Raw genomic sequence first — 113301 nt, 5'->3', positions numbered from 1 at the left:
CCAGCGGGCGTTACCAGCTGTAGCGGTAGCCGACCTGCCCGACGATGCCGCGCCGGTAGTCGCCGCCGATGTTGCGCGCGATCTTCGCGTTCGCATACAGCTCGCCCGACTTGCCGAAGCCGGCGGTCACGCCGACGCCGAGCTCGTACCACGTGCGGCCGAGATGCGTCGCGAACGGTGTGCCGCCGACGACGGTCTGGCCCGGCGACAGGAAGTCGTGCAGCACGTCGGCCGTGAAGTACGGCGTCGCGGCACCGCCGCCCGAATCCGACTGGAGGTTCGGCCGGAAGATGCGCACGCCGACGCGGCCGCGCAGCGCGTTCGTCGTCGTGCCCGAAACCGCCGAGACGTTGTCGTTGAATCCGTTCAGCTTCAGGTACTGGACCATCAGCTGCGCCTGCGGTTCGACCGCGACCGGCAGCGCGCCGATCGCGAACGGCTTGCCGACTTCCTGCGACAGTGCAACACCGAAGCCGTTCTGCGACGCCTCGTTGCCGTAGCTGTCGCGATAGCGGTTGCCGTAGTGCGTGACCTGCCCGACGCTGTCGAAGTACGTGCCGTCGGACAGGTACTTCGTCCAGTAGCCGCCGACGCTCTGCGCGTGCATCTCGACCGAGCCCGTCGACGTCGACAGGTAGGCCGTGTCGGCGCGCGCCATGTCGCTGAAGCTCGCGTTCGACACGCCGATGCTGGCCGTCACGCCCGCGTGCGTGCTGCCGCCGCCGTTCGGCGCCTGGTCGAGCGTCCAGTCCTTGCCGAACTGCGCGAAGAACGTGCGCGCGTCGGCCGCGAAGCGGCCTGCGTTCGCGTCGAGGCTCTGGCCGCCGATGCGCCCCCACACGCCGTCGCGATTGCCAGGCTGTTGCTTGCCGAGGTTGTAGATGTCGCCGACGCGCTCGTGCAGCTTGCCGAGTGTCGAGAAGCCGTAGTCGGCGTTCAACAGCGGCGTGAGCGCGTAGCCGGCGACGCCGGGGCGATACGCGAGCGTGCCGCCGTTGCCATTCCCGTTGCTGTTACCGTCGCCGCCACCGGACGGGTGGATCGGGTCGCCGGGGTCCGACGGATCGAGCTGCGACCGCAGGTACCAGCCGTTCGCGTCGCCTTGCCCGCCGCGATACAGCCGGTATTCGTACGCGCCCGCCTGCACGGGCCCCGCAAGCTGGAACGCCGATGCGGTGGTCGTGCCGCCGTTGGCCGTGACGACCACCGGAATCCCGTCGCCCATCGTCTGCGCGCCGGTGCCGGCCGTGTTGGCGATCTTCAGGCCCGTCGTGCCGCTCGCGGCGCCGCCGTTCACGATCACCCGGTCGGTCGGCGATGCGTCGGCACCGAGGAACGTGTTGAGCGCGATCGTGCCGCCGTTGCCGACGTAGCTGCCGGTCGTCAGCGTCTTGTAGCTGCCCGCGAGCGTCGGCGAACCGGTCGGTGCGGCGAACGCGACCAGGCCCGCGTTGTTCAGGCTGCTCAGCACGGAGCTGCCCGTCATGCGCCAGGTGCTGCTGCTGTCGACGGTCAATGCGACCGGATCGATCGTGCCGGTCAGCGTCGTGCCGTTCGCGAGGAACACGTTGCCGATGCTCGATGCGTCGGAGACGACGTTGCCGGTCAGGTTCACGGCCGACGCGGTGAAGCTGGCGTGGCTGCCGTTCGACAGGTCGAGCAGCGTGCCGTTGCCGGCCGTCACGACCGTGCCGTTGCGCACGGCGATGTCGGCCGTGCCGCCGCGCACGGCGAAGGCCGGCCCGGTGGCGGACGTGACGCTGCCGCCGTCGACGAGCACCGAGCTCGTCGCGCCGTTGGCGAGCGTATCCGACGCCAGCACACCGGCCGTCGCGCCCTTGAGTGTCGTGCCGGTCAGCGCGAGCACGCCGCCGCTGTCGGCGGTTGCGCCGTTGCCGGCGGCGCTGGCGATCGACGAGCCCGTATCGCCGATACGGCCGCCGTTCTGCGCGACGAGGCCGTCGGCCGCCGTGCCGGCTGCGGTGATCTTCGCGCCCGACAGCAGCGCGGTCGCGCCGCCATTCGTCACGATCGCGGCCGAACCCGCGCCGGTCGTCGCGACGGTCGTGCCGTTGGCCGTCAGCGTCGAATCGGCGCCCGACACGAAGAAGCCGCGCGCGTTGTCGCCGGTGGTCCGGACGACGGTCGCCGCATCGGTCGCGATGCGTGCGCCGGCGCCGGTCGACGACAGGCCGTCGGCGCCGCCGCCGGTCGTGCCGATCTGCGTGCCGGACAACGCGACCGTCGCGTTCGTCCCCTGGTTGTCGATCCCCTTGCCCGAGCCGCCGACCGCGATCGACGTCGCGCCGGCCGCGAGCCCGCCGCCCGTCACGCTCGAGTCGATCAGCACGCCGTCGGCGCTGCCGTTCGCGATCACGGTGCCGGCGCCCGACAGCGCGACCGATGCGCCGGCGCCCGTCAGGTGCACGCCCGCGATGCCGTCGTCGGCTTCGATCGAACCCGCGTTGGCGAGCGTCGCCGACGCACCCTGGACGAGCGCGCCGGTGCCGTCGGAGACGCGGATCGTCGACGCGTTGTTTACCGTGCCGAGCGTGCCGATCACGACGCCCGTCGAGCCGGCGCCAGTCAGCAGTACCGTGTTGCGGTTCTCGAGCGTGCCGAGGCGTTGCGCGACGAAGCCCGTCACGCCGGCAGTCGATGACGTGACGGCGGCGCTGTTGGTGAGCGTCGTCGCGACCGGTGCGCCGGCATTGGCGCCGGCGAGGTCGTGCGCCTGGCCGTCGACGACGCCGGCGATCGCGCCGGCCGCGTTCAGGTTGATCGTCGCGCCCGCGTCGATCGTGCCTTGCGCGCCGCCTTCGACTGCAATCGCGATGCCGTTCGCGCCGTTGACGTTGTAGATCGCGTTGCCGGTCGACAGCACGGTGCCGGCGTCGGTTGCGAGCACGCCGCGTGCGCGCTGGCCGTTGACGTCGGTCGTCAGCGCGCCGGCCGTCGACGCGCCCGTGTAGGCCGCTCCGCCCGCGACCCGGAACAGCGTCGAATCGTCGGTGTCGACGCGGAGGTGCTGCGCGGCGACGTTGATCTGCGAGCCCGCGCCATAGGCGTAGAAGCCGATCTGGTTCGTGCCCGACCTGAAGGCGGGCACCGCATTGGCGCCGACGTCGATCGTCGCGCCCGAACGCGCATGCACGCCGATCGCGCCGGTGCCCGTCAGGTTGAGCGCGCCGTCGAGCGTGGCCGTCGCGCGCGGCCCTTCGGCCCACACGCCGTAGTTGCGTGTGCCCGAGGCAGGATCGAGGCCGCCGGCCACGTTGATCGTGCCGGTCGAGGTCGCAGCCGTCGCGGTCGTGCCGGTCCCGACGACCATGATGCCGATGCCGTTGACGCCGTTCAGCGTGATGGTGCCGGTATTGGTCACGGTCGCGGCCGTGTTGGCCGCGAGCATGCCGACGTTGGCGAGCGGCGTGCCGGACGCCGCGCCGTTGACGACGATCGCGCCCGCGTTGTTCAGCGTGCCGGACGACGAGCCGATGCTCGCCAGTGCGGCGCCGTTCTGTGTCTGCGAGCCGATCACGATCGTGCCGAGGTTGCTCGCGGTACCCGATGCGCCGAGCAGGATGCCGTACGCGTGCGCGGACAGCGCGACGTCGTTCGCGGCTTCCGGCGCGCCGGCATCGTACTGGGCCGCCCGGCCGAGGTAGATCGTGCCGCCGGCTTCGTTCGTGAAGCTGCCGCCGGCAACGAGGCCGCCGATCACCTGGCTGTCGAGCGTCGTCGCGTTGACGCCGACGTTGATCGTGCCCGCATTCGATGCGGTCGCACCGTCGGTCGCGGCCACCGCATAGTTCTGCAGGTTCGGTCGCGTGGTGTTGTAGGTCCACGCGCCGACGTTCATCACGCCGTGGTTGACGAAGGTCGTGCCGGCGCCGTTCGCGTAGACGCCGTTGCCCTCGGTGTACGCATTGAAGCCGAAGTTGGCGGGCGGTGCGGCGCTGCCTGTGTTGAAGTTGTCGCCGGCGGCGTAGCCGGACGAGATCACGCCGTTGTTGACGCCGCTCGCACCGGTCAGCAGGCGCACGAGCGTGAAGTCGCCGGACAGGCCGCCGTCGTTGACGAAGTGCGCGCCGTTTTCCGCGAGGACCGCCGAGCTCGAGTCGATCGTGTTGGTGCCGCGGAAGTCGATCTGCCCATCCTTGCCGATATGCAGCGTCGCGTTCGCGCCGGTGCCGTGCAGCGCCGTCAGGTAGTTCATCGGCAGCGCATTCTCGTCGCCCGGCGACACGTTGTTCGCGTACCCGAACGATTGCGTGGTGAACGTGACGGCCTGGTTGAATGCGCTGTCGTAGGCGGCCTGCGAGCCGAGTGCGCCGCTACTCACCGAGTGCACGAGGAAGTTGTTGTACGCGGCGAGCGACGCCGCGTCGGTGACGGTCCATGCGCTGCCGTCGAACGCGGTGAAGCTGCCCGCATACGTCGGCACCTCGAGCAGGACATGGCCGACGGGGCCGCCGTTCGCGAGATAGTCGCCGGTACCCAGCCAGATCTGGTTGCGCGAATTCCAGTTGATGACGCTTTGCGCCGAGCCGGTGCCGTCCGCGACGAACAGGTCCGTCTGCTTCGGTGCCATCGTGATCGCGTTACCGGCTGCCGTGGGCGAGCCTGCCGGATTGCCGATCGACACGTCGAGCGTTCCGCCGGAGCGTTCGACGGTGCCGATTCGCGTGTTCACGTACTGGTTGCCGTTCACGTCGTGATAGACCGACACGTCGGTCGAGCCCGCACTCGATGCGGAAAACGTGCCCGAATCGTAGGTCGCGATCGAGGTCTGGCCACCGGTGATCGAGTCGGGCGTGCTGACGCTTTGTGTCTTGCCGCCGATCGACAGCAGCGGTTGATTCGGGTTGCCCGACACGACGGACGTGCTGCCGAGCGGCATCTGCGTGTAGCCCATGTCGCCGGTTGCACCGGTCCACGCGCCCGTCAGGCTGACCCGGTCGCCGCCCGACACGGTCGTGGCGCCGACGAGGTTGTCGTTGACGGTCGGGCTGAAGCTGTCGAGCGCGCAGGTGCCGTTGCTCGCGACGGCCGCGCCGCTGCCGCACGTCGACGCGTACGCGGAGCCGGCCGACAGTGCGGCCAGCGCGGCGCCGACTGCCGCGACGCGAAGCGATGTCCGGTGCGGTGCCGCGTGCGCGGCGCGGCGGCTCGTGCCCGACGGGCGGCCCGAACGCTTGCCGCGCGCCCGTGCCGTTTCCGCAGCCGCGACCCAGCAGCCGGTGGTCTCGCTCCATATCGATCGAAATGAATGATTCACGACAAGCCCCTCTCTCTTGTTTTGATGTGGTTTTCACCGCGGTGCAGTGAAATCGCAATCCGCGGTGGGGAATGGCGTGAATGGGTGTGCGGCGGCTGTGGCCGTGTCCGTGCCAATCGCGATTCGTTACACCGAGGATGAGCGGAGTCTATTGACCGGGAGGAGGGTCGATTGTCGGGAAGCTTACAAATGCGGCATTAATGCTGTTTCTGCTGGGTATTTTTTGTTTGTGTGATGAATCGAACTGAGGGCCCTTGTGGATAAGGATTTGGTCGATTTTTAGTGTGTGACGTCGCGATCGCCGTGTCGGTGGGGCGGCGCACGGTTTGCATCAGGTTAGTCCGTTAAAATGCGGTTTGCAGATTATGTGCTCTCTGGTGATGTGATTTATTCTTTTCTCTTGTTGATGATTTTCTATTGGAGATGAATTAAATCAGGAGAATATTGCGTGACGTTGCTTCGATATACCGGAATGTTGGCCGGATGAACGGAGTTGGCACGGGCGAGCGATAGGGCCCGAAGCGTTACGGCACCGTGTGTGCAAAACAGCCCGCCGCAATCGCGCATGGCGGGCGACCGTCTTGCGGAGCAGCGGCTGGCAGGAGAGAGGAGCGGGCGCGGGTGCGCCGGGCTCAGAAGTCGATTGCGTCGTCGGAATCGACGTCCGCGGCGGTGGCGAGCGCCTCGCGTGTGTCGCGCGACGCCGACGCCGATGCGTCGAGCGCCGGATTGCGCAGCTTCTCGAGCACGCGCTCGGGCACCGGGATCCGCATCCGCGCGGCGACGTCGCCGCACTGGAACATGATCAGCTCGCCCGGCTCGAACGCGGTCCAGACTTCGTTGTCGGTGAGCGGCTGCGTCGCGATCACGGCGACGCGATCCTCGGGCGTCGTGTATTTCGCGAAGTCGATCGACAGGTCTTCGTCGACGAGGTGCGCGGTCGAGAACGGCCAGCGCCGCACGAGGTAATGCAGCCGCGTCGAGCAGTGTGCGAACAACGCCTGGCCGTTCGACATCAGGAAGTTGAACACGCCGTGATCGGTGATGCCGCGCGTCAGCTCGCCGACGCGCTCGAACAGCTCGGGCAACGGCGGCTGCGCACCGGGGAACGCTTCGCGCAGCCCTTGCATCAGCACGCAGAACGCCTGCTCGCTGTCGGTCGTGCCGACCGGGTGGTAGACGCTGCCTTCCATGTCCGGTGCGTAGTCCTGCAGGTCGCCGTTATGCGCGAAGATCCAGTGCCGGCCCCACAGCTCGCGCATGAACGGATGGCTGTTCTCGAGCAGGATGTGGCCTTGCGTAGCCTTGCGGATGTGCGCGATCGTGTTCTTGGACTTGATCGGGTAGCGCTTCACCATTTCGGCGATCGGCGACGTGGCCGATGCCTGGTGATCGATGAACAGGCGGCAGGCTTTATCTTCGAAGAACGCGATGCCCCAGCCGTCGGCATGGTGATCGGTGAGCCCGCCCCGGGCCGCGAAACCTGTGAAGGAGAATGTGACGTCCGTCGGCGCGGCGCAGTTCATTCCTAAGAGTTGGCACATTTTACTTGGGGCAGCAGGCTGAGGCGGGGGGTAACGAACCGGGCGAACCCCGGTACAATGCGGCTTCTAGCATATCACCGAGCCCTGAGCGGTAAAAAGCGGATTCCGCTGGCCAAAGGTCCCGTGTTGCGGTTTGCCGTCAGTCGGCCCGCGGCATGCGTGTTCCGGCCCCGCCGACGGCAAGCACGTTCCTCACGACGCCTCCTATGACTGCCTCGAACGCTTCCTCCCCGGCGACGCTCTCGCTCGCCCGTCCCGACGACTGGCACCTGCACCTGCGAGACGGCGACATGCTGGCCGCCGTGCTGCCGCACACCGCGCGCCAGTTCGGCCGCGCAATCGTCATGCCGAACCTGAAGCCGCCGGTGACGACCACCGCGCAGGCGCAGGCGTATCGCGAGCGCATTCTCGCCGCGCTGCCGGCCGGGATGACGTTCGAACCGCTGATGACGCTGTACCTGACCGACAACACGCCGCCCGACGAGATCCGTCGCGCGCGCGAAAGCGGCTTCGTGCACGGCGTGAAGCTGTATCCGGCCGGCGCGACGACGAATTCCGACCACGGCGTCACCGATCTCGCGAAGTGCGCGAAGACGCTCGAGGCGATGCAGGAAACCGGCATGCCGCTGCTCGTGCACGGCGAGGTGACCGATGCGTCGATCGACCTGTTCGATCGCGAGAAGGTCTTCATCGACCGCGTGATGACGCCGCTGCGCCGCGATTTCCCGGGCCTGAAGGTCGTGTTCGAACACATCACGACCAAGGACGCAGCCGACTACGTGCGCGACGCCGACGCGGCGCCCGGCCTGCTCGGCGCGACGATCACCGCGCATCACCTGCTGTACAACCGCAACGCGCTGTTCGTCGGCGGGATTCGCCCGCATTACTACTGCCTGCCGGTGCTGAAGCGCGAGACGCATCGCGTCGCGCTGGTCGAGGCCGCGACGTCGGGCAACCCGCGCTTCTTCCTCGGTACCGACAGCGCGCCGCATGCGCGCGACGCGAAGGAAACCGCGTGCGGCTGCGCGGGCTGCTACACGGCGCTGCACGCGCTCGAACTGTATGCGGAAGCGTTCGACCACGCTGGCGCGCTCGACAAGCTGGAAGGCTTCGCGAGCTTCTTCGGCGCCGATTTCTACGGGCTGCCGCGCAGCGCCGAGACGGTCACGCTGCGTCGCGAAGCATGGGAACTGCCGCGCGAGATCTTCGCGGGCGATACGCCCGTCGTGCCGCTGCGCGGCGGCGAGACGATCAGCTGGAAACTGGCGTGACGGTCGCGCCGCCGCGCGAACCCGGCCACACGGCCGGCAGCGGGGCGGCGGATTTTGCGCGGATCGACTGGTCCGTGCCATGGCTCGCGCCCTATGCCGGGCGCGGCCGGGTTGCACAGGCAGCGGTACGGGCGGGCGAGGCCGCGCTGCTCGACGCGCTGAACGGCGCGTTGGGCGACACCGGGCCCGACGGCCCGCGCGTCACCGGCCGCGGCCGGCTGCTGCGGTTCGTGCCGCAGGCCGCGTTGCCGCCCGGCGTGGCGTACGAGACCCATATCGCGGAGACGGGCGGCGTCCCGACTCGCGTCAATCTGCACGACTTCTTCAACGCGCTCGTCTGGTTCGCGTATCCGCGCATCAAGGCCGCGCTGAATGCACGCCAGGCCGCGGCGATCGACGCCGCGGGCGGTGTCGGCCCCGTGCGCGGCACGCTGCGCGATGCGCTCACGTTGTTCGACGAGAATGCCGCGCTGTTCGTGACGGCCGACCGCGCGCTCGCCGACGCGTTGCGCGGGTTCGACTGGCCGCGGCTGCTGGTCGCCTCGCGCGATGCGTGGGGCACGCGCTGCGAGGCCCGGCTCATCGGCCATGCGCTGCTCGAGCAGCTCGTCGCGCCGTACAAGTCCTGCACCGCGCACACGTGGATCGTCGAAGTGAGCGCCGACTATTTCTCTTGGCCCGACGCGCAACGCATCGCGCATGTCGATGCGCGTGTCGCCGCCGAACTCGCGGCGCGCGCGCTGACGAGCCGCGATTTCGCGCCGTTCCCGGTGCTCGGCGTGCCGGACTGGTGCGATGCGAATGCCGAGGCCGCGTTCTACGACGATCCGGCCGTGTTTCGCAGCGGTCGCCGTTCGCGCAATGCCGAAGGCGGCGCGCAGTGCTAGAATGCGCGTCGCAAAGCAGGCCAGGCAGTCGCGGCCTCGCCGCCTTCGGGCGCGCGGGGGCGAGGAAAGTCCGGACTCCACAGGGCAGGGTGATGGCTAACGGCCATCCGTGGCAACACGCGGAACAGGGCAACAGAAAGCAAACCGCCGATGGCCCGGCGCAAGCCGGGATCAGGTAAGGGTGAAACGGTGCGGTAAGAGCGCACCGCGGCGACGGCGACGTTCGCCGGCACGGTAACCTCCACCCGGAGCAATTCCAAGTAGGCAGGCGCGCATTTTCGGATGCAGGACGGGGCCCCCGTCTCGTCTGCGGGTAGGAAGCTTGAGCGCGTCAGCAATGGCGCGCCTAGAGGAATGGCTGCCACGCGTTGCGTGCTTCGGCACGCAGCGTGCACAGAATCCGGCTTATCGGCCTGCTTTGCCGTTCGAATGCGAAAGGGCCGGTGCTCCCCACGGAGCGCCGGCCCTTTTTTCATGCGCGCTCGCCGTGCGTTCAGGCGGCGACGATGTCGAACGAGTGCGTGAGTTCGGCCGTCTTCGCGATCATGATCGACGCGGAGCAATACTTGTCGTGCGACAGGTTGATCGCGCGTTCGACCGTGGCCGGGTTCAGGTTGCGGCCGGTGACGGTGAAGTGGAAGTGCACCTTCGTGAACACTTTCGGGTCTTCGCTCGCGCGCTCGGCCTTCAGCGTGACCGAGCAGCCGCTGACTTCCTGGCGGCTCTTCTTCAGGATCAGCACGACGTCATAGGCCGTGCAGCCGCCGGTGCCGAGCAGCACCATTTCCATCGGGCGCGGGGCGAGATTGTGGCCGCCGCCTTCGGGCGCGCCATCCATCGCGACGAGATGGCCGCTGCCGGTCTCGGCGGAGAACGCCATGCCGTCCTGACCCATCCAGCTTACTTTGCATTCCATGCTTGCACTCCAGCGTTGCCTGATTCGGATTCGATCCGGCATTGTAGCCCGCTGCGCAACGGTCGGCTGATGCGCTGCACGACGCGCAACGCCGGCGCCGTGCGCGCGGCGCGCCGGGCGGCCAACGCCCCTCCGTTTTTAGGGGTTTTGCTCTAGATGAGGGGAGATCCTGATCCTGCCGGCCAGGATCAGGTGATTGATTTCAAAGAGAAAACCAATTTTTCAAACACGCCGCCTTAAATTTCGCATTATGGTGTTTGATTTCGTAATGCAAATTTTCTTGTGAAGTCGGCAACGCGTTCGTATAATGAGCCTCATTGGTTGTCGCGCTGCGGCAACCTCCGAATGTCTCCTCCACCCTCCTCCTATGGTGGATTAAGCCCGAACCAGCCGTTCGGGCTTTTTTTCGTCCCATGCAAACATCGGCGCGCGGCTTGCGCGCGCTGGCATCGTCACACCGGCTGCTTTGCGGCCGACTGCGACGTCGCGCCACCGGACGGCACGCCGCGCGAGCGAGCGTCAGGGGCAGGCGCGTGGACGGCCGACGCATGGCCGTGGCCGCGTGCGCAGAAGTGGCGGACGCGTTCGCGCACCGCGCGCAGGCGGACGACGCGATCCTCGGCATGGGCCGCGCGGGCTTCGGTAATGCGCGTATCGAGCGCGTCGAGCTTGGCTTCGCAGCCGGCGCGGGCGGCGACGGCAGGCGCCGAGGCGGCCAGCAGCGCGGCCGCAAGGAAGGGCGTAAGTCGTTGATTCATCATGCTTGTTTGTTGTTTTCCAGATTCGGCCGGTCTGGCGCGGCAAGGTCATGTGCCGCGCGTCGATGGGTGCCTCCCCGGGCGCTCGGTTCGCCTGGCTTGTCGGGGCACGACCGGATTTTGGCCCATTTCGGCCGCCGTGGACACGGGACGTGGATTCCCTTTGACCGCGTTGCCGTATTTCCTTTATAATTCAGGGCTTTTCCGCATTCATGCCCACGGAAAAAGAACAGGGAGAGCCTGCACCGCGCCTTGAAGCGCACACAGACAAGCAGGAAGAACACATCGGGCAAAGCATTTTTTTTGGATCGATCATGAAGACGTTTTCCGCAAAAGCCCATGAGGTGACGCGCGAATGGTACGTGATTGACGCGACGGATAAGGTTCTCGGCCGTGTTGCCAGCGAAGTGGCACGCCGTCTGCGCGGCAAGCACAAGCCTGAGTTCACCCCGCACGTCGACACTGGTGATTTCATCATCATCATCAACGCAAGCAAGTTGAAAGTAACGGGCAACAAGACTCTGGACAAGAAGTACTACCGTCACTCGGGTTACCCGGGCGGCATCTATGAAACGACGTTCGGCAAGATGCAAGAACGCTTCCCGGGCCGCGCGCTCGAGAAAGCGGTCAAGGGCATGCTGCCGAAGGGCCCGCTCGGCTACGCGATGATCAAGAAGCTGAAGGTCTACGCTGAAGCTACGCATCCGCATTCGGCTCAACAGCCGAAGGCGCTCGAGATCTAAGGGGAGCCCACATGATCGGTAACTGGAACTACGGTACGGGCCGCCGCAAGAGCGCAGTCGCACGTGTCTTCATCAAGGCTGGCAAGGGCGACATCATCGTCAATGGCAAGCCCATCGCTGACTACTTCTCGCGCGAAACGTCGCTGATGATCGTGCGTCAACCGCTGGAACTCACGAACCACGGCCAAACGTTCGACATCAAGGTCAACGTCAACGGCGGCGGCGAAACGGGTCAGGCAGGTGCAGTGCGCCACGGCATCACCCGTGCACTGATCGACTACGATGCGACGCTGAAGCCGTCGCTGTCGAGCGCAGGCTTCGTAACGCGCGATGCACGTGAAGTCGAGCGTAAGAAGGTCGGTCTGCGCAAGGCACGCCGCGCCAAGCAGTTCTCGAAGCGTTAATTCCGCTTCATGGCTTCGCCGCTCTCGGGCGGCGTCTGCCCGAAAAACCGCCAGCTTTCGCGCTGGCGGTTTTTTTATGTCCGCTTCCAGGCGCGTGCTGCCGCGGCCCGCGCGGGCGTGTTTGATGAAATCGACAAGAACCTATTGATTTCATGGACTTCAGCACGATCTTCTGATCGGCCCTACAATAGCGGCTAAAGCTTTTTGGAGAGTTCGCAATGAACGCTGTTACCGAATCCGCAGCAACGACGGCCGAAATGCCGGTTCCGTTCGTCTTCACCGACGCCGCAGCCGACAAGGTCAAGCAACTGATCGACGAAGAGGGCAATCCCGACCTGAAGCTGCGCGTGTTCGTGCAGGGCGGCGGCTGCTCCGGCTTCCAGTATGGCTTCACGTTCGACGAGGAAGTCAACGAGGACGACACCGTGATGAACAAGAACGGCGTCCAGCTCCTGATCGACTCGATGAGCTACCAGTACCTGGTCGGCGCCGAAATCGACTACAAGGACGACCTCAACGGCGCCCAGTTCGTGATCAAGAACCCGAACGCGAGCACCACCTGCGGGTGCGGCTCGTCGTTCTCGGTCTGAGCGCACGATCGATCGTGTCCGGTTCGCCGGAATGAAAAACGGGGCTTCATGCCCCGTTTTTTTACGTCCGTGCGCAATGGCGATGCAACGCCCGCGTTGTGGCGGGTGTCGCGTCAACGCGGATAGAGCGCGCCCAGCACGCGGTTGCCGGCCGCACCCGTGACCGTCGCGAGATTGCCGGGCTGGCGCGCGGTGAAGCGGTACGCGAGCCAGGCGAACGCGAGCGCCTCGACCTGTTGAGGCGGCACGCCGAGCGCGGCCGTCGTATCGACCGTGGCCGCCACGCCGGCCACGTGCAGCGCGTGCCGGAGCGCGTCGAGCAGCACCGGATTGCGTGCGCCGCCGCCGCAGACGAACACGGCCTTGCAGCCCGCTGCGTGCTGCGCGATCTCGCGTGCGACCGACACGGCCGTCAGCGCGGTGAGGGTCGCCTGGACGTCCTGCGGCGCGAGTTGTGCGAACGCGGCGAGCTTCGCGTCGAGCCACGCCGGATTGAACAGGTCGCGTCCGGTGCTTTTCGGCGGCGGCGCAGTGAAATACGGCTCGTCGAGCAGCGCGTCGAGCAGCGGCGCGTGGACGGTGCCGCGCGCGGCGAACTTGCCGCCGTCGTCGTACGGCTTGCCGAGATGGCGGGTCGCCCATTCGTCGAGCAAAGCATTCGCGGGGCCGCAGTCGAAGCCGCGCACGTCGCCGCCTTCGCCGGGCAGGATCGTGATGTTGCTGATCCCGCCGAGATTGCAGACGACGCGCGTCTCGCCCGGCGCGCCGAATACCGTCGCATGGAAGGCCGGCGCGAGCGGCGCGCCGTGGCCGCCTGCTGCGACGTCGCGGCTGCGGAAATCGGCGATCACGTCGACCTGGGTCAGCTCGGCGAGCAGGGCGGGGTTGTTGATCTGCCGCGTATAGCCACGCTCGGGGCGATGGCGCACGGTCTGGCCGTGCACGCCGATCGCACGGATCTCGTCGCGCGACAGCCCGGCGGTGCGCTGCAATTCGTGGCAGCACACCGCGTAGCGCGTGACCAGCGCGTTCGCCGCGAGCGCTTCGCGGTCGATTTCATCGTCGCCCGGCTGCTGCAGCGCGAACAGCGCGTCGCGCAGCGATTGTGCGAAGCCGACGAACGCTTCCGCGAGCACGACCGGCGGCTTGCCGGCCTCGAAACGCGCGGCGACGCCATCGACGCCGTCCATGCTGGTTCCCGACATCAGCCCGAAGTAGATGCCGTCGGCCGGATGGGCGTTTGGCGGCTGTCGTTGCGGCACGTTGGGTTCTCCTGGATCGTGCGGCGCGGGCCGGTGCCGCGCGCCTTGCGCCCGATTATCCGCGCAACATGACGCGCCGTTAAGCGATGCGCGCGCAAGTTATGGGAAAATCCCTGCTTTTGCGACATTCTTCCTGGCACCGATGAGCACCGAACCCAGTTCCAAGCCTGTTTTCCCGATCACCGACGAAGTCCGGCATGCGCTCGCCGTCACGAAGCGCGGCGTCGACGAGCTGCTGGTCGAGGAAGAGTTCGCGCAGAAGCTCGCGCGCAGCGCGGCCACGGGCACGCCGCTTCGCATCAAGCTCGGCCTCGACCCGACTGCGCCTGACATCCACATCGGCCATACGGTCGTGCTGAACAAGATGCGTCAGCTGCAGGACCTCGGCCACACGGTGATCTTCCTGATCGGCGATTTCACGTCGCTGATCGGCGACCCGTCGGGCCGCAACGCGACGCGCCCGCCGCTCACGCGCGAGCAGATCGAATCGAACGCGAAGACCTACTTCGAGCAGGCCGCGCTCGTGCTCGATCGCGACAAGACCGAGATCCGCTACAACAGCGAATGGTCGATGCCGCTCGGCGCGGACGGGATGATCAAGCTCGCGTCGCGCTACACGGTTGCGCGGATCCTCGAGCGCGAGGATTTCACGAAGCGCTTCCAGGGCGGCGTGCCGATCTCGATCCACGAATTCCTGTACCCGCTGATGCAGGGCTACGACTCGGTCGCGCTGAACGCCGACCTCGAGCTCGGCGGTACCGACCAGAAGTTCAACCTGCTGGTCGGCCGCGAGTTGCAGAAGCAATACGGCCAGGAACAGCAGTGCATTCTCACGATGCCGCTGCTCGAAGGCCTCGACGGCGTCGAGAAAATGTCGAAGTCGAAGGGCAACTACGTCGGCATCAGCGAGCATCCGAACGACATGTTCGGCAAGCTGATGAGCATCTCGGACACGCTGATGTGGCGTTACTTCGAACTGCTGTCGTTCCGCCCGATGGACGAAATCGGCGGCTTCAAGCGCGAGATCGAAGGTGGCCGCAACCCGCGCGACTTCAAGGTGCTGCTCGCGCAGGAAATCGTCGCGCGCTTCCACTCGCAGGCCGACGCCGAGCGTGCGCTCGAGGATTTCAACCACCGTGCGAAGGGCGGCGTGCCGGACGATATCCCGTCGGTCACGCTCGCGGGCGCGCCGCTCGCGATCGGTCAACTGCTGAAGCAGGCCGGCCTCGTGCCGTCGACGAGCGAGGCGCTGCGCAACATCGAGCAGGGCGGCGTGAAGATCGACGGCGCGACCGTGTCGGACAAGGGCCTGAAGGTCGAAGCCGGCGAGTTCGTCGTGCAGGTCGGCAAGCGCCGCTTCGCACGTGTCACGCTGACCGCATGATCGCGCTGATCCAGCGCGTGAAGCGCGCCGACGTGCGCGTCGGCGATCGCACGACGGGCGAGATCGGCGCGGGCCTGCTCGCGCTGGTCTGCGCGGAGCGCGGCGACACCGACGCGGCAGCCGACAAGCTGCTGGCGAAGATGCTCGGCTATCGCGTGTTCAGCGACGCGGCCGGCAAGATGAACCTGCCGGTGTCGAATATCGACGGCGAGGGCCGCGCAGGCGGCCTGCTGCTCGTGTCGCAGTTCACGCTGGCGGCCGATACCAACAGCGGGCTGCGGCCGAGCTTCACGCCGGCCGCGCCGCCCGACGAGGGCGCGCGGCTGTTCGACTATTTCGTCGCGTCCGCGCGTGCGCGCCATCCGGTCGTCGAGACGGGCGAGTTCGGCGCCGACATGCAGGTGTCGCTCGTCAACGACGGCCCCGTGACGTTCTGGCTGCAAGTGCGGCCCTGATTCTTCCCCGGAGACGCGCCGCGATGGCCACCACGCAGATTCTTTTCATCCGCCATGGCGAGACGGCCTGGAATCGCATCAAGCGCATCCAGGGTCATATCGACATTCCGCTGGCCGAAACGGGCCTCGAGCAGGCGCAGCGGCTCGCCGTGCGGATCGCGCGCGAGGCGCGCGACGGCGCACGGCTCGATGCGATCTATTCGAGCGACCTGATGCGCGCGCAGCAGACCGCGCAGCCGTTCGCCGATGCGCTCGGGCTGTCGCCGCGGCTGCGGGAAGGGCTGCGCGAACGCTCGTACGGCCAGTTTCAGGGGCATGACAGCGCCGAGATCGAGACGCTGTTCCCCGACGCCTACGCGGCTTGGCAGACGCGCGACCCCGGTTTCGCGCCGGAGGGCGGCGAGTCGCAGCGCGAGTTCTATCACCGCGTGCTGCATGCGCTCGAACCGATCGTCGCCGAGCATCCGGGCGGCCGGATCGCGTGCGTTGCGCACGGCGGCGTGCTCGATTGCGTGTACCGGTTTGCGAACGGCATCGAACTGTCGGCGCCGCGCAATTATCAGCTGCTCAACACGAGCATCAACGTCGTCGATTACGTGGATGGCCGTGCGCAAGTCGTGCAGTGGGCCGACGTGTCGCACCTGGACGCGGCAAGCGACGACGACGGGTACCGCAAGGTGCTCTGAGCCAGCAGGCCCCGTCCGGCATCGCCGGCCGGGGCTCCCTTCCGGTGTGGTGCTGCCGCTTACGGTTTACTGCGGCAGCGCGTGGCGCGTCTTGTAGTCGAGCGCGTACGCGATCTTGCCGGGCTTGTCCGCCGCGATCGGCTGGCGCAGCTTGTCGAATTCCCCCTTGTTGTACTTCTTCCCGCCGTTGATCGCGTCCGCGCGCCCGAGGTCGGCGCCCGTCTTGCCGTCGATCACCGGATCGGTGGCCGCGACCATCCGCGTCGACGCATTCCAGACCGCGTTCAGGTAGCCCGTGTCGGCCTTCGCCGGATCGGGATCGGTTGCGCCGGCGCGCGTCAGATCATAGCCGGCGAGTGAGAACGTGCCCGGTTGTGCGCGCAGCCAGTCGGCCCAGTAGAACTCGAGGTAGTCGGTGGCCTGCGCGGGCTTGCTGTAGCCGATGTCGCGCGTGAAATAGACGAGCGAGCGGTAGCGGTCGTTCGTCATCCCGAGTTTCAGGCCGAGCCCGGTCGGCAGTTGCGCGGCCGTGATCGGCTTGCCTTCGCCGTTCTTGAGGCGCAGATAGCCGCGACTCTGCATCTGCTGCCAGAACGCGTCGCCCGAGTAGTCGCTGAGGTTGTCCTTGACGACGACGTGCACGTGCAGCGCCGGGCCGCCGTCGGGCGTCTCGTAGTAGGTCGACAGGCCGTGGTGGCCGTCGGTCAGGTACAGCGCATCGCCGTTCGGGCCGATCACGACCGGGTTCAGTACCGAGCGGTCGCGGGCGTTCCCGTCGGTCGTCGTGCACGTGTAGCTCGCGGGTTCGCGCAGCGCCGACCTGGCCGTGTAGCCGCTCGAAGCGACGCCGCCGAGGCCTTCGTCTGCGCAGAAGTCGTCGAACTTCTTGTCGGGCTGTAATTCGTAGCGGCCAAGCTTGTAGTAGATCTGGTCGTAGCCGATCGCGCCCTGCGTCGGATGGAGGTCGCCAAGCGTCACGTCGATCAGGTCGCCCGCGCGAGCGGCCTTCCACTTGCCCGGTTGCGGCGTGACGGTGGCGGGCGGCGTGGGAGCGGGCGCGGTCGGGGTACCGCCGGACGGCGTTTGCGCGTCCGAGCGCGCGACGGCAGTGACATCGTCGCCTCCGCAGGCGGTGAGGGCGAAGACGGTGGACAGGCTGGCGGCAAGGGCGAAACGGATCGGCAGGCGTGGCATCGCGGGCATCGGGTGTCGGTCGGGTTGGCGGGACACCGCGCGGGTCACGGACAGGCGGGACGTACGGCACGTGCGACCGTGCGCGGGTGCAAGCCCGTCAGCTTGTCACAGGTATTTGACAGTAAATTGAAATGATAAGAGGAAGCGAATCGTCAGGCAGGCGGCTTGCCGTCGGGCGGTGTCGCTGTGGCGCGCCGGCGCGCGCGCTTTGACGCGCCGTTCACGAGCGCCCAGCGCAGCACGGGTGCGACGACCCGTATGCCGGGCCGGACCACTGCGCGGCGCAGCGGCGCGAACGCGGCCACGCCGAGCATGCGCTGCGCCCACGGCGGCAGCAGGTCGATCCCGGCATGCATCACCAGCGACGCCGCCGGCCGCAGCGCGGGCCTCGCAACCGGCACGTTCAGCAGGATGGACATCACGTCGAAGGTGCGCGGCCCGGCCTCGAGCTCGGGCTGCATGCGCGCGAGATAGGCGGCCACATCGGCGCGCGAACGGGGCACCTCGTGCGCGCCGAGCAGCTCGGCGATCAATGCCGTTTCGGCGTAGTAGCGATCCTGCAACTCGCCCGGCAGCGCCGGATTGACGTAGCGCAGATGCGCAGCGAGGAAACTCGACACTTCCGCGACATGCACCCAGGTCAGCAACGCCGGATCGTCGGCGCGGTACGGCCGGCCATCCGGCGCGGTGCCCGAGATGTGCGCGTGGATCGATTTCACGCGCTCGATCAGCGCGAGTGCGTCCGCGCGGCTGCCGAACGTCGTACCGGTGATGAATGTGGCGGTGCGCCGCAAGCGGCCCAGGATGTCGGTGCGAAACGACGAGTGATCCCAGACACCCGCGAGCGCGAGCGGATGGAGCGCCTGCAGCAGTAGCGCGGCGATGCCGCCTGTCATCATCGACGTGAAGTCGGCATGCACGCGCCAGCAGACGGCGTCGGGGCCGAACAGCCCCGGGTCTCCCGGCGGCGAAGAGAGGTCGAGCGACGGGCCGCCGCCGCCCGCCGTCAGGTGCGTGACGCCGGCCACGAGCCGCTTGCGGATCGGCTCGGCCCAGCGCGGGCCCGGTGCGGGTGTGGCGGGGTGGCGGGTGGGCGGCGTCGTCATGGTGGGTGCGGCTCGGGCGACGGGTTACTTCCCGTCGGGGGTATCCCACTCGCCGCGTTCGGTGCGGCCGGTGTCCGGCACGGAAAGCCCGAAGTGGCGATAGGTGAGCAGCGTCGCGACGCGCCCGCGCGGCGTGCGCTGCAGGAAGCCCTGCTGGATCAGGTACGGCTCGAGTACGTCCTCGATCGTGTCGCGCTCTTCGCCGATCGCTGCGGCGAGGTTGTCGATGCCGACCGGGCCGCCGTCGAACTTGTACAGGATCGCCTCGAGCAGCTTGCGGTCCATCAGGTCGAAGCCGACCGGATCGACGTCGAGCATCGCGAGCGCGGCATCGGCGACGGCCGCGGTGATCTGGCCGTCGGCCTTCACTTCCGCGAAGTCGCGCACGCGGCGCAGCAGCCGGTTTGCAATCCGCGGCGTGCCGCGCGAGCGCTTCGCGATTTCGAGCGCGCCGTTCGGATCGATCTGCGCGTTCAGCAGCGACGCCGAGCGCCGCACGATGCGCGACAGTTGCTCGGCGTCGTAGAACTCGAGGCGCGCGACGATCCCGAAGCGATCGCGCAGCGGGTTGGTCAGCATCCCGGCGCGGGTGGTCGCGCCGACCAGCGTGAACGGCTGCAGGTCGAGCTTCACGCTGCGCGCGGCCGGGCCTTCGCCGATCATGATGTCGATCTGGTAATCCTCGAGTGCCGGATACAGGATTTCCTCGACGACCGGCGACAGCCGGTGGATCTCGTCGATGAACAGCACGTCGTTCGCCTCGAGGTTGGTCAGCAGCGCGGCGAGATCGCCCGCGCGCTCGAGCACGGGGCCCGACGTCTGGCGCAGGTTCACGCCCATCTCCCGCGCGATGATGTGCGCGAGCGTCGTCTTGCCGAGGCCCGGCGGCCCGAACAGCAGCACGTGGTCGAGCGGCTCGGAGCGGCGCTTGGCGGCTTCAATGAAGATCTCGAGCTGGCCGCGCACCTTTTCCTGGCCGACGTAGTCGTCGAGCTGGCGCGGCCGCAGCGCACGTTCGAACACCTCCTCGTGCGACGAGGCGGGCGTGGCGGCGATGATCCGCTGCTCGGTGGCGAGTTTGTCGGTTTCAATCATGCGGCCATTGTACCGCGCGCCGCTGTCCCGCCCACCTGGCCGAACGGCCGACTGGCGAGCGTCGCGCAGCCGCGCGACACTGGCTTCGACGCACCGATTGGCGGCGCGTCATGCGGGCGTTACACCTTCGACAGCGCCTTCAGTGCGAGCTTGATGCCTTCCGATACACCGGTGCCGGCCGGCACGTTCTTGATCGCGGCGAGGCCTTCCTTTTCGGAATAGCCGAGCGCGAGCAGCGCGTTGAGGATGTCGGTCGCATGGTCGGACGGCGACGCGGCGCCGGCGAGCGCACCGAGATCGGCGCCGAGCTTGCCCTTCAGTTCGAGCAGCAGGCGCTCGGCCGTCTTCTTGCCGATGCCGGGCAGGCGCGTGAGGCGTGCGGCGTCCTGCATCGTCACGGCCTGCGCGAGTTCCTGCACGCTCATGCCGGACAGCACGGCGAGCGCCATGCGCGCGCCGATGCCGGTGATCTTCAGCAGCTCGCGGAAGGTCGTGCGCTCCTGCGGCGTCAGGAAGCCGTACAGCAGGTGCGCGTCCTCGCGGATGATCTGCTGCGTGAGCAGCACGATGCGCTCGCCCGTTTGCGGCAGGTTGTAGAAGGTGCTCATCGGCACGTCGATTTCATAGCCGACGCCGTTGCAGTCGACGAGCAGGTGAGGCGGGTTCTTTTCGAGCAGGATGCCGGCGATGCGACCGATCATGGATGGCTTGGTGCGAGGAAGAAAGCGCGAGTGTAGCGCACGTGCGGCGCTATGCCGACGGGATCGGCCGTCTGGCCGAAGCGATACGTGCCGCGCATACGTTGTGCGAGGCTGGAATGGCCGGCGCGGTCGAAAGCGGTCGCCCGGTGCGCCAGGCGATGGCGTGCGCCAGCGTTAGCCGACCAGCCGCCCGCGTCGCACGCGCAGCCCTTTCTTCGCGAGCGCCGGCGCGAGGCCGCCGAGCGTGCTGAGCGTGTTGCCGCCGTGGGCGTGGCAGATCGCCATGCCGAGCGCGTCGGCCGCGTCGGAGCCCGGTTGTCCGGAGAGGTTGAGCAGCCGCGTGACCATTTCCTGCATCTGCGTCTTGGTCGCGCGGCCGTAGCCGACCACGGCCTGCTTCAACTGCAGCGCGGTGTATTCGGCCACCGGCAGGCCTCCCGCGACGAGGCCGCAGATCGCGGCGCCGCGCGCCTGGCCGAGCAGCAGCGTCGACTGCGGGTTCACGTTGACGAACACTTTTTCGATCGCGGACTGGTCGGGGGCGTGCTCGCGCACGATGGTCGAGACGCCCTGGAAGATCGTGCCGAGCCGGGTGGCCAGGTCGGCGGTCGGCGTGCGGATCACGCCGCTCGCGACATAGGCGAGCCGGTGGCCGCTGACGTCGATGACGCCGAAGCCGGTGACGCGCAGGCCGGGGTCGATGCCGAGAATTCGCATGGGTAAGGAGAGAAGCCTGATGCAGCGATACTACAACGAATGGTGCGGTGCGCTGGCCGCACGGTTGCGTACGAGGGCGCCGCGCAATAAAAAACCCGGCGGGTGCGATGCCGCCGGGTTGTCGAGCAGCGGCCGCGCGGGCCGCAGGCGATCAGTGACGGAAGTGGCGCACGCCCGTCAGGATCATCGCGATGTTGTGCTCGTCGGCTGCGGCGATCACTTCGTCATCACGCATCGAGCCGCCCGGCTGGATCACGCAGGTCGCGCCGGCTGCCACGACGACGTCGAGGCCGTCGCGGAACGGGAAGAACGCATCCGATGCCACGGCCGAGCCGGCCAGCGTCAGGCCCGCGTTCTGCGCCTTGATGCTCGCGATGCGCGCGGAATCGACGCGGCTCATCTGGCCTGCACCGACGCCAAGCGTCATGCCGTTGCCGCAGAACACGATCGCGTTCGACTTCACGTACTTCGCGACACGCCATGCGAACAGCAGGTCGTCCATTTCCTTCGGCGTCGGGTGGCGCTTCGTGACGACACGCAGTTCGTGCGGCTGCACGTTCTTCGAGTCGAGCGACTGCACGAGCAGGCCGCCGCCCACGCGCTTCAGGTCGAATGCGTTGTGGCCGTCACCCAGTGCGATTTCGAGCAGGCGCACGTTCTGCTTCGCGGCGAACACTTGCTTCGCGGCGTCGGAGAACGACGGGGCGATCAGCACTTCGACGAACTGCTTCGCGACAGCCTGGGCCGCCGTTTCGTCGACTTCGCGGTTGAACGCGATGATGCCGCCGAACGCCGAGGTCGGGTCGGTCTGGAACGCCTTTGCGTACGCGTCGGCCGAATCGTTGCCGACCGCGACGCCGCACGGGTTCGCATGCTTGATGATCACGCAGGCCGGTGCGTCGAACGTCTTCACGCATTCCCACGCCGCGTCCGAATCCGCGATGTTGTTGTACGACAGTTCCTTGCCCTGCAGCTGGCGGTAGTTCGCGAGCGCGCCGGCCGGCGTCGTGAGGTCGCGGTAGAACGCCGCGCTCTGGTGCGGGTTCTCGCCGTAGCGCAGGTCCTGCACCTTGTCGAACGCCATGTTCAGCGTCGCCGGGTACGCGCTGCGCGATGCGTGCTTCAGCTCGTCGGTCAGGCTCGTCAGGTAGTTCGTGATCGCGCCGTCGTATTGCGCGGTGTGCGCGAACACCTTCGTCGCGAGGCGGAAGTTGGTCGGGTAGCCGACCGTGTTGCCGTTCGCCTTCATTTCATCGAGCACGACCGAGTAATCGGCCGGATCGACGACGACCGTCACGTCGCGGTGGTTCTTCGCGGCCGAGCGCAGCATCGTCGGGCCGCCGATGTCGATGTTCTCGATCGCGTCGGCGAGCGTGCAGTCGTCCTTCGCGATCGTCGCGACGAACGGATACAGGTTCACGACCAGCAGGTCGATCGTCGGGATGCCGTGCTGCTCCAGCGCCTGCATGTGCTCGGGCAGGTCGCGGCGGGCCAGGATGCCGCCGTGCACCTTCGGGTGGAGCGTCTTCACGCGCCCATCGAGCATTTCCGGGAAGCCCGTGTAATCGGCCACTTCGGTAACGGGCAGGCCCGCGTCGGCGAGCAGTTTCGCGGTGCCGCCGGTCGACAGCAGCTTGACGCCGAGGTCGGACAGCGACTTCGCGAAGTCGACGATGCCGGTCTTGTCGGAAACGGAAATGAGCGCTTGCTTGATCATGATGGAACCACCAATAGCCAGGGAAACGGGGACGGGACGGCCGCCTACAGCAGGCCGTGCTGCTGCAGCTTCTTGCGCAGCGTATTGCGATTGATGCCGAGGTACTCCGCGGCGAGCGACTGGTTGCCGCCGGCCTGTACGAGCACGACCTCGAGCATCGGCTTTTCGACGCAGGACATCACCATTTCATAGACGTCGTGCGGATTGGAGCCGTCTAGATCCCGGAAATACACGTCCAGGCTCTCGCGGACACATTGTTCGATGTTGTGCTTGCTCATGCTGCTAACTGGTTATGGTCGTCCGACTCGCCCTGGCCGTTTTCCTCTTCGTCATCGACGTAGACGAGGTGGTCCGACAGCGCCTTTTGCGCCTCGAAGAATGCATTGACGGCGGCGAGCTGCTCGCGGGTGGAATCGAGCGTGTTCATCCTGTGCCGGAACCCGTTGGCACCGGAAAGGCCGCGAGTGTACCAGCCGATGTGCTTGCGCGCAGTACGGACGCCCGTGAATTCACCATAGAAAGCGTAGTGGTCTTCCAGGTGTTCGTTCATCACGTGCTGGATCTCGTCGATCCGCGGCGGGGGCAGCAGCTCGCCGGTTTGCAGGAAATGATCGATTTCGCGGAACAGCCACGGCCGACCTTGCGCGGCACGACCGATCATCAGGGCATCGGCACCGGTTGCGTCGAGTACGGCCTTCGCCTTCGCGGGCGACGTGATGTCGCCGTTCGCGACCACCGGAATCCGCACCGCCGCCTTCACGGCCGCGATGGTTTCGTATTCGGCGTCGCCGCGGTACAGGTCGGCGCGTGTGCGGCCGTGCACGGTCAGCATCGAAATGCCGGCGGCTTCGGCCAGGCGCGCGACCGTGATCGCGTTCTTGTGATCGCGATCCCAGCCCGTGCGGATCTTCAGCGTGACGGGCACCGCATCGGGCCCCGTGCCGACCGCCGCGACGACCGCCTCGACGATGCGCTGCACGAGCGGCTCGTTCTGCAGCAGCGCGGAGCCGGCCGCGACGTTGCAGACCTTCTTCGCCGGGCAGCCCATGTTGATGTCGATGATCTGCGCGCCGTTGTCGACGTTGTAGCGGGCCGCTTCGGCCATCATCGCCGGATCGGCGCCGGCGATCTGGACCGCGATCGGCTCGACTTCGCCTTCGTGGTTCGCGCGCCGCATCGTCTTCGCGCTTTTCCACAGCTGCGCGTTGGACGCGACCATCTCGGACACGGCGTAACCGGCCCCCAGCCGCTTGCAGAGCTGGCGGAACGGACGATCCGTCACGCCGGCCATCGGGGCGACGAACAGGTTGTTACGCAATACGTGAGGGCCGATAACAGGCATCGCAATGGCACCGCCCGCGGCGGGCGCGGGCAGGGAAAGGGCAGACGGAAACGCGCATTTTACCGTATTCCCATGTCCCGCCGATTTGACCCGGTTTGAGTGGCGCGACTGTGCGCGCCGCGCGTCAGTTGCGCTGGCCGAACATCATCTGGCGCGCGATCAGCTTCTTGAGCGGCGGCACGAACTCGAGCGCGGTGAGCGCGGCACCGCGCAGCAGCGGGAGCGGGCCCGCGTCGATCGTGAACAGGCGCGCCAGCGTGTCGGTCGCGCCGATCGTGAAACGCCGGTCGAGTGCGCGGCGCGCATTGAAGGTGGCGAGCGCGGTCGCTTCGAAGCCTTGCGCGGACAGCGTGTCGACGAGCGTATGCGCATCGCGCAGCCCGAGGTTGAGCCCCTGGCCCGCGACGGGGTGCAGGGTTTGCGCGGCATTGCCGACGATCGCGACGCGGCCGCTGACGAGCGTTTGCGCAGCGTTCAGGCCGAGCGGGAACGATGCGCGGCCCGCGATCGCGACGAACTCGCCCATGCGTTCGCCGAACGCGCCGCCGAGTTCGCGCAGGAACGCGTCGTCGGGCAGCGCGGCGCGGCGCGCCGCTTCGTCGGGCGTGCAGCACCAGACGAGCGCGTACTCGGCCTGGCGCGGCCCGCCGAGTGGCAGCAGCGCGAGCGGGCCTTCGTGCGTGAAGCGTTCCCATGCGACGTTCGGGCGCGGCGCCGAGACCGTGACCGTGCCGACGAGCGCGGTCTGCCCGTAGTCGCGGCGATGCTTGGTCGTATCGGCCTGCTGTTCGTGGAACAGCCCGCCTTCGGCATTGATGACGACGCGCGCGCGCAGCGTGCGCTCGCCTTGCGGGCCGTCGAGCGTCAGCGTGACGCCGTCGGCATCCTGCTGCGGTGCGCGCGCGGTGGTCGACATGCGCCAGTCGACGCGCGTGCCGCGTACGGCGCCCGCGAGTGCCTGCATGAGCGAGCCGTAGCGCACGACATAGCCGAGCGCGGCGACGTCGTGCTCGTCGCGGTCGATCAGCGTGCGGCCGAAATGACCGCGCTGCGACACGTGGATATGTTCGATCGGCGTCGCGTCGGCGGGCCATGCGAGCGTGTCGAGCAGCACGCGGCTGCCGTGCGACACGGCGATCGCGCGCGGATCGCTCGCGCTCGCGGCCGGTTCGCGCGCATCGATCAGCACGATCGAAGCGTGCTGCGTGGCGCTGCGGCGCGCGAGCCAGCCGGCGAGCGCGAGCCCGACGGGGCCCGCGCCGACGATGGCGAGGTCGTAGTCCGGCGTGGCCGGGGAGGAAGCGGTCGTCATCTTGATTCGTGAAACGGAAGTAACGGTCGGCGGCAGCCGGTCATGCGCCCGCGCGCATCAGCGCTTCGATTTCGTCCGCCGCGACGGGCACGCCGCGCGTGATCAGCTCGCAGCCGTGCTCGCGCACGATGGCGTCGTCCTCGATGCGGATGCCAATGTTCCAGTACTCGGGCGGCACGTCGTCGGCGGCGCGCACGTACAGGCCGGGTTCGACCGTCAGCGTCATGCCGGCCTTCAGCGTGCGCCACGGCAGCGCGCCGTTGCCGTCGCGCTCGGCGAGCCGCTCGCGGTAGTCGCCGCAATCGTGCACGTCCATGCCGATCCAGTGGCCGGTGCGGTGCATGTAGAAGCGCGTGTACGCGCGCTCGGCAATCACGTCGTCGACGTTCGAGAAGCGCGCTTTCGGGATGATGCCGGTGTCGAGCAGCCCCTGCGCGAGCACGCGCACGGCCGCGTCGTGCGGCGCCTCGAAGGGCACGCCGGCGCGCGTCGCATCGATCGCCGCCTGCTGCGCGGCGAGCACGATGTCGTACAGCGTGCGCTGCGCGGGCGAGAAGCGCCCGTTGGCCGGGAACGTGCGCGTGATGTCCGACGCGTAGCCGTCGAGTTCGCACGCGGCGTCGATCAGGATCAGGTCGCCATCCTTCGCGGCTGCGTTGCCGGCCGGGTAGTGCAGCACGCACGCGTTCGCGCCGGCCGCGACGATCGAGCCGTACGCGGGCGACTGCGCACCGTGCTTGCGGAACACGTACAGCAGCTCGGCTTCGAGTTCGTATTCGCGGATGCCGGGCCGGCACGCCTGCATCGCGCGGCGATGTGCGAGCGCGGAGATGTGCGCGGCGCGCATCATGATCGCGAGCTCGTGCTCGTCCTTCACGAGCCGCATGTCGTCGAGCAGCGGCGTGAGGTCGAGCATCGCGTCCGGCGCGGCGACGCCCGTGCGCGCCCGCGCGCGCACCGCGTCGACCCAGCCTGTGAGCTGGCGGTCGAAGTCGGCGGATGCGCCGAACCGGTAGTGCACGGTGCCCGAGTCGGCGAGCAGGCGCGGCATCTCGGTGTCGATCACGTCGACCGCGAATGCCGCGTCGAAGCCGAACGCGTCGCGCGCGGCTTCGGGCCCGTAATGGAAGCCTTCCCAGATCTCGCGATCGGCATTCTTGCCACGGCAGAACAGGATCGACTCCGGCGTGCCGTGCGGCGCGGCCGCGTTCAGCACGAGCACGGCATCCGGCTCGCTGAAGCCCGTCAGGTAATGGAAGTAGCTGTCGAACCGGTACGGATAGTCCGTATCGCGGTTGCGCGGCACTTCGGGCGCGGTGGGGACGATGGCGACGCCGCCGCCGGCGGCACGCAGTGCGGCAAGCACGCGTTCACGGCGCTGGCGGTAGACGTCGACGGCGATGGCGGTATCGAGGGGCGCGTTCATTCGTGCGATTGTAGCGCCGCGGGACGCCGCGCGTGAAAGAGGGGCGGGAAGCCCGCTGGAAAGCCCGCGTGGCGGTTGTTGCAAACCATCCACAGGCCGGCCGGGCGATTTTCTATCGCGCAACGCTGGCCGGTTATGATCGACGACAACGTATACTCCCGGCGGTTCCCAAAAAAAGGCAGATGATGAAATTAATCGGTTCGCTCAGCAGCCCGTACGTCCGCAAGGCGCGGATCGTGCTGGCTGAAAAGAAGATCGACTACAAGCTGGAGCTCGAGAACGTGTGGGCGCCGGAGACGGATATTCATGCATCGAATCCGCTCGGCAAGGTCCCGTGCCTCGTGATGGAGGATGGTGCCGCGGTGTTCGATTCCCGCGTGATCTGCGAATACGTCGATACGCTGTCGCCGGTCGGCAAGCTGATTCCGCCGTCGGGCCGCGAGCGCGTCGAGGTGCGCTGCTGGGAAGCGCTGGGCGACGGCGTGATCGACGCGTCGGTCGCGATTCGTATCGAACATACGATGCGCGACGAGGCGCAGCGCAGCGCGAGCTGGATCGCGCGCCAGCAACGCAAGATCGACGACGGTCTCGTCGCGATGTCGCAGGGGCTCGGCGGCAAGACGTGGTGCGTCGGTAATCATTACACGCTCGCCGATATCGCACTCGGCTGCGCGCTCGGCTATCTCGACTTCCGGATGCCGGAGCTCAACTGGCGCGATCGCCACCCGAACCTCGACAAGCACTTCGTGAAGCTGCTGCAACGGCCGTCGTTCGCCGACACGCTGCCGCAGAACTAAGCCGCATACACGGATTCGGCAGACGAAAGAAAAGCGCCCCGCGGGGCGCTTTTCTTTTTGCCGGGCCGCCCCGCGGCGGGGGCGGTCGCCCGCGTCACTCGATCGACGCGTACACGGCCTCGCCGAGCGTGAACGAATCGCTGCGCGAGATCGGCCACCACTTGTCGTACAGCGTAAAGCCGCAGGTGTTGCCGTCGAGCAGCGCGCCGGGCTTCAGGTACTTCAGCAACTGCGACATCAGCCGGACCTCGTGCGGCGCGATGCGCTGCACGATGTGATGCGCGCGCATCTCCGACGGATGCGCGAGGCCGGCCGCCTGCACGAGTTCCTGCAGCGCGTGCAGCGTATTGCGGTGGAAGTTGTATACGCGGTCGGCCTTGTCCGGCACGACGAGCGCGCGCTGGCGCACCGGGTCCTGCGTCGCGACGCCGGTCGGGCAGCGGCCCGTGTGGCAGGTCTGCGCCTGGATGCAGCCGACCGCGAACATGAAGCCGCGTGCCGAGTTCACCCAGTCCGCACCGATCGCGAGCGTGCGCGCGACGTCGAACGCGGTGATGATCTTGCCGCTCGCGCCGAGCTTCACGCGGTCGCGCACGCCGATCCCGACGAGCGTGTTGTGGACCAGCAGCAGCCCTTCCTGCAGCGGCACGCCGACGTGGTCGGTGAATTCGAGCGGTGCCGCGCCGGTGCCGCCTTCCGCACCGTCGACGACGATGAAGTCCGGCACGATGCCGGTTTCGAGCATCGCCTTCGCGATCCCGAAGAATTCCCACGGGTGGCCGACGCACAGCTTGAAGCCGGTCGGCTTGCCGCCCGACAGCGTGCGCAGCCGTTCGACGAATTCGAGCAGCCCGCGCGGCGTCGAGAACTCCGAGTGCGTCGCCGGCGAGATGCAGTCCTTGCCCATCGGCACGCCGCGCGTCTCGGCGATCTCGGGCGTGATCTTCGCGGCCGGCAGCACGCCGCCGTGGCCCGGCTTCGCGCCCTGCGACAACTTCACTTCGATCATCTTGACCTGCGGATCGGCGGCCTGCTTCGCGAACTTGTCGGGGTTGAAGGTGCCGTCGTCGTTGCGGCAGCCGAAGTAGCCGGACGCGATTTCCCAGATGATGTCGCCGCCGTTTTCGCGGTGATACTTCGACAGCGAGCCTTCGCCCGTATCGTGCGCGAAACCGCCTTTCTTCGCGCCGAGGTTCAGCGAGCGGATCGCGTTCGCGGACAGCGAGCCGAAGCTCATCGCCGAGATGTTGAAGATCGAAATGTCGTACGGTTGCGCGCGATTCGCGCCGACGCGGACGCGGAAATCATGGTTCGGCAGCTTGGTCGGCGCGAGCGAATGGCTGATCCATTCGTGCGCGACGGCCTTGACGTTCAGTTCGGTGCCGTACGGGCGATTGTCGGCGACGTTCTTCGCGCGCTGGTAGACGAGGCTGCGCTGTGCACGCGAGAACGGCTTCTCGTCGGTGTCGTCCTCGACGAAGTACTGGCGGATTTCAGGTCGGATGAATTCGAACAGGAAGCGGAAGTGGCCCCAGAGCGGGTAGTTGCGCAGGATGGCGTGGCGGTCCTGCTTCAGGTCGTACAGGCCGAGCGCGACGAGGGCGGCCGGGATCACGAGCCACAGCCACGCGATCGTGTGCCGGGCGGCGAGCGCCGCGACGGCCACGAACAGCAGGACCGCGCACCACATCGCGATATAGCGTCGGGAAAACATGGGGACTCCATCGTAATTGTCTGGATCGCCGTCACGTCGCCAGGATCGCGCGACGGCCGGCAGGTCGGCGCCCGAGGCATCGCGCGGGCCCGGCGGGCATGCTGCCCGTGCCGTACCCGCCGCCGCCGGCGCCCACGATGGTCGAGAGTCTACTACGGGTGTCGTGAAGCCCGCGTTGCCAAGACGGGGCCTAGCTGCCCGCGCCGGTCGGGCGGATGAACGGGCTGTACGCCGGGCTGCCGGGCTTCAGCCTGGCGTCGTCGTCGAAGTCTTCGTCGCAATTGAACGGCACCCGCGGCCACGCATGCCAGTCGCGCAGCCGCGCACGGTAGCCGGCGAAACTGTGCGCGAGGTGCGCGTCCTGCCGCTGAGCGGCGTCGCCCGCGAGGCCGCCGCGGACGTCGTGGATCAGGTGCGGTTCGAGCACGTCGAAGCCGACGTAGCGCAGCGCGTACATGATCGGCCACAGTAGCAGACGGGTGTCGCCTTCGCGGCCGTCGGGCGCGCAGGCGGCGGCCGATGAGCCGGTCGTGACGCTCAGCAGTGCGCGCCGCCCATGCAGCACGCCGCGATCGTGGCGCTGCCGGCTGCTGTAGAGGCCGCCGTAGACGAACACGCGATCCATCCAGCCCTTCAGGATCGCGGGCGCGCCGAACCACCACAGCGGGAACTGCAGGATCAGCGCGTCGGCCTGCCTCAGCAGGTCGACCTGATGCGCGATCTCGGGCGCGAGCGTGCCGCGTTCCCAGTGATGGCGCTGCTCGCGCTGCGTGTCGAAGCGGGCGGTTTCGAGCCGGTCCGCATAATGGCGCGGCGCTTCGCACGGGTCGAACGCGTCGGCGTACAGGTCCACGATCGTCGCGGTATGGCCGCCCGCGCGCCACGCGTCGGCCGCCGCGCCGGCGAGGGTGGCGTTGAACGACTGCGGTTCGGGATGGGCGACGACGATCAGCACATGCATGGCGGGCTCCGGGAGTATGCGACGATGATGGCCGGCGGCGACGGGGCCGCGCAATCACGCACCCGGAGGTAACCATGGCATTTCCCGGCGACGTCTATGCGGCGGACTGCTCGGCACGCGACGCGCTGGCGCTGATCGCCGGCAAGTGGTCGCTGCTGATCCTGCCCGCGCTGGCCGAGCGGCCGCTGCGCAACGGCGAGCTGCTGCGGCGTATCGGCGGGATTTCCCAGAAGGTGCTGACGCAGACGCTGCGCGAGCTGGAGCGCAACGGGCTGATCGAACGCATCGCGGTGGCTGCGCGGCGCGCGCACGTCGAATACCGGTTGACGGCGGTGGCGGGGTCGCTCGTGGAGACGCTCGTGGCGCTCGACCGCTGGGCCGAGCGCCATTTTCCCGAGCTGGACGCGGCGCGTGAGCGCTACGACGCGTCGGTGCGGAACATGCGGTGAGCGGCGCGGCCGCTTCCGGCCGGCGGCCGCTTGCGCAGCGCCGGCGGCGGCGCGTCAGCGGGCGAGCGCGAGGGCGGGCGCGTCGTTTGCCTGCGTGTTGCCGGACAGCGCGGATTCGATGATCCCGCCGCCGAGGCAGATTTCACCGTCGTACAGCACGGCCGACTGGCCGGGCGTGACGGCCCACTGCGCGTCGTCGAACGCGAGTGAGAAGCGCGCTTCGCCTGCCGGGCCGGGCGTGGCGGCGCCGAATGCGCACGCCGCGTCGGCCTGCCGGTAGCGCGTCTTCGCGCCGCACGCGAAGCCGTCGGCCGGCGGCTCGCCGGCGACCCAGCTCACGTTGCCGGCGACGAGCTGGTGCGCCAGCAGCCACGGATGATCGTGCCCCTGCACGACGTACAGCGTGTTCGACGCGATGTCCTTCGCGGCAACGAACCACGGGTCGCCGTTGCCGGTCTTGCTGCCGCCGAGGCCGATGCCCTTGCGCTGGCCGAACGTGTAGAACGCGAGGCCGATGTGCTCGCCGACGACCTTGCCGTCCGGCGTCTTCATCGGGCCGGGTTTCGTCGGCAGATAGCGGTTCAGGAAATCGCGGAACGGCCGTTCGCCGATGAAGCAGATGCCGGTCGAATCCTTCTTCTTCGCGTTCGGCAGCCCGATCTGCGCGGCGATCTCGCGCACCTTCGTCTTCGGGATCTCGCCGAGCGGGAACATCGTCTTCGACAGTTGCGCCTGGTTCAGCCGGTGCAGGAAGTACGACTGGTCTTTCGTATGATCGAAAGCCTTCAGCAGTTCGAACCGCCCGTCGCGCTCGCGCACGCGCGCATAGTGGCCGGTCGCGATCATTTCCGCGTCGAGCGACATCGCGTGATCGAGGAACGCCTTGAACTTGATCTCGGCGTTGCACAGCACGTCGGGGTTCGGCGTGCGGCCGGCCGAGTATTCGCGCAGGAACTCGGCGAACACGCGGTCCTTGTATTCGGCCGCGAAGTTGACCGCTTCCACGTCGATGCCGATCAGGTCGGCCACCGACACGACGTCGATCCAGTCCTGGCGCGTCGAGCAGTATTCGCCGTCGTCGTCGTCTTCCCAGTTCTTCATGAACAGGCCGACTACGTCGTAACCCTGTTCCTTCAGCAGCCACGCGGTCACCGACGAATCGACGCCGCCCGACATGCCCACTACTACACGGCGCTTGCTCATTTGTTGACCGCCTGACGTTCGAATGCTTCGGGGCGCGGCGCGACCGAATGCGTGTGCACGAAATCGAGCGGAATGCGCCGCCCGGCGAGGTAATCGTCGACGCAGCGCATCACCGCGGGCGAGCGATGGCGCTCGCTGCACGCGCGCAGTTCGTCGGCGGTCATCCACAGCGTGCGGACGATGCCGTCGTCGAGCGCGTGGCCCGCGATCGGCTCGCCGGCCGCGCCGCAGAACGTGAAGCGCAGATAGGTTGCGCCGGCGGTGCCGGGACGGTCGTAGTGCGCGAGATAGACGCCGACGAGCGCGTCGGGCGTGAACGGGTGCGCGGTTTCCTCGAGCGTCTCTCGGATCACGGCGTCGGCCAGCGTTTCGCCGGCTTCGAGATGGCCTGCCGGCTGGTTGATGCGCAGGCCCGACGAGGTTTCTTCCTCGATCATGAGAAAACGGCCGGCGTGCTCGACGAGCGCCGCGACCGTCACATGCGGGGTCCAGATTTCGGGTTTCATGGTTCGGCATTTTACCGGTTGCGCCCGAACGCTGCCGGGCGCTGCGCTAAACGAATCCGACCCTGACAATTCGTCTGTCCAGCCGATACGCGGCGACGCCGGCCCGGGCTGGCGCGGCCTCTCGCACGATCGTGGAGCCTGCTGGTACGGCCATCGCTTTCGCCTAAAGTGAAGAGTGAGTGTCGTCGCTCGTGAGCCGGTCGTCAGCCTGCCCGGCTCGTTGTGCAGAAAAATCGCAACAAACGAAATACTGACAATGACTGGAGGGACCGGCGATGCATATTGGCGTGCCTGCCGAAACGCGGGCGAACGAGGCGCGTGTGGCTGCGACGCCGGAAACCGTGAAGAAATACGCGGCGGCCGGGCATCGGGTCAGTCTCGCGAAAGGGGCCGGCATTGCCGCGAGTTATCCCGACGCAGCCTATGCGGCCGCCGGTGCCGAACTGACCGGCCAGTCGGCTGCTTTCGATGTCGACATCGTGCTGAAGGTCCAGGCGCCCACCGACGCCGAACTGCCGCTGCTCAAGCGCGGCGCCGTGCTGGTCGGCATGCTCGAGCCGTTCAACGGCGAGCAGGCGGCGAAGCTCGCCGCGGCCGGCGTGACGGGCTTCGCGCTCGAAGCCGCGCCGCGCACGACGCGTGCGCAGAGTCTCGACGTGCTGTCGTCGCAGGCGAACATCGCGGGCTACAAGGCCGTGCTGGTGGCCGCGGCGTTGTATCCGCGCTTCTTTCCGATGCTGATGACGGCTGCGGGCACCGTGAAGGCCGCGCGCGTGCTGATCCTCGGCGCGGGCGTCGCGGGCCTGCAGGCGATTGCGACCGCGAAGCGCCTCGGCGCGGTGATCGAGGCGTCCGACGTGCGGCCGGCCGTGAAGGAGCAGATCGAGTCGCTCGGCGCGAAATTCCTCGACGTCCCGTACGAAACCGACGAAGAGCGCGACGCGGCGCAGGGCGTGGGCGGCTACGCGCGTCCGATGCCGCCGTCGTGGCTCGGCCGCCAGGCCGCGCTCGTGCACGAGCGCGCGAAGCAGGCCGACATCGTGATCACTACCGCGTTGATTCCCGGGCGCCCGGCACCGACGTTGATCTCGGTCGAAACCGTGCAGTCGATGAAGCCGGGCTCGGTGCTCGTCGATCTCGCGGCCGGCCGTGGCCCGGAATTCGATGGGCGCAAGAGCGGCAATTGCCCGCTGACGGTCGCCGACCAGGTGATCGTGCACGACGGCGTGACGATCGCCGGCTACACGAATCTCGCGTCGATGCTCGCAGCGGACGCGTCGGCGCTGTATGCGCGCAACCTGCTCGACTTCATGAAGCTGATCGTCACGAAGGAAGGCACGCTCAACATCGACCTGACCGACGACATCGTCGCCGCGACGCTGTTGTGCCGCGATGGCGAAGTCGCGCGCAAGTAACCGGGGAGGAGGCGACCATGGACGTCATCAATCACACGGTGATCAACGTGATCATCTTCGTGCTGGCGGTGTACGTCGGCTACCACGTGGTGTGGAACGTCACGCCGGCGCTGCATACGCCGCTGATGGCCGTGACCAATGCGATCTCGGCGATCGTGATCGTCGGCGCGATGCTGGCGGCGGCGCTCACCGTCGGCACGACCGGCAAGGTGTTCGGCACGCTCGCGGTCGCGCTCGCGGCCGTCAACGTGTTCGGCGGCTTCCTCGTGACGCGGCGCATGCTCGAGATGTTCCGCAAGAAGGCGCCGAAGCAGGCCGAGGGCGGCAAGGAGGGCGCGCGATGAGCATGAACGTCGTCACGCTGCTGTACCTCGTCGCGTCGGTGTGCTTCATCCAGGCGCTGAAGGGCCTGTCGAACCCGAAGAGCGCGCGGCGCGGCAACCTGTTCGGGATGGCCGGGATGGCCATCGCGATCCTCACGACGATCGCGCTGATCGTCAAGCAGGCCGCGTGGCTCGGCGCGAACCTGCCGCTCGGCATCGCGCTGGTGCTCGGCGCGCTGATCGTCGGCGGCGGCGTGGGGGCGTTCGTCGCCGCGCGCGTCGAGATGACGAAGATGCCGGAACTCGTCGCGGCGATGCACTCGCTGATCGGGCTTGCAGCCGTGTGCATTGCGTACGCGGTGGTGTCGGAGCCGGAAGCGTTCGGGCTCGTGCCGCAGGATGCGGTGTCGTCGAACTTCATCCCGTACGGCAATCGCGTCGAGCTGTTCATCGGCACGTTCGTCGGCGCGATCACGTTCTCCGGTTCGGTGATCGCGTTCGGCAAGCTGTCGGGCAAGTACACGTTCCGGCTGTTCCAGGGGGCGCCGGTCGTGTATGCGGGCCAGCACCTGCTCAACCTGATGCTCGCGCTGGCGATGCTCGGCTTCGGCATCCTGTTCTTCATCACGCAGTCGTGGCTGCCGTTCATCATCATGACGGCGATCGCGTTCGCGCTTGGCGTGCTGATCATCATCCCGATCGGCGGCGCGGACATGCCGGTGGTCGTGTCGATGCTGAACTCCTACTCCGGATGGGCGGCGGCCGGCATCGGCTTCTCGCTGAACAACGCGATGCTGATCATCGCCGGGTCGCTCGTGGGCTCGTCGGGCGCGATCCTGTCGTACATCATGTGCCATGCGATGAACCGCTCGTTCTTCAACGTGATCCTGGGCGGTTTCGGCGGCGAGGCAGCGGCCGGTGGCGTGGCAGGTGCGAAGGAACAGCGGCCGGTGAAGTCGGGCTCGGCCGAAGACGCATCGTTCATGCTCGGCAACGCGGAAACGGTCGTGATCGTGCCGGGCTACGGGCTGGCCGTGGCCCGTGCGCAGCACGCGCTGAAGGAACTGACCGACAAGCTGGTCGAGAAGGGCATCGACGTGAAGTACGCGATCCATCCGGTCGCGGGGCGGATGCCGGGGCACATGAACGTGCTGCTCGCGGAAGCGGAGGTGCCGTACGAGATCGTGCACGAGATGGACGACATCAACGGCGAATTCGGCCAGGTCGACGTCGTGCTCGTGCTCGGCGCGAACGACGTGGTGAACCCGGCCGCGAAGAACGATCCGCAATCGCCGATCGCGGGGATGCCGATCATCGAGGCGTACAAGGCGCGCACGGTGATCGTCAACAAGCGCTCGATGGCGGCCGGCTACGCGGGCCTCGACAACGACCTGTTCTACATGGACAAGACGATGATGGTGTTCGGCGATGCGAAGAAGGTCATCGAGGACATGGTGAAGGCGGTCGACTAGCGCACGCGCCGGCAACGCGGCTGCCTGCTTCGATTCACGGGCAGCGTGACCGGACATTGGACAGGCCCGACCGGTGCAAGCCGGCCGTGCCTTGTTCATGGCGCGACGAGGTTCGCGACGCACGCGGCGATCGTGTCGCGCACGCGCACGATCGCCGGGTCGCGCTGCGTGCTCGTGCGCCAGCCGATTTCCACCGGGTAGTGCGGCAAGTCGACCGGGCATGCGAGCGCGCGCAGCGGTGTCGATTGCGCGATCGCGCGCGCCGCGTGCGCGGGAATCGTCGCGACTGCGTCGGAGCCGGCGAGCAGGTACGGCAGCGCGGCGAAATGCGTGGTCGACGCCGCGACGCGCCGCTTGTGGCCGAGCGTGGCCAGCGCCTCGTCGACGATCCCGATCACGCCGCCCGACGACACGAGCAGGTGATCGCGCCGCAGGAAATCGGCGAGCGTCAGCGTGCGCGGCGGCCGCTCGCGGGCGGCCGGGTCGATCAGGCACGCATAGCCGCCCGTCGCGACCGCGCGTCGGCTGAGCCCGTTCGCAGAGAAGCCGCCCGACGCGATCGCGAGGTCGACGCCGTGACGCAGCAGCGCGTCGCCGGCGATGCCGCTGTGCGTCTGCCGGAAGATCAGCCGGATGCCGGCAGCTTCCCGCGCGACGGCGTCGATCAGTGCGCGGCCGAGCGCGATCTCGAAGTCGTCCGACAGCCCGATCGAGATCGTGCGGCCGACGCGGTCGCCGCCGTCGGCCGCGATCGCGAGGCTTTCGCGGCAGCGGTCGAGCGCGTCGGACAGGATCGGCTTCAGTTCGTCCGCGCGCGGCGTCGGCGCGAGGCCGCGGCCGGTGCGCACGAACAGCGGATCGGCATAGATCACGCGCAGCCGCGCCAGCGCCGCGCTCACCGCCGACTGCGTGAGGCCGAGCCGCAGCGCCGCGCGGCTCGCGCCGCCTTCCTCGTACAGCGCCTCGAACACTTTCAGCAGGTTCAGGTCGAGGCTGGCGATATCATCCGTATTCATGACACTTATCGTTCTATCGATTTGATCGATGACATCATATCGATAAAGATGGCGTTACCCCATTCATCGGAGACGCCTTCATGTCCACGTCAGTCATCGCCGCGCTGCAGATCGGCGCATCGCCCGCCGGCACGCGCGCCACGCTCGATACGATCCTCGGCTACGAAACTGCGATCCGCGACAGCGGCGCGTCGCTCGTCGTACTGCCCGAGGCCGTGCTCGGCGGCTATCCGAAAGGCGAGATCTTCGGCACGCGGCTCGGCTACCGGCTGCCCGAAGGCCGCGATGCCTATGCGCGCTACGCCGCGCAGGCGATCGATGTGCCGGGGCCGGAAATCGACGAGCTGGCCGCGCTGTCGCAGCGCACGGGCGCGAGCCTCGTGGTCGGCGCGATCGAGCGCGGCGGCAGCACGCTGTACTGCACGGCGCTGTTCTTCGACCCGCGCGACGGGCTCGTCGCGAAGCACCGCAAGCTGATGCCGACCGGCACCGAGCGGTTGATCTGGGGGCAGGGCGACGGCTCGACGCTGCCCGTCGTCGAGACGGCGGCCGGCCGCGCGGGCGCCGCGATCTGCTGGGAGAACCACATGCCGCTGCTGCGCTGCGCGATGTACGCGAAAGGCGTGCAGATCTGGTGTGCGCCGACCGTCGACGAGCGCGACCTGTGGCAGAGCTCGATGCGGCACATCGCGCACGAGGGGCGCTGCTTCGTCGTGAGCGCGTGCCAGGTGCAGCCGTCGCCGCTCGCGCTCGGCATCGACGTGCCGGGCTGGGATCCCGAGCGGCCGCTGATTCGCGGCGGCAGCGTGATCGTCGGGCCGCTCGGCGACTTGCTGACGGAGCCGCTGATCGGCGAGGCCGGGCTCGTGACCGCGCGCATCGATACCGACGAGCTCGTGCGTGCGCGCTACGACTTCGACGTCGTCGGCCACTACGCGCGTGCGGACGTGTTTTCGCTGCACGTCGACGAGCGGCCGAAGCGGCCGGTGGTGTTCGGCGGGTAGCGAAAGCGGGGCCGGGCGCCGTGCGGCGCCCGGGCAATGAAGGGCGGCGGCGCGCAGCCTCGCGCTCGCCGTCGTGCCGCGTCAGCGCATCGGCGCTTCCGCGATCCGCATGTAGTCGGCGATCCGCCGCCCTTCCATGTCCGGAAACTGCTCGTGCACGGTGATGTCGCCCATCCGCGCGATGTCGAAGGTGCGGAAATCGTCGCGCAGCTCGCACCACGCGCCGATCGTCCAGCGCCCGCCCCAGTAGACGAGCCCGAGCGGCCACACGCGGCGTTGCGAATGCGCGCCGAGCCGGTCGCGGTAGCCGAAGCTGACGACATGGCGCGTGTCGATGGCCTGGTGGATCGCGTCGACCTTCGCGCAAAACGTTTCGTCGATGTGGAACGACGGCGCGAACACGGGCAGGCGGTCGAGCGTCGTGCGCTTGTCGGCCGGCATCGCCGACGCGATCTTCGCGAGCGCCGAGCGCGCGCCGCTCGCGAAGCGCGCACCGCCCCAGGTTTCGAGCATGCGTGCGGCGGTGGCGAGCGCCGCGAGTTCCTCGGCCGTGAACGTGAGCGGCGGCAGGCTCGCGTTGCGGTTCAGCCGATAGCCGATGCCGGCTTCGCCTTCGATCGGCACCCCTGACAGTTGCAGGTCGCGCACGTCGCGATAGACCGTGCGCGGCGACACCGACAGCCAGTCGGCCAGCTGCTGCGCGGTCGTGAGACGACGCCCGCGCAGCAGCTCGGCGATCTGGAACAGGCGGTCGGCACGGCGCGTCATGACGGCACCTCGACTCCAACGGCGGTGGGGACTTCGCGATGATAGCGCCGCGCGAGCCCGACGGCCGGTGCGCTCAGTGGCATTTCGGCGCGTGCAGGCCGACGCGGTTGCCTTCCGTGTCGATAAGGTAGCCGACGTAGCCGTAGTTGTTCGGCAACTCGACGACCGAGCCCTGCACGACGCCGCCCGCGCGCTTCGCGCGTTCGAGCGCCGCGACGACCGATTCGCCGGCGTTCAGGTAGACGAGTACGCCGTTCGCGCTCGGCTTCATCTGCTGCGGATCGAACACGATGCTGCCGCCCGTGCTCGATGCCTCGTGATCGAACGTGGCCATCGGCACGCCGCCGATGACTTCGCGCTGCAGCGTCGTTTGCAGCACGGTTTCGTAAAAGCGGATCGCCCGGTCGAAATCGAGGGACGGAATATCGAACCACGCGATCGCGCGCTCCAGGGTGGCGGTGGCAGTTGCGGACGTCATGACGTGCTCCTTGTTGCGTGGTTGTTCGGGTTCGGTGTGGAAACCGGCGATGCATTGCGCCGGGATTGCAGTGTGATCGCGCCCTGCTGACACCGTCTTGTCAGTAGAGTTGTCGCCCTTGACATGCAACTGTTTGGTTGCATAATAAGCGCATTGACCCGGGAGCGGCATGGATCTCGTTTTCAAGGCGCTGGCCGATGCCACGCGCCGCCAGTTGCTCGACCTGCTGCATGCGAAAAACGGACAGACCCTGTCCGAGCTGTGCGACGGGCTCGCGATGAGCCGGCAGGCCGTGAGCAAGCATCTCGCGCTGCTCGAGGCCGCGAATCTCGTCGCGACCACGTGGCGCGGCAGGGAGAAGCTGCATTACCTGAATCCGGTGCCGATCCACGACATCGCGGAACGCTGGATCGGCAAGTTCGAGCGTCAGCGCCTGCAGGCGCTGGCGGATCTCAAGCGCGGGCTGGAAGCGGCCGGCGATTCTGGAGGCAACGATGAGTAATCCCGCCTTTGTGTACGTGACGTTCATTGCGTCGACGCCCGAGCGCGTGTTCGATGCGCTGACCAACGCCGAGCTGACGAAGGACTACTGGGTGCGGCACCGCAACGCATCGCCCGACTGGCGGCCGGGTTCGCGCTGGGAACATCAGGACTACGACGATCCGTCGCGGGTCGACATCGTCGGCGAAGTGGTCGAGAACGATCCGCCACGCCGGCTGGTCGTCACGTGGCGCGCGCCGTCGGGGGAGAGCGGGGAATCGCGCGTGACCTACGTCGTCGAGCCGCACGAGGGCGTCGTGAAGCTGACCGTCACGCACGACGGGCTGGTGCCAGGCTCGGAGATGGATCGCGGGATTCGTGGCGGGTGGCCGGTCGTGCTGTCGAGCCTCAAGACGCTGCTCGAGACGGGGCAGGCGCTGCCGTTCACGACGGGGCGCTGGGAGCATTCGAAGCACTGAAACGAAACGCCGCCGTTGCCGCGGGTGCGGTAACGGCGGCGTTCCGGGTGCCGCAGCGGGGCCGCACCGGCGGCCCCGCTGCGATCATGATGCAGACAGGTTACGCGTCGCCTTCCGGCGTGGCCGGGCGCGCCTTCACGCTGCCGGCGATCAGGTCGAAGCGGAACAGCCGGCATTCGAGCGCGCCGTTGAACAGCGGCGTCTTCGCCGATTCGCGCAGCCGCAGCTGGCCCGGCAGCGAACGGTCGGACGTCAGCAGGAACGCCTGCCAGCCCGTGAAGCGCTGCTTCAGCGCATCACCGAGCGCGTTGAAGAACTCGCTGTCCGGCGCATCGGTGTGGGTGCGGCGGAATGCGTCGTCGTTGCCGCGATTGCGGCCCGTCTCGCGTACCTCGCCGCGCGCGCTGCGGCCACGCACCTCGATCCGCTCGCCGTACGGCGGGTTCGCGAGGATGATGCCCGGGCCGTCGCACGGCGGCGTCATCCCGCGCGCGTCGACCTGCTTGAGCCATACCGACGGCACGCCCGCGCGCTCGAGGTTCGCGCGCGCCTTCTCGAGCATGTCGCCGGAGATGTCGCTGCCGTACACGCCAAGCGCTTCGCTGCGTTTGCCGCGCGCCGCGCGCTTCGCGTCCAGTGCCGGGACCTTCAGCCCCTGCCACGCGGTGATGTCGTACTGCTTGAGTTTCTCGAAGCCGAACCGGCGCTCGACGCCGGGCGCCACGCCGAGTGCGATCTGCGCGGCTTCCGCGAGGAACGTGCCGCTGCCGCACATCGGGTCGTACAACGCCGTGCCGGGCGTCCAGCCCGTCAGGCGCAGGATGCCGGCCGCGAGGTTCTCGCGCAGCGGCGCCGCACCCTTGTCGAGACGCCAGCCGCGCTTGAACAGCGGTTCGCCCGACGTGTCGAGGTACAGCGTGCACTCGCCCGCCGTCAGGAAGGCAAACACGCGCACGTCCGGCGCACCCGTGTCGATGCTCGGGCGCGCGCCGGTCTTGTCGCGCATCCGGTCGCAGATCGCGTCCTTCACGCGCAACGTCGCGAATTCGAGGCTCTTCAGCGGCGACTTGATCGCCGTGATGTCGACGCGCAGCGTCTGCGTCGCCGCGAACCAGCGCTCCCACGGCTGCTCGAGCGCGAGCGCGTAGACGTCCTGCTCGTTGCGGTATGCGCGGTGCGCAATCTTCAGCAGAACCCGGCTCGCGATCCGCGAATGGAGGTTCGCGGCCATGCCGGCGGCCCAGCCGCCGCTGAAGTGGACGCCGCCCGGCACCTGCGCGCCCGCGGTGAACGGCGCGCCGTTCAGGTGGCGGCCGGCGATTTCGGCCAGCTCGGCGGCGAGCGCCGCTTCGAGGCCGCGCGGGCAGGGGGCGAAGAATTCGTACAGGGTGGGCGAGGACATAAGGCGGGTGAGGACGTGCAAAAGTCCACTATTGTACGCGGCGCGGGCGGCCGGGGCCGGCGTTGTGTCGCGTTTCGGTGCTGCGGCGCGGGCCCGGCGCCGCGCGAGCGCGCCCGGAGGCCGGCGCGGCGGTGCCCGGCCGGGCACCGCCATCGCGTCGCGGGCTCAGTGCGAGTCCGGCTGGCCGGCGCGCGCGGCCGGGCTGTTGCCCGGCCAGAACAGCGCGAGCGGGTTCGACAGTACCGTGCGGACGATCGCAGCGACGAGCGCGCGCACCTTGGTTCGGCGCAGGCTGCGCGAGCGCACGGCCATCGTGAACGCGAGCGCGAAGCTCACGAGCACGTTGAGGATCGCCATGCTGAGCACGCCGGCGCCGGCCCACCACAGCTCGGGCGTGCCGAGCGCGTCCTTGCCCAGCACGCCGAGCGCGATCCCGATCGAACCGGCCGACAGCGTCACGTGCCGTACCTCGAACGGGAACATGAATACGGTGACGATCGCCGGAATCAGGCCGAGCATCAGGCCGAGGCCGACGTTCGCGACCACGCCGGCCACGTTCGACCGGCAGAAGTGCGCGAGCTTCGCCGCGCCGGCCGCGCCGAGCGTGATGCGCAGCCGGCGGTTGTACGTGAGCGCGTCGCCGACCCGGTGCAGCACGAACCAGTTGTCGGCCCAGCCCGCGAGCAGGCTCGACGCCCACAGCAGCACGCCCGTCAGCGCCGCGTAGAGCGGCGTCGGGCCGAGCAGCGAAAACGAGCGCAGCGTCGCATGGGCTTTTTCCGGCGAGATCAGGTTCGCGTGCAGCAGGTTGCCCGCGAACAGCTGCACCAGCAGGCACACGGGCAGCACGACGAGCACGTTGCCGGAAATCGCGGCGGCCTGCGTGCGGATCAGCGCGATCACCGATGCCACGAACGCCTTCACGCCTTCCTCGTGGCCGGTGTCGTCGAGCTCGCGCGCGAGCGTCGGCGCGGTCATCGCGGGCTGCTTGGTCGCGAGCGTGAAGTGCAGGAAGTGCATCAGCATGAAGCTGGCCGCGTAGTTGACGCCCGCGAGCAGCCCTTCGAGCATCGACTGCAGGTGTGCGCCCGTGATCGCGAACTTCACGCACACGGTCACGACGGTGACGAGACCGCCGCCCGCGGCCATCCGCAGCATCTTCAGGTACTCGGCGCGGCCGCGCGAGATGTAGTGCTCGCCGGTGTCCGCGTTGGTCTCGACGAGCTTGCGCGCGAACAGCGAGAAGTTGCTGCGCACGAGGTGCGACACGCTCTGGCTGTTGTGGTTCGCGTCGATGAGCTCGGCCGTCAGGTGCGCCATCCCGTGCAGGTCGTCGCGCGCCATCCACGCGTTGAGCAGCATCTCGGCGCGCAGGATGCGCATGCGCATCCGCTCGACCTGGAACACGATGTCGACCGACACGCCGTTGCGGTACAGGTGCGAGAACACCTCGTCGACGGCGATCCGGCATTCGTCGAGCAGCACGCGCAGGTAGTTCACCTCGTGCAGCAGCTTGCTCGGGTCGCCGCCGTCCTCGACGGCCGCGTGCGCGGTCTCGACCGCGAGCATCGCGCGCGTGAGGCGGTAGAACGGCTGCGTTTCGAGCGGCTTGCGCGCATCGTCGTCGGAGAGCCGGCTGCGCACCGTCTGCGACAGGCCGGTCGAACTGATCTGACAGGTGAGGTTGTGCAGCGCGGCCAGCAGGTCGCGCGAGAACGAACCCGGCTCGTGGCGCTCCTCGTCGGTGATGTCGAACGAGATAAGCTCGGCGAGGCGGGCGAGCAGATCGTCGGGCAGCGCGTCGATCCATTGCGCGTCTTCCGGCGTCGGGAACATCAGCGTGAACAGCGCCGACAGCTCGCGGCGGTTCGGCGCGGGCGGGATCAGCGACGAGTCGATCCGCTCGAACAGCGCGCCGAAGAAGCCCGAGTGCACGGGCATGCCGGCGTCGCACAGGAGCGAGATGCCGTCGCACTCGCGCAGGATGCCGCGCAGGATGCGCGCGGCGTGCGTTTTCCACGCGGGATTGCGATCGAGCACGTGGAACAGGTAGCGCAGCCGCGCATGGGCCGGATACGCGCGCGCATCGGCGGCGCGATCGGCCGGCGCGTCCTGCATCGTGCCGATGCGGCGCAGCCAGTGCGCGAGCTCGATCAGCCATTCGCTGCGCTCGGCGTACGACGCATCGGCGTCGGCGTGCGCGAGCAGCGCATCGAGCTGGTGACCGGCATTGCGCGACGCGCGCCACTTCTTGATCAGGGTCGTCAGGGAACGAAACATAAACGGAATAGCGAAAGCCCTCGACGGGCGGGTTCGGGATGCCGGCCGGGGAAACGGCGCGGCGCCGGGGAGAACGGGTGAGACGGGGCCGGTTGCCGGGCGATGCGCGGCGACCCGCGATGCGGCTGCCCCGCTGCGGTGCACGCCGAACGCGTGCGGGCGCCGGGAGGCACGGCGGTCGGGCCGAACGCGGCCCGGCGCCGCTGGCTGGCGCGCACGACGAGCGGCGCGAGCCGGAAAGTGCGTAGGATCGTCAATCGGGCCGGAAAACGCAAGCCGACCGTATGGTATGACGCCGGTTCCGGCCGACTTTGACAAACAATGCAAAGTCGCCGTTCGGCGCGATCCGCGTGATGTGACGCAGGCGGCGGTCGGCGCGCGCTACCGGACGTACCGGGCCGGACGAAGCCGACCAACGCTGCTTCCGACGCTCGCCTGCGTGCCGAACGCTTACGTGCCGGACTTGCCTGTCGCGCCGGCGTCGCCGCCCGGTGTCGGGTTGGCCGGACACGGCACGACCGGCGCGGCGGCCGTCTTGCCGCCGGCCGTGGGCGCCGTCGCAGCCGGCACGCCGCGGCGCGCGGCCATCGTGCGCACGCCGGCCGCGGCTTGCGCGGCAATCACGTCGAGCGCGCGCCGGTGGCCGGCGACGAGCGCGTCGTAGCCGTCGGCGACCGGTTCCGCGACGCTCGTGCGGCAGGTCATCACGGCCTGCGTGGCGAGCGAGCGCACGCTCCACACGGCGTCGACCGCCGCGCGCTTGCCGGGCCACGATTCGAAGCGCTGCACGTTCACGCTGACGCGATACACGGGCACGCCGGGCGGGTGGGCGGAATTCGCGACGTCGATCGTGCCGAGCTGCGCGGCGAGATCGTCCGACAGCGCGCGGCGGATCTCGTCGGCGGGCGGCGACGCCCAGCGTTCCTGCTCGAGCACGTCGACCTGCGCGGCGTTCTTCTGCACGACCAGCTGGTTCTTCGCGATCTGCTCGGGCACGCCGACGGACGGTACTTCGATCAGGAACGCCGGGTTGGCCGGCGCGGTGCGCAGCGGCGCTGCGGCGTCGGCCGGGCTGAGCGTGTAGAACCGCGCGGGCGGCGAGCTGCACGCGGCGAGCGCGAGGGCGGCGACAGCCGCCGCCGCGCCGCTCGCGAAACCGTTCACGCGTGTCGTCATTGTTGATCTCCTGGCTTGCCCTTGAGCAGCGATTCGGGGTGGCGCTCCAGATAGTCGGAGAGCGCGTTCAGCGACTGCAGCGTGCGCGTGAGTTCTTTCAGCGCGCCGCGCACGTCGGATTGCAGCGGCGAATCCTGCTGCAGCGTCGCTTCGGCGGTCGAGAAGGTCTGCTTCGCGGCCGACAGCGTGTCGCGCGCTTCCGGCGCGACCTGCGTGTCGAGCTGCTTGAACAGCTTGTCGGCGTTCGACAGCGCGCTGTTCAGGTTCGCGCCGATCTGGTCGAACGGCACCTTGTCGAGCTTCTTCGCGATGTCGGCGACCTGCAGCTGCAGCTCGTCGAGCGTGTTCGGCACGGTCGGCAGCTCGAGCGGCTGGCGTGCCGTGTCGATCTGCACGGCCGGTGCCTTCGGGAAGAAATCGAGCGCGACGTACAGCTGGCTCGTCAGCAGGTTGCCGGTGCGCAGCTGGCCGCGCAGCCCGTGCCGGACGAGCCGCTCGACGATCTCGCGACGGGCCGGTTCGCCCTTGCTCTCGATCGTCTCGCGGAAGCGGCGGCCGAGGCGCTCCGGATAGATGTTCATCGTCACCGGCATCAGGAAGTTCTTCGTCTTCGGATCGAAGTCGATGCCGATATTGGTGACTTCGCCCAGCACGATGCCGCGGAAGTCGACCGGCGCGCCGACGCCGAGCCCGCGCAGCGACTGGTTGAAGTTCATCACGACCTGCAGCGGCTGGCCGTCCGGATCGCGCATCGCGTCGGCTTCGTCGGAGCCGAGCCGGAAGGTCGAGTTGTTCGCCGCGGTCGTGCCGGAGCCCTGGTTCGGCGGCGTCTGGAACGCGATGCCGCCGAGGATCACGGTGGCGAGCGACTGCGTGTTCAGCTTCAGGCCGCTCGAATCGAGCCGCAGGTCGACGCCGCTTGCCTGCCACCAGCGTGAGTTCACGCCAACGTACTGGTTGTACGGCGCGTTGACGAACACGTGGAACGTGACGCCGGTGCCGTCCTTGTCGAGCGAGAAGCCGACCACCTGGCCGACCTGCACGCGCCGGTAGTAGACCGGCGAACCGATGTCGACCGAGCCCAGCGAATCGCCACGCAGCACGTATTGCGTGCCCTTCTGGTCGCCGGTGACGGCCGGTGGCGTTTCGAGACCCGTGAAGTCGCTCTGGGTATCCTGCGAGCGCCCGGCGTCGACGCCGATGTACGCGCCGGACAGCAGCGTGCCGAGCCCCGACACGCCGGTCGCGCCGATGCGCGGCCGCACGATCCAGAAGCGCGAGTCCTTGACCGCGAAATCCTCGGCTTCCTTCTTCAGCTGCACCTGGACGAGCACGCGCGACAGGTCTTTCGACAGCTTGATCGTCTTGACCATGCCGATCTCGACGTCCTTGTACTTGACCTGGGTCTTGCCGGGCTCGAGCCCTTCGGCGCTGTGGAAGCTGATCGTGATTTCCGGGCCGCGCTCGCGCACGGACTTGATCACGAGGCCGATGCCGATCAGCGCGGCGATCAGCGGCACGAGCCAGACCAGCGACGGCAGCCAGCCGCTTTTCGTCGAGATCGTCGGATCGGGCGGCCGGGGCGCGTCGTGCTGCGGGCCTTGTGGACTATTCATGGTGATTCCCTGAGGTTTCGACTGGATCCCAGATCAGGCGGGGATCGAACTGCATCGACGCGAGCATCGTCAGGATCACGACGGAACCGAACGCGAGCGCGCCGGGGCCGGCCGTGATGATGGCGAGCGAACGAAAATGGACGAGCGCGACGGTCAGCGTCACGACGAAGATGTCGAGCATCGACCAGCGGCCGATGCGCTCGACGATCCGGAACAGGCGCGTGCGCTGCAGCGGCCGCCAGGCGGTGCGGCGCTGCGCGCTGATCACGAGGATCAGCAGCACGCCGAGCTTGAGCATCGGCACGAGGATGCTCGCGACGAACACGACGACGGCGAGCGGCCAGTCGCCCGAGATCCAGAAATAGATGACGCCGCTCATGATCGTGTCTTCCTGCGAGCCGACGATCGACGCCGTGCGCATGATCGGCAGCAGGTTCGCGGGAATGTACAGGATCGCGGCCGCGAGCAGCAGCGCCCACGTGCGCATCAGGCTGTTCGGCGTGCGGAAATGGAGCGCGCTGCCGCAGCGTGCGCAGTGTGCGTGCGGATGGTCGAGCGTCTGCACGAGGCCGCACACGTGGCAGCTGGCGTAGCCCTCGCGGGCGGCGGTCGGGATCGTCATCGGCGGGCGGCTTCCGGCAGCGGGGCGGCATCGTCGGGCTGCCCGGGCGAGCGCCCGGCGCGCAGGTCGTCGGCGATGTCCCACAGCGTGCGCGGATCGAACATCAGCACGACGGCGATCATCAGCGTGAGCGCGGCGAACGCGAACAGCGCGGCTTCGGGAACGACTCTTGCGAGACTCACCATCTTCACGATCGTGACGAGGATCCCGAGCATGAACACCTCGATCATCCCCCACGGCCGCACGAGCTCGATCGCGCGCAGCACCAGGTTGAAACCGGGCGGCACGACGCCGCGGCGGATCGGCAGCAGCAGGTACAGCAGCGCGGCCATCTCGACGAGCGGGAACAGCACGGTCGAGCAGAACACCATCACGCCGACGATCGCCATGTCCTGGCGCCACAGCGAATCGATCGCGCCGATCAGCGTGGTCTGCACACGGTTGCCGTTCACGTCCATTTCGAGGATCGGGAACGCCTGCGCGATCGTGAACGTGATCAGCGCCGCGAGCGCGAGCGCGCAGATCCGCTCGATCTGCGCGGCGCTGTTGCGATAGAGCAGTGCATCGCAGCGCGGACAGCGCGCGGATTCACGTCCGCTCAGGCGCGGTTTGTGCAACAGTGCGTCGCACTCGTGACAGGCAATCAGGTCGTTTCGTTGCATGGAAAAGGCAGTTGTGCGACGGCTGGGGAGACGCGTCGACGGGGCCGGAACCCGCGCCAATCTTACCAAAAGGCCTTTTTCGGTGTGTCAACGATCGTGTGTTCGGTGACTGATCGGTAACATGACAGGAAACCGTCAGCCGGCTGGCGCGCCTGTCTTCAGAGTCCGCGCGCGTCAAAAGGTTGCGGTAGCATGGCGCCCTTGACAAGCGTCGGACAAATTGCCGGCGCGGCTGTTCGCTGAACTGAGGAATCCAAGATGGCATCGAAATCGCTGCCGGCCACGCCGGTACGCTATACGCAGACTGCGATCGCACTGCACTGGCTGATCGCGCTGCTGATCGTCTGCGCGTTCGCGCTGGGCTGGGTGATGACCGACATCCCCGGCTTCACGCCGACCAAGCTGAAGTACTTCTCGTGGCACAAGTGGATCGGCGTGACGGTATTCGCGCTGGCCGTCGCGCGCGTGCTGTGGCGTGCGACTCATGTGCCGCCGGCGCTGCCGGGCGATACGCCGGCGTGGCAGCGTGCGGCGTCGCACGGCGTGCACATCCTGCTGTACGTGCTGATGATCGTGATTCCGGTGACGGGCTACCTGTACAGCTCGGCGTCGAACATCCCGGTCGTCTACCTCGGCATCGTGCCGCTGCCGCGGCTGATCGACCCCGATCCGGTGCTCAAGGAAACCTTCAAGACGCTGCACGTGTCCTTGAATTACATTCTGCTTGCGCTCGTCTCGCTGCACGTGCTCGCGGCGTTCAAGCACCAGTTGTTGGACCGCGACGGCCTGCTGTCGCGGATGCTCCCCTTTGCCAAATGAAGGATCCCATGAAAGTGTCTTTCTCCCGCTCCATGCTGACCGCCTTCGCCGCGGTGTCACTTCTCGCGTCGGGCGCGGCGCTCGCCGATGTCGACCTCGCGAAGAGCAAGGTGTCTGCCGTGTCGAAGCAGATGAACGTGCCGACCGAAGGCGCGTTCAAGAAATTTTCCGCGCAGGTGAAGTTCGATCCGGCGAAAGCCGCGCAGGGCAGCGCCCAGATGACGATCGACGTCGCGAGCTATGACCTCGGCGACAAGATGTACAACGACCAGGTCGCCGGCAAGGACTGGTTCGACGCGAAGGGGTATCCGCAGGCGACGTTCGTGTCGTCGGCGATCGCGCCGGCGGGCGGCAACAAGTACAACGTGACCGGCAAGCTGACGATCAAGGGCAAGTCCGAGAACGTCACGGTGCCCGTCACGGTCACGCAAAGCGGCGCGACGCAGACGTTCGACGGCGTGCTGCCGATCAAGCGTTCGGCGTTCAACGTCGGTACCGGCGAGTGGAAGGACACGTCGGTCGTCGCGGACGAAGTGCAGATCAAGTTCCATCTCGTCGCCACCAAGTAAGCGGCGGGCTGTCGCCTCACCTGAATGCCGCGCGAGGGCGCGGCGCCGTTCCAAGGAGAAAGAGTTTGAAAAAGCAACTGATCATCGCCGCGGGCGCGCTGGCCGCGTCGCTGTCGTTCTCGGCGTTTGCCGATAGCGCAACGTACCAGTTCGATCCGAGCCACACGTACCCGAGCTTCGAGGCCGACCACTTCGGCGGCCTGTCGGTCTGGCGCGGCAAGTTCGACAAGTCGAGCGGCACCGTGACGCTCGACCGCGCGGCGAAGACGGGTACGGTCGACGTGACGACCGACATCGCGTCGATCCACACCGGCAGCGCGAAGCTCGACGAGCACCTGCAGACGGCCGAGTTCTTCGACGTCACCAAGTTCCCGCAGGCGAACTACAAGGGCACGATCAAGTTCGACGGCGACAAGCCGGTGTCGGTGGTCGGCAACCTGACGATGCATGGCGTTACGAAGCCGGTGACGCTGAAGATCGATTCGTTCAAGTGCATGCCGCACCCGATGCTCAAGCGTGAAGTGTGCGGTGTCGACGCCGTCGGCGAATTCAGCCGCGACGATTTCGGCCTCGACTACGGCAAGCAGTACGGCTTCAAGATGAAGACGAAGCTGCTGATCACGGCCGAAGCCGTCAAGCAGCAGTAACGCTTCCGGCCGGGCCGGCCGCCGCGCTGGCCCGCCGCGAGTACACCGCCGCGTTCCCGTCAGGGGGCGCGGCGGTATTTTTTTGCGCGCCTATAATCGCCCGAGCGCCGTGCGCGGCGCCGGGCAGGCCGACGGCGCGCGCGAGTGCATCGAACAGAACGTACAACGACAAGGAGATCGCCGATGCATGCCGTCACGCAGTCCCGTTCCATTGCCTCGTCGCCGCGCGTGTGGCGCGCGGTGGTCGCCGCGTCGATCGGCAACGCGCTCGAGTGGTTCGATCTCGTCGTCTACGGCTTCTTCGCGGTGACGATCTCGAAGCTGTTCTTCCCGGCCGGCAACGACACCGTGTCGCTGCTGCTCACGCTCGGCACGTTCGGCGTGTCGTTCTTCATGCGCCCGCTCGGCGCGATCGTGCTCGGCGCGTATGCCGATCGCGAGGGCCGCAAGGCCGCGCTCACGCTGTCGATCCTGCTGATGATGGGCGGCACGCTGATCATCGCGGTGCTGCCTACCTATGAGACGATCGGCGTCGCGGCGCCGGTGATCCTCGTCGCCGCGCGGCTGATGCAGGGTTTCTCGGCCGGCGGCGAGTTCGGCAGCGCGACCGCATTCCTCGCCGAGCACGTGCCGGGCCGGCGCGGCTTCTTCGCGAGCTGGCAGGTCGCGAGCCAGGGGCTCACGACGCTGCTTGCCGCCGGCTTCGGCACCGTGCTGAACGCGCAGCTGTCGGCTGCGCAGATGGCGTCGTGGGGCTGGCGCGTGCCGTTCTTCTTCGGCCTGCTGCTCGGGCCGGTCGCGTACTACATCCGCACGAAGGTCGACGAGACGCCCGAGTTCCTCGCGGCGGAAGGCACCGCGAACCCGCTGCGCGACACGTTCGCGTCGCACAAGGCGCGCCTCGTCGCCGCGATGGGCGTGGTCGTGCTCGGCACCGTCGCAACCTATCTCGTGCTGTTCATGCCGACCTACGGCGTGAAGCAGCTCGGCCTCGCGCCGTCGGCCGCGTTCGCGGCGATCCTCGTCGTCGGCGTGATCCAGATGGCGTTCGCGCCGCTCGTCGGCCACTGGTCGGACACTTACGGCCGCGTGCGCGTGATGATCGCGCCGGCCATCGGCATCCTCGTGCTGATCTATCCGGCGTTCGCGTACCTGGTCGCGCATCCGGGCTTCGGCACGCTGATCGCGCTGCAGGTGCTGCTGGCCTTCCTGATGACGGGTTACTTCGCGGCGCTGCCGGGTTTGTTGTCCGAAGTGTTTCCGGTGCAGACGCGCACGACCGGGATGTCGCTTGCGTATAACGTCGCGGTGACGATCTTCGGCGGCTTCGGGCCGTTCATCATCGCGTGGCTGATCAAGGCGACCGGGATGAAGACCGCGCCGAGCTTCTACCTGATGTTCGCGGCCGTGTTGAGCCTCGTGGCGCTCGTCGTGCTGCGCCGGCGGTTCGGATTCCGGTAACCGGTCGGGCGGCGCGCGTCAGTTGCCGACGCGCTCGCACACGGGCTGCGCCGGCATCAGTTGCGGCTTGGTTTCGACGGTCTGCACAGGGCGCCCGGCGAGTGCGGCGAGCGCCTGCCTGAGTTGCCAGTCGGTTGCCGTGCCGAACACGCGCTGCGGCAGCGCCGCGCTCTTCGCCGTGTCGATCTTCGCGAGCGCACGCTGCTCGCGCAGCTTCTGCCGTTCCTTGCGCCCCTTCGCGAACGGATCGGGCGCCAGCCGGTCCGCATACGGCGCACGGGGGAGGTCGGCTTCCCGGTACCACAGCAGCACGCCGTCGACGTCCGAGTCGCGGCGCGGCGGCACGAGCCAGTCCGGCACGACGCCGTAGCCGTCCATCGGGCAGCCGTTCGGCCGCAGGTTGCGCGCATACGTGAAATTCAGGCGCGTGCCGTCGATCAGGTCGACGCCCGTCTGCGCGAGGCCCTTGCCGTAGGTCGGCATGCCGAGCAGCTTCGCGCGGCCGAGATCCTTCAGCGCCGCTGCGGTCGCTTCGGCGGCCGATGCGCTCTGTCCGTCGACGAGCACGACGAGCGGCACGGTGCGCCACCAGTCGTCGGCCTGCAGCGGCGCGAGCGGATCCTGCCCGCGCATGACCGGTAGTTCGTAGTCGGGCCAGTTGGTCGTGTAGCGGCGGCGGTTGGCGTCGCCGCGCTCGACCGTCACCATCGCGGTGCGGTCGCGGCCCGCGAACAGAGCGATGATGCCGATCGCCGCATTGATTGCGCCGCCGCCGTTGATGCGCAGGTCGAGAATCAGGCCTTTCACCGGCGGGCCCGCGCGGCGCGCGGCCTGCACCGTGTCGATGTAGTCACCGACCGCCGGTTCCGGGAAGCTCGACAGCCGCGTGTACAGGATGTCGCCGTCGAGCCGCTTCGCGGTCGCCGGATGGGGTTTGAGGATCTTTCGCACGGGCGTGAAGCTCAGCGTCGCGTGCGACGGGCCGCGCTGAACCGTGAGCTTCAGCGGCACGCCCGCGTCGCCCTTTGAGAGCTTGGCCAGGTCGGTGGGGTCGATGCCGACGACGCTCGTATCGTTCATCGCGACGACGAGATCGTCGGGGCGCACGCCGGCCTGTTCTGCGGGCGCGTCGGGAATCACGTCGACGATGTGCAGCCCGTCGGGCCGCGTCTCGAACACGATGCCGATGCCGGGCGTGCCGTCGCGCGCGCGTCGTTCGTCGTCGCGGCGTTCCTGCTCCTCCTTCGCGTCGAAGAACCGTGCGTACGGCAGCGTCTTGATTCCTGCGTGGGTCGTTGCGTCCAGCAGCGCGCCGATGTCGACGTCGGTCAGGTGCTGCCGCTTCAGCACTTCCACGGCCGCCTTGAGCTCGCAGATCTGCGGCTCCCAGTCGGGCGGGCAGGGCGAAGGCGGCTGGGCGGCGGCGGGCGAGACGGCGCCGGGTGCGGGTGCGGAAGCGGGCGGCGCGGCCGCCGCCTGTTGCGCACCGACGGACGACACGCAGGGCAGGAGCGCGGCCGAGACGGCTGCGCAAACGGCAAGGCGAACAACGACACGCGTGGGAGGCATCATCGGGACCGCACGTTTGAACGGAGGGCGAAGGTGCTGTCCCGCCGACGCGCGGCCGGCGAGCGGCGCGGCGGGACGGTCACGATTGTAGCCGACGCGCGCGACGGGGCAGGGCGAGCGTGCGGCGCGATGCACGGCAGTGGCGCAGCCATGAAAAAAGCCGGCCCAATCGGGCCGGCTTGTCGTCTGTGCCTAAGCAGCGTGGCGCTTAAACCTGCGCGCCTGCGTTCGGATCGTCCGGATCGTGCGCGGTCTTCTTTTCCTTGACCAGGTCCTCGCGCTTGATGCCGAGCCACATCGCGAGCGAACCCGCGACGAACACCGACGAGTAGATACCGAACATGATGCCGACCGTCAGCGCGAGTGCGAAGTAGTGCAGCGTCGGGCCGCCGAAGAAGAACATCGACAGCACCATCATTTCGGTCGACGTGTGCGTGATGATCGTGCGCGACATCGTGGTCGTGATCGCGTGGTTGATCACTTCCTGCACGCTCATCTTGCGTTCGCGGCGGAACGTTTCGCGGATCCGGTCGAAGATGACGACCGACTCGTTGACCGAGTAGCCGAGCACCGCGAGGATCGCCGCGAGCACCGCCAGCGAGAACTCCCACTGGAAGAACGCGAAGAAGCCGAGAATGATCACGACGTCGTGCAGGTTGGCGATGATGCCGGCCACTGCGTACTTCCACTCGAAGCGGAACGACAGGTAGATCACGATGCCGATCACGACGCACGCGAGCGCGAGCAGGCCGTCGGTCGCGAGCTCCCGGCCGACCTGCGGGCCGACGAACTCGACGCGTTGCAGCGTGACGTCCGGGCTCTGCGCCTTCAGCGCGCCCATCACCTGGTCGCTCTGCTGCGCGGACGTGAGGCCTTCCTTCAGCTGCAGGCGGATCAGCACGTTGCGCGACGTGCCGAAATTCTGCACCTGCGCGTCGGCGTAGCCGAGCTTGCCGAGCGTCGCGCGCACGGGTTCGAGTTCCGCGGCCTGCTGGTACTGCACCTCGATCACCGTCCCGCCGGTGAATTCGACGGACAGGTGCAGCCCGCGGTGGAACAGGAAGAACACGGCGGCGAGGAACGTGACCAGCGAGATCACGTTGAACACCAGCGCGTGCCGCATGAACGGAATGTCTTTACGGATGCGGAAAAATTCCATGGTCTTCTCCGGGGCCTTATTGGGTCGAGCCCGGTTTCTTCGGCGACACGCCTTGCTGCGCGCGATTGCGCAGCTGCGGCTTGCCGGCGCGCGGCGCGTTGCTCTTCGCGGGGGCGGCGAGCTTCGCGGCGCGTGGGGTGTCGGTCGATTCGTCGGCGTCGGTGAACGACGCGCCGGCAGCGGCGCCTTCCGGCTTCCACACCTGGCCGATCGCGAGCGACTTCAGCTTCTTGCGGCCGCCGTACCAGAGGTTGACGATCCCGCGCGAGAAGAACACCGCGGAGAACATCGACGTCAGGATACCGAGGCAGTGCACGATCGCGAACGCGCGAACCGGGCCCGAGCCGAATGCGAGCAGCGCGAGGCCGGCGATCAGCGTCGTGACGTTCGAGTCGAGAATCGTCGCCCATGCGTGCGCGTAGCCGGCCTGGATCGCGAGCTGCGGCGGCTGGCCGGCGCGCAGTTCTTCACGCACGCGCTCGTTGATCAGCACGTTCGAGTCGATCGCCATACCGAGCGCGAGCGCGATAGCGGCGATACCGGGCAGCGTCAGCGTCGCCTGCATCAGCGACAGCACGGCGACGAGCAGCAGCAGGTTCACCGACAGGCCGATCACCGACACCACGCCGAACAGCATGTAGTACGCGATCATGAACACGGCGATCGCGCAGAAGCCCCAGATCACCGAGTGGACGCCCATCTTGATGTTGTCGGCGCCGAGGCTCGGGCCGATCGTGCGTTCCTCGATGATGTCCATCGGCGCTGCGAGCGAACCGGCGCGCAGCAGCAGCGCGAGGTCGGCCGCGGCCTGCGGCGTCGGCTGGCCCGTGATCTGGAAGCGGTCGCCGAGTTCGGACTGGATCGTCGCGACCGTCAGCACTTCGCCCTTGCCCTTCTCGAACAGCACCATTGCCATCGGCTTGCCGATGTTGTCGCGCGACACCGTGCGCACCGCGCGGCCACCGGCCGAGTCGAGGCGGATGTTGACGGACGGACGCTGGTGTTCGTCGAAGCCGGCCGATGCATCGATGATGCGGTCGCCGGTGAAGATCACGTCCTTCTTCAGCAGCACGGGCGCCTGGATGCCCTGCGTGAACAGTTCTTCGCCCGGCGGCACCGGATCGTTCGGGTTCGGGTGCGTGTTGATCGGGTCGGCGAGGCGTGCTTCGAGCGTCGCGGTACGGCCGATGATGTCCTTCGCCTTCGCGGTGTCCTGCACGCCCGGCAGTTCGACGACGATGCGGTCGCTGCCTTGCTGCTGCAGGATCGGCTCGGACACGCCGAGTTCGTTCACGCGGTTGTGGAGCGTCGTCAGGTTCTGCTTGAGCGCGGCGTCCTCGACGGACTTCTGCACGGCCGGCGTAAACGTGCCGACGACTTGCGTGCCGCCACCGCCGGGCTGGGTCGCCCATTGCAGTTCGGTGATCGACAGCGCGAGCACCTTGCGGGCGTCTTCCGCCGTCTGCGCATCGCTGAAATTGACGACCACGGACTGGTCGACGCGGCTGACGCCGCCGTCGCGGATGTTCTTGTCGCGCAGCAGCGTGCGCGCGTCGGATGCGTCGGAATCGAGCTTCTTCGTCAGCGCGCCCGTCATGTCGACCTGGAGCAGGAAGTGGACGCCGCCGCGCAGGTCGAGGCCGAGATACATCGGCAGCGCGTGCAGGGCGGTCAGCCAGCGCGGCGACGCGCTCTGCAGGTTCAGGGCGACGACGTACTGCGGATCGTTCGGGTCGGCGTTCAGCGACTTCTGCAGCAGGTCCTTGACGCGCAGCTGCGTATCGGTGTCCTTCAGGCGCACGCGGATGTTCGCGTTGGTCGCCGTGTTCTCGAAGGTGACGTCGTCCGGCGTGATCTGCGCGGAGGCGAGCGCCGATTCGACCTGGGTCAGCGTGGTCGAGTCGAGCTTGACCGTGGCCTTGCCGCTCGACACCTGCACCGCCGGCGCTTCGCCGAAGAAGTTGGGCAATGTGTACAGAAGGCCGATGGCGAGCGCCACGACCATCACGACATATTTCCAGAGTGGATAACGATTCATGAGGGAGCCGAACGGGTGGTTGGCGTGAAAGCGTCGCGTCCGGCGCCGCGGCGGCCCGCTCTCTCAGGCGGGCACGGCGCGGGGAGCCGGACGCTCGGTGAAAGCCTTACAGCGACTTGATCGTGCCCTTCGGCAGAATGGTCGTGACGGCAGCCTTCTGCACGGTGATTTCGGTGCCTTCGGCGATTTCGACGCCGATGTAGCCTTCGGTGACCTTCGTCACCTTGCCCACGAGGCCGCCGCTCGTGACGACTTCGTCGCCCTTGGCCATGGCCGCGAGCATGTTGCGATGCTCCTTCTGACGCTTCATCTGCGGACGGATCATGATGAAGTAGAGCACGGCAAACATCAGGATGAGCGGCAGGAAGCTCATCAGGCTCGATTCGGCGCCACCGGCACCTTGTGCGAACGCGTTGGAAATGAACGGCACGTTGGTCTCTCCGTAAGGGAAGATCGAAAAATAAGCCGGTTATTCTACCACCGGCCCCATGCGCAAACGGATCGGCAAATGCGCTTTCGGATCAAGCTGTTAAAGCGCGAACCGATACCGTTGCGACTTGTTTGGAAAGGTAATTGTAATATTTGGCGGTCGGGTTCGACAGTCGGGACGCGTTATTTAGTACGCGTCCCATGTGACGAGCCGCGGTGCGGGCCGCCGGCCCGTCAGTCGACCCCTCTCGCGCGATCCTCCGCGAAGCGCTGGCGGAACGCGTCGAACGTGTGGGTTTCGATCGCGTCGCGGATCTCGCTCATCAGTTGCAGGTAGTAGTGCAGGTTGTGGATCGTGTTGAGCTGCGCGCCGAGGATCTCGCCCACACGATGCAGGTGATGCAGGTAGCCGCGCGAGAAGTTCTGGCACGTGTAGCACGTGCAGCTCGCGTCGAGCGGCTTCAGCGAGTTCTTGTGCGTCGCGTTGCGGATCTTCACGTCGCCGAAGCGCGTGAAGAGCCAGCCGTTGCGCGCGTTGCGGGTCGGCATCACGCAGTCGAACATGTCGATGCCGTTCGAGACGCCTTCGACCAGGTCCTCCGGCGTGCCGACGCCCATCAGGTAGTGCGGCTTGTTGGCCGGCAGCTTCGGGCCCACGTGCCGCAGCACGCGCATCATGTCTTCCTTCGGCTCGCCGACCGACAGCCCGCCGATCGCGAGGCCGTGGAAGCCGAGCTCGGCGAGCCCCGCGAGCGATTCGTCGCGCAGGTCCTCGAACATCCCGCCCTGGACGATCCCGAACAGTGCATTCGGATTGCCGAGCCGGTCGAACTCGTCGAGCGAGCGCTTCGCCCAGCGCAGCGACATCCGCATCGAGTCGGCCGCTTCCTTGTGCGTGGTCGGCACGCCGTTGGTCGCGTACGGCGTGCATTCGTCGAACTGCATCACGATGTCCGAGTTCAGCACCTTCTGGATCTGCATCGACACTTCCGGCGACAGGAACAGCTTGTCGCCGTTGATCGGCGACGCGAACGTGACGCCGTCCTCGGTGATCTTGCGCAGGTCGCCGAGCGAGAACACCTGGAAGCCGCCCGAGTCGGTCAGGATCGGCTTGTTCCAGCCCATGAAGCCGTGCAGGCCGCCGTGCGCGTCAATCGTGTCGAGGCCCGGGCGCAGCCACAGGTGGAACGTGTTGCCGAGGATGATCTGGGCCTTGATCTCGTGCAACTCGCGCGGCTGGATCGCCTTCACGGTGCCGTAGGTGCCGACCGGCATGAAGATCGGCGTCTCGACCACGCCGTGGTTGAGCTTCACGCGGCCGCGGCGCGCGTGGCCGTCGGTCGTCAGCAGTTCGAATTCAAGCCCGTTCGCCGGGCGGTCCTGCACGGCAGCGTGCGTATCGTGGGATGAACCTTCGGTCATCGCGTCATTCTCCTTGCTACCGGAAAACAGTCCGGCGCATGTTGGAAGCGCCGCCGGAATACCGGCGGCGGTGAAAAAACGGGTGCGCGCCATCGTAGCGCGCGCAGCGGGAAAACGGGGCACGGCGGCCGCGCGGTGCGTGGGCCGCCGCGCATGCCGCGCTTACGCGCGCGGCGCCTCCGGCGTGTCGCGGCGCGTGAGCAGCATCGCGTCGCCGTAGCTGAAGAAGCGGTAGCGCTCGTCGATCGCGTGCCGGTACGCGGCGCGGATCGTCTCGACGCCCGCGAACGCGGACACCAGCATCAGCAGCGTCGATTTCGGCAGGTGGAAGTTCGTGACCAGCCGGTCGACCACGCGGAAACGATAGCCGGGCGTGATGAAGATGTCGGTCTCGGCCTGCGTGGCCGCGAGCGGGCGGCCCGCTTCGTCGGCCGCGCGCGCCGCGGCTTCGAGCGCGCGCATCGACGTCGTGCCGACCGCGATCACATTGCCGCCGCGTGCGCGGGTCGCGGCGATCCGGTCGACGAGCGACTGCGGCAGGTCGTACCACTCGCTGTGCATCTTGTGCTCGGCGATGTTGTCGACGCGCACCGGCTGAAACGTGCCGGCGCCGACGTGCAGCGTCAGCGTCGCGCGTTCCACGCCCATCGCGTCGAGCCGGTCGAGCATCGGCCGGTCGAAGTGCAGCCCGGCCGTCGGCGCGGCGACCGCGCCCGGATTGCTCGCGTAGACGGTCTGGTAGCGCGTCTCGTCGGTCGCGTCCGGATCGTGCTCGATATAGGGCGGCAGCGGCAGGCGGCCGTGCTGCTCGATCAGGTCGAGGCACGGCGCGGGGAAGTGCAGCGTGAAGAACGGCTCGACGCGCTCGCCGACCGTCACGTCGAACGCATCGGCGAGCCGCAGCGTCGTGCCGGCGCCCGGCGACTTGCTCGCGCGGATCTGCGCCAGCGCCGTATGCGTGCCCGTCACGCGCTCGATCAGCACTTCGATCTTGCCGCCGCTGGCCTTCTGGCCGAAGAAACGCGCCTTCAACACCTTGGTATCGTTGAAGACGAGCAGGTCGCCGGCAGCGATGCACGACGGCAGCTCGGTGAAATGGCGGTCGACGAGGCGCGCGGGCGCGACGGTGCCGTCCACCTCGAGCAGGCGGCTCGCGGTGCGATCGGGCAGCGCGGTTTGTGCAATCAGCTCGGGCGGCAGATTGAAATCGAAATCGGAAAGCGTGAACATGCGGGCTGGTTCGAAGCGGCCGGCGGGCGTCGCCGGCAGGGCGGAAACGCGTAAATGGGGCGCGCGAGCCGCTATGATGACGGGATGCGCGGCCTGGCCGGCGTCGTTCGTTCGGACGACGTGAAAGCCGCTATTGTACTTGCCTTGCGAAGCACCCAGACGATCCGATGCCTGTGTCACCACGCCGTTCCCCTGCTGCAGTTGCCGATTCCGCCGATCCGTTCGACGCGGAGGATGCCGCGCCGCCCGCTCAAGACGCGGCGGAGCGTGCCGCCCCGCGCCGGGCCGGCCCGAAGCGCGGCGCCGACGGCAGGCTCGCGCAGCCGGCCGCCGCCGCGCCCGATGCCGATGACGCCGCCGCGACCGACGCAGCGGGTACGGCCGGCGCGAAACGCAAGAAGAGGCCGGCCGCCGACAAGCCCGTGAAGACCGTCGACAAGCTCGCGAAGCTCGGCCTCACGCGTTCGATCGATCTCGTGCTGCATCTGCCGATGCGCTACGAGGACGAAACCACGCTCACGCCGATCGGCGAGCTGCTGCCGGGCGGCATCGCGCAGGCCGAAGGTGTCGTGTTCGACAACGAGGTCGCGTACCGGCCCCGCCGCCAGCTGGTCGTGAAGATCCAGGACGACGACGGCGAGCACCTCGTGCTGCGCTTCCTGAATTTCTACGGCTCGCAGGTCAAGCAGATGGCCGTCGGCCAGCGGCTGCGCGTGCGCGGCGACGTGCGCGGCGGCTTCTTCGGGATGGAGATGGTGCATCCGGCGGTGCGCGTCGTCGAAGCCGATGCGCCGCTGCCGCAGGTGCTCACGCCCGTCTATCCGAGCACGGCCGGCGTGTCGCAGGCCTATCTGCGCAAGGCGATCGAGAATGCGGTCGAGCGCACGCCGCTGCCCGAACTGCTGCCGCCCGAGATCCAGCGCGATTACCTGTTGCCGCTCGACGTGCCGTCGCTCGAGCAGGCGGTGCGGATCCTGCACCACCCGCGCGTCGATTCCGACGAAGCCGCGCTGATGGACGGCTCGCATCCGGCGTGGACGCGCATCAAGTTCGAAGAACTGCTGGCGCAGCAGCTGTCGCTCAAGCGCGCGCACGAGGAGCGCCGCACGCGTGCGGCGCCCGCGATGCCGCGCCGCGCCGCGAGCGATGCCGATGCGCTGACGACCCGGCTCTACGCGGCGCTGCCGTTTACGCTGACGGGAGCGCAGGGGCGCGTCGTCGACGAGATCGCGAACGACCTCACGCTCGCGCACCCGATGCAGCGCCTGCTGCAGGGCGACGTCGGCAGCGGCAAGACGGTCGTCGCGGCGCTGGCCGCCACGCAGGCGATCGACGCCGGCTACCAGGCCGCGCTGATGGCGCCCACTGAAATTCTCGCGGAACAGCACGCGCGCAAGCTGCGCGCGTGGCTCGAGCCGCTCGGCGTCACGGTGGCGTGGCTCGCGGGCAGCCTGAAGGCGAAGGAGAAGCGCGCGGCGATCGAGGCGGCCGCGCTCGGCACCGCGCAGCTCGTGATCGGCACGCACGCGATCATCCAGGACACCGTCGAATTCGCGCGGCTCGGCCTCGTGATCGTCGACGAGCAGCACCGCTTCGGCGTCGAGCAGCGGCTCGCGCTGCGCGCGAAGGCCGCGAATGCGGCCAACGGCGCGCGCGACTTCCAGCCGCACCAGCTGATGATGTCGGCCACGCCGATTCCGCGCACGCTCGCGATGACGTATTACGCGGATCTCGAGGTCTCGACGATCGACGAGTTGCCGCCGGGCCGCACGCCCGTGCTGACGCGCCTCGTCGGCGATGCGCGGCGCGAGGAGGTGATCGCCCGCGTACGCGAGGCCGCGCTGACCGGGCGCCAGGTCTACTGGGTGTGCCCGCTGATCGAGGAGAGCGAGACGCTGCAGCTGCAGACGGCCGTCGAGACTTACGAGACGCTGGCCACCGCGCTCCCGGAGCTGAAGGTCGGGCTCGTGCACGGCCGGCTGTCGCCGGCCGACAAGGCGGCCGTGATGGAAGCGTTCACGCGCAACGACGTGCAGCTGCTCGTCGCGACGACCGTGATCGAGGTCGGCGTCGACGTGCCGAATGCGTCGCTGATGGTGATCGAGCACGCGGAGCGCTTCGGCCTCGCGCAGCTGCACCAGCTGCGCGGCCGGGTCGGGCGCGGCACCGCGGCGTCGGTGTGCGTGCTGCTGTACACGGGGCCGCTGTCGCTCACGGGCCGCGAGCGCTTGAAGACGATGCGCGAGACGACCGACGGCTTCGAGATCGCACGGCGCGACCTCGAGATCCGCGGCCCCGGCGAATTCCTCGGCGCACGCCAGTCGGGCGCGGCGATGCTGCGCTTTGCGAACCTCGAGACCGACGGCTGGCTGATCGATCCGGCCCGAGAAGCCGCGACGCGGCTGATTGCCGCGTATCCCGAGATCGTCACGCAGCATCTCGCACGCTGGCTCGGCGCGCGCGAGCAGTATCTGAAGGCCTGATTCGCGGGTCGGAGCCGGATTTCAAACCGCCGTTTGAAGCATTCCGATGCAGAGAAACTTGGCGAACCGGTGTCACAGGGTGTATAAATTAAACCTATCGCTTGTATATCTCTGATTGACCCACAATGACGCTGACTGAATTGAAATACATCGTCGCGGTCGCGCGCGAACGGCATTTCGGCCGCGCGGCCGAAGCATGCTTCGTGAGCCAGCCGACGCTGTCGGTGGCGATCAAGAAGCTCGAAGACGAGCTCAACGTGCAGATTTTCGAACGCGGTGCGAGCGAAGTGAGCGTGACACCGATCGGCGACCAGATCGTCACGCAGGCGCAGCGCGTGCTCGAGCAGACCTTCGCGATCAAGGAGATCGCGAAGCAGGGCAAGGATCCGCTGGTCGGCCCGTTCCGCCTGGGCGTGATCTACACGATCGGGCCGTACCTGCTGCCGACGCTCGTCAAGCAGATGATCCAGCGGGTCCCGCAGATGCCGCTGATGCTGCAGGAAAACTACACGCTGAAGCTGCTCGAATTGCTGAAGCAGGGCGAGATCGACGCCGCGATCATGGCGCTGCCGTTTCCGGAAACCGGCCTGATGGTGCGCCCGCTGTACGACGAACCGTTCGTCGTTGCGCTGCCCGCCGGCCATCCGTGGGAAAAGCGCGAGGAAATCGACGCCGAGGACCTGAAGCAGGAAACCATGCTGCTGCTCGGCAACGGCCACTGCTTCCGCGATCACGTGCTCGGCGTGTGCCCGGAGCTGATGCGCTTCTCGCAGACGGCCGACGGCATCCAGAAAACCTTCGAGGGCTCTTCGCTGGAGACGATCCGCCACATGGTCGCAAGCGGTGTCGGCATCACCGTGCTGCCGCGGATGTCGGTTGCCGAGGTCGGCCCGCGCGCGAACGGCCCCGATGCCGAACTGCTGTCGTACGTGCCGTTCAACGAGCCGGTACCCGACCGCCGCGTGGTGCTCGTGTGGCGCAAGAGCTTCACGCGGATGCCCGCGATCGACGCGATCAGCGACGCGATTTCCGCGTGCGAGCTGCCGGGCGTCGCGAAGCTCGACATGCCGGCGACGATGAACTGAGCACGCTGCAGCATGCACATGTGGCAGCACGATGAACGGGGTCTTGCGACCCCGTTTATTTTTCTCTATCGCATAGATGAAATTTATCAAATTCAATAATTCAATAGATTTAGATAGAATCCTCACCATGGATCGGCGTGAAGTCGACGACTGATCCACACGTCGAATGCAAGCGTCAAAGGAGGGTGTCATGATGCAGTCGGTATTGCAGCGTGCGCAGCGGAACATCCCGTCGCGCGACGCGGTCGTACATCGCGCCTGGGCGGCGGTTCGCAGCCTGCGTCCGATTGCGTTCGCGTACCTGGCGGACCGTGTGTATGGTGGCTGAACGCCGCCTCGCGCGGGTTCAGCGTTCCCCCGCATCACCCGCCGTCAAGCCATGAGGGAGCATCGCATGTCCGAAAGCTGGAATACCGTCCGCAGCGCCGGCACGACGCCTGCCGGTAGCCAGTTCCCCGAGCGTCCCGCCTGCGGTGCATCGCAGCGGGAGCGCGCGTCACAGGCCACGCACGACATCCCGTAGTACGACAGGAGGACCAACCTGTTCCGTTTCCCATCCCCGCAATGACACTCCGCCAACCGCGCCCGGCATGCCGCCGGAGCGAACGGGTGGAGTCATATGAGCAAGCCAAGGAGAAATCGCATGTCGAACGAAACGAAGTGCCCGTTCAACCACACCGCTGGTGGCGGCACGACGAACAAGGACTGGTGGCCGAATCAGCTTAACCTGAGCATCCTGCACCGGCATTCGGCATTGTCCGATCCGATGGACAAGGATTTCGACTACGCCGAAGCGTTCAAGAAGCTGGACCTTGCGGCGGTGAAGAAGGACCTGCACGCGCTGATGACGACGTCGCAGGACTGGTGGCCGGCCGACTTCGGCCACTATGGCGGCCTGTTCATTCGCATGGCCTGGCACAGCGCCGGCACGTACCGCACGGCCGACGGCCGCGGCGGCGCGGGCGGCGGGCAGCAGCGCTTCGCGCCGCTGAACAGCTGGCCGGACAACGTCAGCCTCGACAAGGCGCGCCGGCTGCTGTGGCCGATCAAGCAGAAGTACGGCCGCAACATCTCGTGGGCCGACCTGCTGATCCTGACCGGCAACGTCGCGCTCGAATCGATGGGCTTCAAGACCTTCGGCTATGCCGGTGGCCGCGTCGATACGTGGGAGCCGGACGACGTGTACTGGGGTTCGGAAAAGATCTGGCTGGAACTGAGCGGCGGCCCGAACAGCCGCTACTCGGGCAAGCGCGACCTCGAAAGCCCGCTCGCCGCGGTGCAGATGGGCCTCATCTACGTGAACCCGGAAGGCCCGGACGGCAACCCCGACCCGGTCGCCGCCGCGCATGACATCCGCGAGACGTTCGCGCGCATGGCGATGAACGACGAAGAGACGGTCGCGCTGATCGCGGGCGGCCACACGTTCGGCAAGACGCACGGCGCCGGTCCGGCCTCGAACGTCGGCGCCGAGCCGGAAGCCGCGGGCCTCGAAGAGCAGGGCCTCGGCTGGAAGAGCACGTTCGGCACGGGCAAGGGCAAGGATGCCATCACGAGCGGCCTCGAAGTCACGTGGACGTCGACGCCGACGCAGTGGAGCAACGACTTCTTCAAGCACCTGTTCAGCTACGAATGGGAGCTCACGAAGAGCCCGGCCGGCGCGCACCAGTGGGTCGCGAAGGACGCCGGCGATGTGATTCCGGATGCGTTCGATGCGTCGAAGAAGCATCGTCCGACGATGCTGACGACCGACCTGTCGCTGCGTTTCGATCCGGCCTACGAGAAGATTTCGCGCCGCTTCTACGAGAACCCGGCCGAGTTCGCCGACGCGTTCGCGCGCGCATGGTTCAAGCTCACGCACCGCGACATGGGCCCGCGTGCCCGCTATCTCGGCCCGGACGTGCCGGCCGAGCATCTGTTGTGGCAGGACCCGATCCCGGCCGTCGATCACAAGCTGATCGACGACGCCGACGTCGCGGCGCTGAAGGCGAAGGTGCTCGCATCGGGCTTGTCGGTGTCGCAGCTCGTGTCGACCGCATGGGCGTCGGCTGCGACGTTCCGCGGTTCGGACAAGCGCGGTGGTGCAAACGGTGCGCGTATCCGCCTCGCGCCGCAGAAGGACTGGGAAGTGAACCGTCCGGCCGAACTCGCGAAGGTGCTCGCGACGCTCGAAGGCGTGCAGAAGGCGTTCAACGACGCGCAGACGGGCGGCAAGAAGGTATCGCTCGCCGACCTGATCGTGCTGGCCGGTGCGGCCGGCGTCGAGCAGGCTGCGAAGAACGCGGGCGTCGCGGTGACGGTGCCGTTCGCACCGGGCCGCGCGGATGCGTCGCAGGAAGAGACCGACATCGAAGCGATGGCCGTGCTCGAGCCGGTTGCAGACGGCTTCCGCAACTTCCTGAAGCACGCCTACCAGACGCCGGCCGAGGCACTGCTGGTCGACAAGGCGCAACTGCTGACGCTGAGCGCACCCGAGATGACGGCACTCGTCGGTGGCCTGCGCGTGCTCGGTGCGAACGCCGGCGATGCGAAGCACGGCGTGTTCACCGACCGTCCGGAAGCGCTGACGAACGACTTCTTCGTGAACCTGCTCGATATGGGCACGGAATGGAAGCCGGTGTCGGCCGCGAACGACGTGTTCGAAGGGCGCGATCGTGCAACGGGCAAGGTCAAGTGGACCGGCTCGCGCGTCGACCTGATCTTCGGCTCGCATGCGCAACTGCGTGCGCTGGCCGAGGTGTACGGCAGCGCGGATGCGAAGGAGAAGTTCGCACGTGACTTCGTCGCGGCCTGGAACAAGGTGATGAACCTCGACCGCTTCGACCTCGCGTGAGCATCGCCGTGCAGTAGTGCAGTAGTGCGGTAATGCAGTAACGGGAAACGGCCGGTCATCCAGCCGGCCGTTTCTTCCTGACCCTGGGTTTCGTTGAAGGAGTGACGATCATGACGCAAATGAAGTTGAACATGCGCGCCGCACTGGCGGCGCCGGCCGAGATCGCGCGGTACGTAGTCGGATTCGCGATCGTCATCGGCGGTGCGGCCGAACTGGCGTCGCAGGCGCTGCACGCGATCGCCTGAGCGCGGCGTTTCACGCGCCACGCGTAGTGGCGAGCACTGTGTGCGAGTGGTGTGGTGTAGACAGGCAGGTAACCCGATTCGCTTTCATGGCTCCGGTTGATTGAATAAGGAGTCCAGAACATGATCGGGAAGACTCCCGCTGGCCGGATCAACATCGGCATCAGCGACAAGGACCGCAAGAAGATCGCGGAAGGCCTGGCATGAGGCGGTCGTACGCACCGCGCGCGCAATCTTCCCGCTCGCTGATGCGGCGAGCGACGAGCCGACCGCCGACCTGTTGACGCAGCGCTTACAGACGCATGAAAAACCCGCGTGGATGCTGCGGTCGCTGCTCGCGTAGGCGTGCAACGCGCGCCAGGCTGGCAGAAGCCCTCGCGCGCCGCTCCGGCCCTGATTGATCCGCCTGCATCGGGCCGAGCGCAGGCCGGTGCGCCCGACGGGTCCGCGCGTGCGCCGGCTCTGTCCCTTGATTGATGCGCTTTGCGGCTCGGCCGTGTGCAGCGGGCACACGCAGCGCGCTGGTGTCCCGCAGCTACCGCCCGCCAGCTGCGCCGACATGACGCGAAGCACCGCTCGGCTCTAAAATGCCGGGGTTATCTTCCCGGTGCTTCGCCATGCTTGCCCGCTTTCCCCTGTATCTGCGGCTCGTCCGGATGGACAAGCCGATCGGCAGCCTGCTGCTGCTGTGGCCGACGCTCAACGCGCTGTGGATCGCGTCCGACGGCCATCCGCGCTGGCCGCTGCTCGTGATCTTCTCGCTCGGCACGCTGTTGATGCGCTCGGCCGGCTGCGCGATGAACGATTATGCCGACCGCGATTTCGACCGCCATGTGAAGCGCACGGCCGACCGGCCGCTGACGTCGGGCAAGATCCGCGCGTGGGAAGCCATCGCGATCGCGGTTGGGCTCGCCTTCATCTCGTTCCTGCTGATCCTGCCGCTCAACACGCTGACGAAGCAGCTGTCCGTCGTCGCGTTGTTCGTCGCGGGCTCGTATCCGTTCATGAAGCGCTTCTTCGCGATTCCGCAGGCGTATCTCGGCATCGCGTTCGGCTTCGGCATTCCGATGGCGTTCGCGGCCGTGCAGGACACGGTGCCGACGATCGCGTGGGTGATGCTGATCGCGAACATTTTCTGGTCGGTCGCGTACGACACCGAATACGCGATGGTCGATCGCGACGACGACATCAAGATCGGGATCCGCACGTCCGCGCTGACGTTCGGCCGCTTCGACGTCGCGGCCGTCATGCTGTGCTACGCGGTGACGCTCGGCATCTACGTGTGGATCGGCGTGACGCTGGGCTTCGGCCTCGCATACTGGGCCGGCTGGGCGGCGGCGGTCGGCTGTGCGCTGTATCACTACACGCTGATCAAGGACCGCGAGCGGATGCCGTGTTTCGCGGCGTTCCGGCACAACAACTGGCTCGGTGGCGTGCTGTTCGCGGGCATTGCCGTGCATTACCTGCTGGCAGGGAGCTGAGCTTCCCGATCTGTCCGCCGGCGTCATGTCGTGCGGATCGCGGCAACAAAAAAGCGGCCTGGGCCGCTTTTTTTGTTGGTCGAGCAAGGCAGAGGGACGGCCCATGCGGCGCAGAAAGCACCGGGCCGGTACCGCCGGTGCGCTTACGCGCGACCGAGCTCGTCGCCCATTTCCTTCGCGCGCGCTTCGGCCGCGAGCGCACCGCGCACGATCGCGTCCTTCACGCCTTGCGCGTCGAACGACGCGAGCGCGGCGGCCGTCGTGCCGCCCTTCGACGTCACGCGTTCGCGCAGCACGCTCGCAGGCTCGCCCGATTGCGCAGCGAGTTGCGCGGCACCCGTGAACGTCGCGACCGCGAGAGCACGACCCTGTTCGTCGTTCATGCCGAGCTGGCGCGCGGCTTCCTGTAGCGCTTCGATGAAATAGAACACGTAGGCCGGGCCGCTGCCCGAAATGGCCGTGACGGCGTCGAGCTTCGACTCGTCGTCGAACCACACGATCTCGCCGACCGCGCCAAGCACGTTCGACGCGAGTTCGCGGCCCGCCGCATCGACGCCCGGCAGCGCGGCGAGGCCCGTCACGCCCATGCCGACGAGCGCGGGTGTGTTCGGCATCGTGCGCACGACGCGCGGGTAGTCGCCGAGCCAGCGCGCCAGATCGCTGCCGCGGATGCCGGCTGCGATGCTGATCACGAGCTGCGACTTCAGGTGCGGCGCGAGCGCCTGCGCGACGTCCTTCAGCACCTGCGGCTTCACTGCGAGCACGACCGCGTCGTAGTCGGCGAGCGTCGCGTCGATGGCCGCGCCGGTGCGCACGCCGAACTGCTGCGCGGCGCGCGCGCGCACCTCTTCGTTGACGTCGATGGCATACAGGCCGTCAGCGGCAACGCCGCGCTTGATCAGGCCGCCGATCAGGGCCGCGGCCATGTTGCCGCCGCCGATGAATGCGATTTTCATGATGTCCGATTGAGCGAGTGAGTGAACAGTAGGGCGTAAAGGGTGCGGTGTTCAGTGCGAGTAATCGCGCGCGCCGAAGATCGCGGTGCCGACGCGCACGATCGTCGCGCCTTCCAGCACGGCCGCATCGAGATCGGCGGACATGCCCATCGACAGCGTGTCGAGCGGCAGGCCGTCGGCGCGTAACGCGTCGAACAGTATGCGCAGCGCGCGATGCGGCGCGCGTTGCGCTTCGGTGTCGCCGGCCGGTTCGGGAATCGCCATCAGGCCGCGCAGCCGCAGCGACGGCAGCGCCGCGACCGCGCGCGCGACCTCGGCCACGTCGGCCGGCGCGACGCCGCTCTTCGACGTCTCGCCGCTGATGTTCACCTGCACGCACACGTTGAGCGGCGGCAGGTGCGCGGGGCGTTGTTCCGACAGGCGCTGCGCGATCTTCAGCCGGTCGACCGAATGGACCCAGTCGAAGCGTTCGGCCACCGGGCGCGTCTTGTTCGATTGCAGCGGCCCGATGAAATGCCATTCGAGGCTGGCGCGCAGGTCGGCGAGCGCGTCGATCTTGTCGATCGATTCCTGCACGTAGTTTTCGCCGAAGGCGCGCTGTCCGGCCGCATGCGCGGCGCGCACGTCGTCGGCGGGAAACGTTTTGGACACGGCGAGCAGCGACACGGAGGCGGGATCGCGGCCGGCCGCGCGGGCGGCGTCGGCGATGCGGTGATGAACGGATTCGAGACGGGCGGCGAGATCGGACATGACGGACACGAAAGCAGGCACGGAAGCGGGCATGGAGCGGATGCGCCGCGGCACGCGACGCATCGATCCGCCCATTATACGGACGCCGCGCGCGAGGCCCAGCGCCCATCCGTCATTCGCATGAACCGGCCCTACCCGTACAGCAGATGCTCGACGAGCTGGATCCAGTGGGCGACCGGAATCTGCGTGCCGCTCTGCAGGTGCGCGATGCAGCCGACGTTGCCGGAGACGATCATCTGCGGTTCGAGCGCCTGCAGCTTCAGCAGCTTCTGCTTGCGCAAGCGGTACGACAGCGACGGCTGCGTCAGCGAATAGGTGCCGGCCGAGCCGCAGCAGAGATGGCTGTCGGCCGGCAGCCGCACGTCGATGCCGAGCGTCTCGAGCAGGCGTTCGACCTTGCCGCGCGACTGCTGGCCGTGCTGCAGCGTGCACGGCGGGTGGTACGCGACCGTATGGATCGCGCGGCGTCGCGCGAGCGTCGCGAGCTCGGCCTCGAACGCGAGCAGCACATCCGAGATGTCGCGCGTGAGCGACACGATGCGCTGCGCCTTCTCCGCGTAGGCCGGGTCGTCGCGCAGCAGGTGCGCGTATTCGAGCACCGTCGCGCCGCAGCCCGACGCGTTCATCACGATCGCCTCGACGCCCTGTTCGACATGGGGCCACCATGCGTCGATGTTGCGGCGTGCGTCGTCGAGCGCTTCGTCGTGATAGTTCAGGTGCAGGCGGATCGCGCCGCAGCAGCCCGCATCGGGCGCGACGACCGTTTCGATGCCGAGCGCGTCGAGCACACGCGCGGTCGCGATGTTGATGTTCGGCAGCATCGACGGCTGCACGCAGCCGCCGAGCATCAGCATCTTGCGCGTATGCGTGAGGTGCGGCCATTCGAGCAGCCGCGTGCGCGGCGGCACCTTGTCGCGCAGCCGCTTCGGCAGCAGCGGCCGCACGTGCTGGCCGAGTCGCATCACTGGCGAGAACAACGCCTCGTTCGGCACGAGGCTCGCGAGCAGGCGGCGCACGAGCCGCTGCTGCACCGGGCGCTTCACCTGCGCCTCGACGTGCTTGCGGCCGATCTCCACGAGCCGGCCGTACTGGACGCCGGACGGGCAGGTCGTCTCGCAGCTGCGGCACGTGAGGCAGCGGTCGAGGTGCTGCTGTGTGCTGCGCGTGACGGGCGCGCCTTCGACCATCTGCTTGATCAGGTAGATCCGGCCGCGCGGGCCGTCGAGTTCGTCGCCGAGCAACTGGTAGGTCGGGCAGGTCGCGGTACAGAACCCGCAATGCACGCACTTGCGCAATATCGCGTCGGCCTCGTCGCCGTCGGGCGTATTGCGGATGAAATCGGCGAGGTTCGTTTGCATCGCTCAGAGATCCGGGTAGAGCCGGCCGCGGTTGAAGATGCGCGCGGGATCGAACGCGGCCTTCAGCCCGCGGTGAATTTTCATCATCGGGGCGGGGAGCGGCGTGAACACGCCCGCGCTGCGGTCGTACGCGTCGCCCGCGCGGAACAGCGTCGCGTGGCCGCCGGCCTGCTTTGCGCTCATCCGCACGGTCTGTGCATCGGCGTCGGTGATCCACCAGCGCTGCGCGCCACCCCATTCCATCAACTGGGTGCCCGGCAGGTGCATCGGTTCGGTGATCGACGGCAGTGCGAGGCGCCACAGCGCATAGCCGGGCGGGATGCCGTTGAAGAACGGGTCGGTATGCTCGCGCAGGCCGGCCCAGAAACGCTCGGCCTCGACCGCGTCGACGACTTCGCCGCCGAGCTGCGTCTTTGCGGATTTCACGGCTGCCTCGGCGCCCGACAGGCGCAGCACGAGCGTGCCGTTGCGCCACCCGCTCGCGCTGACGGGCAGCGGATGGCCGCCCCATTCGTTGAGCTTGCGTACCGCGTCGGTCGCGGTCATCTCGAACTTCAGCGTGACTTCGGCGACGGGCATCGGCAGCACCTTGATCGACAGGTCGAGCATCAGCCCGAGCGTGCCGAGCGCGCCGGCCATCAGCCGCGACACGTCGTAGCCGGCGACGTTCTTCACGACCTGCCCGCCGAAGCGCAGCATTTCGCCGCGGCCGTTCATCAGCGTGACGCCGAGCACGAAATCGCGCGGCGCGCCGCAGGTAGCGCGCCGCGGGCCCGCGAGACCGGCCGCGACGCAGCCGCCGACGGTGGCCGCGCGGCCGAAGTGCGGCGGCTCGAACGGCAGCATCTGGCCGCACTCGGCGAGGACGGTTTCAAGCTGCGCGAGCGGCGTGCCCGCGCGGACCGTGACGACGAGTTCGGCCGGGTCGTACGACACGACGCCCTGAAACGCGCGCGTGTCGAGTATTTCGCCCTCGAGCGCCTGGCCGTACCAGTCCTTGGTGCCGCCGCCGCGAATCCGCAGCGGCCGGCCGTCGGCACTGGCGGCGCGGACGCGCTCGGCCCATCCGGCGACGATGTCGTCCTCTTCCATGTTCTGTTGCTGCCTCGACTTGTTGTTCGGTCGATTGTACCGGGGTGGCGCGAATCCACATCGCGACTATCCCTAAGCCCCGTATCGCAGACGGCATGCTTGCGCCGCCGCGCGAACGTGGCCGTCCGCCGCGACCCGGCCGCCGGCCCGGGCCGGCGTACCGCGCGCAATGCTCAGAAACGCGGCAGGTCGGGGTGCGGCAGCAGCCCGCCGCGCACGTGCTGGCGACCGTACTCGGCGCAGCGCGCACGGGTCGGGATGCCCTTGTCCGGGTTCAGCAGCCCGGCCGGATCGAACGCGCGCTTGACCGCGAAGAACGCATCGCGCTCCTGCGGCGAGAACTGTACGCACATCGAATTGAGCTTCTCGATGCCGACGCCGTGCTCGCCCGTCACGCTGCCGCCGAATTCCACGCAGCATTCGAGGATTTCCGCGCCGAACTGCTCGGCGCGGTGCAACTCGTCCGGATCGTTCGCGTTGTAGAGGATCAGCGGATGCATATTGCCGTCGCCCGCGTGGAACACGTTGATGCAGCGCAGCCCGTAGCGCGTTTCGAGCTGCTCGATGCGCGCGAGCAGCGGGCCGATCGCACGGCGCGGCACGGTGCCGTCCATGCAGTAATAGTCGGCGGAAATCCGGCCGGCGGCCGGGAACGCGTTCTTGCGGCCCGACCAGAAGCGCAGCCGCTCGTGTTCGTTGCGCGATACCTGGATGCGCGTCGCGCCATGCTCGCGCAGCACGGCCGTCATCCGCACGATCTCTTCCGCGACTTCTTCCGGCGTGCCGTCCGATTCGCACAGCAGGATCGCTTTCGCGTCGAGGTCGTAGCCCGCGTGCGTGAACGCCTCGACGGCCTGCGTGGCCGGCTTGTCCATCATTTCGAGCCCGGCCGGGATGATCCCCGACGCGATGATCGCCGCGACGGCCTCGCCGCCCTTGACCACGTCGTCGAAGCTCGCCATCACGAGCTGGGCCGTTTGCGGCTTCGGGATCAGCCTCACCGTGACCTCGGTGACGATCGCGAACATCCCTTCGCTGCCGATCATCACGGCGAGCAGGTCGAGGCCCGGCATGTCGAGCGCGAGCGAGCCGAACTCGACGATCTCGCCGTCGATCGTCACCGCGCGCACGCGCATCACGTTGTGTACGGTCAGCCCGTATTTCAGGCAGTGCACGCCGCCGGAATTTTCCGCGACGTTGCCGCCGATCGTGCACGCGATCTGCGACGACGGATCGGGCGCGTAATACAGGCCGTACGGCGCGGCGGCTTCCGAGATCGCGAGGTTGCGCACGCCGGGTTGCACGGTCGCCGTGCGCGCGTAAGGATCGACTTCGACGATGCGCGTGAAGCGCGCAAGCGACAGCACGACGCCGAGCGCGATCGGCAGTGCGCCGCCCGACAGGCTCGTGCCCGCGCCGCGCGGCACGATCGGCACTTCCATGCGGCGGCAGATCTGCACGATCCGCTGCACCTGCGACTCCGTTTCGGGCAGCGCGACCGCGAGCGGCAGGCGGCGGTACGCGGACAGGCCGTCGCATTCGTACGGTGCCGTGTCTTCGTCGCGGTACAGCAGGCAGTGCGTCGGCAGCACGGCCATCAGCGCCTGCACGACTTCGCGCTGGCGCTGCGCGCGTGCCGCGCTCGACAGTTCGACGGGAGCGTTCATGGGATCTCCTGCAGCAGGCGGCGCGGTGTCGCGACGCCGTCTCAGCACGTGAAAATCTTGCCCGGATTCATCAGGTTGCGCGGATCGAGCGCGAGCTTGATCGCACGCATCGTGTCGATCGCGTTGTCGCCGTGCTCCTTCGGCAGGAAGCGCATCTTGTGCAGTCCGACGCCGTGCTCGCCCGTACAGGTGCCGCCGAGGCGCAGCGCGCGCTCGACGATCCGGTCGTTGATGTGCTCGGCTTCGGCGATTTCCTCCGGCTTGTCGGGGTCGATCAGGATCGCGACGTGGAAATTGCCGTCGCCGACGTGGCCGACGATCGGGCAGGGCAGCGACGACGCGCGCAGGTCGACCTCGGTTTCCTCGACGCACGCGGCGAGCTGCGAGATCGGCACGCAGACGTCGGTCGTCACCGCGCGGCAACCGGGTTTCAACTGCAGCATCGCGAAATACGCGTTGTGGCGGGCGGCCCAGAGGCGGCTGCGGTCTTCGGGGCGGGTTGCCCATTCGAAGCCCTGGCCGTTGTTTTGGCCCGCGAGCGCCTGCACGAGCTCGGCCTGTTCCTTCACGCCGGCCTCGGTGCCGTGGAATTCGAAGAACAGCGTCGGCGCTTCGGTGAGCGTCAGGTTCGAATGGCGGTTGATCGAGCGCACGGCAAGCGCGTCGACGAACTCGACGCGCGCGATCGGCACGCCGATCTGGATCGTCTCGATCACGGTGCGCACCGCGTCGCTCATCGACGGGAACGTGCAGATCGCGGCCGATACGGCCTCGGGCAGCGGATGCAGGCGCAGCGTGATCTCGGTGATCACGCCGAGCGTGCCTTCGGAGCCGACGAACAGGCGCGTGAGGTCGTAGCCGGCCGACGACTTGCGGGCGCGCGAGCCGGTTTTCACCACGCGGCCGTCGGCGAGCACGGCGGTCAGGCCGAGCACGTTCTCGCGCATCGTGCCGTAGCGCACGGCGTTGGTGCCCGACGCGCGGGTCGCAGTCATCCCGCCGATGCTGGCGTCGGCGCCCGGGTCGATCGGGAAGAACAGGCCGGTGTCGCGCAGCGCTTCGTTGAGCGCCTTGCGCGTGATGCCCGGCTCGACCGTCACGGTCAGGTCTTCGGCGTTGATCGACAGCACGCGGTTCATGTCCGAGAGGTCGAGCGATACGCCGCCGCGCACCGCGAGCAGGTGACCTTCGAGCGACGAGCCGGCGCCGTACGGGATCAGCGGTACGCTGTACAGCGCGCACAGCGACACGACTTCGCGCACGTCGTCCGTGCTGTGCGCGAACACGACGGCGTCGGGCAGTTGCGGGTCGAACGGCGATTCGTCGCGGCCGTGATGGGCGCGGACGGCGTCGGCGGTCGACACGCGCTCGCCGAAGGCGGCGCGCAGCGCATCGAGCATGGCAGGGGGAAGGGGACGGCGCGTGGCGGCCGGCGGGGCGGGGTGATTCACGAATGTCTCCTGACGACTGCTTGTCAAACTTTCGGCCCATTCTACGCTGGAACGCCTGCTGCGGCCCCCGCCGCGGGCTGCGATAATCGCGTTCCACGGCAACCCGTGGCCGCACGGCGGCCGCGCACCAGAGGACATTCGCATGGGCAACCGCTTGAGCAAGATCGCCACGCGCACCGGCGACGATGGCACCACCGGCCTCGGCGACGGACGGCGCATCGGCAAGGACGATGTGCGGATCGCCGCGATCGGCGACGTCGACGAACTGAATTCGAACCTCGGCGTGCTGCTCGCCGAGCCGCTGCCCGACGACGTGCGCACGGCGCTCGTCACGATCCAGCACGACCTGTTCGACCTCGGCGGCGAGCTGTGCATCCCCGGCCACACGGTGATTGACGACACGCACCTCGCGCGCCTCGACCGCTGGCTCGCCGATTACAACGGGACGCTGCCGCCGCTGAAGGAGTTCATCCTGCCAGCCGGCTCCCGCGCGGCGTCGCTCGCGCACGTGTGCCGGGTGGTGTGCCGCCGTGCGGAGCGCTCGATCGTCGCGCTCGGGCGCAACGACGCGCTCAATGATGCACCGCGGCGTTACGTGAACCGGCTGTCGGATCTGCTGTTCGTGCTGGCGCGCGTGCTGAACCGCACCGACGGCGGGGCGGACGTGCTGTGGGAGCGCGGCCGCGTCCGCTGACGCCGCGCAAGGATTGCCGCACTGCGACAATTTGCCCGAGGGACGGGCAATTTTAAAGATGTATCGTATCTACATGTTTAACGGAGAACGAACATGACCCCCATTACCGCTGACCAGATGGCTCGCGTGAAGGCCACTGCCCCTGTCCTCGCCGTGCACGGTGCGACGATCACGAAGCACTTCTACCAGCGCATGTTCGCGCGCCATCCGGAACTGAAGAACCTGTTCAACCAGACGCACCAGAAGACCGGCAGCCAGCCGGAGACGCTCGCGAAGGCCGTCTATGCGTATGCGGCGAACATCGACAACCTCGGCGCGCTGGGCGGCGCCGTGTCGCACATTGCGCACAAGCACGCGAGCCTGAACATCCGCCCCGAGCATTACCCGATCGTCGGCGAGAACCTGCTCGCGTCGATCGTCGAGGTGCTCGGCGATGCAGTCGACGCCGACACGCTCGAAGCATGGCGCGTCGCGTACGGCCAGCTCGCTCAGATCCTGATCGGCGCCGAGGCCGACCTGTATGCAGGCGCCGCATGGAGCGGGTTCCGCCCGTTCAAGGTCGAGCGCAAGGTGCGCGAGAGCGACGAGATCACGTCGTTCTACCTGACGCCGGCGGACGGCGGCGCGGCACCGACGTTCGAACCGGGCCAGTACATCACGGTGAAGCGCTTCGTCGGCGACCTCGGCGTTGACCAGCCGCGCCAGTACAGCCTGTCCGACGCGCCGAACGGCAAGTGGCTGCGCATCTCGGTGAAGCGCGAAGCCGGCAAGCCGGAAGTCATTCCGGCCGGCAAGGTGTCGACGCTGATGCACGACGGCGTCGAGGAGGGTGCGATCGTCGAGGTGACCGCGCCGATGGGCGAATTCTCGCTGAAGCGTGGCGTCGAGACGCCGGTCGTGCTGATCTCGGGCGGCGTCGGCATCACGCCGATGATGTCGATGGCGTCGACGCTGGTCGCGGAAGGCAGCAAGCGCGACGTGCGGTTCGTCCATGCGTGCCGTTCGGGCGCGGTGCACGCGTTCCGCGACTGGCTGAACGACACGGTGCGGGCGAATGCGAACGTGAAGCGCACGGTGCTGTACGAGCAGGTCGGCCCGAACGATCGCGTCGGCGTCGACTACGACCTCGAAGGCCGTCTCACGCTGGAGCGCGTGAAGGAATTCGCGCTGGTGCCGGATGCCGACTACTACATCTGCGGCCCGATCGCGTTCATGAAGGCGCAGCGTGACGCGCTGATCGCACTCGGTGTGGCGTCGGAGCGCGTGAACACCGAAATCTTCGGTTCGGGCGCGCTCGAGTGACGCGTACCCGCAAGGTCTGCGACCAATGAAAAAGCCCGGCGCGAGCCGGGCTTTGATTTTGTGGCAGGCAGCGCGTCAGGCACGCAGCATCAGCGTGGCGTGATAGCGCCACACCTTGGGATCGGCACTGACGAGCGGCATGCCTTCATGGAGGGCCTGCGCGACCATCACGCGGTCGAACGGATCGGCATGATCCGGAAAATCAGGCAATGCGGCGACCCCTTCGATGTGATCGCTGCTGATCGGCAATTCCGCAAAACCAGCGAGCCGGAACGCCGAACGCGCATCGCGCGGATGGACGGGCAGATTGCCTTTGCGATACTTGATCGCGATTTCCCAGATGGACGCGGCGCTGACGTACAGCGTGTTTTCGGGATGTTCGATCAATGCGGTCGCGGTCGCCGAAAGGTGAGGCGCGCCTTCGGCTGCCCAGAGCGCGATGTGCGTATCGAGCAGCAGCTTCACGGTGCGAGCCTGTGTTCCGAGCTGGCATCGAAGTCTGCAGCGATCGATTCATCGCCGGCATTGAATGCCTCGACGGTTGTCGGGATGTTCAGCCCGGCAAGCAACTGACGGGCTGCGCCGATCCGCTTTGGCGCAGTATAAGGAACGATCCGGGCAACCGGATGACCATTTCGGGCGATCACGACTTCGGATTCGCGCCCCACAGTTCAAGCGCTTCAACGAGGCTTGAGAGCCGCGATTTGGCATCGTGCATGTTGACGGTCGGCATGGTCACCCTCCCTGGTTAGCTAGATGATGTTAGCTAGTCTGGCAGAGCGAAACGACGACCGCAGGCTGACCGCATGGCCAACCCGCCGTCAGGCGGGGCCATGCGGTCAGCCTGTCTCAGTGTGCGATCAGTTCCCGCTGCCGCGCGTGACGCGGCGTGCCTTGACCGATTCCGCGAGACCTTCGAGCACCTTCACGCTGTCGTCCCACGCGATGCACGCATCGGTGATGCTCTGGCCGTAGGTCAGTTCGCAGCCTTCCTTCAGATCCTGGCGGCCCTCGACGAGGTGCGACTCGATCATCACGCCGATGATGCGGGCGTCGCCGGCCGCGACCTGGCGGCCGATGTCCGCGCACACGGGGATCTGGTTCTCGTGTTTCTTCGAGCTGTTCGCGTGGCTCGCGTCGATCATCAGGCGTGCGGCGAGGCCGGCCTTGCCGATGTCCGCGCAGGCGGCGTTCACGCTGTCCGCGTCGTAGTTCGGCGTCTTGCCGCCGCGCAGGATCACGTGGCAGTCCTCGTTGCCGGCGGTCGACACGATCGCCGAATGGCCGCCCTTCGTCACCGACAGGAAATGGTGCGGCTGCGACGCGGCCTTGATCGCGTCGACCGCGATCTTCACGTTGCCGTCGGTGCCGTTCTTGAAGCCGACCGGGCACGACAGCCCCGACGCGAGTTCGCGGTGCACCTGCGACTCGGTGGTGCGTGCGCCGATCGCGCCCCACGAGATCAGGTCGGCGATGTACTGCGGGCTGATCATGTCGAGGTATTCGGTCGCGGCCGGCAGCCCCATTTCGTTGATCTGCAGCAGCAGCTCGCGCGCGGTGCGTAACCCTTCGTTGATCTTGAAGCTGTTGTCGAGGTGCGGATCGTTGATGAGGCCCTTCCAGCCGACCGTCGTGCGCGGCTTTTCGAAGTACACGCGCATCACGATTTCCAGTTCGCCCTTGAAGCGCTCGCGCTCCTTCGCCAGCCGCCCCGCGTACTCGATCGCCGCCTTCGTGTCGTGGATCGAGCACGGCCCGATCACGACGATCAGCCGGTCGTCCATCCCGTGCAGGATGCGGTGCATCGACTGGCGCGAGTTGTAGATCAGCTCGGACGCGGCTTCGGAACACGCGAATTCGCGAATCAGGTGGGCGGGCGGCGTGAGTTCCTTGAGTTCACGAATGCGGACGTCGTCGGTGTTGTGCGGGGGCATGCTGTTTCTCCTTGGTTCCGGGCGCCGTTCGGTCAGTGCGCGTGCGGCAGATTCATCAATTCAAGCGATTCAGTGGTTTCGGTCGGGGCCGCGGGACCGCTGCGGCGGCGACCGGGTGGCGAAGGGCGAAAAAAAACCGCCGGGTTCGCCGGCGGTTTTTTCGGGAATTTCGGTTGCGCTTTACGCGCCATCAACCCTCTCGATCCGCCAGCGGTCTGAGATACCAAAAAAAGTAAAAGTAAAACTTGGCGGACATGACGGAGATTCGGTTCGTCAAAAAAGTTGATTCGGAATTTATACCCCGTCGCCGGGCGGCTGGCAACCGGGGAACGTCGAAAATGCGGACATTCCGCGCGTTTTCTTCAAAATGCGCGGAATGTCTGCGCCGCGATGCGGTTATGCCGTACCGCCGACCGTCATCCTGTCGATCCGCAGGGTCGGCTGGCCGACGCCGACCGGTACGCTCTGGCCTTCCTTGCCGCACACGCCGACACCCGAGTCGAGCGACATGTCGTTGCCGATCATGCTCACGTCCTTCAGCGATTCGGGGCCGCTGCCGATCAGCGTCGCGCCCTTCACCGGGTAGGTGATCTTGCCGTTCTCGATCATGTACGCCTCGGACGCCGAGAACACGAACTTGCCGTTCGTGATGTCGACCTGGCCGCCGCCGAAGTTCACCGCGTACAGGCCGTTCTTCACCGACGCGATGATTTCCTGCGGATCCTTGTCGCCGTTCAGCATGTACGTGTTGGTCATGCGCGGCATCGGCAGCGCCGCGTACGACTCGCGCCGCGCGTTGCCCGTGACCGGCATCTTCATCAGGCGCGCGTTCAGCGTGTCCTGGATGTAGCCCTTCAGGATGCCGTCCTCGATCAGCGTCGTGCACTGCGTCGGGTTGCCTTCGTCGTCGATGTTCAGCGAGCCGCGGCGGTTCGGCAGCGTGCCGTCGTCGACGACGGTCACGCCCTTCGCGGCGACCCGCTCGCCGATCCGGCCCGCGAATGCCGACGAACCCTTGCGGTTGAAGTCGCCCTCGAGACCGTGGCCGATCGCCTCGTGCAGCAGCACGCCCGGCCAGCCCGGCCCGAGCACGACCGTCATCGCACCGGCCGGCGCGGGACGGGCGTCGAGGTTGACGAGCGCCGCATGCACGGCGTCGTCGACGTAGCGCGACAGCACTTCGTCGGTGAAGTAGCCGTAGTCGAAGCGGCCGCCGCCGCCGCCGGAGCCGATCTCGCGGCGGCCGTTCTGCTCGGCGATCACCGTGACCGACACGCGCACGAGCGGGCGGATGTCGGCCGCGAGCGCGCCGTCGCTGCGCGCGACCAGCACGACGTCGTATTCGCCGGCGAGGCCTGCCATCACCTGCGTGATGCGCGGGTCGCGGCCGCGCGCCATCTGTTCGATGCGCTCGAGCAGCTTGACCTTGGCCGTCGCGTCGAGCGACGCGAGCGGATCGGACGGCAGGTACAGGTCGCGGCCCGAGATGCCCTTCAGCGACGTGGCCGCCTTGATTTTCTGGCGGCCGCCGCCGGCCGCCGCGATCGCCTTGGTGGCCGCCGCGGCTTGTGCGATCGCTTCCGGCGACAGGTCGTCCGAGTACGCGAATGCGGTGCGGTCGCCCGCGACCGCGCGCACGCCGACGCCCTGGTCGATGCTGAAGCTGCCCGATTTGACGATGCCTTCCTCGAGGCTCCACGCTTCGCTGCGGGTCGCCTGGAAGTACAGGTCCGCGTAGTCGACGCGATGCGTGAAGATGTCGGCGATCGTGCGCGTGAGCAGGCTTTCGTCGAGGCCATACGGCGTGAGCAGGATGTCCTTCGCCAGCGCGAGGTTGCGGATGCCGGGTTCGATGATGTTCATGCGGATATCGGGGTTTCTCAAAAAGTTGTCGGGTGCTTCTGGGCAGATGGGTTGGCCGTGCGGCGTTTCAAGCGGCGCGGGGGATTCAGGTCAGCACGCGGTGCCGCCACGCGGGCAGGCTCTGGCGCACGTCGGTGATGCGCTGCGGATCGATCGCGCCGAGCACGACGCTGGCGCCCACGTCGCGAACCGCGACGATCTCGCCCCACGGGTCGATCAGCATGCTGTGGCCCCAGGTGCGCCGGCCGTTCTCGTGCTTGCCGCCTTGCGCGGCCGCGAGCACGTAGCACTGGTTTTCGACGGCCCGCGCGCGCAGCAGCATTTCCCAGTGCGCGCGGCCCGTCGTATACGTAAACGCCGACGGTACGACGATCAGCGCGCAGTCGCCCATCCTGCGATACAGCTCCGGAAAGCGGAGATCGTAACAGACCGACAGGCCGACCCGCCCGAACGGCGCATCGAACGCGACGACCGTATCGCCCGCGCGGATCGTGCGGGCCTCGTCGAACGACTCGTCGCCTTTTTCGAAGTTGAATAGGTGGATCTTGTCGTAGCGCGCGGCTTCGTTGCCGGACGGATCGAACACGAGCGTCGTGTTCAGCACGCGATCGGGCTCCGGCGCCTTCAGCGGCAGCGTGCCGCCGATCACCCAGATGCCGTGGCGACGCGCGGCGTCCGCGAGGAAGTGCTGGATCGGGCCGTCCCGGTAGGGTTCGGCGAGCGCGAGCTTGTCGGTGTCGCGGTGCCCCATGAAGCAGAAATACTCGGGCAGCAGCACGAGCTGCGCGCCTTCGCCAGCAGCTTCCGCGATCAGGCGGCGGGCTTCGGCGAGATTGCGCGTGACGTCCGGCGTGCTCACCATCTGCAGCGCGGCGACCTGGAAGGACGTGGCGGAACGGGTAGGGTCGGTCATCGCTGGATCGGTTGCGTCATAAAAATGGGGTGCGGCCCGGTACCGTGCGCGGTTCGGCGCGCGGCTCAATGGTTCGCCGCATCGGCCGGACCGTGATTCATCTTACCCTGATCGCCTTGCACCCGCTCGATGTGCGGGTGCGCCCACGAGCCGGTGATTGCGTAGTCGAGCGCGAACGCGCGCGACAGCGTCTCCGACAGCGCATAGTTCGCGGCCAGCACGCCGACGCCGAGCAGCGGGTTGATGATGGCCGCCCCGATCGCGGCTGCGCCCGCGCTGATTTTCGGCGCGACGTGCGCATGCAGGTCCTGCGTCTCGGTGCCGAGATCGACCGCGCCGCGCACGGTGACGTTCGCGGGCCCCGTCATCATCGAAAAGTCGTCGGTGCGGGCAATCCCGTTCGAGATCTGGCCGGTACCGGTGATCTTGTCGAACGGCAGCCCCTTGCCGATCACGTCGCGGAAATTCAGCGTCAGGAAGCGCGCGAGGCTCTGCAGGCTCAGCACGCCGAGGAGTTTCGCCGCACCCGGATCGACCTTCAGGATCTGGCCGTGTTCGAGATCGAGCGCAATCTGGCCGCCGAGCGACGGGAAGTCGAGTGCGGTCGGGCCGCCGCGCCAGCCGACCTTGCCCGTGACCGTGCCATGGCCGTCGGCAAGCGTGCGGGGCAGGCCGACGCGGTCGAGCAGTGCGCCCGCGTTGTCGATGTCGAGCTTGAAGTCGAACACCGTGCGGCGCGGCGCGTCGTTTTCGTCGGCGCCGCGGGCAAGCGCACGGCGTGACGTGCGCCAGTTGCCGGTCGCCGTCAGCTTCGCGGCCGGGTTCGACAGCTCCAGCTTGTCGAGCTGCCAGACCGGCGTGCCGGCTTCGTCGATATTGCGCGCGTTGACGACGAGGCGGCCGATGTCGTGGTTGCGCGCGACGACCTGGTCGACGATCAGGTCGATCGACGGCATCGGACGGTCGGTCGGCGTCGGCAGGTTCATCGCGCGGCCGACGAGATCGTGCTGCGCGCTGTCCGGGACCACGAGCTTCGCGAGCCGCGCGTTCAGCACGCCCGCGCCGTTGTGGCCGCCGCCCGGCGCCCACGACAGGTAGCCCGACACCTGGTTCGACGCGATGTTCGCCTGCCAGAGCTCGTCGATGTGCGACGCGCCGACGATCACGTTTTCCCAGTTGCGCTTGAGCAGCTTCAGCGTGCCGAAATGGAACGCGAAGCGCTTCGGCACGAAGCTCGCGAAATCGACGCGCGGCGCAGCCTGCGGCTCCGGCGCGCGCGGCGTGTCGGGTTTCAGCGTATGGGCCAGCGCGAGCCACGCATCGGCGTCCAGTTCGTTGACGTCGACGGCCGCGCTCACGCCGTCCTGCGGCATGTCGGGCATCCGGTGGATGCCCATCGCGCCGCGCACCGCGCGCAGCGGCTGGCCGCGCGTCGCGTCGAGCAGGTAGGTCGCGGACACGGGGCCGAGCGTCAGGTCGGCGTGTTCGAGGCGCTTGCCGTCCGCCTGCGGCGCCGGCTGTAGCGTGAAGCTGAACGGCATCGGCGTGCCGGCTGCCTTCGCGAACGGCGCCGGGAACTGCAGAGCGACGCCGGTCAGGTCGGAATGCGCGCTGATGTCGGGCAGGCGGCCCGGCGCACCGCGCACCGCGACCTTGTAGGGCGCGTCGCCGACCACGTGCTCGAGCAGCGCGGCGGCCGGGCCGTGCAGGTTCAGGCCGCGCGCGGCGTCGAGCGCGAGCCGGCCGTCCACGTCCACCGTGTACGGGCCGTGCGACTGGAAGTTACCGTTCGCGCGCACCGGGCCGCCGAGGAAGCGTCCCGACAGGTCGTGCAGCGACGCGCCGGCCTCGGTGAACCGGACGCTGCCTCGCAGCGCCGACAGCGGCGGCACGCCACTGGCCGTCAGCGTATTGCCGCCGAACGCGAGCGCGCCTTCGACGTGCGTGTGCGGATGCGCGACGTGCTGCGGAATCGTGATCTTGAGCGCGAGCGACGCGGGCCCCTGCGCATCGATCCGCTGGCCGATATGGTTGCTCATCGTGCCGAGCGAGCTGTTGTCCGCGTAGTCGATCAGGTCGGCGAGCGGGCCCTGCGCATGGCCGTCGATGATCAGCGGCGAGTGGGTCGGATTGCCGAGATCGTCGATGCGGCCCGCGACCTTCGTCAGCGCGACGCGCTTGTAGTGCGCGCGGTGGATGTCGAAGCGCAGCTTGTTCTGCGCCAGCTCGAACACGCCGTCGATCCCGTCGAGCGCCGGCCAGACGCTCGGCGTGCCGTTCGCGAGCTTGCGCGGCGGGTACGGCGTCGGCTCGAAACGGCCGCCGGTGAACGGCGCGACGATGTGGAACACGCCGGCGTCCGGCTCGTGTTCGAACGGGAATTTTTCGAGCGGGCCGCGCGCGACGATCGACGCGCCCTTGGTCACCTGGCCGTCCTGCAGCGCGTGGCCGAGATAGTCGCGCAGGTGTTCGGACATCCCGGTCGGCAGGTAGCGCGGAATGCGCGCCACCGATGCGCGGGCGAAATCGGCGCGCAGGTCGAGCGAGCCGCGGCCGTGGCCGGGGTTCGTGTACGAGCCGGACACCGCGATTTCGGCGTCGGGGTTCGAGACGAGCAGGTCGGGCAGCGTCACGTCGACGCGCGCGTGCTTGTCGCCCGCCGCCGGTGTGATCACCCATCGGGCGTTGCCGCGCAACCGGTCGAACGTCAGGCGCGGCTCGTCGAATTCGCCGGGTACCGTGACGGCCGCGTTGACCGTATCGAAATGCGCGCTGCCGCCTGTCTCGGTCGCATCGACGCGGCCCCACAGATTCTCGATGCCTGGCCAGCCGGCGCGCGGGTGGCCGCGCGGCGACAGGCCGGGCGGCGGTTCCTGCGCGGCGAAGCTGATGCCCTGGAGATCGCCGAGGAAACGGTAGCGGACGATCGGTGCGGCGCCCGTGCGCCGCTCCTCGTCGGCGAGGTCGGCCCGCGCGGGCTTCGCGCGTTCGACCTCGATGTGATAGTTCGACACCATCCCGCGCGGGTCGATCTTGATCAGCTCGTTGCGCAGGCGTGCCGGCAGTGGCAGACCGCGGATGAACTCGCTGAGGATGCCGAGATCGACGCGATCGCCGACGACGCTCAGCAACTGCCCCTGGCTGGCGGTCGGCACGCGGTAGCGGGCCGTCAGCGTCGACAGCGCGAGCGAGCGGGCGAGCGGCGTGCCGTCCGGCAGCGGCGGCTGGCCGAGCTCCGCGTTGAAGCGCGTCAGGTGCAGCGTGTAGTCGTGCCCGGCATCGAGCTGCATGTCCCAGCCGAAGCCGACCGTCGGCACGTCGAGCCGCGGCTGCGTCGGACGCACGCGCAGCGCGACGTCCGCGCCTTGCAGGTCGCCGCCTGCCGAATGCAGGTGGCCGTCGCTGAAGGTGGCCCAGATCGCGTTGTCGATCCGGCCCGCGTGGATCGTGAGCGGCATGTCGAGGTAGCGCGCCAGCGTCTGCAGGTCGACGGGGCCCGTCGACAGGTACGCGTCGCCCGTCCAGTTCGACGGCTTGCCGACCGGCGCGAGCGGCTTGTGCCTGAAGCGCGCGCGGAAATCGAGCGGGCCGAGCAGCAGCGTGCCGTTCGCGGGCGCCTGCAGCGCGGCTTTGTGCACGCGGCCATTGTTGAGCACCGCGAGCCGGATGCCCGACAGCACGAGCTCCGGCGCGTCATGTTGCGCGTCGCGCCAGCGCAGCGTGCCGCCGCGCAGCACGATCGCCTCCTGCTTCAGCAGCCACGTGCCGAACGTGTCGTTGCCGCCGTGGGTGGTCGCCACGCCGACGCCCGCGATGCTCAGCGAGCCGTCGGCCGCACGCGCGACCACGAGGTCGGGCTGGTCGACGATCAGGCTCGACAGCGCGGGCGACAGCCGCAGCAGCGACATCCACGACAGCGCGGCCGTCGCATGCGGCACCGACAGCGCGACCTTGCCGTCGCGGCCGCGGATCGTCAGGTTCGTGAGTTCGACGCCCGGCTGCATGCCGGACCAGTTCGGGGAAAGCTTGCCGATCGAAAGCTGCGCGTGGAGCTTGTCGGACACCGCGCGCTCGATGCGCGGGCGGAATTCGTCGATGCGGGGCAGCAGGACGTAGCGCAGCCCGAGGAACGCGCCGGACGCGACGAAGTAGGTGCCGATCCCGACTGCCAGCGTCACCCTGAACACGCGACGCAAGACCGGATGATCGTGCTTCGGAGGTCCCGCTTCGGGCGCAGCTACGGCGGATTCCTGACGGTCGGACATGCGGCGGACGGGCGGCGATATGGTAGTTTTGCAGACTGACGTTGAAATGTATCACACGGGTTCGTGCCGGCGGCCGTTGCGGCAGCGCGGCACGGGCTTTCCGGCGCGCGGTTTCGCGACGGGCGCACGCGCGCCCCGCGATGCCGCGCCGAGTTCATGGGCCGGTCGGGGGCGGGGCGCGCATGCGCTTCCCGTGCCGGCCGGTCGTTCCGCCAGGCCCGCTTCTCGATGACCGACGCTTCCGCCCTGATCTGCACGTCCTATTCCCGTTACCTGGCCCGCGCGGCGGCCGCGCGCCCCGCGCTGGCCGACCAGGTCGCCGCGTGGGCCGCCGCGCCGCTCGGCCGCGCGCAGCTCGACGCGCGCCTCACCGAACTGATCGCGACGCCGGCCGGCACCACCGCGCCGACCGAGGAGCAACTGAAGCGCGCGCTGCGGCAGTTGCGTGCGGAGGCATTCGGCGCGGTCGCGGAGCGCGACCTGCGCGGGCTGGCGGACGTCGCCGAGGTGACGGGCGCGATGACCGATCTCGCCGAAGTGGCCGTGCAGCGCTCGCTCGCGCTGCTGTCGGCCGAGCTCGAGGCGCTGTACGGCGAGCCGCGCGGCGCCGACGGCCAGCGCGTCGTGCTCGGTGTGGTCGGGATGGGCAAGCTCGGCGGCCGCGAACTGAACGTGTCGTCGGACATCGACCTGATCTTCGTCTATGAGGACGACGGCGAGACGACCGGCGGCGCGCGCGCGCCGCTGTCCACGCAGGAATACTTCACGCGGCTCGGCCGGCGCCTGATCGGCGTGCTGTCCGAGGTCACGGCCGACGGCTACGTGTTTCGCGTCGACATGCGGCTGCGCCCGAACGGCGATTCGGGTCCGCTCGTCTGCAGCCTCGGCATGCTCGAGGAATATTTCTACGTGCAGGGGCGCGAGTGGGAGCGCTATGCATGGATCAAGGGGCGGCTCGTGTCGGAAGGCGACAGCGACGCGGCGCGGCGGCTGGAGTCGCAGCTCGAGTCGATCGTCAAGCCGTTCGTGTACCGCCGCTATCTCGATTTCGGCGTGATCGGTGCGATCCGCTCGCTGCACCAGCAGATCCGGCAGGAAGCCGCGCGCCGCGCGTCGATGCGGCCCGACAAGGCCGACGACATCAAGCTCGGGCGCGGCGGGATCCGCGAGATCGAATTCAGCGCGCAGGTGTTCCAGCTGATCCGTGGCGGCCAGGATGCGGAATTCCGCGTGCGGCCGACGCTCGCGGTGCTGCGCCATGCGCAGGCGCGCGGGCTGATCGGCGAGGACGTGCGCGCAGGCCTGACCGACGCCTACAACTTCCTGCGCACGCTCGAGCACCGGCTGCAGTACCGCAACGACGCGCAGACGCACGCGATGCCGGTCGAGCTGGACGAACGCGCGGCGCTGGCCGCGTCGCTGGGCTTTGCCGACTATGCGGCGCTGATGACGGTGCTGGACGGCCACCGCACGTTCGTCGAAGCGCAGTTCGACCAGATTTTTGCGGACAAGGCGAGCGGCGCGCCCAGCGCGAGCGGCGACGACTCGGCGGCCGCGTGGATCTGGAGCGGCGCGCTGGCCGACGACGGCGAGGACGACGCGCTGGTCGCCCGTCTCGACGGCCTCGGCTTTACCGATCCGGCCGCCGTGCTTACCCGGCTGCGCGCGATCTGGCAGTCGTCGCGCTACACGGGCCTGGCGGAGAAGAGCCGGCAGCGCTTCGACAGCGTCGCGCAGCGGGCGCTCGAGGCCGCGCCGACCATCGACGCCGCGCGCCGCGACGACACGATCGTGCGCCTGTTCGACCTGCTCGAGACGGTCAGCCGGCGCGGCGTCTACCTCGCGCTGCTGACCGAATATCCGGCCGCGCTCGACCGCGTGCTGTCGGTGCTCGGTGCGACGCGCTGGGGCGGCGGCTACCTGATCCGCCACCCGCAACTGCTCGACGAGCTGCTCGACGACGAGGCGATCGCGAGCCCGTTCGACTGGCCCGCGTTCAAGGACGCACTGCGTGCGCGCCTCGCCGCGGCCGATGGCCCCGAGCAGCAGATGGACCTGCTGCGGCACGCACAGCACGCGGAAGTGTTCCGGATCCTGCTGATCGATCTGGCCGGGCAACTGTCGGTCGAGCACGTGAGCGACCGCCTGTCCGAACTGGCCGACGCGGTGCTCGACGTGACGATCGAAGTCGTCTGGTCGCAGCTCGCGAAGCGCCATCGCGACGTGCCGAAGTTCGCGGTGATCGCGTACGGCAAGCTGGGCGGCAAGGAACTCGGCTACGCATCGGATCTCGACCTGATCTTCCTGTATGACGATGCGGACGATCGTTCGGCCGATGTCTATACGACCTTCACGCGGCGGCTCATCACGTGGCTCACCACGGCGACCGGCGCGGGCGCGCTGTTCGACATCGACTTGCGGTTGCGGCCGAACGGCGAGGCCGGGCTGCTCGTCACCGATCTCGACGCGTTCCGCCGCTACCAGTTGCGCGAGGGCGATGCCGCGAATACCGCGTGGGTCTGGGAGCATCAGGCGCTGACGCGCGCCCGCTACAGCGCGGGCGACGCGCAGATCGGCGCGGACTTCGAGGCGATCCGCCAGCAGGTGCTGACGACGCCGCGCGACGGCGGCGTACTCGCGAAGGAAATCGTCGACATGCGCGGCAAGGTGTTTGCCGGCCACCCGAACCAGACCGAGCTGTTCGACCTGAAGCACGATCGCGGCGGGATGGTCGACATCGAGTTCATCGTCCAGTACTGGGTGCTGCTGCACGCGTCGAGCGACGCCGAGCTGATCCGCAATACCGGCAACATCGCGCTGCTGCGCGAGGTCGCGCGCTTCGGGCTGATGGGCGAGGACGAGGCCGAGCGCGTCGGGGCGGCGTACCGCAAGTACCGGAAGCTGCAGCACAAGCTGCGGCTCGACGGGATGGAGAAGGCGCGGGTCGATCCGGCCGTGGTGGCCGACGAGCGGGCGGCCGTGACGGCGCTGTGGAACCGTGTGTTCGGGGCGGTTGAAACGGATAGTTGAAACGACCGTTCGATGCGGTGCGGCAGGGCGGACGCGATTGTGCCGCCATGCCTAAAAAAAGACCGGCGCATGCGCCGGTCTTTTTGCATTCGATGAACGGATAACGGATGGCCGGCGTCAGGCCGCCAGCATTTCCTTCGCGTGCTTGCGCGTCGTGGCCGTGATCTCGATCCCGCCGAGCATGCGCGCGACTTCCTCGATCCGGTTGGTGCGGTCGAGTGCAATGACCGTCGATACCGTGCCGCCGCGCTCGTCGGCGCCCTTCGCGACCTGGAAATGGTGATCGCCGCGCGCGGCGACCTGCGGCAGGTGCGTCACACACAGCACCTGGCGGTCGCGCCCGAGCTGGTGCAGCAGGCGGCCGACCACTTCGGCGACGCCGCCGCCGATTCCCGTATCGACTTCGTCGAAGATCAGTGTCGGCGTCGGGCTGGCCGCGCTGGCGATCACCGCGAGCGCGAGGCTGATCCGCGCGAGCTCGCCGCCCGACGCAACCTTCGCAAGCGGCCGCAGCGGCACGCCGGGGTGCCCGGCGACCCGGAATTCGACCTGCTCGAGCCCGTGCGGGCCGCCATCGGCGAGCGGGATGAGCGCGACTTCGAAGCTTCCGCCCGCCATCGACAGTTCCTGCATGCCGGCCGTGACGGCCGTGCCGAGCGCCTTGGCGGCCTGTGCGCGCGCCTTGGACAGATGTTTGGCATCGGCGAGATAGCCTTCCCGCGCCTTGGCCTGCACCGCTTCGAGTGCGCCGAGATCGGCCGCCGCATCCAGTGCGGCGAGCTGCGCGCGGCGTGCCGCGTGTTCTTCGTGCAGCGTGTCGGGCGGCAAGCGGAACTTGCGGGCGGTCGAGTGCAGCGCATCGAGGCGGGTTTCGACCTGCGCGAGTCGTTCGGGGTCGAGATCGACGCGCTGCGCATAGTGCGACAGCGAATAGACGGCTTCCTGCAACTGGATCTCGGCCGGTTCGAGCGACGCGAGCGCATCGCCGAGCGTGGTGTCGTAGTCGGCGAGGCTGCGCAGCTTCGACACGATCGCGCCGAGTTGCGCGAGCATCGCGTCGTCGGACTCGGACAGCGCGTTGAGCGCGCCGCGCACGCCTTCGATCAGGTTCGCCGAATGCGACAGGCGCTTGTGCTCGTTGCTGACTTCGTCCCATTCGCCGGGCTGCGGCGCGAGCTTGTCGAGCTCGGCGAGCTGCCAGGCGAGCTTTTCGCGTTCGAGCTGCAGCTCGCGCTCGTGCGCTTTTGCTGCGTCGATCGCCTGCGTCGCGTCGCGCCACACGCGCCATGCGCGCGCGACGTTCGCCGCATCCGCGACGAGTCCCGCGTGGGTATCGAACAGCTCGCGCTGCGCGTCGGGCCGCATCAGCAGCTGATGCGCATGCTGGCCGTGGATGTCGACGAGCATTTCGCCGAGTTCGCGCAGTTGCGCGAGCGTCGCGCTGGTGCCGTTGATGAACGCGCGCGACCGGCCGTTCGCATCGATCACGCGGCGCAGCATCACGGTGTCCTCGGTGTCGAACGCGTGTTCGTCGAGCCAGCGCGCGACGCGGTCGTGCGGCGTGAATTCGGCGGTGATGTCGGCGCGGCCGCAGCCGGTGCGTACGACGCTTGCATCGGAACGTTCGCCGAGCGCGAGGGCGAGGGCGTCGATCAGGATCGATTTACCGGCGCCGGTCTCGCCGGAAAAGACGGAAAAGCCGCTGTCGAATTCGAGATCGAGCGCGGCGACGATGACGAAGTCGCGGATCGAGAGGTGGCGGAGCATGGTGTCGGGCGGGGTGGCGTCAGGACGCCTTGTCGTCTTCGTTCGAGGCGTGTTCGTTCCAGTGCAGCTTCTTGCGCAGCGTCGCGTAGTAGCTGTAGCCGATCGGGTGCAGGAACGGCACCGTGTGCTTCGAGCGGCGCACCTCGATCGTGTCGTTCAGTTCGAGCGCGGTGAACGACTGCATGTCGAAGTTCACGTTGACGTCGCGCCCGCCGACGATCTGGATCGCGATTTTCGAATCGTCGGGCAGCACGATCGGCCGGTTCGACAGCGCGTGCGGCGCGATCGGCACGAGCACGATGCCTTGCAGCTGCGGGTGGAGGATCGGGCCGGCCGACGACAGCGCGTAAGCGGTCGAGCCGGTCGGGGTGGCGACGATCAGGCCGTCCGAACGCTGGTTGTACATGTACCGGCCGTCGACCGATGCGCGCAGCTCGACCATCCCGGAGAAGCCGCTGCGGTTCACGACGACGTCGTTGAAGGCGATCGCATGGTAGATCGGTTCGCCGTCGCGCATGATCCGGGCCTCGAGCAGCGCGCGCTCCTCGCGCTCGAACTTGCCCGACAGGATCACCGGGACGAGCGCCTGCATGTCGGCCGCCGCGATATCGGTGATGAAGCCGAGCCGCCCGTGGTTGATCCCGATCAGCGGTGTCTTGTACGGCGCGAGCTGACGGCCGATGCCGAGCATCGTCCCGTCGCCGCCGAGCACGACCGCGACGTCGGCGCGTGCCCCGATTTCGGCCGGGGTCAGCGCCGGGTAGCCGGTGATGCCGATCTCGCGCGCGGTCTCGGCTTCGAAGACGACCTCGAAGCCCCGCTTGGCGATGCAGGCGGCCAGCGTGGCGAGCGGCTCGGCGATGTTCGGCGTGTTGCTCCGGCCGACGAGCGCGACAGTGTTGAACTGATTACCGGTTTTCATGCCGGCATTACACCATAGCTCGTTGACGAAAAGAACCGGCTGTGCGCAGGCGGGGCCGGATCGGGCCGGCCCGCGCATCGGTGGCTGCGCCACTCGCCGCGGTCGCGCGGTTGCGCTAAAATTTTCCACCATGCTAGATCCTCGCGCACGAACCCTCCTGAAAACCCTGATCGAACGGTATATCGCCGACGGTCAGCCAGTCGGATCGCGCACGTTGTCCCGTTACTCCGGGCTCGAGCTGAGCCCGGCGACGATCCGCAACGTGATGTCCGACCTGGAGGAGCTCGGCCTCGTGTCGAGCCCGCACACGTCGGCCGGCCGCGTGCCGACGCCGCGCGGCTACCGGCTGTTCGTCGACACGATGCTGACGGTCGAGGCGCCGATCGACGCCGAAGCCGTCGCGCGGCAGGTGCAGAACACGCTGCAGGCCGGCGAGCCGCAGCAGCGGGTCGTGGCGGCCGCCGCGAGCGTGCTGTCGAACCTGTCGCAGTTCGCGGGCGTCGTGCTGACGCCGCGCCGCAGCCACGTGTTCAAGCAGATCGAGTTCATGCGCCTGTCGGACAAGCGCATCCTGCTGATCATCGTCACGCCCGAGGGCGACGTGCAGAACCGGATGCTCGCGACGCCGCGCGATTACTCGCCGTCGCAACTGACCGAGGCATCCAACTACATCAATGCGCATTTCGCCGGACTGTCGTTCGACGAGGTGCGCCGCCGCCTGCGCGACGAGATCGACCAGTTGCGCGGCGACATGACCACGCTGATGCATGCGGCCGTGACGGCCAGCACCGAGGTGCCCGATACCGAGGACACCGTGCTGATTTCCGGTGAGCGCAACCTGCTCGAAGTGGCGGATCTTTCCTCCGACATGGCGCGGCTGCGCAAGCTGTTCGACGTATTCGACCAAAAGACGGGCCTCCTGCAACTGCTCGACGTGTCGAGCCACGCCCAAGGCGTGCAGATCTTCATCGGCGGCGAATCGACGCTCGTGCCGATCGAGGAAATGAGCGTCGTTACCGCGCCTTACGAGGTGAACGGGCAGATCGTCGGCACGCTCGGCGTGATCGGCCCGACCCGCATGGCGTACAACCGCGTGATACCGATCGTCGATATCACGGCGCGCCTGCTGTCGCTCACGCTGAGCCAGCAGTAGCCTGCCTTCGCCAGCGCGATCCTGCCCCGTCATCGTGCCCCGGCGCCGCGTAAGTAGACAGTCGGCCGAACGGCCAGCCGACCGGCCCGGGGCGGCCCGCTATAATTGAGAGCCGTCCGGTCCCGTGCCCCGAGCACGTAATTGCCCATGCGTTTCGATCTTGAGCCGCCTTCGAGCATCGCGGCTGCCCATCGCATCGGCGTGCTGCTGATCAATCTCGGCACGCCTGACGCGCCCACGCCGCGCGCGGTGCGGCGCTACCTGGCCGAATTCCTGTCGGATCCGCGGGTCGTCGAGATTCCGCAGGCCGTCTGGCAGGTGCTGCTGCGCACGCTGATCCTGCCGCTGCGCGGCCGCGCGTCCGCGAAGAAATACGCGGCCGTCTGGATGCCCGAGGGCTCGCCGCTGCGCGTGCACACCGAGCGCCAGACCGACGGCGTGCGGCACTTGCTTGCGTCGAACGGTTATCAGGTGCAGGTCGACTACGCGATGCGCTACGGCAGCCCGAACATTTCGCACGCGCTCGCGCAGTTCAAGCGCGCGGGTGTCGAGCGCGTGTTGCTGATGCCGATGTATCCGCAATACTCGGCGTCGACCACCGCCACCGCATTCGACGCCGCATTCAACGCGCTCGCGCGCATGCGCAACCAGCCGGAGGTGCGCACGGTGCGGCACTATGCCGACCACCCGGCCTATATCCATGCGCTGGCCGAGCAGGTGCACCAGTACTGGGCGCAGCACGGCCGGCCCGACTTCGCGGCTGGCGACAAGCTCGTGCTGAGCTTTCACGGCGTGCCGAAGCGCACGCTCGATCTCGGCGACCCCTATCACGACCAGTGCCAGCAGACGGGCGCGCTGCTGATGGCCGCGCTCGGGCTGTCGACGACCGAATGCCGCATCACGTTCCAGTCGCGCTTCGGCAAGGCCGAATGGCTGCAGCCTTACACCGCGCCGACGCTGCGCGAGTTCGGCGAGGCCGGCGTGCGGCGGGCGGACGTGTTCTGTCCCGGTTTCACAGCCGACTGCCTGGAGACGATCGAGGAGATCGGCATGGAAGTGCGCGACGAGTTCCTCGCCGGCGGCGGCAAGGCGTTCCACCGCATTCCGTGCCTGAACGGCGCGCCCGCGTGGATCGGCGCGCTCGGCGAGATCGTCGCCGAGAATCTGCAGGGCTGGCCGGTCAGGGCCGCGCAGCCTGAAACGGTGAGTTGAACGCGATGAATTACAAGATTTCGACCGAACCGGGCGCGAAGCTGCGCATCGACAAATGGCTGTGGGCCGCCCGGTTCTTCAAGACGCGCTCGCTCGCGACCGATGCGGTCGACAAGGGGCACGTTAAGATCGGCGGCGCGGCCGTCAAGCCGGCCAAGGACGTGCGCGTGGGCGACGAGGTCGAGATTGCGATCGACGGCATCGTCTGGCACATTGCCGTGCTTGGTGTGTGCGACGTGCGCGGGCCGGCGAGCGTTGCGCAGACGCTTTACGCGGAAACGGAAGCGGGGCGGGCCGCGCGGCTCGCCGAACTGGAGCGGCGCCGCACGTATCGCGAGCCGGCGGCCGAATTGCACGGCCGGCCGACGAAGCGCGACCGGCGCATCATCGACAGATTTTCTGGTGGGAGCTGAACATCTGGTCGAACGTCGCCCGCGCGCTCCCGTATTCGGTCGTGCGGTCGGTGACGGCTCCCGACAGGCAGATGGTGGTGGTGCCGGCAATGAGTACCAGCGCGACCACCGATATCGCAAAGGTCAGTTTCACGGTACTCCCCTCGAGAAGACGGGTGAAAACGGCGCCAGGTGGATGTCAGGCGGCGGTCAGCTAGGGGTAAACACGCTTTTCCGACGCTTGAGTGGAGTGTAGTGCAGCGGGCCTGTGCCAAGCTAGTACTTGCCAGGTAAGCGTTGTTACAGCCCGTTTCGCCCGATCTGACGGACTATGCGGGCGATGCACCGGTGCGACGCGCGGTTGTTTCGCGGCATTGGAGAATGCCGGCGAATAACCCTCTTGAAATCGTAGTTTTCACCCTTATTTGCACCAGCAATGTGCGGTACCGCCGGGTATACGGTCCGGCGGTTGCCGATTTGGCTTCAACCTCTAATCGACTTTCAGCGACATGGAAAACACGCAAGAGAACCCGGCTACCCAATCGGCCGAAGATATCGGCAGCGAGAAGCAGGCGGCGCAAGGCGCTGCTCCCGTCGCCGAAGCAGCCGACGCGGCGCTCGCGGAGGCTCAAGCCAAGGTCGCCGAGCTGCAGGAGAGCTTCCTGCGGGCGAAGGCCGAGACCGAGAACGTCCGCCGCCGCGCGCAGGACGACGTCTCGAAGGCGCACAAGTTTGCGATCGAGAGCTTCGCGGAGCACCTGCTGCCCGTGCTGGACAGCCTGGAAGCAGCCGTCAACGATACGTCGGGCGACGTCGCGAAGGTCCGCGAAGGCGTCGAACTGACGCTGCGCCAGCTGACGAGCGCGCTCGAGAAGGGCCGTGTCGTCGCGCTGAACCCGGTCGGCGAGAAGTTCGATCCGCACCAGCACCAGGCGATTTCGATGGTGCCGGCCGAGCAGGAGCCGAACACGGTCGTCGCGGTGCTGCAAAAGGGCTACACGATCGCCGACCGCGTGCTGCGTCCGGCGCTCGTCACCGTCGCCCAGCCGAAGTAAGGCCGTCGCGATGGTGCCCGCCGGCGTCGATCCGGCCGCATTCGACGCGTTCGACATGCAGGCGCTGGACGCTGGCACGTTCGACGCGGCGATCGACGGCGCGGGCGACGCGCTCGCGGTGGTGTTCTTCTGGGGTGTCGACTGCTTCAACTGCGAGATCGCGAAGAAGGCGATGCTCGCCCAGCCCGACGCGATCCGCGCGCTGGGCCTGAAGTGGTTCCATTGCAACGTGTACGAACACCACCAGCTTGGGCGCCGCTTCGGGCTGCACGGCGTGCCGACGTGGTTCTTCTTCCACCGCGGCAAGCGGCTCGGCCGCGCGACGGGCTGGCATGGCCTCGCGCAGTTCCAGGCCGCCGTGTCGGCGGCGTGCGCGAAGATTGCCGCGGCGACGGGCCATCCGCCGGGCGGCGATCCGCTAGCCGGCGGCGATTGAAAAAATTTAATATCCGCATCGCTTGTCGGGTCTTGAAAACGGATCGGACGGACGCATTTCGGGAACAGAGTTGAATTCTGGCGCGCGAAACCGCCCCAAAACGCGGGGTTTTGCGCAGCAAACAAGCATTTCTGGAGATTAGGAAAAAATGGGAAAGATCATCGGTATTGACCTCGGCACCACGAACTCGTGCGTCGCCATCATGGAAGGCAACCAGGTCAAGGTCATCGAGAACTCGGAAGGCACGCGCACCACGCCGTCGATCATCGCCTACATGGACGACAACGAAGTGCTGGTTGGCGCGCCGGCCAAGCGTCAGTCGGTGACCAACCCGAAGAACACGCTGTTCGCAGTGAAGCGCCTGATCGGCCGCCGCTTCGAAGAGAAGGAAGTCCAGAAGGACATCGGCCTGATGCCGTACAGCATCGTCAAGGCCGACAACGGCGATGCATGGGTCGAAGCGCACGGCGAAAAGCTCGCGCCGCCGCAGGTTTCGGCGGAAGTGCTGCGCAAGATGAAGAAGACGGCCGAAGACTACCTCGGCGAGCCGGTCACGGAAGCCGTGATCACGGTGCCGGCGTACTTCAATGACAGCCAGCGCCAGGCAACCAAGGACGCCGGCCGCATCGCGGGCCTCGAAGTCAAGCGGATCATCAACGAGCCGACCGCAGCTGCGCTCGCGTTCGGCCTCGACAAGGTCGAGAAGGGTGACCGCAAGATCGCCGTGTATGACCTCGGCGGCGGTACGTTCGACGTGTCGATCATCGAGATCGCGGACGTCGACGGCGAAATGCAGTTCGAAGTGCTGTCGACCAACGGCGACACGTTCCTCGGCGGTGAAGACTTCGACCAGCGCATCATCGATTACATCATCGGCGAGTTCAAGAAGGAGCAGGGCGTCGACCTGTCGAAGGACGTGCTCGCGCTGCAGCGCCTGAAGGAAGCCGCTGAAAAGGCGAAGATCGAGCTGTCGTCGAGCCAGCAGACCGAAATCAACCTGCCGTACATCACGGCGGACGCGTCGGGCCCGAAGCACTTGAACCTGAAGATCACTCGCGCAAAGCTGGAAGCGCTGGTGGAAGACCTCGTCGAGCGCACGATCGAACCGTGCCGCGTTGCGATCAAGGACGCAGGCGTCAAGGTGTCGGACATCGACGACGTGATCCTGGTCGGCGGCCAGACGCGCATGCCGAAGGTGCTGGAAAAGGTGAAGGAGTTCTTCGGCAAGGATCCGCGCCGTGACGTGAACCCGGACGAAGCCGTCGCAGTCGGCGCGGCGATCCAGGGCCAGGTCCTGTCGGGCGACCGCAAGGACGTGCTGCTGCTCGACGTGACCCCGCTGTCGCTCGGCATCGAGACGCTCGGCGGCGTGATGACGAAGATGATCAGCAAGAACACGACGATCCCGACGAAGCACGCCCAGGTGTACTCGACGGCGGACGACAACCAGGGCGCCGTGACGATCAAGGTGTTCCAGGGCGAACGCGAAATGGCAGCCGGCAACAAGCTGCTCGGCGAGTTCAACCTCGAAGGCATTCCGCCCGCACCGCGCGGCGTGCCGCAGATCGAAGTGAGCTTCGACATCGACGCGAACGGCATCCTGCACGTCGGCGCGAAGGACAAGGCGACCGGCAAGGAAAACAAGATCACGATCAAGGCGAACTCGGGCCTGTCCGACGCTGAAATCGACCAGATGATCAAGGACGCGGAAGCGAACGCAGCGGAAGATCACAAGCTGCGCGAGCTGGCCGATTCGCGCAACCAGGGCGATGCACTCGTCCACAGCACAAAGAAGGCGCTGACCGAGTACGGCGACAAGCTGGACGCGGGCGAGAAGGAAGCGATCGAAGCGTCGCTGAAGTCGCTCGAGGAAGTGCTGAAGGACGCATCGGCCGACAAGGCTGCGATCGACGCGAAGGTCGAGGAACTCGGCAAGGTTTCGCAGAAGCTCGGCGAAAAGATGTACGCCGACATGCAGGCTCAGCAAGCAGGTGCGGCCGGTGCAGCGGGTGCAGCGGAAGGCGCGGCCCACGCGGGTGGCGCGCAACAGGCTGCCGACGATGTCGTCGACGCCGAGTTCAAGGAAGTGAAGAAGGACTAAGCCGGGTTGCCCCGGTGCCGCACGCCGCGCGCGCAACCCGCGCGCGGCGCGGCTGACGGGTTGGCTGACAAGCGGTCTGTCTTTCCTTCCGGATGGCCGGATCGACTCCACGCCTGGCGGGCTTCGCGGCCCTCCGGGCACATTTGTTTTTTGGCGGGCGCTGCGTAACCGTCCCGAACGGGCCGGAGCCAGACGCGTCGAGAGACTTTACTGCGAGCGAAAGGAGCCGCCGCGTGCATGAGGCGCGGACGGCACAGTGAATCGATATGGCGAAACGGGATTACTACGAGGTTCTTGGCGTCGCAAAGAATGCGAGCGACGACGAAATCAAGAAGGCGTATCGCAAGCTTGCGATGAAGTATCACCCTGACCGCAATCCGGACAACAAGGATGCGGAAGAGCATTTCAAGGAGGTGAAGGAAGCCTATGAAATGCTGTCGGACGGCCAGAAGCGGGCAGCGTACGACCAGTACGGCCACGCGGGCGTCGATCCGAACATGGGCGGTGCGGGCGCACAGGGCTTCGGCGGCTTCGCGGACGCGTTCGGTGACATCTTCGGCGACATCTTCGGTCAGGCCGCGGGCGGCGCCGCGCGCGGCGGCCGTGGCGGCCCGCAGGTGTATCGCGGCGCCGACCTGCGCTACAGCATGGAAATCACGCTCGAGCAGGCCGCACACGGCTACGACACGCAGATCCGCGTGCCGAGCTGGGTGTCGTGCGAGGTCTGCCACGGGTCGGGCGCGAAGCCCGGCACGAAGCCGGAAACCTGCCCGACCTGTCACGGCCAGGGCACGGTGCGCATGTCGCAGGGCTTCTTCAGCATCCAGCAGACCTGCCCGAAGTGCCATGGCACGGGCACCTACATCCCCGAGCCGTGCGTGCATTGCCACGGGTCGGGCAAGGTGAAGGAAACCAAGACGCTCGAAGTCAAGATCCCGGCCGGGATCGACGACGGGATGCGGATCCGCTCGGCCGGCAACGGCGAGCCGGGCATCAACGGCGGGCCGCCGGGCGACCTGTACGTCGAGATCCACATCAAGCCGCACTCGGTGTTCGAGCGCGACGGCGACGATCTCCACTGCCAGATGCCGATCCCGTTCACGACCGCCGCACTCGGTGGCGAGATCGAGGTGCCGACGCTGGCCGGTCGTGCGTCGTTCCCGGTGCCGGAAGGCACGCAGTCGGGCAAGACGTTCCGCCTGCGCGGCAAGGGCATCAAGGGGCTGCGTTCGAGCATCGCGGGCGATCTGTACGTTCACGTGCAGGTCGAGACGCCGGTGAAGCTGACCGACAACCAGCGCGACCTGCTCAAGCAGTTCGAGAAATCGCTGGCCGAGGGCGGCGCGCGTCACAGCCCGCAGAGCAAGAGCTGGTTCGATCGTGTGAAGAGCTTCTTCGAGTAACTCGAGTAACAGCATGACTGAAGGCAACGAGAGCGCGTCGTTCGCGCTCTTGGACGATTGCGACTCGACTGCGTCCGCGCGGTCGAGTCGTTTGTATTCGGGGTTCGTGCGCGAACGCGTGTGCACGGATCCGGCTCGGCTCGACGAGGTCGATGCGGCGGTGGCGCAGGATCTGCGCGACGGGCTGCATGCGGTCGTCGTCGGCGATTACGAATTCGGACGCAACCTGCAACGAGCGCAGCCGGGCCATGCCCCGCTGCGCTTTTTGCTGTATGCGCGCTGCGAGCGCCTGTCGCGCGACGAAGTCGACGCGTGGCTCGCGCAGCAGGACGGCGGCGCAACGCCGTCGATCGCGGGCGTCGCGCATGTCGAAAAGAGCGTGTCGCGCGATGCGTTCGACGCGGCGATCGCCGCGGTGCACGACGCGCTGCGCGCAGGCGATTCGTATCAGGTCAACTACACGTACCGGCTGAACTTCGACGTGTTCGGCACGCCGCTTGCGCTGTACCGGCGGCTGCGGGCGCGCCAGCCGGTGCGCTACGGCGCGCTGATCGCGTTGCCCGACGGACCGTGGGTCGTGTCGTGTTCGCCCGAGCTGTTCGTCGAGAAGCACGGCGACGTGCTGGGCGCGCGGCCGATGAAGGGCACGGCACCGCGTTCGGCCGACCCTCGCGACGATGCGGCGGCCGCCGCGTTCCTCGCGAACGATCCGAAGAACCGCGCGGAAAACGTGATGATCGTCGACCTGCTGCGCAACGACGTGTCGCGGATCGCGCGCACCGGGACGGTCCGCGTGCCGGCGCTGTTCTCCGTCGAGCCGTATGCGTCGGTGTGGCAGATGACGTCGACGGTCGAGGCCGGCTGGCGCGACGGGACGACGTTCGCGCAGATGCTGCGTGCGCTGTTTCCATGCGGATCGATCACGGGCGCGCCGAAGTACAAGACGATGCAGTTGATCGATGCGATCGAGTCGACGCCGCGTGGGCTCTACACGGGCGCGATCGGCTGGCTCGACGCTGCGAAGCAAGGCGCGGATTCCGACGCGCCAGCTGATCGCCTGGCAGGCTGTGGCGATTTCTGCCTGTCGGTCGCGATCCGTACGCTGACGCTCGACGCAGCCGGCAAAGGTGCGGTCGATGCCGACGCACGCAATCCGGCAGCGGCAACCGCCGGCCGGCGCCGCGGCACGATGGGCGTCGGCGCGGGCATCGTGCTCGACAGCGTCGCGGCCGACGAATATGCGGAGTGCGAATTGAAAGCGCGATTCCTGACGGATGCCGATCCCGGCTTCCAGCTGTTCGAAACGACCGCCGCCACGCGTGCGGACGGCATCCGGCATCTCGATCGCCATCTCGCGCGGCTGCAGCGTAGCGCGGATGCGTTCGGTTTCCACTTCGACGCCGATGCATTGCGTCGCGAGATCGACGCGCGCTGCGCGGCGCTCGACGGCGACGGCGCTTACCGGATGAAGCTCGCGCTCGCGAAGGACGGCACGGTCGAGATCGTCTCGGCACCGCTCAAGCCGCTGCCGGCGGGGCCGGTCGGCGTGCTGCTGGCGTCCGCGCACGGCTTCGCACCGACCCGTGCGAGCGATGCGCTGCTGCTGCACAAGACCACACGCCGCGCCGAATACGATCGCGCATGGCAGGCGGCGGAGGCACTTGGCGCGTTCGACATGCTGTTCGTCAACGAGCGAGGCGAGGTGACGGAAGGCGGGCGCTCGAACCTGTTCGTGAAGCTCGACGGCCAGTGGGTGACGCCGCCGCTCGAGTCTGGCGTGCTGCCGGGCGTGATGCGCGGCGTGTTGCTCGAAGATCGCGCGTTCGGTGCGACGGAGCGGGTCGTGACCCGCGACGATCTCGCGCGCGCGGACGCGCTGCTGCTGACCAACGCGCTGCGCGGCGCGCTCGACGCGGTATTGAAGTAACCGGTCGATAATCGACCGTTGTCGGCAGCGCAGGAAAGAAAAAGCGCGGTGCCCCGCAAAGGGCGCCGCGCTTTTTTTCATCAAGGGGCCGGCGAACGCATCGCTGGCCCCGTGAAGGGCGTCAGAACGAGTGCTCGGGGCCGGGGAACGAACCGTCCTTTACCGCGCGCACGTACGCTTCGACGGCTGCCTGGATGTTCGGCTCGCCCTGCATGAAATCCTTCACGAAGCGCGGCCGCTTGCCGGGGAACACGCCGAGCATGTCGTGCAGCACGAGCACCTGGCCCGAGCAGTCGGCGCCGGCGCCGATGCCGATCGTCGGCACGCGCAGCATCTGCGTGACTTCGGAACCGATCAGCGTCGGCACGGCTTCGATCAGGACGACCTGCGCACCGGCTGCTTCGACCGCGCGCGCGTCGCGCAGCAACTGCGCGGCACTGGCTTCGGTCTTGCCCTGCACCTTGAAGCCACCGAACGCGTGCACCGACTGCGGCGTAAGGCCCACGTGCGCGCACACGGGCACCGCACGCTCGACGAGGAAGCGGATCGTCTCGGTGAGCCATTCACCGCCTTCGAGCTTGACCATCTGCGCACCGGCGCGCATCAGCTTGACGGAGCTCGCGAACGCCTCGGCCGGCGTGCCATACGTGCCGAACGGCAGATCGGCCATGATCAGCGCGCGCGGTTGCGCACGGGCGACACAGGCGGTGTGATACGCGATGTCGTCGAGCGACACGGGCAGCGTGGTCGTATGGCCCTGCAGCACGTTGCCGAGCGAATCGCCGATCAGCAGCACGTCGACGCCCGAACGGTCGAGCAGTGCGGAAAAGCTCGCGTCGTAGCAGGTGAGCATCGCGATCTTCTCGCCGGCGTCGCGCATTGCCTGCAGCTTGGGCACCGTGACGGCAGGCCGGCTCGATTCCTGGAGATAGGTCATGGGAAATCCGGTTCGAATGGGAAAGGAACGACAGGCGAGGACGCGTCAGCGCGTCGTCTCGCCCTTGACGAAGAACTCCTTGCGGCCACGCATCGTCTCGATGCGCTCGACCAGCAGAGCGAGATCTTCGGGGGAGTCCAGCGGGTTCAGGTGTTCCGCGGCGACCGTCAGCACCGGCGTGCGGTCGTAGTGGTAGAAGAATTCGTTGTACGCGTCGACGAGCGAGCGCAGGTACGCATCGCTGATCTGCAGCTCCATCGGCAGCCCGCGCTTCTGGATCCGCGAGAACAGCACTTCGGGGCTCGCCTGCAGATAGACGACGAGGTCGGGCGACGGCGCCTGCGGCACGTCCACGTGCGCCGCGACCGAGCGGTACAGCTGCCATTCGTCTTCCGGCAGGTTCAGCCGCGCGAAGATGTCGTTCTTCTGCGGCATGAAATCGGCGATGACCGGGCGGCCCGTTTCGAGCGCGCCGATCAGCTCGCGCGCCTGCTGCGCGCGCTGCAGCGCGAACGACAGCTGCACGGGCAGCGCGTAGCGCGCGGTGTCGCGATAGAAGCGTTCGAGGAACGGGTTGTCCTGCGGGCGCTCGAGCAGCGTCTGCATCGACCAGCGTTCGGCGAGCAGGCGCGCGAGCGTCGTCTTGCCGACGCCGATCGGGCCTTCGATCACGAGATAGCGGTGCGGGGCGCGCAGGTCGGGCGCGGTGACGGTGAGGGGAGTCGGGGTCATTGGCAGCGGTTCTTGTCGGCGTCTTCGCTGGCAGCGAGCGCCTTCTGCATCAGGCACTGGCAGGTCTGCACCTTCTCGACGCGCTGGTCCGCGACGGCGGCGAGGAAGGCATCGGCACGGCCGCGCGCGGGGATGTCGAGTGCCGGCTCGATTTCGACGAGCGGCACGAGCGCGAACGCACGGTCGGTGAGACGCGGGTGCGGGACGATCAGGTCGGGTTCGTCGATCGAGTCGGCGCCGAACAGCAGGATGTCGAGATCGAGCGTGCGCGGCGCGTTGCGATACGGGCGCTCGCGGCCGAAGTGATGTTCGATCTTCTGGCAAAGCGCGAGCAGCTCGCGGGCCGACAGCGTCGTGTCGAGCTTGACGACGCAGTTGTAGTAGTCGTCGCCGCCCGCTTCGAAGGGCGCCGTGCGATACAGGCTCGATTTGCCGAGGATCGAGATGGTGCGCTGCTGTGCGAGGCACACCACCGCGTCCTTCAGGGTCTGGCGCGCATCGCCGAGATTCGCCCCCAGTCCGATATATGCAACCGTCATGGCATCACTTCCTACGTCGTTCGCCAGCGAGCGCGTCAGTCGTCGGAACCGCCCGGGGTGTCCGGTGCCTGCTCGGCGGCACCTTCACCCGGCTTGCGGTTTCGCACACCGCCGCGGCGGCGCCGCTTGCGGGGCGATTTTTCCTTCGAGCCGCCTTGCGTGAGCAATGCCTCGCGAGCGGCCGCGTCGCCTTCGATGAAATCCGTCCACCACTGTCCGACTTCCGCATCGAGCTCGCCGGATTCGCAGCGTAACAGGAGGAAATCATACCCCGCTCTAAACCTTTGGTGTTCCAGCAGCCGCATCGCGCTGCGGCCCGAGCGTTTCTCGAGGCGCAACTGCAGGCCCCAGATCTCGCGCATGTCGGCCGAATAACGCTTGTGGATCGCGAGCTTCTCGGTCTGCATGTCGAGCACGTCGTCCATCGCGCGATGGAGCGCCGGCACCGGGATTTCGCCTTCGGCCGTGTATTGCTCGAAGCGCTGGCGCATGTCGTGCCACAGCAGCGTCGCGAACAGGAAGCCCGGTGAGACAGGCTTGCCGGCGCGCACGCGTGCATCGGTGTTGTTCAGCGCGAGCGTGATGAACTTCTCGCCCTGCGGCTGTTCGAGCACGACGTCGAGCAACGGCAACAGCCCGTGGTGCAGGCCTTCCTTGCGCAGCTGCTTCAGGCACGCGAGTGCGTGGCCCGACAGCAGCAGCTTCAGCATTTCGTCGAACAGGCGCGCGGCCGGCACGTTGTTGATCAGGTCGGCGAGCCCGTTGATCGGCTCGCGCGTATGCGGCTCGATCTCGAAACCGAGCTTCGCCGCGAAGCGCACGACGCGCAGCATCCGCACCGGATCCTCGCGGAAGCGCGTGGCCGGGTCGCCGATCATCCGCAACAGGCGGGCGCGCATGTCGGCCATCCCGTCGTGGTAGTCGAGCACCGTCTGCGTCGACGGGTCGTAGTACATCGCGTTGATCGTGAAGTCGCGGCGCGCGGCATCTTCGTGCTGCTCGCCCCACACGTTGTCGCGCAGCACACGGCCGCTCGCGTCGACTGCGTGCGTGCGGCGATCGAGTTCGTCGCGCTTCAGGCGCTTCGGCGGCTCCGAGGCGGCCGCCTCGGGTGGCGCATCGACCAGTGCGCGGAACGTCGACACTTCGATCAACTCCTGGCCGAACTGCACGTGGACGATCTGGAAGCGGCGGCCGATCAGGCGTGCGCGGCGGAACAGGCGCTGCACTTCGGTCGGCGTTGCGTCGGTCGCGACGTCGAAGTCCTTCGGCGCGATGCCGAGCAGCAGGTCGCGTACCGCACCGCCGACGATGAACGCACGGAAGCCTGCCTGCTGCAGCGTGTCGGTCACGCGCACGGCATTCTTCGAGATCAGCGCCGGGTTGATGCCGTGCACGCTGGCCGGCACAACGGTCGGTTCATGGTTGCTGCGCGGTTTCTTCGCGCCGCCTCGGGCGCCTTTCGACGCGCGCGGAGCAGGGGCCGCTTCGTTGGCCGGGGCCGTTGCGGGAGAGGTTTGCTCGGTTTCGTCCTGACCGAGCAGCTTGCGGATGAATTTTTTGATCACGACGTTCAGAAGAGATCGAGGATGCGCCAGCCGCGGTTGCTTGCATGCGCACGCAGCGTGTCGTCAGGGTTGGTCGCGATCGGGTCGGTGACTTTCTCGAGCAACGGAATGTCGTTGTGCGAGTCGCTGTAGAAATAGGTGTGCGCGAAGTCGCTCCATTGCTTGCCGAGCGACGCGAGCCACGCTTCGGTTCGCACGATCTTGCCTTCGCGATAGCTCGGCGTACCGGTCGGCCGGCCCGTGTACGGCGAATCGGGATGCCCGTCGGTCGTTTCGACCTCGCAGGCGATCAACGTGTCGACGCCGAACGCGGTGGCGATCGGGCGCGTGATGAATTCGTTGGTCGCCGTCACGACGCAGCACAGGTCGCCCGCATCGAGGTGCTTGCGCACGAGCTCGAGCGCGGCGGGTGTCATGGCGGGGCGGATCACCTCGTGCATGTACTGTTCGTGCCATTCGGCGAGCTGCGCGCGCGAATACTTCGCGAGCGGCGTGAGCATCGCCGTGAGGTACGCGTGGATGTCGAGCTTGCCGGCCTTGTAGTCGGCGAAGAACTGATCGTTCTGACGCGAGAAGCTTTCCGCGTCGACGATACCGAGCTTCACCATGAAGCGGCCCCATTCGTGGTCGCTATCGGTCGGGATCAGCGTGTGATCGAGGTCAAAGAGTGCCAGATTAGTCATGGAAGCGCATTTTACTCGAAGCGGTTCGGGCCCGTGCCCGGTGGTGTGATGTCGTCGCCGGGACGCGCCAGCATGCGGCGCAGCAACGGCAGCGTGACGGCGCGTTTTTGCTCGAGCGAAAAGCGGTCGAGCGCGTCGAGCAGCGCCATCAGGCTTGGCATGTCGCGACGGAAATGGGTCAGCAGGTAGGCGGCGATGTCGTCGGTGAGCGCGATCCCGCGCTCCTTCGCCGCGAGCTTGAGCACGGCGATCTTGCCGGCGTCGGACGGCGGCGACAGGTGGAACACGAGCCCCCAGCCGAGGCGCGTGCGGAGATCCTCGCGCACGTCGAGCGCGAGCGGCGCCGTGGGGCCTGCCGCGACGAACGCGCTCGACGGATGCGCGCGCACTTCGTTGAACAGGTTGAACAGCGCGACCTGCTGCGCGTCGCTCATCCGGTCGCAGTCGTCGATCGCGTAGATGCCGATGCGCGGGTCGAACGTGAACGCGCCGAGCGGGCTTTGCGGCGTCAGGTAGCGCGCATAGCCATACGACGCGTCGCTCACGAGCGCCTGCAGCAGATGGGTGCGGCCGCAGCCGGGCTCGCCCCAGATGTAGAACGATCGATCCGGCACGGGGCCCGCCGCGAGCGCGAGGTCGAGCTTCTGCAGGCGCGAGATGAGCTCGTCGTTCTCCTCGTTCATGATGAAGTTGTCGAACGTGGCGGGCGGCGGCGTGCCGAGATCGAGCGTCAGTTGACGGGACACAACAGTCACAATGCGGGTCGGTTGAAAATACGCGTGCCGTACGCCGGGCACGCGCCGGGAACTGCGCCTTCATGGGCTTCACGCACGCCCGCACGCACGGCGCCACGCCGGTTTCGGCGCGGTTCGCTCGGCGATGAAAACGGGGACGTGTTGACCAAGATGCAATCCCTGACGATTCGGTGCTGGGAATTCCGGCCAACCGGCCGGCTTCGGGTAAAATCGCATTTTACCGACCTTCTCGCATTCCCCCATGAATCCTCCGAAATCCGCTCCTGACGCTCAGGGTCTGTCCTATCGCGACGCAGGTGTCGACATCGACGCGGGCGACGCACTCATCGACAAGATCAAGCCTTTTGCGAAGAAAACCCTGCGCGACGGCGTGCTCGGCGGCATCGGCGGGTTCGGCGCGCTGTTCGAAGTGCCGAAGAAGTACAAGGAGCCCGTGCTCGTGTCGGGCACCGACGGCGTGGGCACCAAGCTCAAGCTGGCGTTTCATCTGAACAAACACGACACCGTCGGCCAGGATCTCGTCGCGATGAGCGTGAACGACATCCTCGTGCAGGGCGCCGAGCCGCTGTTCTTCCTCGACTACTTCGCGTGCGGCAAGCTCGACGTCGACACCGCTGCAACGGTTGTCAAGGGCATCGCGCAGGGTTGCGAACTGTCGGGCTGCGCGCTGATCGGCGGTGAAACGGCCGAAATGCCGGGCATGTACCCGGACGGCGAATACGACCTGGCCGGTTTCGCGGTCGGCGCGGTCGAGAAGAGCAAGATCATCGACGGCAGCACGATCGCCGAAGGCGACGTGGTGCTGGGCCTCGCATCGAGCGGCATCCACTCGAACGGCTTCTCGCTCGTGCGCAAGATCATCGAGCGTGCGAATCCCGACCTGTCGGCCGATTTCCACGGCCGCTCGCTGGCCGACGCGCTGATGGCGCCGACGCGCATCTACGTGAAGCCGCTGCTCGCGCTGATGCAGAAGCTGTCGGTGAAGGGCATGGCGCACATCACGGGCGGCGGTCTCGTCGAGAACATTCCGCGCGTGCTGCGCGAAGGCCTCACCGCCGAGCTGGACCAGAACGCATGGCCGCTGCCGCCGCTGTTCAAGTGGCTGCAGGAGCACGGCGGTGTCGCCGATGCGGAAATGCACCGCGTGTTCAACTGCGGCATTGGCATGGCCGTGATCGTCTCGGCGGCCGATGCCGACGCAGCGATCGCCGACCTGACCGCCGCCGGCGAACAGGTGTGGAAGATCGGCACCGTGCGTGCGACCCGCGAAGGCGAGGCGCAGACGGTCGTGGTCTGACGCACTGCCTGCAGCAGATGCAGCAAGGAAAGCCGCCCGGAGTCGATCCGGGCGGCTTTTTTTTCGGGCGTCGCGCGGCGGACGGACGCCCGCCGACGCTCATGCGGACGGCCGTGCCGCGCCCGCTGGCCGCGCACCGGCCAGCAACGGCGGGACGAGCAGATAGAGCAGCGCCGCCGCGGCCCAGACGAGCCCCGGCCACGTCGCGCGTGTCGCCGCATAGGTTGCGGTGACGACCAGCGGCCCCGCGACGCCGATCAGGCTCGCCACGCTCGCGAGTGCGCCTTGCAGTTCGCCCTGGCGCGCATCGTCGACCTGCCGCGCGAGCATCGCCTGCAACGCCGGCAGCGTCATGCCGCCCGCCGCGAACAGCGGCAGCAGCGCGAACGGCACCCACGCGGCGGTCGCGAACGCGATCGCCGCGAGCCCGAGCGCGTCGCCCGCGAGGCCCAGTGCGAGCGCGCGGCGTTCGCCGAGCCGCGCGATCAGCGGCCCGATTGCGAATGCTTGCGCGAGTGCATGACATGCACCGTAGCCCGCGAGCGACAGCCCCGCGATCGGCGTCGACCAGCCGAAATGTTCCTGGCCGTACAGGATCCATAGCGTCGCGGGTGCCTGCGACACCAGCGCCACGATCACGTAAATGCCGATCAGCGGTACGAGCGCCGGTGCGCCGCTCAGCCTGCGCAGGCTGGCGAACGGGTTGAGCGCGCCGACCGCATGGCCTTCGCGGGCCGAACGCGGCCGCGATTCCGGCAGCGCGCGCCAGACGAGCGCGAGATTGAGCGCATTGAGCACGGCGGCCGCGACGAACGGCGCGCGCACATGCAGCGCGCCGAGCAGGCCGCCGATCAACGGGCCCGCGATGAAGCCGATGCCCATCATTGCACCGAGCTGGCCGAAGCGTCGTGCGCGGTCGGGTTCGGCGGTGACGTCGGTCATGTATGCAGTCGCGACCGCGACGTTCGCGCCGGTGATGCCCGCGATCAGCCGCCCGACGTACAGCCACGCGAGCGTCGGCGCGAGCGCCATCAGCAGGTAGTCGAGCGCCGCGCCCGCGAGCGACACGAGCAGGACGGGCCGGCGGCCGAAGCGGTCGCTCAGCGCGCCGAGCAGCGGGGCGCACAGGAACTGCGCGAACGCGTACAGCGCGAGCAGGATCCCGTAGTGGGTGTCGGTGCTGCTCGCGTCGGCAAGCGAGCGCAGCAGCCCGGGCAGGATCGGCATCACGATCCCGACGCCGATCGCGTCGAGCAGGACCGTGGCCAGGATGGCAATCAGGGACGGATTCAAGAGCGTGACTCTATCGGTGATAGAGTGGCGATTATTCCACAGCTTTCCCTATCGGTGATAGAGATGAAGGACACAGGGGCGCGGCTGACGCGCGACACGGTACTGCGCGCGGCGCTCGAACTGCTCGATGAAGTCGGCATCGACGGGCTGTCGACGCGGAAGCTCGCCGAGCGGCTCGGCGTGCAGTCGCCGACGCTTTACTGGCATTTCCGGAACAAGGCCGAACTGCTCGACGCGATGGCCGAGGCGATCATGCTCGAGCGTCACGATGGGTCGCTGCCGCGACCGGGCGACGCGTGGGATGCGTGGCTGGTCGACAACGCGCGCAGTTTCCGTCGCGCGCTGCTGGCGTATCGCGACGGCGCGCGTCTGCATGCCGGCACGCGGCCGCGCGCGCTGCATTTCAGCTCGATCGAACGCAAGGTCGCGCTGCTCGGCAATGCGGGTTTCGCGCCGGATGAAGCAGTCGACGTGATGTATGCGCTGGGCCGCTTCGTGGTGGGCTGGGTGCTGGAAGAGCAGGCGGAACCGGGCGGCGACGCCGATGCGCCGCTGCCGGATGCGGCCGAGTATCCGCTGCTCGCGAAGGGCTGGGCCGCGCTGCGCGAGCGCAGCGGCGACGAGGCGTTCGAGCGTGGGGTCGCGTGGATCGTCGATGGCGCCCGCGCGCGCCTCGCAGCGCGCGAGCGCGGCTGACGCGGTCAGCCCGGCGTGCTGCTGTCGAGCACGCGTTCGAGCGCGTCGAGTGCGCGGGCCGTCGAGTCCGGCGCGATGCAGTCGACGACGATCCGCTCCGGCATCGCGCGCAGCCAGGTGATCTGGCGCTTGCAGAGCTGGCGCGTCGCGAAGATGCCCTTGTCGCGCATCGTCCGGTAGTCGGTGTCGCCGTCGAGGAATTCCCACGCCTGCCGGTAGCCGACGCAGCGCATCGACGGCAGGTCGGGATGGAGGTCTTCGCGACGGCGCAGCCGTTCGACTTCGTCGATGAAACCCGCGTCGAGCATCGCGTCGAAGCGTTGCGCGATCCGTGCGTGCAGTACCGCGCGATCGGACGGTTCGAGCGCGACCGGCACGAAGCGGTACGCGGCGGCCGCATCGTCGGTGCGGCGCGGCGCGGCGAGCAGCACCGACATCGGCTGCCCGCTCAGCGTGAACACTTCGAGCGCCCGCTGGATCCGTTGCGAATCGTTCGGCGCGAGCCGCGCGGCCGTATCGGGATCGACTTGCGCGAGCCGCGCGTGCAGCGCGGGCCAGCCGTCGCGCTCGGCTTCGGCATCGAGGGTCGCGCGCACGTCCGGATCGGCGCCCGGCAGGTCGTTGAGCCCCTGCGTCAGCGCCTTGTAGTACAGCATCGTGCCGCCCGCGAGCAGCGGCGTGCGGCCGCGCGCGGCGATTTCGTCGATCAGGCGCAGCGTGTCCGCGCGGAAACTCGCGGCCGAATACGCGTCGGCCGGATCGATGATGTCGATCAGGTGGTGCGGCACGCTTGCGCGCTCGTCGCGCGACGGCTTCGCGGTGCCGATATCCATGTCGCGGTAGACGAGCGCCGAATCGACGCTGACGATCTCGATCGGGCGGCGCGCGGCGAGCGCCAGCGCCGCGGCCGTCTTGCCCGAAGCGGTGGGGCCGAGCAGGCAGGCGATCGTCGTCGGGCTGGAGTGCGGTGCTGCGCTCATTGGCCGCGCATGAAGAGGCGGTCGAGATCGTTCAGCGTGAGCTGATACCACGTCGGCCGGCCGTGATTGCACTGGTCCGCGCGTTCGGTCGCCTCCATCTGTCGCAACAGCGCGTTCATCTCGTCCAGCGTCAGGCGCCGGTTCGCGCGCACCGCGTGGTGACAGGCGAGCGTGCCGAGCAGTTCGTGCTGACGCTCGGTGAGCACGCGCGAGCCGCCGAACGCATGCAGGTCGGCGAGCACCGCGCGCGCGAGCGACTGCAGGTCGGCATCCTTCAGCAGTGCCGGGACCGCGCGGATCGCGAGCGTCGTCGGCGACAGCACCGCCAGGTCGAAGCCGAGCGATTCGAGCGTGTCGCGTTCTTCCTCGACCGTGCCGATCTCGATCGGCGTGGCCGTCATCGATACCGGCAGCAACAGCGCCTGCACGGCGACCGAGCGGTCGGCCAGCGCGTTCTTGAACTGTTCGTACAGGATCCGCTCGTGGGCCGCGTGCATGTCGACGATCACGAGGCCGTGCGCGTTCTGCGCGAGCACGTAAATGCCGTGGATCTGGCCGAGCGCGAAGCCGAGCGGCTGCTCGTCGTGCACGGTGGCGGCGATCGGCGAGGCGGTGAAGCCCGGCAAGGGCGCGACGGGTGCGCCGGCCGAATCGCGTGCGATGGTCGTTGTGCCGTCCGGCGTGCCGGCGCCGGTGTCCTTGCGGCCGAACAGCGCGTCATAGAGCGCGAGCGGCTGCGCGACCGGCAGCGTGCCCTGGGTCATCCGCGCCTGGCGCATCCAGGTGTTGCCTGACGATGAGGACGACGACGGCGAGAAGCCGCTGCCACCGCTGCCGCCGGTCGCGTGGCCCTGGCTCTGCCCGAGCGGGGTATCCAGGAACGACGACGGCCCGCGCGGTGCCGGTTCGAGATGCGCGGCATGGCCGCCCGCCGTGGTTTCCGGCGACGCACCCGCGTGGCGCGCGAGCGCGCGCTGGACCGCATGGAACACGTACTGGTGGATCGAGCGCGAATCGCGAAAGCGCACCTCGATCTTCGACGGGTGCACGTTGACATCGACGGCTTCGGGCGGCAGGTCGAGGAACAGCACGTACGACGGGTAGCGGTCGCCGTGCAGCACGTCTTCGTAGGCCGCACGCACCGCGTGCGTCAGCAGCTTGTCGCGCACGAAGCGGCCGTTGACGAAGAAGTATTGCTGGTCGGCGCGCCCGCGGCTCGCGGTCGGCAGGCCGGCGCAGCCGTAAACTGCCAGCGGGCCGGCCTGCTCGTCGAGCGGCAGGTGCGCGGTTGCGAAACTGTCGCCGAGGATCTTCGCGACGCGCTGCGCGGGCTCGGTCGCATTCCAGTGCTCGACCGCCTTGCCGTTGTGCAGCACCGAGATAGCGACGTCCGGCCGCGCGAGCGCCGCGCGGCGGATCATTTCCAGGCAGTGGCCGAACTCGGTCTGCTCGCTCTTCAGGAACTTGCGTCGCGCGGGCGTGTTGAAGTACAGCTCGCGGACCTCGATCGTCGTGCCGGTCGCGCCAGCGGCGGGCGACAGCACGCCCGTCTGCGCGTCGATTTTCATCGCATGCGCGGCATCGGCCGTCCGGCTCGTGATCGACATCTCGGCGACCGACGCGATCGACGCGAGCGCTTCGCCGCGGAACCCGAGCGTGGCGACCGCCTCGAGCTCCTCGAGCGAGCGGATCTTGCTGGTGGCATGGCGCATCAGCGCGAGCGCGAGCTCGTCCGGCGGAATGCCGCAGCCGTCGTCGGTGATCGAGATGCGCTTGACGCCGCCTTCTTCGAGCACGATGCGCAGCGTCTGGGCGCCGGCGTCCATCGCGTTCTCGAGCAGCTCCTTGACGACCGACGCCGGGCGTTCGACGACCTCGCCGGCGGCGATCTGGCTGATCAGCTGGTCGGGCAGGGGCTGGATCGCGCGCAGCGGGCGCGGAGCGGGGGCGGGCGCGGCGCCCGCGGCCGTTTCGGTGATATCGGACATGGCCGAATTATAGCGAGGCGGTGAATGCGTGCCGGGGCGACCGGCGGTTACGTTTTTTCACGGAGCCTTAAGGTAGTTTCGGTATCATGGGTTCGTTACACGCACCGCCTTGACCGGCGGGCGCGTCAGCCTTTTTCGGCCGTTCCGGCCCTTTCGCCATCGAGGAATCGCATTTGGATACGCTGCTTCATTTCGTCAACCTGGTCCTGCATATCGACGCCTTCCTCGGCGATTTCATCCGGCAGTACGGCGCATGGGTCTATCTCATGCTGTTCCTGATCGTGTTCTGCGAGACGGGGCTCGTCGTGTTCCCGTTCCTGCCCGGCGATTCGCTGCTGTTCATCGGCGGCGCGTTCGCGGCGACGGGTGAAATGAACGTCGGCGCGCTGATCGTGCTGCTGCTCGTCGCAGCGGTCACCGGCAACACCGTGAACTACCTGATCGGCCGCTGGGTCGGCCCGAAGGTGTTCAATACCCATATCCCGGTGCTCGAGCGCTTCCTCGATCGCGCCGCGCTGCAGAAAACTCACTCGTTCTACGACAAGCACGGCGGCAAGACGATCGTGCTCGCGCGCTTCATTCCGGTCGTGCGGACGTTCGCGCCGTTCGTTGCGGGCGCGTCGTCGATGAGCGTTGCGCGCTTCCAGTTGTTCAACGTGATTGGTGCGCTGGTGTGGGTGCTGCTGCTTGTGCTGCTCGGCTATTTCTTCGGCAATATCCCGTTCATCCGCCAGTATCTGAACGTGATCGTGCTGGCCGGGATCGGTGCGGCGGTCGTGCCGGTCGCGCTCGGCGCTGTGTGGAAGCTGGTGCGCGGGAAGCAGTCGGATAACGCGCAGAAGACGGGCGGGCGTTGAGCGGAAGCTTCGTTTTCAGTGTCAAGTCCTGGAATAGGTTGACAGTATCCAGACGCTAGAACGCCCGATGCACCGCATCGGGCGTTTTGTATTTCAGGGCGGCATGTGGCCGCTCGTGGTTGTAGATGCGCACCGACTGTTCGACCATCTTGGCAGCCTGTTCAAGGTCAGCGGGACGCTGCAGCAGGAACTCCCCCTTGAGGATGCCGTTGACCCGCTCAGCCAGCGCGTTCTGATAGCAGTCGTAGCCGTCGGTCA

At 67.8% G+C, this 113301-nt stretch carries 101 protein-coding genes, 1 other RNA gene and 2 pseudogenes; 45 read left to right on the top strand and 59 right to left on the bottom strand.

Annotation, left to right across the window (positions count from 1 at the left end):
* Positions 1 to 10: 10 nt before the first annotated feature.
* Positions 11 to 5278, bottom strand: a complete 5268-nt coding sequence (locus QZM67_RS19550) for an autotransporter outer membrane beta-barrel domain-containing protein (protein ID WP_301805935.1) — start codon at positions 5276 to 5278, stop codon at positions 11 to 13.
* 632 nt (positions 5279 to 5910) lie between these two features.
* Positions 5911 to 6822 carry a class II glutamine amidotransferase gene (locus QZM67_RS19545; protein WP_301805932.1) on the bottom strand — a complete coding sequence of 304 codons (912 nt, stop codon included), beginning with the start codon at positions 6820 to 6822 and terminating at the stop codon, positions 5911 to 5913.
* Positions 6823 to 7028: 206 nt separating this feature from the next.
* Here QZM67_RS19545 and pyrC point away from each other — a divergent pair, with 206 nt between their 5' ends.
* The 3 genes from pyrC to rnpB all read left to right on the top strand — a co-directional run bounded on the left by pyrC (position 7029) and on the right by rnpB (position 9404).
* Complete coding sequence (gene pyrC, locus QZM67_RS19540) at positions 7029 to 8093, top strand: dihydroorotase (RefSeq protein WP_301805930.1); 1065 nt, start codon at positions 7029 to 7031, stop codon at positions 8091 to 8093.
* Positions 8090 to 8980, top strand: coding sequence for a DUF3025 domain-containing protein (locus QZM67_RS19535; protein WP_301805927.1), 891 nt, complete (start codon positions 8090 to 8092; stop codon positions 8978 to 8980). The genes pyrC and QZM67_RS19535 overlap by 4 nt, the downstream gene beginning before the upstream one ends.
* Before the next feature lie 12 nt (positions 8981 to 8992).
* Positions 8993 to 9404: RNase P RNA component class A (rnpB, locus tag QZM67_RS19530), an RNA gene on the top strand.
* 69 nt (positions 9405 to 9473) lie between these two features.
* Here the strand turns inward: rnpB and QZM67_RS19525 are convergent.
* On the bottom strand, positions 9474 to 9938 hold the full coding sequence (locus tag QZM67_RS19525; protein ID WP_175021600.1) for an OsmC family protein: 465 nt from the start codon (positions 9936 to 9938) through the stop codon (positions 9474 to 9476).
* A 410-nt stretch (positions 9939 to 10348) separates the two neighbouring features.
* Positions 10349 to 10657, bottom strand: a complete 309-nt coding sequence (locus QZM67_RS19520; protein WP_301805924.1) for a DUF1090 family protein — start codon at positions 10655 to 10657, stop codon at positions 10349 to 10351.
* A 311-nt stretch (positions 10658 to 10968) separates the two neighbouring features.
* On the opposite strand from QZM67_RS19520, the gene rplM reads away from it, so the two are divergent.
* From rplM to erpA, 4 genes are read left to right on the top strand one after another with little or no spacing between them, the layout of a single operon-like run.
* Positions 10969 to 11397, top strand: coding sequence for a 50S ribosomal protein L13 (gene rplM / locus QZM67_RS19515; protein ID WP_009687896.1), 429 nt, complete (start codon positions 10969 to 10971; stop codon positions 11395 to 11397).
* 11 nt (positions 11398 to 11408) lie between these two features.
* Complete coding sequence (gene rpsI / locus QZM67_RS19510) at positions 11409 to 11801, top strand: 30S ribosomal protein S9 (RefSeq protein WP_006476904.1); 393 nt, start codon at positions 11409 to 11411, stop codon at positions 11799 to 11801.
* A 9-nt stretch (positions 11802 to 11810) separates the two neighbouring features.
* Positions 11811 to 11999, top strand: coding sequence for a hypothetical protein (locus tag QZM67_RS19505; protein ID WP_301805923.1), 189 nt, complete (start codon positions 11811 to 11813; stop codon positions 11997 to 11999).
* Positions 12000 to 12019: 20 nt separating this feature from the next.
* A complete protein-coding gene (erpA, locus tag QZM67_RS19500; RefSeq protein ID WP_011350956.1) occupies positions 12020 to 12391 on the top strand; it encodes an iron-sulfur cluster insertion protein ErpA in 372 nt (123 codons plus the stop codon).
* 113 nt (positions 12392 to 12504) lie between these two features.
* Here erpA and QZM67_RS19495 read toward each other — a convergent pair whose 3' ends face one another.
* Positions 12505 to 13653 (bottom strand): anhydro-N-acetylmuramic acid kinase, encoded by a 1149-nt coding sequence (locus tag QZM67_RS19495; RefSeq protein WP_301805920.1) that lies wholly within the window; start codon positions 13651 to 13653, stop codon positions 12505 to 12507.
* 142 nt (positions 13654 to 13795) lie between these two features.
* Here QZM67_RS19495 and tyrS point away from each other — a divergent pair, with 142 nt between their 5' ends.
* Genes tyrS through QZM67_RS19480 form a run of 3 tightly spaced genes read left to right on the top strand, consistent with a single transcriptional unit; the run spans position 13796 to position 16178 of the window.
* On the top strand, positions 13796 to 15037 hold the full coding sequence (tyrS, locus tag QZM67_RS19490; RefSeq protein ID WP_043191213.1) for a tyrosine--tRNA ligase: 1242 nt from the start codon (positions 13796 to 13798) through the stop codon (positions 15035 to 15037).
* Complete coding sequence (gene dtd, locus QZM67_RS19485; RefSeq protein ID WP_301805916.1) at positions 15034 to 15492, top strand: D-aminoacyl-tRNA deacylase; 459 nt, start codon at positions 15034 to 15036, stop codon at positions 15490 to 15492. Before tyrS ends, dtd begins: the two co-directional genes overlap by 4 nt.
* Positions 15493 to 15515: 23 nt before the next feature.
* The gene (locus QZM67_RS19480; protein ID WP_089449910.1) at positions 15516 to 16178 is read left to right on the top strand and encodes a histidine phosphatase family protein; all 663 of its coding nucleotides are present in this window, start codon (positions 15516 to 15518) and stop codon (positions 16176 to 16178) included.
* A gap of 66 nt (positions 16179 to 16244) precedes the next feature.
* On the opposite strand, the gene QZM67_RS19475 is transcribed toward QZM67_RS19480, so the two are convergent.
* From QZM67_RS19475 to QZM67_RS19430, 10 genes are all read right to left on the bottom strand, one after another.
* Complete coding sequence (locus QZM67_RS19475; protein ID WP_175021633.1) at positions 16245 to 17372, bottom strand: ParB/Srx family N-terminal domain-containing protein; 1128 nt, start codon at positions 17370 to 17372, stop codon at positions 16245 to 16247.
* A gap of 152 nt (positions 17373 to 17524) precedes the next feature.
* Complete coding sequence (locus QZM67_RS19470) at positions 17525 to 18478, bottom strand: oxygenase MpaB family protein (RefSeq protein ID WP_301805912.1); 954 nt, start codon at positions 18476 to 18478, stop codon at positions 17525 to 17527.
* A 24-nt stretch (positions 18479 to 18502) separates the two neighbouring features.
* Positions 18503 to 19573, bottom strand: a complete 1071-nt coding sequence (gene ruvB / locus QZM67_RS19465; RefSeq protein WP_011350963.1) for a Holliday junction branch migration DNA helicase RuvB — start codon at positions 19571 to 19573, stop codon at positions 18503 to 18505.
* 119 nt (positions 19574 to 19692) lie between these two features.
* Positions 19693 to 20274 (bottom strand): Holliday junction branch migration protein RuvA, encoded by a 582-nt coding sequence (gene ruvA / locus QZM67_RS19460; RefSeq protein ID WP_043191206.1) that lies wholly within the window; start codon positions 20272 to 20274, stop codon positions 19693 to 19695.
* Positions 20275 to 20448: 174 nt separating this feature from the next.
* Complete coding sequence (gene ruvC, locus QZM67_RS19455; RefSeq protein ID WP_043191203.1) at positions 20449 to 20991, bottom strand: crossover junction endodeoxyribonuclease RuvC; 543 nt, start codon at positions 20989 to 20991, stop codon at positions 20449 to 20451.
* A 151-nt stretch (positions 20992 to 21142) separates the two neighbouring features.
* A complete protein-coding gene (purH, locus tag QZM67_RS19450; protein ID WP_043191201.1) occupies positions 21143 to 22708 on the bottom strand; it encodes a bifunctional phosphoribosylaminoimidazolecarboxamide formyltransferase/IMP cyclohydrolase in 1566 nt (521 codons plus the stop codon).
* Positions 22709 to 22752: 44 nt separating this feature from the next.
* The gene (locus QZM67_RS19445; RefSeq protein ID WP_006476892.1) at positions 22753 to 22986 is read right to left on the bottom strand and encodes a Fis family transcriptional regulator; all 234 of its coding nucleotides are present in this window, start codon (positions 22984 to 22986) and stop codon (positions 22753 to 22755) included.
* The gene (dusB, locus tag QZM67_RS19440; protein ID WP_043191197.1) at positions 22983 to 24050 is read right to left on the bottom strand and encodes a tRNA dihydrouridine synthase DusB; all 1068 of its coding nucleotides are present in this window, start codon (positions 24048 to 24050) and stop codon (positions 22983 to 22985) included. Before dusB ends, QZM67_RS19445 begins: the two co-directional genes overlap by 4 nt.
* 124 nt (positions 24051 to 24174) lie before the next feature.
* Positions 24175 to 25362 (bottom strand): UbiH/UbiF/VisC/COQ6 family ubiquinone biosynthesis hydroxylase, encoded by a 1188-nt coding sequence (locus tag QZM67_RS19435; protein WP_301805906.1) that lies wholly within the window; start codon positions 25360 to 25362, stop codon positions 24175 to 24177.
* Between the two features lie 40 nt (positions 25363 to 25402).
* Positions 25403 to 26788 (bottom strand): aminopeptidase P N-terminal domain-containing protein, encoded by a 1386-nt coding sequence (locus QZM67_RS19430; RefSeq protein ID WP_175021610.1) that lies wholly within the window; start codon positions 26786 to 26788, stop codon positions 25403 to 25405.
* Positions 26789 to 26973: 185 nt separating this feature from the next.
* Between QZM67_RS19430 and QZM67_RS19425 the strand changes: the two genes are divergently transcribed.
* Positions 26974 to 27585: a glutathione S-transferase family protein gene (locus QZM67_RS19425; protein WP_043191886.1), complete on the top strand. Its 612-nt coding sequence runs from the start codon at positions 26974 to 26976 to the stop codon at positions 27583 to 27585.
* A gap of 94 nt (positions 27586 to 27679) precedes the next feature.
* Here the strand turns inward: QZM67_RS19425 and QZM67_RS19420 are convergent, their stop codons facing one another.
* Together QZM67_RS19420 and QZM67_RS19415 are read right to left on the bottom strand one after the other, a co-directional pair.
* Positions 27680 to 29299 carry an FMN-binding glutamate synthase family protein gene (locus tag QZM67_RS19420; protein ID WP_301805902.1) on the bottom strand — a complete coding sequence of 540 codons (1620 nt, stop codon included), beginning with the start codon at positions 29297 to 29299 and terminating at the stop codon, positions 27680 to 27682.
* Between the two features lie 190 nt (positions 29300 to 29489).
* On the bottom strand, positions 29490 to 30260 hold the full coding sequence (locus tag QZM67_RS19415) for an NAD(P)H-dependent oxidoreductase (RefSeq protein WP_301805900.1): 771 nt from the start codon (positions 30258 to 30260) through the stop codon (positions 29490 to 29492).
* A gap of 74 nt (positions 30261 to 30334) precedes the next feature.
* Between QZM67_RS19415 and QZM67_RS19410 the strand changes: the two genes are divergently transcribed.
* Positions 30335 to 30709: a helix-turn-helix domain-containing protein gene (locus QZM67_RS19410; RefSeq protein ID WP_043191186.1), complete on the top strand. Its 375-nt coding sequence runs from the start codon at positions 30335 to 30337 to the stop codon at positions 30707 to 30709.
* A gap of 54 nt (positions 30710 to 30763) precedes the next feature.
* Here QZM67_RS19410 and mnmA read toward each other — a convergent pair whose 3' ends face one another.
* Positions 30764 to 31912 carry a tRNA 2-thiouridine(34) synthase MnmA gene (gene mnmA, locus QZM67_RS19405; protein ID WP_175021615.1) on the bottom strand — a complete coding sequence of 383 codons (1149 nt, stop codon included), beginning with the start codon at positions 31910 to 31912 and terminating at the stop codon, positions 30764 to 30766.
* Positions 31909 to 32418 (bottom strand): NUDIX hydrolase, encoded by a 510-nt coding sequence (locus QZM67_RS19400; protein WP_043191182.1) that lies wholly within the window; start codon positions 32416 to 32418, stop codon positions 31909 to 31911. Before QZM67_RS19400 ends, mnmA begins: the two co-directional genes overlap by 4 nt.
* Before the next feature lie 275 nt (positions 32419 to 32693).
* On the opposite strand from QZM67_RS19400, the gene QZM67_RS19395 reads away from it, so the two are divergent.
* The 3 genes from QZM67_RS19395 to QZM67_RS19385 are packed head-to-tail and all read left to right on the top strand — an operon-like array spanning position 32694 to position 35628.
* Positions 32694 to 33833, top strand: a complete 1140-nt coding sequence (locus QZM67_RS19395) for a Re/Si-specific NAD(P)(+) transhydrogenase subunit alpha (protein WP_175021617.1) — start codon at positions 32694 to 32696, stop codon at positions 33831 to 33833.
* Positions 33834 to 33850: 17 nt separating this feature from the next.
* A complete protein-coding gene (locus QZM67_RS19390; RefSeq protein ID WP_301805897.1) occupies positions 33851 to 34177 on the top strand; it encodes an NAD(P) transhydrogenase subunit alpha in 327 nt (108 codons plus the stop codon).
* Positions 34174 to 35628 (top strand): NAD(P)(+) transhydrogenase (Re/Si-specific) subunit beta, encoded by a 1455-nt coding sequence (locus QZM67_RS19385; RefSeq protein WP_301805893.1) that lies wholly within the window; start codon positions 34174 to 34176, stop codon positions 35626 to 35628. The genes QZM67_RS19390 and QZM67_RS19385 overlap by 4 nt, the downstream gene beginning before the upstream one ends.
* A 95-nt stretch (positions 35629 to 35723) precedes the next feature.
* Here QZM67_RS19385 and QZM67_RS19380 read toward each other — a convergent pair whose 3' ends face one another.
* Positions 35724 to 36644 (bottom strand): LysR family transcriptional regulator, encoded by a 921-nt coding sequence (locus QZM67_RS19380; protein ID WP_301805891.1) that lies wholly within the window; start codon positions 36642 to 36644, stop codon positions 35724 to 35726.
* Between the two features lie 80 nt (positions 36645 to 36724).
* Between QZM67_RS19380 and QZM67_RS19375 the strand changes: the two genes are divergently transcribed.
* Complete coding sequence (locus QZM67_RS19375; protein ID WP_301805888.1) at positions 36725 to 37648, top strand: carbon-nitrogen hydrolase family protein; 924 nt, start codon at positions 36725 to 36727, stop codon at positions 37646 to 37648.
* 81 nt (positions 37649 to 37729) lie between these two features.
* On the opposite strand, the gene QZM67_RS19370 is transcribed toward QZM67_RS19375, so the two are convergent.
* Both QZM67_RS19370 and QZM67_RS19365 read right to left on the bottom strand, forming a co-directional pair.
* Positions 37730 to 38416, bottom strand: a complete 687-nt coding sequence (locus tag QZM67_RS19370) for a YafY family protein (RefSeq protein WP_175021622.1) — start codon at positions 38414 to 38416, stop codon at positions 37730 to 37732.
* A gap of 73 nt (positions 38417 to 38489) precedes the next feature.
* Positions 38490 to 38894 (bottom strand): VOC family protein, encoded by a 405-nt coding sequence (locus QZM67_RS19365; RefSeq protein ID WP_043191164.1) that lies wholly within the window; start codon positions 38892 to 38894, stop codon positions 38490 to 38492.
* Positions 38895 to 39063: 169 nt separating this feature from the next.
* On the opposite strand from QZM67_RS19365, the gene QZM67_RS19360 reads away from it, so the two are divergent.
* Positions 39064 to 39396 (top strand): helix-turn-helix transcriptional regulator, encoded by a 333-nt coding sequence (locus QZM67_RS19360; protein ID WP_043191161.1) that lies wholly within the window; start codon positions 39064 to 39066, stop codon positions 39394 to 39396.
* Positions 39389 to 39853, top strand: coding sequence for an SRPBCC family protein (locus tag QZM67_RS19355; protein WP_175021623.1), 465 nt, complete (start codon positions 39389 to 39391; stop codon positions 39851 to 39853). The genes QZM67_RS19360 and QZM67_RS19355 overlap by 8 nt, the downstream gene beginning before the upstream one ends.
* A gap of 100 nt (positions 39854 to 39953) precedes the next feature.
* On the opposite strand, the gene QZM67_RS19350 is transcribed toward QZM67_RS19355, so the two are convergent.
* The 6 genes from QZM67_RS19350 to QZM67_RS19325 all read right to left on the bottom strand — a co-directional run bounded on the left by QZM67_RS19350 (position 39954) and on the right by QZM67_RS19325 (position 47611).
* The gene (locus QZM67_RS19350) at positions 39954 to 41255 is read right to left on the bottom strand and encodes a class I SAM-dependent RNA methyltransferase (RefSeq protein ID WP_089449922.1); all 1302 of its coding nucleotides are present in this window, start codon (positions 41253 to 41255) and stop codon (positions 39954 to 39956) included.
* Positions 41256 to 41420: 165 nt separating this feature from the next.
* Positions 41421 to 43535 carry a site-specific recombinase gene (locus QZM67_RS19345; RefSeq protein ID WP_175021624.1) on the bottom strand — a complete coding sequence of 705 codons (2115 nt, stop codon included), beginning with the start codon at positions 43533 to 43535 and terminating at the stop codon, positions 41421 to 41423.
* A gap of 450 nt (positions 43536 to 43985) precedes the next feature.
* A complete protein-coding gene (locus QZM67_RS19340) occupies positions 43986 to 44711 on the bottom strand; it encodes a membrane integrity-associated transporter subunit PqiC (RefSeq protein WP_301805882.1) in 726 nt (241 codons plus the stop codon).
* A complete protein-coding gene (locus tag QZM67_RS19335) occupies positions 44708 to 46327 on the bottom strand; it encodes an intermembrane transport protein PqiB (RefSeq protein WP_175021626.1) in 1620 nt (539 codons plus the stop codon). The genes QZM67_RS19340 and QZM67_RS19335 overlap by 4 nt, the downstream gene beginning before the upstream one ends.
* Positions 46320 to 46949: a paraquat-inducible protein A gene (locus tag QZM67_RS19330; RefSeq protein ID WP_043191145.1), complete on the bottom strand. Its 630-nt coding sequence runs from the start codon at positions 46947 to 46949 to the stop codon at positions 46320 to 46322. Before QZM67_RS19330 ends, QZM67_RS19335 begins: the two co-directional genes overlap by 8 nt.
* Positions 46946 to 47611 (bottom strand): paraquat-inducible protein A, encoded by a 666-nt coding sequence (locus tag QZM67_RS19325; protein WP_301805879.1) that lies wholly within the window; start codon positions 47609 to 47611, stop codon positions 46946 to 46948. Before QZM67_RS19325 ends, QZM67_RS19330 begins: the two co-directional genes overlap by 4 nt.
* Before the next feature lie 258 nt (positions 47612 to 47869).
* Between QZM67_RS19325 and QZM67_RS19320 the strand changes: the two genes are divergently transcribed.
* From QZM67_RS19320 to QZM67_RS19305, 4 genes are all read left to right on the top strand, one after another.
* On the top strand, positions 47870 to 48430 hold the full coding sequence (locus QZM67_RS19320) for a cytochrome b (RefSeq protein ID WP_301805877.1): 561 nt from the start codon (positions 47870 to 47872) through the stop codon (positions 48428 to 48430).
* An 8-nt stretch (positions 48431 to 48438) separates the two neighbouring features.
* The gene (locus tag QZM67_RS19315) at positions 48439 to 48999 is read left to right on the top strand and encodes a YceI family protein (RefSeq protein WP_043191137.1); all 561 of its coding nucleotides are present in this window, start codon (positions 48439 to 48441) and stop codon (positions 48997 to 48999) included.
* Positions 49000 to 49064: 65 nt separating this feature from the next.
* Positions 49065 to 49646, top strand: a complete 582-nt coding sequence (locus QZM67_RS19310; RefSeq protein ID WP_043191135.1) for a YceI family protein — start codon at positions 49065 to 49067, stop codon at positions 49644 to 49646.
* 183 nt (positions 49647 to 49829) lie between these two features.
* Positions 49830 to 51107 carry an MFS transporter gene (locus tag QZM67_RS19305; RefSeq protein ID WP_301805871.1) on the top strand — a complete coding sequence of 426 codons (1278 nt, stop codon included), beginning with the start codon at positions 49830 to 49832 and terminating at the stop codon, positions 51105 to 51107.
* Positions 51108 to 51125: 18 nt separating this feature from the next.
* On the opposite strand, the gene QZM67_RS19300 is transcribed toward QZM67_RS19305, so the two are convergent.
* The 6 genes from QZM67_RS19300 to queA all read right to left on the bottom strand — a co-directional run bounded on the left by QZM67_RS19300 (position 51126) and on the right by queA (position 58954).
* Positions 51126 to 52679: a S41 family peptidase gene (locus QZM67_RS19300; RefSeq protein WP_301805870.1), complete on the bottom strand. Its 1554-nt coding sequence runs from the start codon at positions 52677 to 52679 to the stop codon at positions 51126 to 51128.
* A 205-nt stretch (positions 52680 to 52884) separates the two neighbouring features.
* The gene (secF, locus tag QZM67_RS19295) at positions 52885 to 53835 is read right to left on the bottom strand and encodes a protein translocase subunit SecF (protein WP_006476870.1); all 951 of its coding nucleotides are present in this window, start codon (positions 53833 to 53835) and stop codon (positions 52885 to 52887) included.
* 16 nt (positions 53836 to 53851) lie between these two features.
* The gene (secD, locus tag QZM67_RS19290) at positions 53852 to 55873 is read right to left on the bottom strand and encodes a protein translocase subunit SecD (RefSeq protein WP_301805866.1); all 2022 of its coding nucleotides are present in this window, start codon (positions 55871 to 55873) and stop codon (positions 53852 to 53854) included.
* A 106-nt stretch (positions 55874 to 55979) separates the two neighbouring features.
* A complete protein-coding gene (yajC, locus tag QZM67_RS19285) occupies positions 55980 to 56303 on the bottom strand; it encodes a preprotein translocase subunit YajC (RefSeq protein WP_006476868.1) in 324 nt (107 codons plus the stop codon).
* 233 nt (positions 56304 to 56536) lie between these two features.
* A complete protein-coding gene (gene tgt / locus QZM67_RS19280) occupies positions 56537 to 57724 on the bottom strand; it encodes a tRNA guanosine(34) transglycosylase Tgt (RefSeq protein ID WP_301770774.1) in 1188 nt (395 codons plus the stop codon).
* 162 nt (positions 57725 to 57886) lie between these two features.
* Positions 57887 to 58954 (bottom strand): tRNA preQ1(34) S-adenosylmethionine ribosyltransferase-isomerase QueA, encoded by a 1068-nt coding sequence (queA, locus tag QZM67_RS19275; RefSeq protein WP_301805865.1) that lies wholly within the window; start codon positions 58952 to 58954, stop codon positions 57887 to 57889.
* Positions 58955 to 59121: 167 nt separating this feature from the next.
* On the opposite strand from queA, the gene recG reads away from it, so the two are divergent.
* The 8 genes and pseudogenes from recG to ubiA all read left to right on the top strand — a co-directional run bounded on the left by recG (position 59122) and on the right by ubiA (position 67075).
* Entirely contained in the window at positions 59122 to 61437 is a 2316-nt protein-coding gene (gene recG / locus QZM67_RS19270; protein WP_301805862.1) for an ATP-dependent DNA helicase RecG, read from the top strand.
* 125 nt (positions 61438 to 61562) lie between these two features.
* Entirely contained in the window at positions 61563 to 62522 is a 960-nt protein-coding gene (locus QZM67_RS19265) for a hydrogen peroxide-inducible genes activator (protein ID WP_043189592.1), read from the top strand.
* A 190-nt stretch (positions 62523 to 62712) separates the two neighbouring features.
* Positions 62713 to 62850: a hypothetical protein gene (locus QZM67_RS19260; protein ID WP_301805858.1), complete on the top strand. Its 138-nt coding sequence runs from the start codon at positions 62713 to 62715 to the stop codon at positions 62848 to 62850.
* A 66-nt stretch (positions 62851 to 62916) separates the two neighbouring features.
* On the top strand, positions 62917 to 63045 hold the full coding sequence (locus tag QZM67_RS19255; RefSeq protein WP_301805855.1) for a hypothetical protein: 129 nt from the start codon (positions 62917 to 62919) through the stop codon (positions 63043 to 63045).
* Positions 63046 to 63165: 120 nt separating this feature from the next.
* Positions 63166 to 65352 carry a catalase/peroxidase HPI gene (gene katG, locus QZM67_RS19250; RefSeq protein WP_301805852.1) on the top strand — a complete coding sequence of 729 codons (2187 nt, stop codon included), beginning with the start codon at positions 63166 to 63168 and terminating at the stop codon, positions 65350 to 65352.
* Between the two features lie 110 nt (positions 65353 to 65462).
* A complete protein-coding gene (locus tag QZM67_RS19245; RefSeq protein ID WP_260865393.1) occupies positions 65463 to 65597 on the top strand; it encodes a hypothetical protein in 135 nt (44 codons plus the stop codon).
* 199 nt (positions 65598 to 65796) lie between these two features.
* A pseudogene (locus tag QZM67_RS19240) lies at positions 65797 to 65937 on the top strand (ferritin-like domain-containing protein); the annotation flags it as partial.
* Between the two features lie 274 nt (positions 65938 to 66211).
* Positions 66212 to 67075 carry a 4-hydroxybenzoate octaprenyltransferase gene (gene ubiA / locus QZM67_RS19235; protein ID WP_043189588.1) on the top strand — a complete coding sequence of 288 codons (864 nt, stop codon included), beginning with the start codon at positions 66212 to 66214 and terminating at the stop codon, positions 67073 to 67075.
* A 143-nt stretch (positions 67076 to 67218) separates the two neighbouring features.
* Here ubiA and proC read toward each other — a convergent pair whose 3' ends face one another.
* From proC to QZM67_RS19205, 6 genes are all read right to left on the bottom strand, one after another.
* On the bottom strand, positions 67219 to 68031 hold the full coding sequence (gene proC / locus QZM67_RS19230; RefSeq protein ID WP_301805847.1) for a pyrroline-5-carboxylate reductase: 813 nt from the start codon (positions 68029 to 68031) through the stop codon (positions 67219 to 67221).
* A 51-nt stretch (positions 68032 to 68082) separates the two neighbouring features.
* Positions 68083 to 68781: a YggS family pyridoxal phosphate-dependent enzyme gene (locus tag QZM67_RS19225; RefSeq protein WP_301805846.1), complete on the bottom strand. Its 699-nt coding sequence runs from the start codon at positions 68779 to 68781 to the stop codon at positions 68083 to 68085.
* A 131-nt stretch (positions 68782 to 68912) separates the two neighbouring features.
* Positions 68913 to 70139 (bottom strand): glycolate oxidase subunit GlcF, encoded by a 1227-nt coding sequence (glcF, locus tag QZM67_RS19220; RefSeq protein WP_043189583.1) that lies wholly within the window; start codon positions 70137 to 70139, stop codon positions 68913 to 68915.
* A 3-nt stretch (positions 70140 to 70142) separates the two neighbouring features.
* Complete coding sequence (gene glcE / locus QZM67_RS19215) at positions 70143 to 71231, bottom strand: glycolate oxidase subunit GlcE (RefSeq protein WP_043189580.1); 1089 nt, start codon at positions 71229 to 71231, stop codon at positions 70143 to 70145.
* Positions 71232 to 71404: 173 nt separating this feature from the next.
* On the bottom strand, positions 71405 to 72898 hold the full coding sequence (locus tag QZM67_RS19210; protein WP_043189578.1) for an FAD-linked oxidase C-terminal domain-containing protein: 1494 nt from the start codon (positions 72896 to 72898) through the stop codon (positions 71405 to 71407).
* A 41-nt stretch (positions 72899 to 72939) separates the two neighbouring features.
* Entirely contained in the window at positions 72940 to 74349 is a 1410-nt protein-coding gene (locus tag QZM67_RS19205) for an FAD-binding oxidoreductase (RefSeq protein ID WP_301805841.1), read from the bottom strand.
* Between the two features lie 142 nt (positions 74350 to 74491).
* Between QZM67_RS19205 and QZM67_RS19200 the strand changes: the two genes are divergently transcribed.
* Positions 74492 to 75043: a cob(I)yrinic acid a,c-diamide adenosyltransferase gene (locus QZM67_RS19200; RefSeq protein WP_175026522.1), complete on the top strand. Its 552-nt coding sequence runs from the start codon at positions 74492 to 74494 to the stop codon at positions 75041 to 75043.
* A gap of 93 nt (positions 75044 to 75136) precedes the next feature.
* Entirely contained in the window at positions 75137 to 76345 is a 1209-nt protein-coding gene (hmpA, locus tag QZM67_RS19195; protein ID WP_301805840.1) for an NO-inducible flavohemoprotein, read from the top strand.
* A 75-nt stretch (positions 76346 to 76420) separates the two neighbouring features.
* Here hmpA and QZM67_RS19190 read toward each other — a convergent pair whose 3' ends face one another.
* The 3 genes and pseudogenes from QZM67_RS19190 to aroG form a co-directional block, all read right to left on the bottom strand.
* The gene (locus QZM67_RS19190; protein WP_301805838.1) at positions 76421 to 76810 is read right to left on the bottom strand and encodes a type II toxin-antitoxin system VapC family toxin; all 390 of its coding nucleotides are present in this window, start codon (positions 76808 to 76810) and stop codon (positions 76421 to 76423) included.
* A pseudogene (locus tag QZM67_RS19185) lies at positions 76807 to 77078 on the bottom strand (type II toxin-antitoxin system Phd/YefM family antitoxin). Before QZM67_RS19185 ends, QZM67_RS19190 begins: the two are co-directional and overlap by 4 nt.
* A 127-nt stretch (positions 77079 to 77205) precedes the next feature.
* Complete coding sequence (aroG, locus tag QZM67_RS19180; RefSeq protein WP_301805835.1) at positions 77206 to 78279, bottom strand: 3-deoxy-7-phosphoheptulonate synthase AroG; 1074 nt, start codon at positions 78277 to 78279, stop codon at positions 77206 to 77208.
* Here aroG and QZM67_RS19175 point away from each other — a divergent pair.
* A complete protein-coding gene (locus QZM67_RS19175) occupies positions 78278 to 78565 on the top strand; it encodes a hypothetical protein (RefSeq protein WP_175026518.1) in 288 nt (95 codons plus the stop codon). The two genes, aroG and QZM67_RS19175, sit on opposite strands and share 2 nt — an antisense overlap.
* A 110-nt stretch (positions 78566 to 78675) precedes the next feature.
* On the opposite strand, the gene tldD is transcribed toward QZM67_RS19175, so the two are convergent.
* From tldD to QZM67_RS19160, 3 genes are all read right to left on the bottom strand, one after another.
* Entirely contained in the window at positions 78676 to 80142 is a 1467-nt protein-coding gene (gene tldD / locus QZM67_RS19170; protein ID WP_059236024.1) for a metalloprotease TldD, read from the bottom strand.
* An 85-nt stretch (positions 80143 to 80227) separates the two neighbouring features.
* Positions 80228 to 81055 (bottom strand): carbon-nitrogen hydrolase family protein, encoded by an 828-nt coding sequence (locus QZM67_RS19165; protein WP_301805826.1) that lies wholly within the window; start codon positions 81053 to 81055, stop codon positions 80228 to 80230.
* A gap of 65 nt (positions 81056 to 81120) precedes the next feature.
* Positions 81121 to 85320, bottom strand: coding sequence for a YhdP family protein (locus QZM67_RS19160; protein WP_301805823.1), 4200 nt, complete (start codon positions 85318 to 85320; stop codon positions 81121 to 81123).
* A gap of 228 nt (positions 85321 to 85548) precedes the next feature.
* Here QZM67_RS19160 and glnE point away from each other — a divergent pair, with 228 nt between their 5' ends.
* A complete protein-coding gene (glnE, locus tag QZM67_RS19155; RefSeq protein WP_301805820.1) occupies positions 85549 to 88350 on the top strand; it encodes a bifunctional [glutamate--ammonia ligase]-adenylyl-L-tyrosine phosphorylase/[glutamate--ammonia-ligase] adenylyltransferase in 2802 nt (933 codons plus the stop codon).
* Between the two features lie 117 nt (positions 88351 to 88467).
* On the opposite strand, the gene recN is transcribed toward glnE, so the two are convergent.
* The gene (gene recN, locus QZM67_RS19150) at positions 88468 to 90117 is read right to left on the bottom strand and encodes a DNA repair protein RecN (RefSeq protein ID WP_301805817.1); all 1650 of its coding nucleotides are present in this window, start codon (positions 90115 to 90117) and stop codon (positions 88468 to 88470) included.
* A 19-nt stretch (positions 90118 to 90136) separates the two neighbouring features.
* Positions 90137 to 91039 (bottom strand): NAD kinase, encoded by a 903-nt coding sequence (locus QZM67_RS19145; protein WP_043189549.1) that lies wholly within the window; start codon positions 91037 to 91039, stop codon positions 90137 to 90139.
* Positions 91040 to 91169: 130 nt separating this feature from the next.
* Between QZM67_RS19145 and hrcA the strand changes: the two genes are divergently transcribed.
* The 3 genes from hrcA (at position 91170) to QZM67_RS19130 (ending at position 93817) form a co-directional block, all read left to right on the top strand.
* Entirely contained in the window at positions 91170 to 92192 is a 1023-nt protein-coding gene (gene hrcA, locus QZM67_RS19140) for a heat-inducible transcriptional repressor HrcA (protein WP_011544637.1), read from the top strand.
* Positions 92193 to 92339: 147 nt separating this feature from the next.
* Entirely contained in the window at positions 92340 to 93404 is a 1065-nt protein-coding gene (gene hemH / locus QZM67_RS19135; RefSeq protein ID WP_301805813.1) for a ferrochelatase, read from the top strand.
* Between the two features lie 5 nt (positions 93405 to 93409).
* Positions 93410 to 93817 carry an RNA-binding S4 domain-containing protein gene (locus tag QZM67_RS19130; protein ID WP_043189537.1) on the top strand — a complete coding sequence of 136 codons (408 nt, stop codon included), beginning with the start codon at positions 93410 to 93412 and terminating at the stop codon, positions 93815 to 93817.
* Here QZM67_RS19130 and QZM67_RS19125 read toward each other — a convergent pair.
* Entirely contained in the window at positions 93789 to 93950 is a 162-nt protein-coding gene (locus QZM67_RS19125; protein WP_006476841.1) for a hypothetical protein, read from the bottom strand. The genes QZM67_RS19130 and QZM67_RS19125 overlap by 29 nt on opposite strands.
* A gap of 355 nt (positions 93951 to 94305) precedes the next feature.
* Between QZM67_RS19125 and grpE the strand changes: the two genes are divergently transcribed.
* The 5 genes from grpE to QZM67_RS19100 all read left to right on the top strand — a co-directional run bounded on the left by grpE (position 94306) and on the right by QZM67_RS19100 (position 100718).
* Positions 94306 to 94851, top strand: coding sequence for a nucleotide exchange factor GrpE (gene grpE, locus QZM67_RS19120; RefSeq protein WP_301805810.1), 546 nt, complete (start codon positions 94306 to 94308; stop codon positions 94849 to 94851).
* A 10-nt stretch (positions 94852 to 94861) separates the two neighbouring features.
* Positions 94862 to 95287, top strand: a complete 426-nt coding sequence (locus tag QZM67_RS19115) for a thioredoxin family protein (protein WP_175024401.1) — start codon at positions 94862 to 94864, stop codon at positions 95285 to 95287.
* A gap of 148 nt (positions 95288 to 95435) precedes the next feature.
* Positions 95436 to 97388, top strand: a complete 1953-nt coding sequence (gene dnaK / locus QZM67_RS19110) for a molecular chaperone DnaK (protein WP_175024402.1) — start codon at positions 95436 to 95438, stop codon at positions 97386 to 97388.
* A 266-nt stretch (positions 97389 to 97654) separates the two neighbouring features.
* Complete coding sequence (gene dnaJ / locus QZM67_RS19105; RefSeq protein WP_043189531.1) at positions 97655 to 98791, top strand: molecular chaperone DnaJ; 1137 nt, start codon at positions 97655 to 97657, stop codon at positions 98789 to 98791.
* Positions 98792 to 98804: 13 nt separating this feature from the next.
* Positions 98805 to 100718 (top strand): bifunctional anthranilate synthase component I family protein/class IV aminotransferase, encoded by a 1914-nt coding sequence (locus tag QZM67_RS19100; RefSeq protein ID WP_301805803.1) that lies wholly within the window; start codon positions 98805 to 98807, stop codon positions 100716 to 100718.
* A 121-nt stretch (positions 100719 to 100839) separates the two neighbouring features.
* Here the strand turns inward: QZM67_RS19100 and panB are convergent, their stop codons facing one another.
* From panB to hda, 6 genes are read right to left on the bottom strand one after another with little or no spacing between them, the layout of a single operon-like run.
* Positions 100840 to 101655, bottom strand: a complete 816-nt coding sequence (gene panB / locus QZM67_RS19095) for a 3-methyl-2-oxobutanoate hydroxymethyltransferase (protein WP_301805801.1) — start codon at positions 101653 to 101655, stop codon at positions 100840 to 100842.
* A gap of 45 nt (positions 101656 to 101700) precedes the next feature.
* Positions 101701 to 102387 carry a deoxynucleoside kinase gene (locus tag QZM67_RS19090; RefSeq protein WP_175024405.1) on the bottom strand — a complete coding sequence of 229 codons (687 nt, stop codon included), beginning with the start codon at positions 102385 to 102387 and terminating at the stop codon, positions 101701 to 101703.
* A complete protein-coding gene (gene folK, locus QZM67_RS19085; protein WP_175024406.1) occupies positions 102384 to 102926 on the bottom strand; it encodes a 2-amino-4-hydroxy-6-hydroxymethyldihydropteridine diphosphokinase in 543 nt (180 codons plus the stop codon). Before folK ends, QZM67_RS19090 begins: the two co-directional genes overlap by 4 nt.
* Positions 102927 to 102961: 35 nt before the next feature.
* Entirely contained in the window at positions 102962 to 104494 is a 1533-nt protein-coding gene (gene pcnB / locus QZM67_RS19080) for a polynucleotide adenylyltransferase PcnB (RefSeq protein ID WP_301805796.1), read from the bottom strand.
* A gap of 5 nt (positions 104495 to 104499) precedes the next feature.
* Entirely contained in the window at positions 104500 to 105177 is a 678-nt protein-coding gene (locus QZM67_RS19075) for an HAD family phosphatase (RefSeq protein WP_175024408.1), read from the bottom strand.
* A gap of 11 nt (positions 105178 to 105188) precedes the next feature.
* Positions 105189 to 105923 (bottom strand): DnaA regulatory inactivator Hda, encoded by a 735-nt coding sequence (gene hda / locus QZM67_RS19070; RefSeq protein ID WP_222106648.1) that lies wholly within the window; start codon positions 105921 to 105923, stop codon positions 105189 to 105191.
* Positions 105924 to 106173: 250 nt separating this feature from the next.
* Between hda and purM the strand changes: the two genes are divergently transcribed.
* Positions 106174 to 107229 carry a phosphoribosylformylglycinamidine cyclo-ligase gene (gene purM / locus QZM67_RS19065; RefSeq protein ID WP_006484927.1) on the top strand — a complete coding sequence of 352 codons (1056 nt, stop codon included), beginning with the start codon at positions 106174 to 106176 and terminating at the stop codon, positions 107227 to 107229.
* A gap of 99 nt (positions 107230 to 107328) precedes the next feature.
* Here purM and tet read toward each other — a convergent pair whose 3' ends face one another.
* Positions 107329 to 108522 (bottom strand): Tet(A)/Tet(B)/Tet(C) family tetracycline efflux MFS transporter, encoded by a 1194-nt coding sequence (gene tet / locus QZM67_RS19060; RefSeq protein WP_301805792.1) that lies wholly within the window; start codon positions 108520 to 108522, stop codon positions 107329 to 107331.
* Between the two features lie 63 nt (positions 108523 to 108585).
* On the opposite strand from tet, the gene tetR reads away from it, so the two are divergent.
* Positions 108586 to 109218, top strand: coding sequence for a tetracycline resistance transcriptional repressor TetR (tetR, locus tag QZM67_RS19055; protein ID WP_301805790.1), 633 nt, complete (start codon positions 108586 to 108588; stop codon positions 109216 to 109218).
* Positions 109219 to 109223: 5 nt separating this feature from the next.
* Here tetR and miaA read toward each other — a convergent pair whose 3' ends face one another.
* Both miaA and mutL read right to left on the bottom strand, forming a co-directional pair.
* Complete coding sequence (gene miaA / locus QZM67_RS19050) at positions 109224 to 110198, bottom strand: tRNA (adenosine(37)-N6)-dimethylallyltransferase MiaA (protein ID WP_301805789.1); 975 nt, start codon at positions 110196 to 110198, stop codon at positions 109224 to 109226.
* Positions 110195 to 112186, bottom strand: a complete 1992-nt coding sequence (gene mutL, locus QZM67_RS19045) for a DNA mismatch repair endonuclease MutL (protein ID WP_301805788.1) — start codon at positions 112184 to 112186, stop codon at positions 110195 to 110197. The genes miaA and mutL overlap by 4 nt, the downstream gene beginning before the upstream one ends.
* Positions 112187 to 112359: 173 nt before the next feature.
* On the opposite strand from mutL, the gene QZM67_RS19040 reads away from it, so the two are divergent.
* Entirely contained in the window at positions 112360 to 113043 is a 684-nt protein-coding gene (locus QZM67_RS19040) for a DedA family protein (protein ID WP_301805787.1), read from the top strand.
* A gap of 55 nt (positions 113044 to 113098) precedes the next feature.
* Here the strand turns inward: QZM67_RS19040 and QZM67_RS19035 are convergent.
* A partial coding sequence (locus tag QZM67_RS19035) for an integrase core domain-containing protein (RefSeq protein WP_301805786.1) occupies positions 113099 to 113301 on the bottom strand: 203 nt, incomplete at its 5' end.

This window comes from Burkholderia sp. AU45251 (genome assembly GCF_030482905.1).
GTDB classification, from domain to species: Bacteria; Pseudomonadota; Gammaproteobacteria; order Burkholderiales; family Burkholderiaceae; genus Burkholderia; species Burkholderia aenigmatica.
The sequence above is the reverse complement of the archived record's forward strand: the minus strand, read 5'-3'. Positions and strand labels throughout refer to the sequence as shown.

Coding starts and splice junctions, on each gene's coding strand:
- QZM67_RS19330 (WP_043191145.1), bottom strand. CDS start 46,949: ATGACGATCCCGACCGCCGCCCGCGAGGGCTACGCCAGCTGCCACGTG.
- recN (WP_301805817.1), bottom strand. CDS start 90,117: ATGCTCCGCCACCTCTCGATCCGCGACTTCGTCATCGTCGCCGCGCTC.
- QZM67_RS19395 (WP_175021617.1), top strand. CDS start 32,694: ATGCATATTGGCGTGCCTGCCGAAACGCGGGCGAACGAGGCGCGTGTG.
- QZM67_RS19400 (WP_043191182.1), bottom strand. CDS start 32,418: ATGAAACCCGAAATCTGGACCCCGCATGTGACGGTCGCGGCGCTCGTC.
- QZM67_RS19200 (WP_175026522.1), top strand. CDS start 74,492: ATGGGCAACCGCTTGAGCAAGATCGCCACGCGCACCGGCGACGATGGC.
- QZM67_RS19525 (WP_175021600.1), bottom strand. CDS start 9,938: ATGCCGGATCGAATCCGAATCAGGCAACGCTGGAGTGCAAGCATGGAA.
- QZM67_RS19350 (WP_089449922.1), bottom strand. CDS start 41,255: ATGTCCTCGCCCACCCTGTACGAATTCTTCGCCCCCTGCCCGCGCGGC.
- QZM67_RS19365 (WP_043191164.1), bottom strand. CDS start 38,894: ATGACGTCCGCAACTGCCACCGCCACCCTGGAGCGCGCGATCGCGTGG.
- QZM67_RS19340 (WP_301805882.1), bottom strand. CDS start 44,711: ATGACGACACGCGTGAACGGTTTCGCGAGCGGCGCGGCGGCGGCTGTC.
- glnE (WP_301805820.1), top strand. CDS start 85,549: ATGACCGACGCTTCCGCCCTGATCTGCACGTCCTATTCCCGTTACCTG.
- purH (WP_043191201.1), bottom strand. CDS start 22,708: ATGATCAAGCAAGCGCTCATTTCCGTTTCCGACAAGACCGGCATCGTC.
- hrcA (WP_011544637.1), top strand. CDS start 91,170: ATGCTAGATCCTCGCGCACGAACCCTCCTGAAAACCCTGATCGAACGG.
- QZM67_RS19225 (WP_301805846.1), bottom strand. CDS start 68,781: ATGTCCGATCTCGCCGCCCGTCTCGAATCCGTTCATCACCGCATCGCC.
- QZM67_RS19470 (WP_301805912.1), bottom strand. CDS start 18,478: ATGACGACGCCGCCCACCCGCCACCCCGCCACACCCGCACCGGGCCCG.
- rpsI (WP_006476904.1), top strand. CDS start 11,409: ATGATCGGTAACTGGAACTACGGTACGGGCCGCCGCAAGAGCGCAGTC.
- ruvC (WP_043191203.1), bottom strand. CDS start 20,991: ATGCGAATTCTCGGCATCGACCCCGGCCTGCGCGTCACCGGCTTCGGC.
- QZM67_RS19325 (WP_301805879.1), bottom strand. CDS start 47,611: ATGCAACGAAACGACCTGATTGCCTGTCACGAGTGCGACGCACTGTTG.
- QZM67_RS19385 (WP_301805893.1), top strand. CDS start 34,174: ATGAGCATGAACGTCGTCACGCTGCTGTACCTCGTCGCGTCGGTGTGC.
- QZM67_RS19265 (WP_043189592.1), top strand. CDS start 61,563: ATGACGCTGACTGAATTGAAATACATCGTCGCGGTCGCGCGCGAACGG.
- QZM67_RS19115 (WP_175024401.1), top strand. CDS start 94,862: ATGGTGCCCGCCGGCGTCGATCCGGCCGCATTCGACGCGTTCGACATG.
- pyrC (WP_301805930.1), top strand. CDS start 7,029: ATGACTGCCTCGAACGCTTCCTCCCCGGCGACGCTCTCGCTCGCCCGT.
- QZM67_RS19260 (WP_301805858.1), top strand. CDS start 62,713: ATGATGCAGTCGGTATTGCAGCGTGCGCAGCGGAACATCCCGTCGCGC.
- QZM67_RS19415 (WP_301805900.1), bottom strand. CDS start 30,260: ATGCATGTGCTGATCGTCGTCGCCCATCCCGAACCGCAGTCGTTCAAC.
- aroG (WP_301805835.1), bottom strand. CDS start 78,279: ATGCCCCCGCACAACACCGACGACGTCCGCATTCGTGAACTCAAGGAA.
- QZM67_RS19145 (WP_043189549.1), bottom strand. CDS start 91,039: ATGAAAACCGGTAATCAGTTCAACACTGTCGCGCTCGTCGGCCGGAGC.
- QZM67_RS19430 (WP_175021610.1), bottom strand. CDS start 26,788: ATGAACGCGCCCCTCGATACCGCCATCGCCGTCGACGTCTACCGCCAG.
- QZM67_RS19520 (WP_301805924.1), bottom strand. CDS start 10,657: ATGATGAATCAACGACTTACGCCCTTCCTTGCGGCCGCGCTGCTGGCC.
- QZM67_RS19390 (WP_301805897.1), top strand. CDS start 33,851: ATGGACGTCATCAATCACACGGTGATCAACGTGATCATCTTCGTGCTG.
- QZM67_RS19380 (WP_301805891.1), bottom strand. CDS start 36,644: ATGAATACGGATGATATCGCCAGCCTCGACCTGAACCTGCTGAAAGTG.
- secF (WP_006476870.1), bottom strand. CDS start 53,835: ATGGAATTTTTCCGCATCCGTAAAGACATTCCGTTCATGCGGCACGCG.
- QZM67_RS19245 (WP_260865393.1), top strand. CDS start 65,463: ATGACGCAAATGAAGTTGAACATGCGCGCCGCACTGGCGGCGCCGGCC.
- ruvB (WP_011350963.1), bottom strand. CDS start 19,573: ATGATTGAAACCGACAAACTCGCCACCGAGCAGCGGATCATCGCCGCC.
- QZM67_RS19370 (WP_175021622.1), bottom strand. CDS start 38,416: ATGACGCGCCGTGCCGACCGCCTGTTCCAGATCGCCGAGCTGCTGCGC.
- proC (WP_301805847.1), bottom strand. CDS start 68,031: ATGAAAATCGCATTCATCGGCGGCGGCAACATGGCCGCGGCCCTGATC.
- QZM67_RS19300 (WP_301805870.1), bottom strand. CDS start 52,679: ATGATGCCTCCCACGCGTGTCGTTGTTCGCCTTGCCGTTTGCGCAGCC.
- tetR (WP_301805790.1), top strand. CDS start 108,586: ATGAAGGACACAGGGGCGCGGCTGACGCGCGACACGGTACTGCGCGCG.
- recG (WP_301805862.1), top strand. CDS start 59,122: ATGCCTGTGTCACCACGCCGTTCCCCTGCTGCAGTTGCCGATTCCGCC.
- grpE (WP_301805810.1), top strand. CDS start 94,306: ATGGAAAACACGCAAGAGAACCCGGCTACCCAATCGGCCGAAGATATC.
- QZM67_RS19475 (WP_175021633.1), bottom strand. CDS start 17,372: ATGCCACGCCTGCCGATCCGTTTCGCCCTTGCCGCCAGCCTGTCCACC.
- secD (WP_301805866.1), bottom strand. CDS start 55,873: ATGAATCGTTATCCACTCTGGAAATATGTCGTGATGGTCGTGGCGCTC.
- dnaK (WP_175024402.1), top strand. CDS start 95,436: ATGGGAAAGATCATCGGTATTGACCTCGGCACCACGAACTCGTGCGTC.
- QZM67_RS19545 (WP_301805932.1), bottom strand. CDS start 6,822: ATGTGCCAACTCTTAGGAATGAACTGCGCCGCGCCGACGGACGTCACA.
- QZM67_RS19410 (WP_043191186.1), top strand. CDS start 30,335: ATGGCATTTCCCGGCGACGTCTATGCGGCGGACTGCTCGGCACGCGAC.
- QZM67_RS19165 (WP_301805826.1), bottom strand. CDS start 81,055: ATGACCGACCCTACCCGTTCCGCCACGTCCTTCCAGGTCGCCGCGCTG.
- glcE (WP_043189580.1), bottom strand. CDS start 71,231: ATGGAAGAGGACGACATCGTCGCCGGATGGGCCGAGCGCGTCCGCGCC.
- mnmA (WP_175021615.1), bottom strand. CDS start 31,912: ATGAGCAAGCGCCGTGTAGTAGTGGGCATGTCGGGCGGCGTCGATTCG.
- QZM67_RS19335 (WP_175021626.1), bottom strand. CDS start 46,327: ATGAATAGTCCACAAGGCCCGCAGCACGACGCGCCCCGGCCGCCCGAT.
- QZM67_RS19360 (WP_043191161.1), top strand. CDS start 39,064: ATGGATCTCGTTTTCAAGGCGCTGGCCGATGCCACGCGCCGCCAGTTG.
- tgt (WP_301770774.1), bottom strand. CDS start 57,724: ATGACCGAAGGTTCATCCCACGATACGCACGCTGCCGTGCAGGACCGC.
- ruvA (WP_043191206.1), bottom strand. CDS start 20,274: ATGATCGGTCGCATCGCCGGCATCCTGCTCGAAAAGAACCCGCCTCAC.
- QZM67_RS19320 (WP_301805877.1), top strand. CDS start 47,870: ATGGCATCGAAATCGCTGCCGGCCACGCCGGTACGCTATACGCAGACT.
- dtd (WP_301805916.1), top strand. CDS start 15,034: ATGATCGCGCTGATCCAGCGCGTGAAGCGCGCCGACGTGCGCGTCGGC.
- QZM67_RS19175 (WP_175026518.1), top strand. CDS start 78,278: ATGCTGTTTCTCCTTGGTTCCGGGCGCCGTTCGGTCAGTGCGCGTGCG.
- hemH (WP_301805813.1), top strand. CDS start 92,340: ATGCGTTTCGATCTTGAGCCGCCTTCGAGCATCGCGGCTGCCCATCGC.
- QZM67_RS19305 (WP_301805871.1), top strand. CDS start 49,830: ATGCATGCCGTCACGCAGTCCCGTTCCATTGCCTCGTCGCCGCGCGTG.
- glcF (WP_043189583.1), bottom strand. CDS start 70,139: ATGCAAACGAACCTCGCCGATTTCATCCGCAATACGCCCGACGGCGAC.
- QZM67_RS19420 (WP_301805902.1), bottom strand. CDS start 29,299: ATGTTTTCCCGACGCTATATCGCGATGTGGTGCGCGGTCCTGCTGTTC.
- QZM67_RS19160 (WP_301805823.1), bottom strand. CDS start 85,320: ATGTCCGACCGTCAGGAATCCGCCGTAGCTGCGCCCGAAGCGGGACCT.
- erpA (WP_011350956.1), top strand. CDS start 12,020: ATGAACGCTGTTACCGAATCCGCAGCAACGACGGCCGAAATGCCGGTT.
- QZM67_RS19435 (WP_301805906.1), bottom strand. CDS start 25,362: ATGACGACCGCTTCCTCCCCGGCCACGCCGGACTACGACCTCGCCATC.
- queA (WP_301805865.1), bottom strand. CDS start 58,954: ATGTTCACGCTTTCCGATTTCGATTTCAATCTGCCGCCCGAGCTGATT.
- ubiA (WP_043189588.1), top strand. CDS start 66,212: ATGCTTGCCCGCTTTCCCCTGTATCTGCGGCTCGTCCGGATGGACAAG.
- QZM67_RS19375 (WP_301805888.1), top strand. CDS start 36,725: ATGTCCACGTCAGTCATCGCCGCGCTGCAGATCGGCGCATCGCCCGCC.
- QZM67_RS19425 (WP_043191886.1), top strand. CDS start 26,974: ATGAAATTAATCGGTTCGCTCAGCAGCCCGTACGTCCGCAAGGCGCGG.
- QZM67_RS19090 (WP_175024405.1), bottom strand. CDS start 102,387: ATGACCCCGACTCCCCTCACCGTCACCGCGCCCGACCTGCGCGCCCCG.
- folK (WP_175024406.1), bottom strand. CDS start 102,926: ATGACGGTTGCATATATCGGACTGGGGGCGAATCTCGGCGATGCGCGC.
- hmpA (WP_301805840.1), top strand. CDS start 75,137: ATGACCCCCATTACCGCTGACCAGATGGCTCGCGTGAAGGCCACTGCC.
- dnaJ (WP_043189531.1), top strand. CDS start 97,655: ATGGCGAAACGGGATTACTACGAGGTTCTTGGCGTCGCAAAGAATGCG.
- purM (WP_006484927.1), top strand. CDS start 106,174: ATGAATCCTCCGAAATCCGCTCCTGACGCTCAGGGTCTGTCCTATCGC.
- QZM67_RS19075 (WP_175024408.1), bottom strand. CDS start 105,177: ATGACTAATCTGGCACTCTTTGACCTCGATCACACGCTGATCCCGACC.
- tyrS (WP_043191213.1), top strand. CDS start 13,796: ATGAGCACCGAACCCAGTTCCAAGCCTGTTTTCCCGATCACCGACGAA.
- dusB (WP_043191197.1), bottom strand. CDS start 24,050: ATGCCTGTTATCGGCCCTCACGTATTGCGTAACAACCTGTTCGTCGCC.
- QZM67_RS19345 (WP_175021624.1), bottom strand. CDS start 43,535: ATGTTTCGTTCCCTGACGACCCTGATCAAGAAGTGGCGCGCGTCGCGC.
- QZM67_RS19130 (WP_043189537.1), top strand. CDS start 93,410: ATGAATTACAAGATTTCGACCGAACCGGGCGCGAAGCTGCGCATCGAC.
- QZM67_RS19445 (WP_006476892.1), bottom strand. CDS start 22,986: ATGAGCAAGCACAACATCGAACAATGTGTCCGCGAGAGCCTGGACGTG.
- mutL (WP_301805788.1), bottom strand. CDS start 112,186: ATGTCCGATATCACCGAAACGGCCGCGGGCGCCGCGCCCGCCCCCGCT.
- tldD (WP_059236024.1), bottom strand. CDS start 80,142: ATGAACATCATCGAACCCGGCATCCGCAACCTCGCGCTGGCGAAGGAC.
- rplM (WP_009687896.1), top strand. CDS start 10,969: ATGAAGACGTTTTCCGCAAAAGCCCATGAGGTGACGCGCGAATGGTAC.
- QZM67_RS19255 (WP_301805855.1), top strand. CDS start 62,917: ATGTCCGAAAGCTGGAATACCGTCCGCAGCGCCGGCACGACGCCTGCC.
- QZM67_RS19210 (WP_043189578.1), bottom strand. CDS start 72,898: ATGAACGCTCCCGTCGAACTGTCGAGCGCGGCACGCGCGCAGCGCCAG.
- QZM67_RS19315 (WP_043191137.1), top strand. CDS start 48,439: ATGAAAGTGTCTTTCTCCCGCTCCATGCTGACCGCCTTCGCCGCGGTG.
- QZM67_RS19355 (WP_175021623.1), top strand. CDS start 39,389: ATGAGTAATCCCGCCTTTGTGTACGTGACGTTCATTGCGTCGACGCCC.
- QZM67_RS19480 (WP_089449910.1), top strand. CDS start 15,516: ATGGCCACCACGCAGATTCTTTTCATCCGCCATGGCGAGACGGCCTGG.
- QZM67_RS19100 (WP_301805803.1), top strand. CDS start 98,805: ATGACTGAAGGCAACGAGAGCGCGTCGTTCGCGCTCTTGGACGATTGC.
- panB (WP_301805801.1), bottom strand. CDS start 101,655: ATGACCTATCTCCAGGAATCGAGCCGGCCTGCCGTCACGGTGCCCAAG.
- katG (WP_301805852.1), top strand. CDS start 63,166: ATGTCGAACGAAACGAAGTGCCCGTTCAACCACACCGCTGGTGGCGGC.
- QZM67_RS19505 (WP_301805923.1), top strand. CDS start 11,811: ATGGCTTCGCCGCTCTCGGGCGGCGTCTGCCCGAAAAACCGCCAGCTT.
- miaA (WP_301805789.1), bottom strand. CDS start 110,198: ATGAGCGCAGCACCGCACTCCAGCCCGACGACGATCGCCTGCCTGCTC.